Annotated in this window: 103 protein-coding genes, 1 tRNA gene and 4 pseudogenes (2 of these 108 running past the window's edge); 55 read left to right on the forward strand and 53 right to left on the reverse strand. The window is 60.2% G+C overall.

Translation table 11 applies throughout. The features are described from left to right. Both ACA062_RS26170 and ACA062_RS26175 read right to left on the reverse strand, forming a co-directional pair. Nucleotides 1-430, reverse strand: the start of a protein-coding gene (locus ACA062_RS26170) for an FUSC family protein (protein WP_497453644.1). Its footprint begins 1559 nt before the window's first position; only the first 430 of its 1989 coding nucleotides appear in the window; the start codon lies at nt 428-430; its stop codon lies beyond the left edge, outside the window. Nucleotides 431-667: 237 nt separating this feature from the next. Next, nucleotides 668-1135 carry a ferritin-like domain-containing protein gene (locus ACA062_RS26175; RefSeq protein WP_497453645.1) on the reverse strand — a complete coding sequence of 156 codons (468 nt, stop codon included), beginning with the start codon at nt 1133-1135 and terminating at the stop codon, nt 668-670. A gap of 203 nt (nt 1136-1338) precedes the next feature. On the opposite strand from ACA062_RS26175, the gene ACA062_RS26180 reads away from it, so the two are divergent. Then, on the forward strand, nt 1339-1575 hold the full coding sequence (locus ACA062_RS26180; protein WP_128870220.1) for a DUF3820 family protein: 237 nt from the start codon (nt 1339-1341) through the stop codon (nt 1573-1575). A 45-nt stretch (nt 1576-1620) separates the two neighbouring features. Then, nucleotides 1621-2802, forward strand: coding sequence for an aminotransferase class V-fold PLP-dependent enzyme (locus ACA062_RS26185; protein WP_497453646.1), 1182 nt, complete (start codon nt 1621-1623; stop codon nt 2800-2802). Nucleotides 2803-3024: 222 nt separating this feature from the next. Here ACA062_RS26185 and ACA062_RS26190 read toward each other — a convergent pair whose 3' ends face one another. Genes ACA062_RS26190 through zwf form a run of 3 tightly spaced genes read right to left on the reverse strand, consistent with a single transcriptional unit; the run spans nt 3025 to nt 5877 of the window. Further along, on the reverse strand, nt 3025-3690 hold the full coding sequence (locus ACA062_RS26190; protein WP_128869358.1) for a bifunctional 4-hydroxy-2-oxoglutarate aldolase/2-dehydro-3-deoxy-phosphogluconate aldolase: 666 nt from the start codon (nt 3688-3690) through the stop codon (nt 3025-3027). Nucleotides 3691-3707: 17 nt separating this feature from the next. Continuing rightward, the gene (pgl, locus tag ACA062_RS26195) at nt 3708-4421 is read right to left on the reverse strand and encodes a 6-phosphogluconolactonase (RefSeq protein ID WP_497453647.1); all 714 of its coding nucleotides are present in this window, start codon (nt 4419-4421) and stop codon (nt 3708-3710) included. Beyond that, nucleotides 4408-5877 (reverse strand): glucose-6-phosphate dehydrogenase, encoded by a 1470-nt coding sequence (gene zwf / locus ACA062_RS26200; protein WP_497453648.1) that lies wholly within the window; start codon nt 5875-5877, stop codon nt 4408-4410. The genes pgl and zwf overlap by 14 nt, the downstream gene beginning before the upstream one ends. A gap of 239 nt (nt 5878-6116) precedes the next feature. On the opposite strand from zwf, the gene ACA062_RS26205 reads away from it, so the two are divergent. Continuing rightward, on the forward strand, nt 6117-6977 hold the full coding sequence (locus tag ACA062_RS26205) for a MurR/RpiR family transcriptional regulator (RefSeq protein WP_178084775.1): 861 nt from the start codon (nt 6117-6119) through the stop codon (nt 6975-6977). A 150-nt stretch (nt 6978-7127) separates the two neighbouring features. Here the strand turns inward: ACA062_RS26205 and ACA062_RS26210 are convergent, their stop codons facing one another. The 11 genes from ACA062_RS26210 to edd all read right to left on the reverse strand — a co-directional run bounded on the left by ACA062_RS26210 (nt 7128) and on the right by edd (nt 20706). Next, nucleotides 7128-7982, reverse strand: a complete 855-nt coding sequence (locus tag ACA062_RS26210; protein ID WP_497453649.1) for a D-hexose-6-phosphate mutarotase — start codon at nt 7980-7982, stop codon at nt 7128-7130. A gap of 115 nt (nt 7983-8097) precedes the next feature. Next, nucleotides 8098-9444, reverse strand: coding sequence for a carbohydrate porin (locus ACA062_RS26215; protein ID WP_497453650.1), 1347 nt, complete (start codon nt 9442-9444; stop codon nt 8098-8100). A 171-nt stretch (nt 9445-9615) separates the two neighbouring features. After that, nucleotides 9616-10776: an ABC transporter ATP-binding protein gene (locus ACA062_RS26220; protein WP_497453651.1), complete on the reverse strand. Its 1161-nt coding sequence runs from the start codon at nt 10774-10776 to the stop codon at nt 9616-9618. Nucleotides 10777-10779: 3 nt separating this feature from the next. Further along, a complete protein-coding gene (locus ACA062_RS26225; RefSeq protein ID WP_084319031.1) occupies nt 10780-11625 on the reverse strand; it encodes a carbohydrate ABC transporter permease in 846 nt (281 codons plus the stop codon). Next, entirely contained in the window at nt 11618-12526 is a 909-nt protein-coding gene (locus ACA062_RS26230; protein WP_084319029.1) for a carbohydrate ABC transporter permease, read from the reverse strand. Before ACA062_RS26230 ends, ACA062_RS26225 begins: the two co-directional genes overlap by 8 nt. A 156-nt stretch (nt 12527-12682) precedes the next feature. Then, nucleotides 12683-13990, reverse strand: a complete 1308-nt coding sequence (locus ACA062_RS26235; RefSeq protein WP_497453652.1) for an ABC transporter substrate-binding protein — start codon at nt 13988-13990, stop codon at nt 12683-12685. A 116-nt stretch (nt 13991-14106) separates the two neighbouring features. Beyond that, nucleotides 14107-15366, reverse strand: a complete 1260-nt coding sequence (locus tag ACA062_RS26240; RefSeq protein WP_497453653.1) for a D-mannose isomerase — start codon at nt 15364-15366, stop codon at nt 14107-14109. Nucleotides 15367-15565: 199 nt separating this feature from the next. Continuing rightward, the gene (locus tag ACA062_RS26245; protein ID WP_497453654.1) at nt 15566-17035 is read right to left on the reverse strand and encodes an ATP-binding protein; all 1470 of its coding nucleotides are present in this window, start codon (nt 17033-17035) and stop codon (nt 15566-15568) included. Further along, nucleotides 17025-17756 carry a response regulator gene (locus tag ACA062_RS26250; RefSeq protein WP_010457397.1) on the reverse strand — a complete coding sequence of 244 codons (732 nt, stop codon included), beginning with the start codon at nt 17754-17756 and terminating at the stop codon, nt 17025-17027. Before ACA062_RS26250 ends, ACA062_RS26245 begins: the two co-directional genes overlap by 11 nt. Nucleotides 17757-17932: 176 nt before the next feature. Continuing rightward, entirely contained in the window at nt 17933-18883 is a 951-nt protein-coding gene (locus ACA062_RS26255; protein WP_497453655.1) for a glucokinase, read from the reverse strand. Continuing rightward, complete coding sequence (edd, locus tag ACA062_RS26260; protein ID WP_497453656.1) at nt 18880-20706, reverse strand: phosphogluconate dehydratase; 1827 nt, start codon at nt 20704-20706, stop codon at nt 18880-18882. Before edd ends, ACA062_RS26255 begins: the two co-directional genes overlap by 4 nt. Before the next feature lie 220 nt (nt 20707-20926). Between edd and gap the strand changes: the two genes are divergently transcribed. The 10 genes and pseudogenes from gap to ACA062_RS26310 all read left to right on the forward strand — a co-directional run bounded on the left by gap (nt 20927) and on the right by ACA062_RS26310 (nt 32569). After that, complete coding sequence (gene gap, locus ACA062_RS26265; RefSeq protein ID WP_128872268.1) at nt 20927-21928, forward strand: type I glyceraldehyde-3-phosphate dehydrogenase; 1002 nt, start codon at nt 20927-20929, stop codon at nt 21926-21928. Between the two features lie 300 nt (nt 21929-22228). Next, the gene (locus ACA062_RS26270) at nt 22229-22693 is read left to right on the forward strand and encodes a methylglyoxal synthase (protein WP_150745949.1); all 465 of its coding nucleotides are present in this window, start codon (nt 22229-22231) and stop codon (nt 22691-22693) included. A gap of 77 nt (nt 22694-22770) precedes the next feature. Further along, complete coding sequence (locus ACA062_RS26275; RefSeq protein WP_497453657.1) at nt 22771-23298, forward strand: RNA polymerase sigma factor; 528 nt, start codon at nt 22771-22773, stop codon at nt 23296-23298. 104 nt (nt 23299-23402) lie between these two features. Continuing rightward, the gene (locus ACA062_RS26280) at nt 23403-24368 is read left to right on the forward strand and encodes a FecR family protein (protein ID WP_497453658.1); all 966 of its coding nucleotides are present in this window, start codon (nt 23403-23405) and stop codon (nt 24366-24368) included. Nucleotides 24369-24764: 396 nt separating this feature from the next. Further along, entirely contained in the window at nt 24765-27329 is a 2565-nt protein-coding gene (locus ACA062_RS26285; RefSeq protein WP_497453659.1) for a TonB-dependent receptor, read from the forward strand. A 111-nt stretch (nt 27330-27440) separates the two neighbouring features. Continuing rightward, a complete protein-coding gene (locus ACA062_RS26290) occupies nt 27441-28049 on the forward strand; it encodes a biliverdin-producing heme oxygenase (protein WP_497453660.1) in 609 nt (202 codons plus the stop codon). Nucleotides 28050-28223: 174 nt separating this feature from the next. Beyond that, the gene (locus ACA062_RS26295) at nt 28224-28619 is read left to right on the forward strand and encodes a YbaN family protein (RefSeq protein WP_497457499.1); all 396 of its coding nucleotides are present in this window, start codon (nt 28224-28226) and stop codon (nt 28617-28619) included. 538 nt (nt 28620-29157) lie between these two features. After that, a pseudogene (locus ACA062_RS26300) lies at nt 29158-30165 on the forward strand (methyl-accepting chemotaxis protein); the annotation flags it as partial. Between the two features lie 333 nt (nt 30166-30498). Continuing rightward, nucleotides 30499-31023: pseudogene (locus ACA062_RS26305) on the forward strand (methyl-accepting chemotaxis protein); the annotation flags it as partial. A 196-nt stretch (nt 31024-31219) separates the two neighbouring features. Beyond that, complete coding sequence (locus ACA062_RS26310; RefSeq protein WP_497453661.1) at nt 31220-32569, forward strand: CoA transferase; 1350 nt, start codon at nt 31220-31222, stop codon at nt 32567-32569. A gap of 82 nt (nt 32570-32651) precedes the next feature. Here the strand turns inward: ACA062_RS26310 and ACA062_RS26315 are convergent. Then, nucleotides 32652-32764: pseudogene (locus ACA062_RS26315) on the reverse strand (IS110 family transposase); the annotation flags it as partial. Between the two features lie 327 nt (nt 32765-33091). On the opposite strand from ACA062_RS26315, the gene arcD reads away from it, so the two are divergent. The 12 genes from arcD to ACA062_RS26375 all read left to right on the forward strand — a co-directional run bounded on the left by arcD (nt 33092) and on the right by ACA062_RS26375 (nt 47809). Further along, nucleotides 33092-34519 carry an arginine-ornithine antiporter gene (gene arcD, locus ACA062_RS26320; protein ID WP_497453662.1) on the forward strand — a complete coding sequence of 476 codons (1428 nt, stop codon included), beginning with the start codon at nt 33092-33094 and terminating at the stop codon, nt 34517-34519. Nucleotides 34520-34553: 34 nt separating this feature from the next. Then, nucleotides 34554-35810, forward strand: coding sequence for an arginine deiminase (gene arcA / locus ACA062_RS26325; protein ID WP_497453663.1), 1257 nt, complete (start codon nt 34554-34556; stop codon nt 35808-35810). 67 nt (nt 35811-35877) lie between these two features. Beyond that, on the forward strand, nt 35878-36888 hold the full coding sequence (locus tag ACA062_RS26330; RefSeq protein ID WP_497453664.1) for an ornithine carbamoyltransferase: 1011 nt from the start codon (nt 35878-35880) through the stop codon (nt 36886-36888). A 187-nt stretch (nt 36889-37075) separates the two neighbouring features. Next, nucleotides 37076-38005: a carbamate kinase gene (gene arcC / locus ACA062_RS26335; RefSeq protein WP_497453665.1), complete on the forward strand. Its 930-nt coding sequence runs from the start codon at nt 37076-37078 to the stop codon at nt 38003-38005. 65 nt (nt 38006-38070) lie between these two features. Next, entirely contained in the window at nt 38071-38424 is a 354-nt protein-coding gene (locus tag ACA062_RS26340; RefSeq protein ID WP_497453666.1) for a DUF5064 family protein, read from the forward strand. 219 nt (nt 38425-38643) lie between these two features. Continuing rightward, on the forward strand, nt 38644-40152 hold the full coding sequence (gene gcsR / locus ACA062_RS26345; RefSeq protein WP_497453667.1) for a transcriptional regulator GcsR: 1509 nt from the start codon (nt 38644-38646) through the stop codon (nt 40150-40152). 453 nt (nt 40153-40605) lie between these two features. Next, complete coding sequence (gene gcvH / locus ACA062_RS26350) at nt 40606-40989, forward strand: glycine cleavage system protein GcvH (RefSeq protein WP_497453668.1); 384 nt, start codon at nt 40606-40608, stop codon at nt 40987-40989. Between the two features lie 11 nt (nt 40990-41000). After that, complete coding sequence (gcvP, locus tag ACA062_RS26355; RefSeq protein ID WP_497453669.1) at nt 41001-43853, forward strand: aminomethyl-transferring glycine dehydrogenase; 2853 nt, start codon at nt 41001-41003, stop codon at nt 43851-43853. Nucleotides 43854-44056: 203 nt separating this feature from the next. Then, nucleotides 44057-45433: an L-serine ammonia-lyase gene (locus ACA062_RS26360; RefSeq protein WP_497453670.1), complete on the forward strand. Its 1377-nt coding sequence runs from the start codon at nt 44057-44059 to the stop codon at nt 45431-45433. 38 nt (nt 45434-45471) lie between these two features. Next, entirely contained in the window at nt 45472-46596 is a 1125-nt protein-coding gene (gcvT, locus tag ACA062_RS26365) for a glycine cleavage system aminomethyltransferase GcvT (RefSeq protein WP_497453671.1), read from the forward strand. A gap of 414 nt (nt 46597-47010) precedes the next feature. Beyond that, the gene (locus tag ACA062_RS26370) at nt 47011-47223 is read left to right on the forward strand and encodes a cold-shock protein (RefSeq protein WP_003175786.1); all 213 of its coding nucleotides are present in this window, start codon (nt 47011-47013) and stop codon (nt 47221-47223) included. 97 nt (nt 47224-47320) lie between these two features. Further along, entirely contained in the window at nt 47321-47809 is a 489-nt protein-coding gene (locus ACA062_RS26375; RefSeq protein ID WP_497453672.1) for an RDD family protein, read from the forward strand. 95 nt (nt 47810-47904) lie between these two features. Here the strand turns inward: ACA062_RS26375 and nadA are convergent, their stop codons facing one another. After that, a complete protein-coding gene (nadA, locus tag ACA062_RS26380) occupies nt 47905-48963 on the reverse strand; it encodes a quinolinate synthase NadA (RefSeq protein WP_138968921.1) in 1059 nt (352 codons plus the stop codon). 149 nt (nt 48964-49112) lie between these two features. Here nadA and ACA062_RS26385 point away from each other — a divergent pair, with 149 nt between their 5' ends. The 5 genes from ACA062_RS26385 to ACA062_RS26405 all read left to right on the forward strand — a co-directional run bounded on the left by ACA062_RS26385 (nt 49113) and on the right by ACA062_RS26405 (nt 54691). Next, the gene (locus ACA062_RS26385; protein WP_497453673.1) at nt 49113-49397 is read left to right on the forward strand and encodes a hypothetical protein; all 285 of its coding nucleotides are present in this window, start codon (nt 49113-49115) and stop codon (nt 49395-49397) included. A gap of 316 nt (nt 49398-49713) precedes the next feature. Beyond that, nucleotides 49714-51813, forward strand: coding sequence for a cytochrome P450 (locus ACA062_RS26390; protein WP_497453674.1), 2100 nt, complete (start codon nt 49714-49716; stop codon nt 51811-51813). Further along, the gene (locus ACA062_RS26395) at nt 51810-52616 is read left to right on the forward strand and encodes a class I SAM-dependent methyltransferase (RefSeq protein ID WP_497453675.1); all 807 of its coding nucleotides are present in this window, start codon (nt 51810-51812) and stop codon (nt 52614-52616) included. The genes ACA062_RS26390 and ACA062_RS26395 overlap by 4 nt, the downstream gene beginning before the upstream one ends. 75 nt (nt 52617-52691) lie before the next feature. Then, complete coding sequence (gene idi, locus ACA062_RS26400) at nt 52692-53234, forward strand: isopentenyl-diphosphate Delta-isomerase (protein ID WP_497453676.1); 543 nt, start codon at nt 52692-52694, stop codon at nt 53232-53234. 176 nt (nt 53235-53410) lie between these two features. Further along, entirely contained in the window at nt 53411-54691 is a 1281-nt protein-coding gene (locus tag ACA062_RS26405) for an MFS transporter (RefSeq protein ID WP_497453677.1), read from the forward strand. 130 nt (nt 54692-54821) lie between these two features. Here the strand turns inward: ACA062_RS26405 and ACA062_RS26410 are convergent. The 18 genes from ACA062_RS26410 to ACA062_RS26495 form a co-directional block, all read right to left on the reverse strand. Then, nucleotides 54822-54897 (reverse strand) — tRNA-Lys (locus ACA062_RS26410). Nucleotides 54898-54960: 63 nt separating this feature from the next. Beyond that, complete coding sequence (gene queC, locus ACA062_RS26415) at nt 54961-55653, reverse strand: 7-cyano-7-deazaguanine synthase QueC (protein ID WP_497453678.1); 693 nt, start codon at nt 55651-55653, stop codon at nt 54961-54963. Nucleotide 55654: 1 nt separating this feature from the next. Beyond that, the gene (queE, locus tag ACA062_RS26420) at nt 55655-56302 is read right to left on the reverse strand and encodes a 7-carboxy-7-deazaguanine synthase QueE (RefSeq protein WP_128872282.1); all 648 of its coding nucleotides are present in this window, start codon (nt 56300-56302) and stop codon (nt 55655-55657) included. 165 nt (nt 56303-56467) lie between these two features. Then, on the reverse strand, nt 56468-57307 hold the full coding sequence (ybgF, locus tag ACA062_RS26425; RefSeq protein WP_497453679.1) for a tol-pal system protein YbgF: 840 nt from the start codon (nt 57305-57307) through the stop codon (nt 56468-56470). A gap of 6 nt (nt 57308-57313) precedes the next feature. Next, on the reverse strand, nt 57314-57817 hold the full coding sequence (pal, locus tag ACA062_RS26430; protein WP_064679382.1) for a peptidoglycan-associated lipoprotein Pal: 504 nt from the start codon (nt 57815-57817) through the stop codon (nt 57314-57316). Nucleotides 57818-57869: 52 nt separating this feature from the next. Then, a complete protein-coding gene (gene tolB / locus ACA062_RS26435) occupies nt 57870-59120 on the reverse strand; it encodes a Tol-Pal system beta propeller repeat protein TolB (protein WP_371916822.1) in 1251 nt (416 codons plus the stop codon). A 47-nt stretch (nt 59121-59167) separates the two neighbouring features. Next, entirely contained in the window at nt 59168-60265 is a 1098-nt protein-coding gene (gene tolA, locus ACA062_RS26440) for a cell envelope integrity protein TolA (protein ID WP_128872285.1), read from the reverse strand. Continuing rightward, nucleotides 60265-60717, reverse strand: a complete 453-nt coding sequence (gene tolR, locus ACA062_RS26445) for a protein TolR (protein ID WP_162493657.1) — start codon at nt 60715-60717, stop codon at nt 60265-60267. The genes tolA and tolR overlap by 1 nt, the downstream gene beginning before the upstream one ends. Nucleotides 60718-60740: 23 nt before the next feature. Continuing rightward, nucleotides 60741-61436 (reverse strand): protein TolQ, encoded by a 696-nt coding sequence (gene tolQ, locus ACA062_RS26450; protein ID WP_497453680.1) that lies wholly within the window; start codon nt 61434-61436, stop codon nt 60741-60743. Then, the gene (gene ybgC / locus ACA062_RS26455) at nt 61426-61893 is read right to left on the reverse strand and encodes a tol-pal system-associated acyl-CoA thioesterase (protein ID WP_128872286.1); all 468 of its coding nucleotides are present in this window, start codon (nt 61891-61893) and stop codon (nt 61426-61428) included. Before ybgC ends, tolQ begins: the two co-directional genes overlap by 11 nt. Nucleotides 61894-62020: 127 nt before the next feature. Beyond that, nucleotides 62021-63082: a Holliday junction branch migration DNA helicase RuvB gene (ruvB, locus tag ACA062_RS26460; protein WP_497453681.1), complete on the reverse strand. Its 1062-nt coding sequence runs from the start codon at nt 63080-63082 to the stop codon at nt 62021-62023. Further along, a complete protein-coding gene (gene ruvA / locus ACA062_RS26465; RefSeq protein WP_064679388.1) occupies nt 63083-63697 on the reverse strand; it encodes a Holliday junction branch migration protein RuvA in 615 nt (204 codons plus the stop codon). It abuts the gene before it with no gap. A gap of 115 nt (nt 63698-63812) precedes the next feature. Then, complete coding sequence (ruvC, locus tag ACA062_RS26470; protein WP_128872288.1) at nt 63813-64337, reverse strand: crossover junction endodeoxyribonuclease RuvC; 525 nt, start codon at nt 64335-64337, stop codon at nt 63813-63815. 134 nt (nt 64338-64471) lie between these two features. Next, complete coding sequence (locus tag ACA062_RS26475) at nt 64472-65218, reverse strand: YebC/PmpR family DNA-binding transcriptional regulator (protein WP_497453682.1); 747 nt, start codon at nt 65216-65218, stop codon at nt 64472-64474. 123 nt (nt 65219-65341) lie between these two features. After that, nucleotides 65342-67117: an aspartate--tRNA ligase gene (gene aspS / locus ACA062_RS26480; RefSeq protein ID WP_497453683.1), complete on the reverse strand. Its 1776-nt coding sequence runs from the start codon at nt 67115-67117 to the stop codon at nt 65342-65344. 121 nt (nt 67118-67238) lie between these two features. Next, a complete protein-coding gene (locus tag ACA062_RS26485; RefSeq protein WP_010457489.1) occupies nt 67239-67460 on the reverse strand; it encodes an FmdB family zinc ribbon protein in 222 nt (73 codons plus the stop codon). Nucleotides 67461-67596: 136 nt separating this feature from the next. Beyond that, nucleotides 67597-67935 (reverse strand): ribbon-helix-helix domain-containing protein, encoded by a 339-nt coding sequence (locus ACA062_RS26490; RefSeq protein WP_497453684.1) that lies wholly within the window; start codon nt 67933-67935, stop codon nt 67597-67599. A 235-nt stretch (nt 67936-68170) separates the two neighbouring features. Beyond that, a complete protein-coding gene (locus ACA062_RS26495; protein ID WP_497453685.1) occupies nt 68171-68641 on the reverse strand; it encodes a Dps family protein in 471 nt (156 codons plus the stop codon). A 308-nt stretch (nt 68642-68949) separates the two neighbouring features. Here ACA062_RS26495 and ACA062_RS26500 point away from each other — a divergent pair, with 308 nt between their 5' ends. Beyond that, nucleotides 68950-69552, forward strand: coding sequence for a cold-shock protein (locus tag ACA062_RS26500; protein ID WP_497453686.1), 603 nt, complete (start codon nt 68950-68952; stop codon nt 69550-69552). 75 nt (nt 69553-69627) lie between these two features. Here ACA062_RS26500 and ACA062_RS26505 read toward each other — a convergent pair whose 3' ends face one another. Together ACA062_RS26505 and ACA062_RS26510 are read right to left on the reverse strand one after the other, a co-directional pair. Continuing rightward, nucleotides 69628-69834, reverse strand: coding sequence for a SlyX family protein (locus tag ACA062_RS26505; RefSeq protein WP_150784334.1), 207 nt, complete (start codon nt 69832-69834; stop codon nt 69628-69630). A 3-nt stretch (nt 69835-69837) separates the two neighbouring features. Continuing rightward, entirely contained in the window at nt 69838-70266 is a 429-nt protein-coding gene (locus tag ACA062_RS26510; RefSeq protein ID WP_497453687.1) for an HIT family protein, read from the reverse strand. 901 nt (nt 70267-71167) lie between these two features. Here ACA062_RS26510 and ACA062_RS26515 point away from each other — a divergent pair. Continuing rightward, nucleotides 71168-72496, forward strand: coding sequence for an OprD family porin (locus ACA062_RS26515; RefSeq protein WP_497453688.1), 1329 nt, complete (start codon nt 71168-71170; stop codon nt 72494-72496). A 141-nt stretch (nt 72497-72637) separates the two neighbouring features. Here the strand turns inward: ACA062_RS26515 and ACA062_RS26520 are convergent, their stop codons facing one another. Together ACA062_RS26520 and ACA062_RS26525 are read right to left on the reverse strand one after the other, a co-directional pair. Next, nucleotides 72638-73480 (reverse strand): mechanosensitive ion channel family protein, encoded by an 843-nt coding sequence (locus ACA062_RS26520; protein ID WP_497453689.1) that lies wholly within the window; start codon nt 73478-73480, stop codon nt 72638-72640. A 137-nt stretch (nt 73481-73617) separates the two neighbouring features. Further along, nucleotides 73618-74103 carry a YajQ family cyclic di-GMP-binding protein gene (locus ACA062_RS26525; protein WP_018926510.1) on the reverse strand — a complete coding sequence of 162 codons (486 nt, stop codon included), beginning with the start codon at nt 74101-74103 and terminating at the stop codon, nt 73618-73620. A 135-nt stretch (nt 74104-74238) separates the two neighbouring features. On the opposite strand from ACA062_RS26525, the gene ACA062_RS26530 reads away from it, so the two are divergent. From ACA062_RS26530 to ACA062_RS26540, 3 genes are read left to right on the forward strand one after another with little or no spacing between them, the layout of a single operon-like run. Beyond that, a complete protein-coding gene (locus ACA062_RS26530) occupies nt 74239-75156 on the forward strand; it encodes a putative 2-dehydropantoate 2-reductase (protein ID WP_497453690.1) in 918 nt (305 codons plus the stop codon). A gap of 45 nt (nt 75157-75201) precedes the next feature. Continuing rightward, nucleotides 75202-77238: a sensor histidine kinase gene (locus tag ACA062_RS26535; protein ID WP_497453691.1), complete on the forward strand. Its 2037-nt coding sequence runs from the start codon at nt 75202-75204 to the stop codon at nt 77236-77238. 2 nt (nt 77239-77240) lie between these two features. Continuing rightward, entirely contained in the window at nt 77241-77822 is a 582-nt protein-coding gene (locus ACA062_RS26540; protein ID WP_497453692.1) for a cob(I)yrinic acid a,c-diamide adenosyltransferase, read from the forward strand. Nucleotides 77823-77957: 135 nt separating this feature from the next. Here ACA062_RS26540 and ACA062_RS26545 read toward each other — a convergent pair whose 3' ends face one another. The 4 genes from ACA062_RS26545 to secA form a co-directional block, all read right to left on the reverse strand. Further along, on the reverse strand, nt 77958-78902 hold the full coding sequence (locus tag ACA062_RS26545) for a Nudix family hydrolase (protein ID WP_497453693.1): 945 nt from the start codon (nt 78900-78902) through the stop codon (nt 77958-77960). Further along, nucleotides 78899-79531, reverse strand: coding sequence for a glutathione S-transferase family protein (locus ACA062_RS26550; RefSeq protein ID WP_497453694.1), 633 nt, complete (start codon nt 79529-79531; stop codon nt 78899-78901). The genes ACA062_RS26545 and ACA062_RS26550 overlap by 4 nt, the downstream gene beginning before the upstream one ends. A gap of 244 nt (nt 79532-79775) precedes the next feature. Further along, nucleotides 79776-80993 carry a bifunctional glutamate N-acetyltransferase/amino-acid acetyltransferase ArgJ gene (gene argJ / locus ACA062_RS26555; RefSeq protein ID WP_497453695.1) on the reverse strand — a complete coding sequence of 406 codons (1218 nt, stop codon included), beginning with the start codon at nt 80991-80993 and terminating at the stop codon, nt 79776-79778. A 122-nt stretch (nt 80994-81115) separates the two neighbouring features. Continuing rightward, a complete protein-coding gene (gene secA, locus ACA062_RS26560; RefSeq protein ID WP_497453696.1) occupies nt 81116-83851 on the reverse strand; it encodes a preprotein translocase subunit SecA in 2736 nt (911 codons plus the stop codon). Between the two features lie 307 nt (nt 83852-84158). Here secA and ACA062_RS26565 point away from each other — a divergent pair, with 307 nt between their 5' ends. Then, nucleotides 84159-84614 (forward strand): DUF721 domain-containing protein, encoded by a 456-nt coding sequence (locus tag ACA062_RS26565; protein ID WP_497453697.1) that lies wholly within the window; start codon nt 84159-84161, stop codon nt 84612-84614. Nucleotides 84615-84760: 146 nt separating this feature from the next. Here the strand turns inward: ACA062_RS26565 and ACA062_RS26570 are convergent, their stop codons facing one another. Beyond that, nucleotides 84761-86248: a helicase HerA-like domain-containing protein gene (locus tag ACA062_RS26570; RefSeq protein ID WP_497453698.1), complete on the reverse strand. Its 1488-nt coding sequence runs from the start codon at nt 86246-86248 to the stop codon at nt 84761-84763. A 174-nt stretch (nt 86249-86422) separates the two neighbouring features. Between ACA062_RS26570 and ACA062_RS26575 the strand changes: the two are divergent. From ACA062_RS26575 to gpgF, 5 genes and pseudogenes are all read left to right on the forward strand, one after another. Next, nucleotides 86423-87454 (forward strand): annotated as a pseudogene (locus tag ACA062_RS26575) (HAMP domain-containing protein); the annotation flags it as partial. Between the two features lie 93 nt (nt 87455-87547). Beyond that, the gene (locus ACA062_RS26580; RefSeq protein ID WP_497457500.1) at nt 87548-88312 is read left to right on the forward strand and encodes a methyl-accepting chemotaxis protein; all 765 of its coding nucleotides are present in this window, start codon (nt 87548-87550) and stop codon (nt 88310-88312) included. 192 nt (nt 88313-88504) lie between these two features. Further along, nucleotides 88505-89626 carry an N-acetylglucosaminyl phosphatidylglycerol synthase gene (gene gpgS, locus ACA062_RS26585; protein WP_497453699.1) on the forward strand — a complete coding sequence of 374 codons (1122 nt, stop codon included), beginning with the start codon at nt 88505-88507 and terminating at the stop codon, nt 89624-89626. After that, complete coding sequence (gene gpgD, locus ACA062_RS26590; protein WP_497453700.1) at nt 89619-90395, forward strand: N-acetylglucosaminyl phosphatidylglycerol deacetylase; 777 nt, start codon at nt 89619-89621, stop codon at nt 90393-90395. The genes gpgS and gpgD overlap by 8 nt, the downstream gene beginning before the upstream one ends. Then, the gene (gene gpgF, locus ACA062_RS26595) at nt 90392-91387 is read left to right on the forward strand and encodes a glucosaminyl phosphatidylglycerol flippase (RefSeq protein WP_497453701.1); all 996 of its coding nucleotides are present in this window, start codon (nt 90392-90394) and stop codon (nt 91385-91387) included. Before gpgD ends, gpgF begins: the two co-directional genes overlap by 4 nt. 150 nt (nt 91388-91537) lie before the next feature. Here the strand turns inward: gpgF and ACA062_RS26600 are convergent, their stop codons facing one another. Together ACA062_RS26600 and purU are read right to left on the reverse strand one after the other, a co-directional pair. Further along, nucleotides 91538-91744, reverse strand: a complete 207-nt coding sequence (locus ACA062_RS26600; protein WP_497453702.1) for a hypothetical protein — start codon at nt 91742-91744, stop codon at nt 91538-91540. Between the two features lie 86 nt (nt 91745-91830). Continuing rightward, nucleotides 91831-92679, reverse strand: a complete 849-nt coding sequence (gene purU, locus ACA062_RS26605; RefSeq protein WP_497453703.1) for a formyltetrahydrofolate deformylase — start codon at nt 92677-92679, stop codon at nt 91831-91833. 338 nt (nt 92680-93017) lie between these two features. Here purU and mvaT point away from each other — a divergent pair, with 338 nt between their 5' ends. After that, nucleotides 93018-93395: a histone-like nucleoid-structuring protein MvaT gene (mvaT, locus tag ACA062_RS26610; RefSeq protein WP_007933316.1), complete on the forward strand. Its 378-nt coding sequence runs from the start codon at nt 93018-93020 to the stop codon at nt 93393-93395. Nucleotides 93396-93496: 101 nt separating this feature from the next. On the opposite strand, the gene sbcB is transcribed toward mvaT, so the two are convergent. Then, nucleotides 93497-94927 (reverse strand): exodeoxyribonuclease I, encoded by a 1431-nt coding sequence (gene sbcB, locus ACA062_RS26615; RefSeq protein WP_497453704.1) that lies wholly within the window; start codon nt 94925-94927, stop codon nt 93497-93499. Nucleotides 94928-95111: 184 nt separating this feature from the next. Between sbcB and ACA062_RS26620 the strand changes: the two genes are divergently transcribed. The 6 genes from ACA062_RS26620 to ACA062_RS26645 all read left to right on the forward strand — a co-directional run bounded on the left by ACA062_RS26620 (nt 95112) and on the right by ACA062_RS26645 (nt 101935). Then, complete coding sequence (locus ACA062_RS26620; RefSeq protein WP_497453705.1) at nt 95112-95837, forward strand: RDD family protein; 726 nt, start codon at nt 95112-95114, stop codon at nt 95835-95837. After that, nucleotides 95834-96811, forward strand: a complete 978-nt coding sequence (locus tag ACA062_RS26625) for a stage II sporulation protein M (RefSeq protein WP_497453706.1) — start codon at nt 95834-95836, stop codon at nt 96809-96811. Before ACA062_RS26620 ends, ACA062_RS26625 begins: the two co-directional genes overlap by 4 nt. Then, nucleotides 96798-98315 carry a DUF4129 domain-containing protein gene (locus tag ACA062_RS26630; RefSeq protein WP_497453707.1) on the forward strand — a complete coding sequence of 506 codons (1518 nt, stop codon included), beginning with the start codon at nt 96798-96800 and terminating at the stop codon, nt 98313-98315. The genes ACA062_RS26625 and ACA062_RS26630 overlap by 14 nt, the downstream gene beginning before the upstream one ends. Further along, nucleotides 98312-99475, forward strand: a complete 1164-nt coding sequence (locus ACA062_RS26635) for a DUF4350 domain-containing protein (RefSeq protein ID WP_497453708.1) — start codon at nt 98312-98314, stop codon at nt 99473-99475. The genes ACA062_RS26630 and ACA062_RS26635 overlap by 4 nt, the downstream gene beginning before the upstream one ends. Next, a complete protein-coding gene (locus tag ACA062_RS26640) occupies nt 99472-100473 on the forward strand; it encodes an AAA family ATPase (RefSeq protein ID WP_497453709.1) in 1002 nt (333 codons plus the stop codon). Before ACA062_RS26635 ends, ACA062_RS26640 begins: the two co-directional genes overlap by 4 nt. A 130-nt stretch (nt 100474-100603) precedes the next feature. Beyond that, nucleotides 100604-101935 carry a DUF58 domain-containing protein gene (locus ACA062_RS26645; protein WP_497453710.1) on the forward strand — a complete coding sequence of 444 codons (1332 nt, stop codon included), beginning with the start codon at nt 100604-100606 and terminating at the stop codon, nt 101933-101935. Between the two features lie 39 nt (nt 101936-101974). Here the strand turns inward: ACA062_RS26645 and ACA062_RS26650 are convergent, their stop codons facing one another. Continuing rightward, complete coding sequence (locus ACA062_RS26650; RefSeq protein WP_497453711.1) at nt 101975-102334, reverse strand: PilZ domain-containing protein; 360 nt, start codon at nt 102332-102334, stop codon at nt 101975-101977. 230 nt (nt 102335-102564) lie between these two features. Further along, nucleotides 102565-102939, reverse strand: a complete 375-nt coding sequence (locus tag ACA062_RS26655) for a tetratricopeptide repeat protein (RefSeq protein ID WP_497453712.1) — start codon at nt 102937-102939, stop codon at nt 102565-102567. A gap of 190 nt (nt 102940-103129) precedes the next feature. Between ACA062_RS26655 and pyk the strand changes: the two genes are divergently transcribed. Beyond that, complete coding sequence (gene pyk / locus ACA062_RS26660; protein ID WP_497453713.1) at nt 103130-104581, forward strand: pyruvate kinase; 1452 nt, start codon at nt 103130-103132, stop codon at nt 104579-104581. A gap of 190 nt (nt 104582-104771) precedes the next feature. Here the strand turns inward: pyk and ACA062_RS26665 are convergent, their stop codons facing one another. The 3 genes from ACA062_RS26665 to ACA062_RS26675 all read right to left on the reverse strand — a co-directional run bounded on the left by ACA062_RS26665 (nt 104772) and on the right by ACA062_RS26675 (nt 106771). Further along, nucleotides 104772-105521, reverse strand: coding sequence for an enoyl-CoA hydratase-related protein (locus ACA062_RS26665; protein ID WP_497453714.1), 750 nt, complete (start codon nt 105519-105521; stop codon nt 104772-104774). A 159-nt stretch (nt 105522-105680) separates the two neighbouring features. Further along, on the reverse strand, nt 105681-106616 hold the full coding sequence (locus tag ACA062_RS26670; RefSeq protein WP_497453715.1) for an iron-sulfur-binding ferredoxin reductase: 936 nt from the start codon (nt 106614-106616) through the stop codon (nt 105681-105683). Further along, nucleotides 106616-106771: a hypothetical protein gene (locus ACA062_RS26675; RefSeq protein ID WP_497457533.1), complete on the reverse strand. Its 156-nt coding sequence runs from the start codon at nt 106769-106771 to the stop codon at nt 106616-106618. The genes ACA062_RS26670 and ACA062_RS26675 overlap by 1 nt, the downstream gene beginning before the upstream one ends. A gap of 444 nt (nt 106772-107215) precedes the next feature. Here ACA062_RS26675 and ACA062_RS26680 point away from each other — a divergent pair, with 444 nt between their 5' ends. From ACA062_RS26680 to ACA062_RS26705, 6 genes are all read left to right on the forward strand, one after another. Further along, nucleotides 107216-108739, forward strand: a complete 1524-nt coding sequence (locus tag ACA062_RS26680; protein WP_497453716.1) for a fumarate hydratase — start codon at nt 107216-107218, stop codon at nt 108737-108739. A gap of 320 nt (nt 108740-109059) precedes the next feature. Next, nucleotides 109060-110826: a sensor histidine kinase gene (locus tag ACA062_RS26685; protein WP_497453717.1), complete on the forward strand. Its 1767-nt coding sequence runs from the start codon at nt 109060-109062 to the stop codon at nt 110824-110826. Further along, entirely contained in the window at nt 110820-112154 is a 1335-nt protein-coding gene (locus ACA062_RS26690) for a sigma-54-dependent transcriptional regulator (RefSeq protein ID WP_497453718.1), read from the forward strand. Before ACA062_RS26685 ends, ACA062_RS26690 begins: the two co-directional genes overlap by 7 nt. A 310-nt stretch (nt 112155-112464) precedes the next feature. Further along, a complete protein-coding gene (locus ACA062_RS26695) occupies nt 112465-113784 on the forward strand; it encodes an MFS transporter (RefSeq protein ID WP_497453719.1) in 1320 nt (439 codons plus the stop codon). A 108-nt stretch (nt 113785-113892) separates the two neighbouring features. Next, entirely contained in the window at nt 113893-114087 is a 195-nt protein-coding gene (locus tag ACA062_RS26700) for a hypothetical protein (protein ID WP_497453720.1), read from the forward strand. 313 nt (nt 114088-114400) lie between these two features. Continuing rightward, nucleotides 114401-114887 carry the 5' portion of a flavin reductase family protein gene (locus tag ACA062_RS26705; protein WP_497453721.1) on the forward strand. It continues 143 nt past the right edge of the window, so the window shows 487 of its 630 coding nt (coding positions 1-487); it begins with the start codon at nt 114401-114403; its stop codon lies off the right edge, out of view.

The following is a 114887-nucleotide window of genomic DNA, read 5'->3' on the forward strand; positions in this document are numbered from 1 at the left end:
CCACGGCTTGATCAAACACCGTCAGCGGATGGGCAATGGCCGGCAAGGCGATGATCGCCACCGTATAGCCGGCCAGTACAAATGAATAGGACCAGGCACTGCGCAACATCGTCGAACTGGCCGTACACAGACCGAGCCATAACGCCAAGGCCAACAGGAACAACCAGGGCGTCTGGGCAAACAACCCCATGAACACCACCGACATGATCGTCCCGACCAAGGTGCCCAGCAGACGCGCCAGCCCCTTCTGCACCACCATCCCGGACAAGGGTTGGGCGACGATGAAGGCGGTCATCAGCGCCCAGGCCGGTTGCTCCAGTCCCCAGCGCAATGCCAGCCACAGGGCCAGGCCGCCACCGAGCAAGGTCTTGATCGCGAATTGTAGGGCGCGGCGGTCAGGCGCAAACAAAGCCTGCAAAGTGATAGGCACTAAAAGCACTCTTGAAAGGACGATATAACGATAGTCGGCTTCGGTAGAAACCCTCAAACATCACGGCCCCCCCTGTAGGAGCTGCCGAAGGCTGCGTTCTTTTGATCTTTCTTCATCGCGACAACAGAGATCAAAAGATCGCAGCCTTCGGCAGCTCCTACAAGGGCGATTTCACTGTTAAATGCCAGACACAAAAAAACGCCAGACTGGCTGGCGTTTTTGACAGACTTTGGGCGCTTACGAGCGCGCGCGAGCCTGGTTGCGCAGGGCTTTCACCTGATCGTGATTGCGTTGCACGCCATGATACTGACGTTCAACCAGGTCACGAATGCCCACCAGGTTGTGCTTGGTGATTTTTTCCAAGGCTTCTTTGTAAGCCTTCAGCGCATGGTCTTCACCGCGCTCTGCTTCGTTCAGCACGGCTTCTTCATCCTTGCCGGTGAACATGGACTTCACGTCGACCCAGCGACGGTGCAGGTCACCGCTGACACTGGTGGAGGTTTCCGGATCGCCGCCCATCGAACGCACGGCAGCTTGCAGTTCGGAAGCCGCGGTAGCACAGTCGGCGGAACGCTGCACGAACAGCGATTTCAGTTCCGGACTCTTGATGTCTTCAGCGCAAGTCTTGAACCCTTCCTGACCGTCTTTGCTGGTTTCAATCAGGTCGTTGAGTACAGAGATGGCTTCTTTATTCATGTCGGTCATTTTCAAATCCTCGCGGGTTGATGAAAGATGTAATAGCTACTGCACCCTGCATGCCAGCTTTGAAATGACAACTTAATCCTTATATATCAAATAGTTACAATTAATCTGCAAATCTGTATCCGCGTTTTTTGCATGATCTGTCATTTGGCCTGCATGCAGAATGCCTGTATTTTCCAGACTGATTGAATCCAGACGGCTGATAGATGAATCCTGAAAAGCTCGAACTGCTGGTCACCCGTGAAATGCCCTTCGGCAAATACAAGGGTCGAATCATTGCCGACCTGCCCGGCCAATACCTGAACTGGTTCGCCCGGGAAGGTTTCCCCCATGGCGAACTGGGCGGCTTGCTGGCCCTGATGCAGGAAATCGATCACAACGGCCTGTCGGAGCTGCTCGAACCGTTGCGTGCCAAACATGGCAAACCCGCTCCTCGCCACTGAATCGCCACTGAACCACCCCTCACCTGCCCCTGATTGAGTAGCCCCATGCCCGATAACACCCGCCGCGCCCGTGATGAAGCCTTCTGGCTGACGTTTGCCGACCGCTATGCTGTCGAACCCGGCCCGGTCAATCTGGAGAACGGTTACTTCGGGCGCATGTCGCGCACGGTGGTCGAGGAGTATCAGCGCAACATCGAACTCATCAACCGCAGCAACTCGGTGCACGTGCGCCAGCGTTTCGATCAGCACGAAAGCCTGGAAATCCGTGCGCAAGTGGCCGGGCTGATTGGCGTACCCGCCGACTCCGTCGCCCTCACCCGCAACGCTTCGGACGGCTTGCAATCGCTGATCCGCAACTACAACCGCCTCAAGCCGGGCGACCAGGTACTGATCTGCGATCTGGAATACGACACGGTCAAAGGCGCCATGCGTTGGCTGGCACGCCATCGCGGCGTCGAGGTGATCGAGATTGAACACTGCCACCCTGCCAGTTTCGACAGTGTGCTGGCCACCTACCGCGACGCCTTCGTCCGTTATCCGCGCCTCAAACTGATGGCCCTGACCCACGTCACCCATCGCACTGGCCTGGTGATGCCGGTGAAGGCGATTGCCGCAGCGGCCAGGGAACACGCGGTCGATGTCATCCTCGACGGTGCCCATGCCCTGGGCCAGATCGAGTTCGATCTCGACGACCTGGGCATCGCCTTCGCGGGTTACAACCTGCACAAATGGATCGGCGCGCCGCTGACCCTCGGTTTTATCTACATCAGCCCCGAGCGCCTGGCCGACATCGACCCGGACATGGGCGAGATGCACTTTCCCTCCACCGACATTCGTGCCCGCACGCCCCATAGCACGCCCAACATCCCGGCGCTGCTGACCCTGCCGCTGGTGTTCGAGGAGCACCGGGCCATGGGCGGTGCCGCCGCCAAGGGCGCACGCCTCAATTACCTGCGCAACCGCTGGGTCCGCGCGGCACGTGAACTGTCGGGCATCGAAGTCATGACCCCGGATGACCCGCGCCTGTACTGCGGCATCACATCCATGCGCTTTACCCGGCATGCCGATCAACAGGCGATGGCCGAGCGGTTGCTCAAGGACTACAACCTGTTCACCATCGCGCGTAGCGGGGCCGCGAGCGGTCCGTGCATTCGCATCACGCCGGGCCTCACCACCACCGCTGCAGATATGGATCTACTGATCCGGGCGCTGACCGAACTGCGTTGATATCACACGGTGTTTACCTGTAGATACTCTGTCGACGCTCGATTGGTCGCGATGGTCGTTAACGATAACGTGTGTTTACTGACTAAACACGGCGCCCATGAGGACGCCTTCGCCAGCAAGCCGGCTCCTACAGGGGGTTTTTTGCGGGCAAAAAAAAACGGTGCACCGACCAAGCGCACCGTAAAGCCGTAGAACACACAACGAGGTGTCGGGTTTAGCCAATCAGTCCAGCAGCGCCAGTGCCTCGGCGGTGCATTCCTGAATGCGGGCCCAGTCGCCGTTCTTGATCCACTCGGGATCAAGCATCCAGCTACCGCCCACGCACATGACGTTTTTCAACGCCATGTAGCTCTTGATGTTGGCTGGGCTGACGCCGCCGGTCGGGCAGAATTTCACTTCGCCGAACGGGCCGCCCAGGGCCTTGATGGCTGCCACGCCGCCGCTGACTTCCGCCGGGAACAGCTTGAAACGGCGGTAACCCAGGCCATAACCTTCCATGATGCCCGAGGCATTGCTGATGCCCGGCAACAGCGGAATCGGGCTGTCGACGCTGGCTTCGAGCAGATCACGGGTGATGCCCGGCGTGACGATGAACTGCGAACCCGCGGCTTCGGCTGCCGCCAGCATGCTGCGATCGAGCACGGTACCGGCACCGGTCACCAGCTCCGGACGCTGCTCGCGCAGAATCTGGATAGCCTTGAGGCCGAACTGCGAACGCAACGTCACTTCCAGGGCGGTCAGGCCACCGGCCGCGAGGGCGTCGGCCAGCGGCAGGATGTCCTGTTCGCGAGCGATGGTAATCACCGGCAGGATCCGCGCCTTGGCGCAGAGGCTGTCGATCAGGGCAACTTTGTCCGCCATGGAAACGGTCGGGGATGTGTTTGTCATAGCGGCTGATCCTTGGCTCATGGGCACCAGTAAATCTCTAACGTAGGTTGCAGAAACGCACGAACCGGCATGGCGGCGACATCGTCACCGGCCAATGCGGCACTCAGGGTGGTCAGCTTGGACTGACCGGAAATCGATAAAACGGTGTTCTTCGCCGAAGCCAACAGCGCGCGACTCATGGTCAGGCGCTGATGCGGCACGGTCGGCGCCAGCATCGGCCAGCAGCGCCGGCTGCCGTCGACTTTCAAAGCGTCGGCCAGGTTCGGACTGTTCGGGAACAGCGAGGCGGTGTGCCCGTCGTCGCCCATGCCCAGTACCAGCACGTCGATCGGCGGCAACTCACCCAACAAGCGATCAGCCTGCTCGGCCGCCTGTTCGAGATTGGCGGTGGCACTGTAGAGGCTCAAGAACTGAGCCTTGGCTGCCGGACCTTGCAACAGGTAGCGCTTGAGCAGACCGGCATTGCTGTCGGCGTGCTCCACCGGCACCCAACGCTCGTCCGCCAGGGTCACCACGACGTTGGACCAGTCCAGCGTTTGCTTGGCCAGGTGCTGGAAAAACGCCACCGGGCTGCGACCGCCAGAGACCACCAGCGTTGCGGTACCGGTGGCATCGATCGCGTCGCTCAATTGCTTGGCCACGTTCAGGGCCAGCCCTTCGGCGAGCAACACCGGGCTCTTGAACTCATGGGCGCTGACGCCCTGAGGCAGTTTCAATTCAGATATCGCCATACCACGACCTCCCATCCCGCGTGATCAGTGCAATGGAACTCATCGGTCCCCAGGACCCGGCCGCGTACGGCTTGGGCGCATCACCGGATTTTTTCCACCCGGCGATCAACTGGTCACACCACTTCCACGCGGCTTCGATTTCATCTTTACGGACAAACAGGTTCTGATTGCCGCGCATCACTTCCAGCAACAACCGCTCGTAGGCATCGGGAATCCGTGCGCTGCGATAGGTGTCGGAAAAATTCAGCTGCAACGGACCGCTACGCAGCTGCATGCCCTTGTCCAGGCCTTGTTCTTTGGTCATCACGCGCAAGGAAATGCCTTCGTCCGGTTGCAGGCGGATGATCAGCTTGTTGCTGATCTGCAGGCGCTGCTCGGGGGCGAAGATGTAGTGCGACGGCTCCTTGAAGTGGATGACGATCTGCGACAGCTTTTGCGGCATGCGCTTGCCGGTACGCAAGTAAAACGGCACGCCGGCCCAGCGCCAGTTGCGGATGTCGGCACGCAGGGCGACGAAGGTTTCGGTGTCGCTCTGGGTGTTGGAATTCGGTTCTTCGAGGTAGCCCGGCACCGGTTTGCCTTCGCTGTAGCCGGCGATGTACTGGCCGCGCACCACTTGGGTGGTCAGGCCTTCCGGGCTGATCGGCGCCAGGGCCTTGAGGACTTTGACTTTCTCGTCACGGATGCTGTCGGCGGACAGGTCGGCCGGCGGGTCCATGGCGATCAGGCAGAGCAGTTGCAGCAGGTGATTCTGGATCATGTCCCGCAGCTGGCCGGCCTTGTCGAAGTAACCCCAGCGGCCTTCGATACCGACTTTCTCGGCCACGGTGATTTCCACGTGGGAGATGTAGTTCTGGTTCCACTGGGTTTCGAACAGGCTGTTGGCAAAACGCAGGGCGATCAGGTTCTGTACGGTTTCCTTGCCCAGGTAGTGGTCGATGCGATAGGTGCGGTTCTCCGGGAAGAACTGCGCTACGGCGTCGTTGACCTTGCGCGAGGACTCAAGGTCCGAACCGATGGGTTTTTCCAGGACCACGCGGGTGTTTTCGGTCAGGCCGACCTTCGACAGGTTCTCGCAGATCGCGCCGTAAACCGCGGCCGGTGTCGCGAAGTAGGCGATCACGCGCTGGGCGCTGCCGGCCATTTCGGCCAGGGCGACGTAGTCGTCAGCCTTGAGGAAATCGACGTGCAGGTAGCTCAGCCGGGCCAGGAAGCGTTCAACCACTGCTCCGTCCAGCTCTTTGTCGCTGACGTATCGGCGCAGCTCGGAGGCGATGAACGCCAGATGCTGCTGCGCGCTGCCGGGTTCACGGGCCAGCGCGATGATGCGCGTATCCTCATGAAGCAGGCCTGCGCCATCCAGTTGGTAGAGGGCAGGAAACAGCTTGCGCAGGGCCAGATCGCCGAGGGCGCCGAACAAGGCAAAGGTGCACGGTTCAACCGTTATCGAAGGCATGATGTTTGTTCTTTTATCAAGTTAAGCTACAAATACCTTTTTTCAAGGCATGATTCAAGGGAAAATGTAGTAATAACCACAACATTTTACCGAAATAGAGATTCCGAGTGGTGGTCGATCGGAGCCACCAGTAGGATAGGCCACCGTGACGGGCCCGATCAAAGTCCCAAATTGCATAGCCGGGGCCCTAATTTGCATTGCTCTCTTGTTTGCGGAGCTAAGGAAACAATATGGACCGCGTGCGAAATTTACTGGAGCAGATCCAGAATCGCCTTGAAGACCTGAACAAGGCAGAACGCAAAGTAGCCGAAGTGATCCTGCTCAACCCACAGCAGGCCACCCGGTTCAGCATCGCCGCCCTCGCCCAGGCGTCGAAGGTCAGCGAGCCGACGGTCAACCGTTTCTGCCGTTCGTTCGGCGTCAGCGGTTACCCCGAACTCAAACTGCAGCTGGCCCAGAGCCTGGCCAGTGGCGCGGCGTATGTCAGCCGTGCGGTCGAGGCCGATGACAACCCTGAAGCGTATACGAAGAAGATTTTTGGCAGCGCCATCGCCTCGTTGGACAGTGCCTTGCAGGCGCTGGATCCGAACCTGATCAGCCGCGCCGTCGACCTGTTGATCCAGGCCCGGCAGATCCACTTCTTCGGCCTCGGCGCTTCGGCTCCGGTGGCGCTGGACGCGCAGCACAAGTTCTTCCGCTTCAACCTGGCCGTCACCGCCCATGCGGACGTGCTGATGCAGCGCATGATTGCTTCGGTCGCCCACACCGGCGAGTTGTTCGTGATCATTTCCTACACCGGCCGCACCCGTGAACTGGTGGAAGTGGCGCGCCTGGCCCGGGAAAACGGCGCTTCGGTGCTGGGCCTGACCGCTGAAGGGTCGCCATTGGCCAAGGCCAGCACCTTGAGCCTGAACATTCCGCTGCCGGAAGACACCGACATCTATATGCCGATGACGTCGCGGATCATTCAGCTGACCGTGCTGGACGTGCTCGCCACGGGCATGACCTTGCGCCGGGGTGTGGATTTCCAGCCGCATTTGCGCAAGATCAAGGAAAGCCTGAATGCCAGTCGGTATCCGATTGGGGATGAGTTTAATTAGGCCGACATTTTCACTGCCTGTTCGGGCCTCATCGCGGGCAAGCCCGCTCCCACAGTGTCTATGTCGAACACAAAACCTGCGACCGGCACTGAACCTTGTGGGAGCGGGCTTGCCCGCGAAGGGGCCAGCCGCTACACCGCAAGCCTTGAGCTAAACCCCAACCCGCGCCTGCAAACTCAAATGCGCCCGCTCCCCCGGCGCCAGGCTCAGGCTATCGGTCCCGCCGCTCGCCGCTTCCACGCAGACAAACTCGCCAATCTCATTCCAGCTCACCCCCAGCAATGGTCGTGAACCGGGATGCCAGACCACCGTATCCGCATCGTCGCCGGTGTCGATGCACAACGCCCGCTGCCAGGCATGGTCGTTGAGTTGCAATTCCCCTTCCTGCTGAAACACCCGCTGACAGCCACCCTCGACTCGCAACTCGCCTTCCTGCTGGCAAACCTGGCGGTTCAAATGGTCGTAGCCGTGCGCACCCTCGAGCCCGGACAGCGCTACCTCACCAACGTCGCCAATCCGCCAATACGCGTGCAACGCCTGGCTCAACTGGCACGGCAGGCTGTCCTGATGCTCGGTGCACAGGCGCAAATCCATACGTTCGCCCAAGTGCGCATGCAGGTCCACTTGCCAGTCACATAACTGCAGTTGCCAGTGCAGATGCACGCCATCGTCGTCACTGCTACTGTCCAGCAGCTTCCAGTCGAGCAGCCGGGCCCAGCCATGGGACGGCCAGGCGTTTTCGCTCGGATGGCGACCATACCAGGGCCAGCACACCGGCACCCCGCCACGAATCGCCCCGACATGCGGCCATTTGGCTGCGCACCAGAGCCAGGGTTTCTGGTCCCGGGGCTGAAAGTGCAGCAACTGCGCGCCCTGCCGACTGAACACCGCCTGACACAGCGGATGATCGATCACCAGCACATCGCGCATCTGATAGCGCTCCCACGCGAATACCGGCCGTTCGCGCAAGGATTTGAAGAAGCGTTGTAGCGGATGCTCATGCATGTGCCGCGGTCCTGAAAATCATCTTGTTCTGCGGGTTGCGCCGCCCCAAAAAAAAACGGACAGCCTTGGCCGTCCGCAAAAATGCGCACATGGAGAGGAGCTTATCGCAACAACGTTAGAACACCGACTGAATTTTCAAACCGGCCACCAGCGCGTTATCAACTTCATCCACACCGCCCGGGTGAGTGATGTATTGCAGGTTCGGACGGACGGTCAGCCAGTTGGTCACGTGGAAGCCGTAGTTGACCTCGTAGTTGTACTCGGTGTTGCGCAGCGGCGAGAACAGCGGATCCTGGTAGTCGCTGACCCCATTGGAGGCGTTGACCAACTCGGCGTTTTTCTTCACGTCATCGTTGACATGGATACGGGCGAAACCGATACCCATGTCATCTTTTGGACGTGCATCGAAGGGGCCCTTGTACACAAACATCAGCGACTGGTAGTTGTCGACGATGTTGGTGTCCTTGTCGTGGAACGTGGCGTTGGCGGCGATGTTCAGACCGCGGGACGCGTCACCGTTGTGGCTGGTGAGTTGTTGCTGCGCCACGAACCAGTAGCCGGACTTGCTGCTGTGGCTGCGGTAGGCGTTGCCGCTGGTGGCCGCATCGTCACCGTTGTCGTCTTCGCGAACATCATCGGCCTTGGCCGTGCTTTTGTAGTAACCGACACGGTATTCGCCCGGCAGGTTGCCAGGGTTAGGCAACCAGACCAGTTCCACCGGCAACACAGTGCCCTTGGTACCACTGCCGCTGAGCTTGAAGCCGTTACCGTGCTCCAGTTGCGATGGGTTCTGGTTGTACGCGCCGATCTGCGCATAGAACTCGGGCGAGATGTTGTACTTCACGCGGATCGCGGCCTGGCTGACGGGCCAGTTGTACCAGATATTGGTCGCCCAGTTACCGACCTGGGAACCGCAGAACGCCAGGTTCTGGAACTCGCAAGGGAAGGTGTTGAAGTCTTCGCCTTCGCCGAAGTAACCGGCCTTGACGTCCAGTTTACCGTCGAGGAACTGGTGCTTGATCCACAACTGGGTCAGACGAACCATGTGGCCACGGCCGTAGACTTCCTGGGAGGAACTCAAGGTGCCGGCACGCGGGTCGCCGACACGGTCATTGGAGATGTTCTCACCGTTACGGTTGGTGAGCTGGATCTTGGCCTGGGTGTTATCCCAGCCCATCAGTTTTTCCAGGTCCAGCGCCACGCCAAGGCCGAACTGGTCGGAGTAACGCGCCGTCTTGTCGTTGTTGTAGCCGCCGTGGAGGTTGCCACCCACTTCACCGACGTAGTCCATCTTGATGTCGATGCCCTGCTCGATCAGTCGGGTCCGCTCGCCACCCCAATCACCGGTCATCCATTCGGAATCGGCGCTGAACGCGTCAGCCGCGTGCACACTGCCGGCCAGGGTCATTGCCGCAATCGCTGATAACTGGCAGATAAGCTGAGCGTTGTTGTTCTTCTTCATCCCTACATCCTCGTTTTATTGTTATTAACTGTTTTTATTTAACGCGGTTACATCGGTTGCGGAGAGCGACAGGCCGCTCACCGCATATCCCCTTGTAGGAGCCAGGCTTGCCGGCGAAGGCGTCACTGAAATCGCTTTCGCCGGCAAGCCTGGCTCCTACAGTTTTGATCTTCAGCGGCCTTTGAATTGCGCTACGTTGGCAGCGTGGGTCTCGGTTTTCGGCACACCGGCCACCCCCAGCCGCTCTCCGGTCTTCGCATCGAACAACAGCACTTTCGATGGGTCGAACTGCAGGGTCAGGGTCTCGCCCACGGCCGGTGCAACGTCCGGCGCCAGGCGGCAACAGACTTTGGTGTCGTTGAGGTTGACGAACACCAGGGTGTCGGGACCCGTCGGTTCGGTGACCTGGACTTCGGCGCGGATGGTCGGCAAACCGTTCGCCTCGCTGCCCGCCAGCACGATCTGTTCCGGGCGCATGCCGAGAATCACTTCGCGGTCTTCGAGCCCGGCGTCCTGCATGCCCAACGGCAATTCACAGCGCGCCTGGCCGCTGTCGAGCAGCGCCACCAGACGACCTTCCTTGCGCTGCAAACGCAGGGGGATGAAGTTCATCGGCGGCGAGCCGATGAAGCTCGCCACGAACAGGTTGGCCGGGTTGTTGTAGATGTCTTTCGGCGTGCCGAACTGCTGAATGATTCCGTCCTTCATCACCGCCACCTTGTCGCCCAGGGTCATGGCTTCGATCTGGTCGTGGGTCACGTAGACCGTGGTGGTTTTCAGGCGCTGGTGCATCAGTTTCATTTCAGTGCGCATCTCGACCCGCAGCTTGGCGTCGAGGTTGGACAGCGGTTCGTCGAACAGGTAGATCTTCGGCCGCCGCGCCAGGGCACGGCCCATCGCCACGCGCTGTTGCTGACCACCGGAGAGCTGGCCGGGCTTGCGGCTGAGCAAATGTTCGATCTGCAAAAGTTTGGCGACACGAGCGACTTCTTCGTCGATTTCGGCGGCGGGCATTTTGCGGATCTTCAGGCCGAAGGCGATGTTGTCGCGCACGCTCATCGTCGGGTACAGCGCGTAGGACTGGAACACCATGGCGATGTCGCGATCCTTGGGGCTCATGCCGCTGATGTCGGCGTCGTCCACCAGAATCGCCCCGCCGCTGATGTTTTCCAGACCGGCGATGCAGTTCATCAGCGTGGATTTACCACAGCCCGAGGGACCGACCAGGATCAGGAACTCACCGTCATCGATCTTCAGTTCGATGTTTTTCAGGGTGTCCGGCAAACCGGCGCCGTAGGTCTTGTTGACGTTGCGTAATTCGAGAGTTGCCATGTTCTACCCCTTGACCGCGCCGGACGTCAGCCCACGCAGGAAATACTTGCCAGCGAATATGTAGACCAGCAGTGTCGGCAGCCCGGCGATCATCGCGGCGGCCATATCAACGTTGTATTCCTTGGCCCCGGTGCTGGTGTTGACCAGGTTGTTCAGGGCCACGGTAATCGGCTGGGCGTCGCCACTGGCGAAGACCACGCCGAACAGGAAATCATTCCAGATCTGGGTGAACTGCCAGATCAGGCAGACCATCACGATCGGGATCGACATCGGCAGCAGGATCTTCCAGAAAATCGTGAAGAAGCCCGCGCCATCCAGGCGTGCCGCCTTGACGAGTGCATCCGGAATGCTCACGTAGTAGTTGCGGAAGAACAGCGTCGTGAACGCCAGGCCGTAGACCACGTGCACCAACACCAGACCGGTGGTGGTGTTGGCCAGGCCGAACTTGCCGAGGGTAAATGAGGCTGGCAGCAGCACGGTCTGGAACGGCAGGAAGCAGCCGAACAGCAACAGACCGAAGAACAGTTGCGAACCGCGGAAGCGCCACATCGACAGCACGTAACCGTTCATCGCGCCAATGAACGTGGAAATCAAAACCGCCGGCACGGTGATTTTCACCGAGTTCCAGAAGTAGCCACCGACCACGTCCCAGGCCTTGATCCAGCCGATGCCATCGATCACGGTCGGCCAGCTCAACAGGTTGCCGGTGCGGATGTCTTCCGGGGATTTGAAGCTGGTCAGCAGCATCACGATCAGCGGAATCAGGTACACCGCCGCCGCCAGCAACAGGGTGGCGTAGATCGCGATACGGCTGAAGCTGAGCGTTGGTTTGCCGAGTTGATTAGTCATGGCGCTTGCCTCGCAGCTCGGAGTACAGGTACGGCACGAGGATGGTCAGCACGGCACCGAGCATCAGCATGGCGCTGGCCGAACCGATGCCCATCTGGCCACGGCTGAAGGTGAAGGAGTACATGAACATCGCAGGCAGGTCGGAGGAGTAACCGGGACCGCCGGCGGTCATCGCCGCCACCAGGTCGAAGCTCTTGATCGCGATGTGCGCGAGGATCATGAAGGCGCTGAAGAACACCGGACGCAGGCTCGGCAGCACGATCTTCAGGTAGATGGTCGGCAGGCTCGCACCGTCGACTTGCGCGGCACGGATGATCGATTGATCGACACCGCGCAGGCCGGCGAGGAACATCGCCATCACAAACCCCGAGGCTTGCCACACGGCAGCAATCACCAGGCAATAGACCACGCGGTCCTGATCCACCAGCCAGTCGAGACGAAAGCCTTCCCAGCCCCAGTCACGCAGCATCTTGTCCAGGCCCAGGCCCGGGTTGAGCAGCCATTTCCACGCGGTACCGGTGACGATCATCGACAGCGCCATCGGGTACAGGTAGACGGTGCGGATGAAGCCTTCCTTGCGAATGCGCTGATCCAGCAGCACCGCGAGGAACACCCCCAGCACCAGGCTGATGCCGATGAACATGCCGCCGAAGAGCGCGAGGTTCTTGCTCGCGACCCACCAGCGATCGTTGTCCATCAGGCGCATGTATTGCTGCAGGCCGACCCACTTGTAGCTCGGCATGAAGCTGGAATTGGTGAAGGACAGAACGAATGTCCAGATGATGTAACCGTAGAAGCCAACCAACACGATCAGCATGCTCGGCGCGAGTACCAACTTGGGTAACCAGCGTTGCAGCGCATCGAACGGTGAGGCTTTGCTGAAAACCGCCACAGAGCTCATCGGGATAATCCAGGTGGAGAAGTGAGGATCGGAGTGCGATCCCTTGTAGGAGCTGGCTTGCCAGCGAAAGCGGTGGGTCAGTCGATACATGTATTGGCTGATGCACCGTCTTCGCTGGCAAGCCAGCTCCTACAGGGGGTCACTCAGAGTCAGGGATTACTGGGCGGCTTTGACAGCCGATGCCAGTTGCGCGCTGGCCTTGGCCGGGTCAGCGTTTTTGTCGTTCATGAAGTTGGTGACCACATCGAAGATCGCGCCCTGCACGGCCAGGGTAGTGGCCATGTTGTGCGCCATGCTCGGTTGCAGGCCGCCGGTCTTCTCGTCCGCCAGGAAGTCCTTGGCCGCGGTTTGCGCGCAAGCATCGAAGCCCAGGCTACTCATGTCGTTGAGCATGTCGGTGCGCACCGGGATCGAGCCTTTGTTGATGCTGAAGACTTTCTGGAAGTCTTTACCCAGAGCGACCTTGGCCAGGTCTTGCTGGGCGGCGATGTCGCCTTTGCGGTCAGCCTTGAGCTTGAATACGGCCAGCGAGTCGATGTTGTAGGTGAAAGCTTTTTCGGTGCCCGGGAACGGCACGCATTGGTAGTCCTTGCCCGCGACTTTGTTGGCGGCGGTCCATTCGCTCTTGGCCCAGTCGCCCATCATCTGCATGCCGGCCTTGCCGTTGATGACATCGGCGGCGGCGATGTTCCAGTCACGACCGGCACGGTTAGGGTCCATGTAGCCGGTGATTTTTTTCAGCTCGGTGAAGGCCTTGGTCATCTCAGGCCCCGAGAGGGTTTTCTGATCCAGGTCGACCAGGGCTTTCTTGTAACCGTCGGCGCCCATGACCGAGAGCACCACGTCTTCAAACACGGTGCTGTCCTGCCAAGGCTGGCCACCGTGGGCGAGCGCGATGAAACCTGCGGCTTTCAGCTTGTCGCCGGCGGCGTAGAATTCTTCGAGGGTGGTCGGCGCTTTTTCGATCCCGGCTTTCTTGAACACTTGCGGGTTGATCCACAACCAGTTGACGCGGTGGATGTTCACCGGCACAGCCACGTAGTCGCCGTCGTATTTCACGGTGTCGGAGACTTTCTTGATCAGCAGGCTGTCCCAGTTCTCCGCTTTGGAAACGTCTTTGAGCGCATCGGTGCTGAGCAGGCCGGTGCTGCCCCACTCCTGGATGTCCGGGCCTTTGATCTGGGCAACGCCCGGCGGGTTACCGGCGACTGCGCGGCTCTTGAGTACGGTCATGGCCGTGGAACCGCCACCACCGGCGACTGCGCCGTCCTTCCAGGTGAAGCCGTCTTTTTCGACTTGAGCCTTGAGCACATCGACCGCGGCCTTTTCACCACCAGAGGTCCACCAGTGAACGACTTCCACCGAACCTTTGGCATCAGCGGCAAGGGCACTCAGCGGGAATGCAGACAGGGGAAGCAGCGAGGCGAGAGAAATGACAGTAGCGAGGCGAGAAATCGCATTCATCTAGTAGTACCTTTCTTGTTGTTATGCATGCAAGTCTGGTGCTTGCGCTGCATGGATTTTAAACAGGAGTCATCCCCTCGCAGGTAACGAAGGGACGCTCGAATGTCACCACATGGTTACACAGGAACGCTCTGGGACAACTGCCCCAGCGCCGTGGCCATGCTGGGCGCCAGCGGCAGGCGCGGGATCAACACGGCTTGCCAGGCGTGATACAGGTCGGGTTTGCCGGCCCAGATATCGGCACTCGGGCGATTTTGCGGATCGAGTTCGTGATACCAACTGCCGTCACGGCGGTCGATGAAATGACTGTCACAAAATGCCCAGAACAGTCGGTACCAGTGTTCGTATTGTTCCTCGCCCGTGCGTTTGAGCAGAGCGCTGGCGGCGGCGCTTGCTTCGCAATGGGTCCAGTGCAGGCGATGACGAACCACGGGGCGATTGTCCCAGTCGAGGGTGTAGACGATGCCCGGCGCACCGTCGACGCTCCAACCGTGACGACAATTGTGGTCGAACAGTTTTTGCGCATCCGTTGCGAGCCAGCCTGGCGTCAACATCCCGGCCTGGACCTGCGCCGCTTCTAGGTGCAGCAACAGCCGCGCCCATTCGAAACCGTGGCCGGGCGTGGTGCCGTAGGGGCGGAAACCGTCGGCCGGATGGTCGTGGTTGTATTCGCGCAGCGGCTGCCAGTCGCGGTCGAAATGCTCGACCACCCGGTAGTCGTTGGCGGCGGCGTGCGTATGGATAACGCGCTCGACGATGCACTGGGCGCGGACCAGCCAGCGGTTGTCGTAGGTGACGTCGGCCAGCGCGAGGAAGGCTTCGGTGGCGTGCATGTTGCTGTTGGCGCCGCGATAGCGTTCCTCTTCACTCCAGTCGCGGTTGAAGGATTCGCGCATCGCGCCCTCCTCCTCGCTCCAGAAGTGCGTGTCGATGATGTGGATGGCGTCATCGAGCAGGGCCTGGGCGCCGGGACGTCGCGCAACGACCGCGGAACTGGCGGCCAGGGCGACGAACGCGTGCAGGTAAGCCGCCTTGTCGGTATTACCGTCGCGATGATGGGCGGTGGCAAACCAACCTCCATGCCCGGCGTCGCGCAGCGGACCGCTGAGGGCTTTGACCCCGTGATCCACCAGTTCGGCAAAACCCGGCAGGCCCTGGATGTGGGCCATGGCGAAACTGTGGGTCATGCGTGCGGTGTTCATGGTTTCGGCTTGGGCGTTGGCCGGCAGGCGGCCCTTTTCATCGAGGTTGCCGAAGCCTTCGGCGAGCTTTGAGGCCTTGGCGAACGCCAGCAGGCGCAGGCCTTCGGCGGCAAGCCATTGCTGATGGGCAGGAGCGTTCAGCCAACTGCTGAAGGCGGGTTGGAAGGTGTCCATGGGGTGCCTTTTTTTGTTGTTATGACTGGGGGCAGTCTAAACAACGGGCGGTGGCGGGCTTGTAACGAAGGGGGTGGGTTATGTCACAGGCTTGTGACAATCAAGCAGCAAGATCAAAAGATCGCAGCCTTCGGCAGCTCCTACATTGGATGGCGTACACCCTGTAGGAGCTGCCGAAGGCTGCGATCTTTTGATCTGCTCAATCGATAGACCGGGGCAATTGAAGGGTCACCCTCAACCCGCCCTCACGCAAATTCTGCAGACTGACCTCCCCCCCATGACTATGGGCAATATTGCGCGCAATCCCCAACCCCAGCCCATACCCCTGCTGCTGCCCCGCCAGGCGGAAGTGCGGTTCGAACACCTGCTCCATCCGCTGCTCCGGCACCCCGGGTCCTTCATCATCGACATGCAGGACGAACGCGCTCTGGTCGTCATCGATGTGCAGGTGTGCGTTCTGCCCATATTTGAGGGCATTGTCGATCAGGTTGCCAATGCACCGCTTGAGCGCCAACGGCTTACCCGGATAAGGCGCCAGCGCCCGTCCGTGCTGAGTCACCCGGCCATTGCCGTTGGGTCCCAGGTACGGTTCCACCAGACAATCGAGGACATGGTTGAGGTCCACCGGTTCGATATTCTCGTGAATGTCGGTGTCTTTCACGCATTGCAGCGCGCCTTTGACCAGCAGCTCCAGCTCATCCAGGTCGCGACCGAACTTGGCCTGCAGCTGTTCGTCCTCCAGCAGTTCGACCCGCAGCCGCAAGCGGGTGATCGGCGTGCGCAGGTCATGGGAAATCGCGCTGAACAACTGACTGCGTTCGGTGAGATAACGGCTGATTCGTTCGCGCATCGCATTGAAGGCACGGCCCACTTCCACCACTTCACTGCCACCGCCCTCGGCCACCGGTTCGACTTCGGCCCCCAGGGACATATCGCGTGCCGCCCGTGCAAGACGCTTGAGCGGCCGGCTCTGCCAGTGCACCAGCAGGCCGATGAACAACAACAAAAAACCACTGGTCAGGACGATGAACCAGACTTGTTGCGCCGGCAGCCCCTGCTCTTCAAGGCTGGTATAGGGCTCGGGCAACAGCGAAGCGATGTACAGCCACTCCCCGGGCGCCATCTGGATTTGGGTGACCAGCACCGGCGGATTGACCGGTTCCAGGGTCAGCGCGTAATGCGCCCAGGAGCGCGGCAACTCATCGAGTTTCAGCCCACCGTTGAAAATCCGCAGGTCTTCGGGACTGACAAACGTCACCGAGATATCCGTGTCCTGCCCCAGGGACTGGCGCAGCACTTCATCCACCGCTTTGAGCACTGCCGCCTTGCGCGGGGTGATCGGCAGCACGTCCATGCCCAAGGGTTTGTCGTTGAGGGTCACCACGAACCGGGTGCCACCCATGCTGCGCAACTGATCGAGCACCAGCGGCCGGAACGCCACCGGCAGCGAACGGAAGTAGCTGACGCTGGCGGTCATCGAATGCGCGAGGCTGCGGGCGCTGGTGACCAGCCCCTCGAGCTGAGTGGCACGCAGCTGCGAGACCCAGATCACGCTCGACAGCGCCTGGGCGAACAGCACCGCCAGCAAGGTCAGCAATAACATCCGCCCGAGCAGCGAACGCGGCACGGGCACCTTGGCGGCGAGTTGGCGGAAAAAATCAATGGCCATTACTGGCAACCACATTGGCTGCCAGTTGGTAGCCGCTACCGCGCACGGTACGGATCAGCCGCGGCGGTTTTTCGGTGTCGCGCAGACGCTGACGCAGGCGGCTGACCGCCATATCGACGATGCGATCCAGTGGCATCAGATCGCGGCCACGGGTGGCATTGCCGATGGTGTCGCGGTCGAGAATTTCCTGAGGGTGATCGAGGAACAGCTTCAGCAGGGCGAAATCGGCACCGGAGAGAATCACTTCTTCGCCGTCGATGTGGAACAGCCGATGGCTGACCATGTCCAGGCGCCAGTCATCGAAAGCCAGCACTTCACCGCCGGACCGCTCCTGACCGAACTGTGCGCGGCGCAGCAGCGCCTTGATGCGCGCTTGCAATTCACGGGGACTGAAGGGTTTGCCCAGGTAGTCGTCGGCGCCCAGCTCCAGGCCGATGACACGGTCGGCCTCGTCGGAACTGGCGGTGAGCATGATGATCGGCACCTGGGCCTGACGCGGGTGCTGGCGAATCCAGCGGCACAGACTGAAACCGTCTTCATCCGGGAGCATCACGTCGAGGATCACCAGATCACTCGGCGCCTCGTTCATCGCCTGGCGAAAGCCGGCACCGTCGGGCGTGGTCCGGACCTGGAAACCGGCGCGGGTCAGGTAGGTGTCCAGCAACTCGCGTATCTCTTGATCGTCATCGACCAACAAAATCGACTTGTTGACTGAGCTCACAGGAAGGCGTCCTTGTTATTTTGAGTTGGGACGGATTATGCCTGATCGATCATGGATCTATGTTGCCTGTTCCGGCCCCATCGCGGGCAAGCCCGCTCCCACAGGCCTTGTGCACATTCTGAAAGTGTCACCAAACCTGTGGGAGCGGGCTTGCCCGCGATGGGGTCGACGCGGTCTTAAGCCTGGTCCAGCGCTACTCCCGCACCCACAAGGCCGGAATACGGCGCCGTCACCAGCCACACCGGAATGCCCTTGAAGTAATCGCTCATGCAGCCCTTGTCGGCAAAGCACCGGGCGAAACCGCTTTCGATGAAGAAGTCGGCAAACCGCGGAATCACCCCACCCACGATGTACACGCCACCGCGCCCACCGGTGGTCAGCACATTGTTGCCGGCCACACGACCGAGCCAGCAGCAGAACTGCTCAAGCACTTCCAGGGCAATCGGATCACCCGCCAGACCGGCTGCCGTAATCGATTCCGGGGTATCGAGCACGGCCTCGTGGCCGTCTACCGCACAGATCGCTCGATAAACCCGCGGCAAGCCACTGCCGCTCAATGCCGTTTCAGCGCTGACATGGCCGATCTCGTTGAAGATGTGTTGCCAGAGCTGAGTTTCACGCAGACTGCTCAGGGGCAAATCGACGTGACCGCCCTCCCCCGGCAATGCGGCGAATCGGCCTTCACCCAGGTCCAGCAACGTACCGACACCCAGGCCGGTGCCGGGGCCGATCACTACCGCGGGTCGCAAAGGTTCCGGGGTACCTTCGCATACAACCCGAAATTCGTCCGGCTGCAAGCGGGTCATGCCCAACGCCATGGCCGAGAAATCGTTGACCAGCAGCAGTTGGTCCACCTGCAACTGCGTGCAGAACCCCTTGCGACTGAGCCGCCAGTGATTGTTGGTGAACTTGAATTCATCGCCGCTGACCGGGCCCGCCACCGACAGGCACACCGAACCGATCGAACCCGGCGCCAGGCCGAGTCCGCTCAGGTAGAGGCTGATCGCCTCCTCCGGGCTGGCATGGTCTGCCGTCGCCAGCACCTGGATCGATTCCAGCTGCTGGTCTTTCCACAACGCGAAACGTGCGTTGGTCCCACCGATATCACCGACCAAAGCCAGTTTCAATTAAGCGTCTCCAGGGCAGAAGTAAAGGCGCTGGCGCCCTGCTCTGCGGAGCTGAAGGCCATGCGCATGAAACCGAACAGTTCGCGACCGCTGCCGATATTATTGGCCAACAGGCCCTTGGCAGGTTCGCGCGCGGCGAATTCATCGGCGTCCACCTTAAGCTCCAGAGTGCCGGTGACGCCATCGACGCGGATGATATCGCCCTCTTGCACCCGCGCCAAAGCGCCGCCCACATAAGCTTCGGGGCTGACATGAATCGCCGCCGGGATTTTGCCCGACGCGCCGGACATGCGTCCGTCGGTCACCAGTGCCACCTTGAAGCCACGATCCTGCAGCACGCCGAGGAACGGCGTCATCTTGTGCAGTTCCGGCATGCCGTTGGAGCGCGGGCCCTGGAAGCGCATCACGGCGACGAAGTCCTTCTCCAGCAAACCGGCCTTGAAGGCATCGGCCAGGTCCTGCTGATCCTGGAACACCATGGCTGGCGCTTCGACGACCTGGTTTTCCAAGGCCACCGCCGAGACTTTCATCACACCGCGACCGAGGTTGCCTTCCATCACTCGCAATCCGCCCTCTGGCGAGAACGCCCGAGCGACCGGGCGCAGGATGGTTTCGTCGAGGCTTTCGGTCGGGCCTTCGCGCCAGACCAGCTCACCGTTGTCGAGGAACGGTTCCAGGGTGTAGCGGCTCAGGCCGTGGCCCAGCACCGTGTTGACGTTTTCGTGCAGCAGCCCGGCTGCCAGCAGTTCGCGGATCAGGAACGACATGCCGCCTGCGGCCTGGAAGTGGTTGATGTCGGCTTTGCCGTTGGGATAGACGTGGCTCAGGGTCGGCACGACTTCGGAGAGGTCGGCCATGTCCTGCCAGGTCAATTGAATGCCCGCCGCCATGGCGATGGCCGGCATGTGCAGGGTGTGGTTGGTCGAGCCGCCGGTGGCGTGCAGCGCCACGATCGAGTTGACCAGCGAACGCTCGTCGACGATTTCGCCGATTGGCATGAAATCGCCGCTCTGCTTGGTCAGGCGCGTGACCTGATGCGCCGCTTCGCGGGTCAGGGCATCGCGCAACGGTGTATTCGGGTTGACGAAAGAGGCCCCCGGCAAGTGCAGGCCCATGACTTCCATCAACAACTGGTTGGTATTGGCAGTGCCATAGAAGGTGCAGGTGCCGGGGCTGTGGTAGGACTTCATTTCCGATTCCAGCAGCTCTTCGCGGCTGGCCTTGCCTTCGGCGTAACGCTGGCGCACGTCGGCTTTCTGCTTGTTGGAAATGCCCGAGACCATCGGCCCACCCGGGACGAAGATTGTCGGCAAGTGACCGAAGCGCAGGGCGCCCATCATCAGGCCGGGCACGATCTTGTCGCAGATGCCCAGCATCAGCGCGCCGTCGAACATGTTGTGGGACAGGGCCACGGCGGTGGACAGCGCGATCACTTCACGGCTGGGCAGGCTCAGCTCCATCCCCGGCTCACCCTGGGTCACGCCATCGCACATGGCCGGGGTGCCACCGGCGAACTGGCCGACAGAACCGATTTCGCGCAGGGCCCTTTTGATCTGTTCAGGGAACACTTCGTACGGCTGATGCGCCGAGAGCATGTCGTTATATGACGAAACAATTGCGATGTTGGCGGAATTCATCATCCGCAGACTGTGCTTGTCATCGCTGCCGCAACCGGCGACGCCGTGGGCGAAGTTGGCGCACTGCAGCTTGCCGCGCATCGGCCCGTCGCTGGCGGCACCACGAATCAGTGCAAGGTAAGCCTCACGTGTTGCGCGGCTACGGGCGATAAGCCGTTCGGTGACCTCAAGGACGCGGGGATGCATGTGTAGAACTCCAGGCTAACGGATGTGGCGACCTGATTGTCTATGCTGAACAAGGGCCGTTGTCGATGGGATGACAGACGGTTTTCTTGATCGGTCGGACCAGTTGATTCAGGTCACTCGTTGTAGATTGAACAAAATATTGCCATTAAAAAGGCTTGTTTTCTATTTTTATGCGAATAATCTTGTAATTCCAACAACAAAACGACGGCGGCCCTGTTTAATGACTCTTCGAATCGCAATCAATGGTTTTGGCCGAATTGGCCGTAACGTGCTTCGTGCACTGTATACCCAAGGCTATCGCCAGGACCTGCAGATCGTTGCCATCAATGATTTGGGCGACAGCGCGATGAACGCTCATCTGCTCAAGTACGATACTGTTCATGGCACGTTCGCCGCCGATGTCCAGCACGATCAGGAAAGCCTGACCGTCAACGGCGACCGCATTTCAGTCAGTGCTATTCGCAACCCGGCCGAGCTGCCCTGGGCGGCGGAAAAGATTGATGTCGTATTCGAATGCACCGGCCTGTTCACCGACCGGGCCAAGGCCGCCGCGCATATTACCGCCGGCGCACGCAAAGTGATCATCTCGGCCCCGGCCAAAGGCGCCGACGCCACCGTGGTGTACGGGGTCAACCACGATATCCTGCGTCAGTCGCATCAGATCATTTCCAATGCGTCATGCACCACCAACTGCCTGGCCCCGGTGGCCCAGGTGCTGCATCGCGAGCTGGGCATCGAAAGCGGTCTGATGACCACGATCCACGCCTACACCAACGACCAGAACCTGACCGACGTCTACCACAGCGACCCGTACCGCGCCCGTTCGGCCACCCAGAACATGATTCCGAGCAAGACCGGCGCTGCCGAAGCGGTCGGCCTGGTGCTGCCGGAACTGGCGGGCAAACTGACCGGCATGGCCGTGCGTGTACCGGTGATCAACGTATCGCTGGTGGACCTGACCGTGCAGCTCAAGCGCGAAGCGTCGGCGGATGAAGTGAACGCATTGCTCAAGGAAGCCAGCCGGCATTCGAAGATTCTCGGCTACAACACCCTGCCGCTGGTTTCCAGCGACTTCAATCACAACCCGCTGTCGTCGATCTTCGACGCCAACCACACCAAGTCCAGCGGCAAGCTGCTCAAGGTCCTGGCCTGGTACGACAACGAATGGGGCTTCTCCAACCGCATGCTCGATAACTGCCTGGCGCTGTGCAACGCCGAATAACGCTGCGCACACGACACCGCCCCCTGTAGGAGCGGGCTTGTCGGGTCGCCGCATCGCAGCGAAGGCATCCTCAAGACCGCCATCGCCAACAAGCCGCCCCCACAAGATCGCGCCATACCCGATATCGCGCCACGCCCAATCCCCTGTAGGAGCTGCCGCAGGCTGCGATCTTTTGATCTTGATCTCCATCGGCCTCAGGTCCGTCAAGATCAAAAGATCGCAGCCTGCGGCAGCTCCTACCGGGATTATTTGCAATGCGCAAAATGTGTCGCAGATGCATAACATCTGGAGCAGCAACCCATGATCGGTATCAGCTTCACGCAAAAGACCCTGGCAGCGCGCAAACGGATCGCCCTGGTCGCCCATGACCACTGCAAGGTTTTCTTGCTGGACTGGGCCGAGCGCCAGAAAGACAAGCTCGCACAACATGAACTGGTCGCCACCGGCACGACGGGGTTGTTGTTGCAACAACGTCTGGATTTGCCCGTGGAAAGCATGATCAGCGGCCCTCTGGGTGGCGACCAGCAGCTCGGCGCGCGAATTGCCGAGCAGCGGGTCGACATGCTGGTGTTCTTCTGGGACCCGTTCGAACCGCAGCCACATGACCCGGACATCAAGGCACTGCTGCGGGTCGCGGCGGTCTGGAACATTCCCGTCGCCTGCAACGAATGCAGCGCCGACTATCTGCTGAGCAGCCCATTGATGGATCAGGCGCACCCGCACCGGATCCCGGATTACGCCACCTATCTGCTGGGCCGCGCATAAACCTTCACAATTGAGTGCTTGACCAGTCGAGTGGATGATAAGCATTATCATTCGCTCGACATGGATCAGGTCCTCCCGTGAGTCAATCGCGCTTCAATCACGTCTTCATCGCCCAGCGAGTCTCTCTGCTGCGGACCCTGGAGAGGATGGTCAACAATCACAGCACCGCCGAAGACCTCTTGCAGGAAACCTACCTGCGCGTGACCCGGGCGCTCAGTGAACGGGCCATCGATCACCTTGAACCCTTCGTGTTCCAGACTGCCCGCAACCTGGCGCTGGACCATTTGCGTGCGCGTCGCATCCAGTCGCGCACCCTGCGCGACGACGTGCCGCTGGACGTGGTGCAGGCCGTTGCCTCCCCCGTGAGCAGCGCCGAGGACGCCGCCCATGCCGAACAATTGCTGGAGCGTTTGAACGTGAGCCTCAACCAACTCAGCGCCCGTCAGCAGCAGATTTTCATGCTCAGCCGTCTGCACGGGCACAGTTACCTGGAGATTGCCGAGAAGCTCGGCGTGTCGTTGAGCACCGTGCAAAAAGAACTGAAGCTGATCATGGCAATCTGCGTCGGTGTTGCACAAAGGCACGACGGTAGCGGTAAGCCTTAAGCTGCAAGCTGCAAGCTGCAAGCTAAACGCCGAACCGAGCTTGAGCTTGCAGCTTGTGACTTGAAACTTGAAACTGCTTCACCTGCCACTGCCGAGGAAACACCGTGACGGACATCCATCGCCCCCCTGCGCCCTCCCCGGCACGGGACCCCGCCAGCGCAATGGACCAGGCTTTGGACTGGCTGATCGTGCTGGGCAGTCCGAGCGAGGAACAGACCCGACAGTTCCATGCATGGCTCGCCGCCGCCCCCCTGCATGCCGAAGCGTTTGCCAGGGCCCAGGCGATCTGGGACGGCCCGCACGTGCTGCAATGCGCGCAAAACCTGGCCGTTCAACCACCGAAGATGACGGTCCTGTCGCGCCTGCGACCACACTGGAAACCCCTGGCCACCGCCGCCGTGCTGATCCTCGGAATGTTCAGTTTCAGCAACCTGCCAATGCGCCTGCAGGCCGATCACTTGACCGTGGTCGGTGAGCGCCAGCGACTGCAACTGGAGGACGGTTCAAAGGTCCTGCTCAATACCGATTCAGCCTTCTCCAGCACCATCAACGATCAGCAGCGCGTGGCCCGCCTGTATCAGGGCGAGGCGTTTTTCGACGTGTCGGCCAATCGCGCTCAGCCGCTGCAAATCGACGCCGGCCCGGTCAAGGCCAGCGTGCGCGATACCGCGTTTGCGGTGCGCTACCTCGATGGCGTGGCACAGGTACGGGTACAGCGTGGCGACGTTGACCTGCAGGCAACCCGCAGCGACGCGCGGGTGCGTTTGTCCGCCGGGGAAAGCATCCGCATCGGCCCCAACGGATTCGATCGACCGGCCAAACTCGATGCCGCCACCGACCTGGCCTGGGTCCAGGGCCGACTGGTGTTCGAAAACTGCCCGCTGAACCAGGTACTGGCCGAATTGCGTCGCTACTACCCAGGCTGGATCATCAACACCAACGAGCAGCTGGCCGACGTCGCGGTGACCGGCAATTACCGTCTCGATCAGCCCCTGGATGTCGTACGCTCGCTGGCCCACATTACCTCGGCCCGGCTCCAGGAATTCCCGGCGTTGGTGATCCTGAACTAGGGGGCGTTCTCAATTAGTTTCCCCACCGCGTTGTCGCCTTAAAGCGGGCCAGGCAAGGCGCAGGCCGCTGGGAATGGTTGTTCCCTTTCCAAGGCCTGCAACGCAGCCTGGCCCGCTTTAAGGCACAACCCGAAGGGCCGGGCCTGCTGTTGTGCAGGGCTGCGTTGCTCGAAGCTTATTTGGAATGACCAAACCACGCTTCTCGCGCCTTGCCCTGCACAACAGCAGACCCGGCGCGGAGGGGAAACTAATTGAGAACGCCCCCTAGGGGCGTTCTCAATTATTTTTACTCGATAGCCGAAGGTCGTTCGTCTCGTTATAGCCAATGCAATTGATTCGCATCTCCAAATGCCAATCAGCACCTATAAAGATTCGTGCGACACGGAGCGCTATTCGATGTCCCCTCGTCCTACCCGCCAGTCCTCTTCACCTTCGCGCATGCTGTCGCTGCTGACCGCCGCCATCCTGATGGCCGGCAGCGCGCAGCTCTTGGCAGCCACCGCCGACGGGCACCCGACCCGCAACATGGGCGATTACTCGTTCGCGATCCCTCAACAATCGCTGGTCTCGGCACTCAATGCCTTTACCGCGGTGACAGGCTGGCAAGTCGGCTTGCCCGCCGAACTGGCGCAAGGTGTGGCCTCGCCGGGTGTGCGGGGGGCCCTGCCACCGGAGAAAGCCCTGGATCGCCTGTTGGTGGGGACCAACCTGAGCTATCGCAAACTGGGCACCAACAACATCGTGCTGGAGAAGCGCGCCAGCGGCGGCGCCATCAACCTGCAACAGATGACCATCAGCGCCACTCGTACTGAACAGGACGTGAACAGCGTGCCGAGTACGGTGACCGTTTACACTCGCGAAGAGCTGGACCGCAACAACGTCAATAACATCAAGGATTTGGTGCGCTACGAGCCAGGTGTTTCAGTCGGTGGCGCCGGTCAGCGCGCCGGCATCACCGGCTACAACATCCGTGGCATTGACGGTGACCGTGTCCTGACCCAGGTCGATGGGGTGCAGGTGCCCGACAGTTTCTTCAACGGCCCGTATGCCCAGACCAACCGCAACTATGTCGACCCGGAAATCGTCAAGCGAGTGGAAATCCTCCGCGGCCCGGCCTCGGTGCTGTACGGCAGCAACGCCATCGGCGGCGCGGTCAGTTACTACACGCTGGATCCGGACGACATCATCAAGCCTGGCAAGGACGTGGGCGCGCGCCTGAAAACCGGTTACAGCTCGGCCGACGACAGCTGGCTGACCTCCGGCACCGTAGCCGGCCGCACCGGCGAGTTCGACGGCCTTTTGCACCTGAGTCAGCGTAATGGTCATGAAACAGACTCCTACGGCGAAACCGGCGGTACCGGGCTGAACCGCACCGAGGCCAACCCCGAGGATGTGCGGACCACCAACGTGCTGGCCAAGTTGGGCTGGAACTACGCCGACGATGCTCGCTTCGGGCTGACCTACGAGCACTACAAGGACGACCGCGACACCAACCAGCTCAGTGCAGTGGGGGGTCCGTTCAACGCGGGACGCGGTTTCGGCTTCTACAAATCCCGCACCGGTAACGATACTGTCACCCGCGAACGATTCGGCCTGGAGCACAGCTTCGGTCGGGACAGCGCCCTGGCTGACAACATCAAGTGGACGCTGAACTACCAGATCGCCAAGACTGACCAGAGCACCGAAGAAATCTACGCGCCGTCGCGCACGGTACTGCGCAACCGCGATACCACCTACAAGGATCGCCAATGGGTATTCGACGTCCAGGCAGACAAGGCGTTTGCCGTCGCCGACACTGACCACGTCGTCACCTACGGCACCACCATCAAACAGGACAAAGTCACTGGCCTGCGTACCGGCAGTGGCACCTGCCTGACCGTGTCTGGCGCCTGCCGAGCCGTCGGCGCCGCCAGCGCCGCCGACACCCTGACCCCGGCCAGCGATTTCCCGGATCCGACTATCAGCACCTATAGCCTGTTCGCCCAGGATCAAATCAGCTGGAACAACTGGACCTTCATGCCCGGCGTACGGTACGACTACACCCAGCTCAAGCCACACCTCACGGACGAGTTCCTGGTCACCGCCGACCAGAGCGGTAACGGCGAGGTGAACGACGACACCAAGACCTGGCATCGCCTGTCGCCAAAATTTGGCACCACCTACAGCTTCAACGACCACTACACCTGGTATGGCCAGTACGCCGAAGGCTTCCGTACTCCGACCGCCAAGGCCCTGTATGGTCGTTTCGAAAACCTGGCCGGCGGCTATCAGGTCGCGCCTAATCCAGACCTTGAGCCGGAAAAGAGCAAGAGCTATGAAACAGGCCTGCGCGGCCAGTTCGAGGCTGGCACTTTCGATGTGGCGGTGTTCTATAACAAATACCGCGACTTCATCGACGAGAATGCCATCACTCCCGGTTACACCGAGACCACCTTCCAGAGCAACAACATCAAGCATGCCACCATCAAGGGCCTGGAGTTCAAGGGCCGCCTGAACCTGGATAGTTTCGGAGCCCCGACCGGTCTCTATACCCAAGGCTCGGTGGCGTACCTGTATGGCCGTAACGATGACAGCGGCCAGCCGCTTAACAGCATCAACCCGCTGACCGGCGTGTTCGGCCTGGGTTATGACCAGGACAACTACGGTGCCCAGTTGAACTGGACACTGGTCAAGCGCAAGACCCGCGTCGACAGCACCAGCTTCAAAAGCCCCGACGGCACCAGCACCCAGTTCAAGACCCCGGGTTACGGCGTGCTCGACCTGGCCGGGTTCTACAAGGTGACCGACGATGTGACCATCAATGCCGGCCTCTACAACCTGACCAACAAAAAATACTGGCAGTGGGATGACGTGCGCGGTTACGACAGCGTCGGCGAAGCCTCGGTGACTCAACCGGCCAACCTCGACCGCCTGACTCAACCAGGCCGCAACTTCGCAATCAATCTGGTCTGGGATATCTGACCCTCCACGCCTCGCTGCGCGGTGTTCAATGCCGCACAGTGAGGTTTTTTTACTGTCCGGCGCCTGCCCATTCGTCTCGTTACCAAGCGCCTCTTTTTCTCAAGGATTCTCATGACCACCCAGGACACTGTTCAACGCCCTGCTCTGCGTTCGCAACGCTTGAACCAGATCACCAACGAGCCCCACACCAAACTCGATGCCCTGGTCAAAGCCCACGCACCGTTTGAAACCCAGGCCAACTTCGCGCGTTTCGTGGTGGCGCAATACCTGTTCCAGTCGGAACTGGTATCGCTGTACAACGATGCCGAACTGACTGTCATCGTCCCGGACCTGCCGGCCCGCTGCCGTGCTGAAGCGGCCAAGGCGGACCTGGCGGACCTGGACACCGAAGTACCAGCCCCGGTCGCCGGTGCCGTAAAGCATCCAACCAACGCCGAAGCCTTGGGCTGGCTGTTTGTTTCGGAAGGCTCGAAGCTTGGCGCAGCGTTTCTGATCAAGCGTGCTGTCGGTCTGGGCTTGAGCGAAACCTTCGGCGCCCGGCACCTTGGCGAACCCGCCGGTGGCCGTGCTGAAGGCTGGAAAAGCTTCGTCAAGACGCTCGATGGATTGGCGTTCAGCGCTCAGGAAGAAGCCGAAGTGGATAAAGGTGCAATCGATGCATTCAACCGCTTCACCGTGTTGCTGGAACAGGCCTATGCCACCACCCCCGAACTCGCCTGACTGAATGCAATCACCTGTGGGAGCGGGCTTGCCCCGGGCGGCGTTCCGACGATGGCGGCTTACTATTCAACAGAGATGCTGAATGTCACATCGCTATCGCGGGCAAGCCCGCTCCCACAGGGACCGAGCAAACCTGCAGGATCCCGATCAAGCTTGAAAAATTCCCTCGAGCCCATGCCTCTGCCTGCCACCTCCAGACTCGCCCGCATCCTCTTTGGCCTGCTGGCCTACATCAGCCTCGGCATTGGCCTGATCGCCATCCTCGTACCCGGCTTGCCGACCACCGAGTTCATCCTGCTCGCCGCCTGGGCCGCGACCAAAAGTTCGCCGCGCCTGAGTGCATGGCTGGAAAACCATCGGCTGTTCGGGCCGATCCTGTGCAACTGGCGCAACGGCAGAATCATTGCCCGTCGAGCCAAGGTCAGCGCCACCGTCAGCATGCTGCTGTGCGCCGGGCTAATGCTGGCCATGCTCGAGCATGGCTGGCCAATTTACCTGGCAATCGCTGGTATGAGCCTGGGGAACTTGTGGATCTGGTCGCGGCCGGAAAGGTTGTCCCTGCCGTCCTGACAGGCCGGGGCGCCAGCCTTCGCGAGCAGGTTCCCACAGGTAATCTCCTGTGTGACATCGATCAATGTGGGAGCGAGTCTGCTCGAGAAAGCGTCCGCACAGACGCCGAAAATCCCCAGGCACATGCTTTTGCTGACCGCTCATCGGCTTTTACTCATGCAAACCTGCCCCACGCCGATGGTTCAGGAATGGCGCTGAATGGACTTGGCGAACCGGGTCGGCCCCGACCTGCAGCCAACACCTCATCCATTCTCGAGTTCGCCCCATGTTCGACGCTCTCTCCATCCGCCTGAAAATCGTTCTGCTGTCCGGCCTGTGCTTGCTGGGCGTGGTCATGCTGATCGTCGGCATGAACATCTACCAGACCAATCGCAACGATGAATTGGTCAGTGCCTCCAGCAGCAAGATGTTCACCGCCAGCGTGCAGGATTTGCTTCAGGCCAAGGCGGCCGGGCAAGCGGTACGGGTGCAGAAGACCTTTGGCGAAAGCCTGCTGGTAGTGACCGCCCTGGCCGATCAGATCAAGGACATGCGCGCCATGGCCGCCAAGCATTCGCTGGAGGCCGGCGCCCTGCGTGAAGAGTTGAACCACAGTCTGAAAACCGCGTTCGAGCGCAACAGCAAAGTGCTGGGGATCTGGCTGGCATTCGAACCCGACGGCCTGGACGGCAAGGACAGCGAATTCGTCAACGATGCGGCTCGCCAGTCCAACGAAGCCGGCCGTTTCGCCAGTTACTGGAGCCGTGCCGGCGGTGCCGGGATCAATACGATCATGGTCGAAGACGACATGACCAAGACCACCTTGAGCCTCAGTGGCACGCCTTATAACAGCTGGTATACCTGCCCTCGCGACAGCAAGCGCACCTGCCTGCTGGACCCGTATGCCGACACGGTCGCCGGCAAGGAAATGCTGATGACCACCATCTCCGTACCGCTGCTGGTGGATGGCAGATCCATCGGCGTGGTCGGGGTGGACATCGCCCTCGACGCGTTGCAGGCGGCGGCTGTCGATTCGCAGCGTGATCTGTTCAACAACGCCGGGCACATGCTGATCGTCTCTGGCAGCGGTGTGCTCGCCGGATACAGTGTCGACGCGAGCAAGGTCGGCAAAAGCATCGGTGACACCCTGGGGACAGACGGCAAGGACGTCCTGCAATTACTCGGCGGGGGCACACCAAGAATTCTCCAGCAAGGCGACCTGATCCGTGCGGTGTACCCGGTCAGCCCGATCCCCGACTCCAAAGCCTGGGGCGTGGTGATCGACCTGCCGAAACACGTGCTGCTGGCCGACTCGCTGAAGCTGCAAACCGTACTCGATGACGCCCAGCAAAGCGGCACAATCAAAGCGCTGCTGGTGGCAGTCGTTGCCGGCCTGATCGGCCTGTTGCTGATCTGGCTCACCGCGTCCGGCGTGACACGGCCGATCAACCGCGTCGCCGAGATGCTCAAGGCGATCGCCAGCGGCGACGGCGACCTGACTCAGCGCCTGCACTACAGCAAGAAAGACGAACTGGGCGAGCTGGTCAACTGGTTCAACCGCTTCCTCGACAAGCTGCAGCCGACCATCGCGCAGATCAAACAGAGCATCACCGACGCCCGCGGCACGGCCGACCAATCCTCGGAGATCGCCCGCCAGACCAGCGAAGGCATGCAGCTGCAGTTCCGGGAAATCGATCAGGTAGCCACCGCGTCCAACGAAATGAGCGCCACCGCTCATGACGTCGCCAACAGCGCGTCCAACGCCGCCAACGCCGCCAAAGGTGCCGACCAATCGGCTCGCGATGGCCTGTCGATCATCGAGCGCAGCACCCGCGACATCAATCAGCTGGCCGACGAAGTCAGCAAGGCAGTGACTGAAGTCGAAGCGCTGGCAGTCAACAGCGAACAGATCGGCTCGGTGCTGGAAGTGATCCGCAGCATCGCCGAGCAAACCAACCTGCTGGCGCTCAACGCCGCCATCGAAGCGGCCCGTGCCGGCGAGAGCGGTCGCGGGTTTGCGGTGGTTGCCGACGAAGTGCGCAACCTGGCCAAGCGCACGCAAGACTCGGTGGAAGAAATCCGCCTGGTGATCGAGCGTATCCAGAGCGCCACCCGCGACGTGGTGGCCACCATGCATTCGAGCCAGACCCAGGCCCACAGCAACGCCGGGCAGATCCAGCAAGCGGTGCAGGCCTTGAGTAAAATCAGCGACGCGGTCACCGTGATCAGCGACATGAACCTGCAAATCGCCAGCGCCGCCGAACAACAAAGCGCCGTGGCCGAAGAGGTCAATCGCAACGTTTCGGCCATCCGCACCGTCACCGAAACCCTGACCGGACAAGCCACCGAATCGGCGCAGATCAGCAGCCACCTCAATGCCCTGACCACCCAGCAGATGAAGTTGATGGATCAGTTCCGGGTGTAGCAACCCATCACATTTGCTGTGGGAACCGGGTTGCCTGCGATGGCGGAGTGTCCGTCAACAGAGATGTCGGCTGATACACCGCCTTCGCTGGCAAGCCAGCTCCTACAGGGTCGGATGTTCGGCCAGCAATCGGGGATTTCAGCCGGGCGGTCTGCGTTTTGATCTATGCTCGAGCTCTCGCTCCGGAGGGCCTTCGATGACTGATCTGCTCACGTCCATTCAAGCCGCACTCGGCTTGCCTCACGCCACTGTCCCGTTCACCTCGGGTGGCGCCCTGCCCTCGGCGTTTGCCGTGACTGACCTGGCCTGCGCCAGCATTGCCGCCGCCGGCCAGGCCATCAGCGAATTACTCAATCAGCAAACCGGTCGCTTGCCCAACCTCGAGGTCGACCGACGCCTGGCCTCGTTCTGGTTCTCGACGTCGATCCGCCCGGTGGGCTGGAGCGTGCCACCGCTGTGGGATCCGGTCGCGGGAGACTACGCGACCAGGGACGGCTGGATCCGCCTGCACACCAACGCCCCCCATCACCGCGCCGCTGCCGAAAAAGTGCTGGGTGCCTGTGCCGACCGCGCAGCGATGGCGGGCAAGGTTGCCCCATGGGCCAAAACCGACCTGGAGCAGGCCCTGGTCGATGCCGGTGGCTGCGCTGCCGAGATGCGATCCTGGGCGCAGTGGCAGGCCCATCCTCAAGGTCAGGCCGTGAACGCCGAACCGCTGATTCAGTTCGCCGCCCACAGCAGTCAAAACGCAACACCGTGGCAAGGTTCAGTGGCGCAGCCGCTGGCCGGGATCAAGGTGCTGGATTTGACCCGAGTGCTCGCCGGACCGGTTGCCAGCCGCTTTCTCGCCGGGCTTGGCGCCGACGTATTGCGTATCGACCCACCGACCTGGAACGAACCGGGCGTGGTACCCGAAGTCACTCTGGGCAAACGCTGCGCGCGTCTGGACTTGCATGACAAGGCTGATCGCGCACTGTTCGAAAGCCTGCTCAAGGACGCCGACATCCTGCTGCATGGCTACCGCGCCGATGCATTGGAACGCCTGGGTTACGGCATCGCCGAACGTCAGCAATTGGCCCCCGGGCTGATCGACGTCTGCCTCAATGCCTACGGCTGGAGCGGCCCGTGGCGGAACCGTCGTGGCTTCGACAGCCTGGTGCAGATGAGCAGCGGGATTGCCGAAGCGGGCATGCAATGGAAACGCGCGGACAAACCGACGCCCTTGCCCCTGCAAGCGCTTGATCATGCCACCGGGTATTTGATGGCGGCCAGTGCGATCAGGCTATTGGCGCAGCGGTTGAGCAGCGGACAGGGTGGCTCGGCGCGGTTATCGCTGGCGCGGACGGCGAAGTTATTGATCGAGGCTGGCGCGGGGACGGATGAGCCGTTGCGTGCGGAAGAGGAAAACGATCAGGGATTGTTGGTTGAACAGACGCCCTGGGGGCCGGCGCATCGATTGCAGGTGCCGCTGAAGATTATCGGGACGCCGTTGCAGTGGGCGCTTCCGGCTGCTGAATTGGGTTCCCACCGCGCACAGTGGTGGTGACTGTCCGATTGCTTTCGCGAGCAGGCTCGCTCCCACAGTAGACCGGGTTTACCTGAACGAACCCGGTCAAATGTGGGAGATTCTATGTTGCTCGGCAACCCTGAATTCTCAGGCTGATAGGTATTCGCTCTGATTTTTCATCAGGGCGAATGCCACCCGGCAGAGTTTCCGGGCAAGGGCTACCAATGCCTGAGTTAACTAAGTAGGCAAATGAAAATAATATTTACCAGATAACGCCAACGAATTTCTTTTTATAGCTTTTCACCTATGAATACCGATGAAAAGGATGCACCTGATAAATCATTGCAGGGACGCAAAAGTTGCTAAAACCTGAAAGCGAACTAACTTCATACCCCTCGCACCCGAGCTGTCTGGAAAGGACCTTTCCAGCGATCCAACCATAAATGATACCTAACTCCTTCATTCACATTGGAATGTGCCCGCGCACTGATCTATATCAGCTTATCGATCAGCCAACAGAACTAGTCTGTTGCCTCTCTTCTCCTGCATTGGAGTCATGCAATGTCTGAATCACCCGGGAAACTGAAGCTGGGCGCGCTGGTCGCCCTGGTGGTCGGTTCAATGATTGGCGGCGGCATCTTTTCCTTGCCGCAAAACATGGCCGCCAGTGCCGATGTCGGTGCCGTGCTGATCGGTTGGGCCATTACCGCCGTCGGCATGCTGACGCTGGCTTTCGTTTTCCAGACCCTGGCCAACCGCAAGCCGGATCTGGACGGTGGTGTCTACGCCTACGCCAAAGCGGGTTTCGGCGATTACATGGGGTTCTCCTCTGCCTGGGGCTACTGGATCAGCGCCTGGCTGGGCAACGTCGGTTATTTCGTTCTGCTGTTCAGCACCCTTGGCTACTTCTTCCCCATTTTTGGCGAGGGCAATACTGTCGCGGCTGTGATCGGCGCTTCGGTGCTGCTCTGGGCGGTGCATTTCCTCGTACTGCGCGGGATCAAGGAAGCGGCATTCATCAACCTGGTGACGACGGTCGCCAAGATCGTGCCGCTGCTGCTGTTCGTATTGATCGCGGTGTTCGCGTTTAAACTGGACATCTTCACAGCCGACATCTGGGGCCTGAAAAACCCGGACCTGGGGAGTGTGATGAACCAGGTGCGCAACATGATGCTGGTCACTGTCTGGGTGTTCATCGGCATCGAAGGCGCGAGTATCTTTTCGGCCCGGGCGGAAAAACGCAGCGACGTGGGTAAAGCCACCGTGATCGGTTTCATTACCGTACTGCTCTTTCTGATGCTGGTGAACGTGTTGTCGCTCGGGATCATGACTCAACCGGACCTGGCCAAACTGCAGAACCCGTCGATGGCGGCCGTACTGGAACACGTGGTCGGTCCATGGGGCGCAGCGCTGATCAGCGTCGGCCTGATCATTTCCCTGCTCGGCGCCCTGCTGTCCTGGGTACTGCTGTGTGCGGAAATCATGTTCGCTGCCGCCAAGGACCACACCATGCCGGCGTTCCTGCGCAAGGAGAACGCCAACCATGTGCCGGTCAATGCCTTGTGGCTGACCAACGCCATGGTCCAGGTGTTCCTGGTCATCACGCTGTTTTCGGCCAGTACTTACCTGTCGCTGATCTACCTCGCCACCTCGATGATTCTGGTGCCGTACCTGTGGTCGGCGGCCTATGCCCTGCTGCTGGCGGTGCGCGGCGAGAGCTATGAAAACGCCGTGGCCGAACGCCAGAAAGACCTGTTCATCGGTGCCGTTGCCCTTATTTATGCGGTCTGGCTGATCTACGCCGGCGGCGTCAAATACCTGCTGCTGTCTGCCCTGCTCTACGCCCCCGGTGCGATTCTCTTCGCCAAGGCCAGGCTTGAAGTCAATAAACCGGTTTTCACCAACGTCGAGAAGCTGATTTTCGCAGCGGTCGTCGTGGGCGCCCTGGTGGCGGCCTACGGGCTGTATGACGGTTTCCTGACCCTGTAACACCGACTGTTTTGTCATCTGGAGGAACACGGTAATGAGCACGGATAAAGTCAAATACGGCGTCCATTCCGAAGCCGGCAAACTGCGCAAAGTCATGGTTTGCTCCCCCGGCCTGGCCCACCAGCGGCTGACCCCGAACAACTGCGACGAACTGCTGTTCGACGATGTGCTGTGGGTAGCCCAGGCCAAGCGCGACCATTTCGACTTCGTCACCAAGATGCGCGAGCGCAACGTCGATGTGCTGGAAATGCACAACCTGCTGACCGACATCGTCGCCATCCCCGAAGCCCTGGACTGGATCCTCGAGCGTAAGATCACCGCCAATTCGGTGGGTCTGGGCCTGGTCAACGAAACCGCTTCCTGGCTGCGCAGTCTCGAGCCGCGCAAGACCGCCGAGTTCCTGATCGGCGGAGTGTCGGCCGACGACCTGCCGACCAGTTTCGGCGGCAAGACCATCGAGATGTTCCGCGACTTCCTCGGCCACTCCAGTTTCATTCTGCCGCCGCTGCCCAACACCCAGTTCACGCGCGACACCACCTGCTGGATCTACGGCGGCGTAACGCTCAACCCCATGTACTGGCCGGCGCGGCGCCAGGAAACCTTGCTGGCCAGCGCCATCTACAAATTTCATCCCGAGTTCACCAACGCCGACTTCCAGATCTGGTACGGCGATCCGGATCAGGAGCATGGCAATGCCACCCTGGAAGGCGGCGACGTGATGCCGATCGGCAATGGCGTGGTGTTGATCGGCATGGGCGAACGCTCGTCCCGCCAGGCCATTGGCCAGCTTGCGGTCAACTTGTTCAAGCACAAGGCCGTGGAACGAATCATTGTCGCCGGGCTGCCGAAATCCCGCGCAGCAATGCACCTGGACACCGTGTTCAGCTTCTGCGACCGCGACCTGGTGACCATCTTCCCGGAAGTGGTGAACCAGATTGTGGCGTTCACCCTGCGCCCTGATGAAAGCAAACCGGGTGGCATCGACATCCGTCGCGAAGAAGCCAGCCTCCTCGACACCGTGGCCCAGGCCCTCAACCTGCCTGCATTGCGGGTCGTGGAAACCGGCGGCAACAGCTTCGCCGCCGAACGCGAGCAGTGGGATGACGGCAACAACGTGGTGGCCCTGGAGCCGGGAGTCGTCATCGGCTACGACCGCAACACCTACACCAACACCCTGTTGCGCAAGGCCGGAGTGGAAGTCATCACCATCAGCGCCGGCGAACTCGGTCGCGGGCGTGGCGGCGGCCACTGCATGACCTGCCCGATCGTTCGCGATCCTGTCGACTATTAATGACTGTGCCTGCTTCGCCCTCACAAGGCGCGAAGCGGGCGGATAACCGAAACCCAAGGAGATCCCAATGGCTTTCAACATGCGCAACCGCAGCCTGCTGTCGCTGATGCACCACACCACCCGCGAGCTGCACTATTTGCTGGACTTGTCCCGTGACCTCAAGCGCGCCAAGTACACCGGCACCGAGCGCCCGCACTTGCAAGGCAAGAACATCGCGCTGATCTTCGAAAAAACCTCGACCCGCACCCGGTGCGCCTTTGAAGTCGCGGCCCATGACCAGGGCGCCCACGTCACCTACATCGACCCGGTGTCGTCGCAGATCGGCCACAAGGAAAGCATGAAAGACACCGCCCGCGTGCTGGGGCGGATGTTCGATGCCATCGAGTACCGCGGCTTCGAACAGGAAATCGTCGAAGAGCTGGCCAAGTTCGCCGGGGTTCCGGTGTTCAACGGCCTGACCGCCGAGTTCCACCCGACGCAAATGATCGCCGACACCCTGACCATGCGCGAACACAGCGACAAACCGCTGCATGACATCAGCTACGCCTACCTCGGCGACGCCCGCTACAACATGGGCAACTCGCTGCTGATGATCGGCGCCAAACTGGGCATGGACGTGCGCATCGCCGCACCGAAAGCGCTGTGGCCGCATCAGGATTTCATCGATCAGTGCAAGGCGTTTGCCGAGGAAAGCGGCGCGCGCATCACCATCACCGAAGACCCGAAAGCAGCGGTCAAGGGCGTCGACTTCATCCACACCGACATCTGGGTGTCGATGGGTGAACCGGTGGAAGCGTGGGACGAGCGCATCGAGCAATTGCTGCCGTACCAGGTCAACACGCAGATGATGAAGGCCTCGGGCAACCCGCGGGTGAAATTCATGCATTGCCTGCCGGCCTTCCACAACAGCGAAACCAAGGTCGGCAAGGACATCGCCGCGCGGTATCCGCACCTGGCCAACGGCGTCGAGGTGACCGAAGAGGTCTTCGAATCACCGGCCAACATCGCTTTCGAGCAAGCGGAAAATCGCATGCACACGATCAAGGCGATCCTGGTGTCGGCGTTGGCGGATATCTGATGACCCACCCGGCCTCCTCCTGCAGGAACACGGACCCTGTGGGAGCTGGCGTGCCTGCGATGGCATCGCCTCTGTGTATCTGTCAGACCGAGGTGATGCCATCGCAGGCAAGCCAGCTCCCACATTGACCGAGTTCCAACAGGGAGACCGAGTTACCTGCCACTTTCCTGTTTAGAAGGACTGCACTATGCGTATCGTCATCGCCCTGGGCGGTAACGCCCTGCTCCGCCGTGGTGAGCCCCTCACCGCGGACAACCAGCGCGCCAATATCCGGATTGCCACCGAACAGATCGCCAAGATCCACCCCGGCAACCAACTGGTGATCGCCCACGGCAATGGTCCGCAGGTCGGCCTGCTGTCGCTGCAAGCAGCGGCCTACACCAAGGTTTCGCCTTACCCGCTGGACGTGCTCGGTGCCGAAACCGAAGGCATGATCGGCTACATCATCGAGCAGGAACTGGGCAACCTGCTGGACTTCGAAGTGCCCTTCGCCACCCTGCTGACCCAGGTCGAAGTCGACGCCAACGACCCGGCATTCCAGAACCCGAGCAAACCCATCGGCCCTGTGTATACCAAGGCCGAAGCGGAAAAACTTGCCGCGGAAAAAGGCTGGGCCATCGCCCCGGACGGAGACAAGTACCGGCGCGTGGTCGCCAGCCCGAGACCGAAACGCATCTTTGAAATCCGCCCGATCAAGTGGCTGCTGGAAAAAGGCAGCATCGTGATCTGTGCCGGCGGTGGCGGTATCCCGACGGTGTACGGTGCCAGCGGCAAGCTTGAGGGTGTGGAAGCTGTGATCGACAAGGACCTGTGCTCGGCGCTGCTGGCCGAACAGCTGGAATGCGATCTGTTGGTGATCGCCACCGACGTCAATGCCGCCTTCATCGATTTTGGCAAACCGACCCAGAACGCCATTGCCCAAGCCCACCCCGACGAATTGGAGAAACTCGGCTTCGCGGCAGGCTCCATGGGACCGAAGGTGCAGGCCGCCTGCGAGTTCGCCCGCCATACTGGAAAAGTCGCGGTGATCGGTTCACTTTCGGACATCGAAGCGATCGTCCAGGGCAAGGCCGGCACCCGCATCAGCACGGCGACACCTGGCATCAGTTACCAGTAAAAGAAACTCCGGGGGCAGGCCTGAGGTCTGCCTTGATTCAATGCCTATTTGATGGAGAGACGCCAATGGCCACGTTCGAGCCCGGTCACCTGCACATCGAGCGCCACGCGCTGAACGACGATGATTACAGCTACAAACTGAGCATCGACTATGCAGTCAGCCAGGATCCCGAGGAAGGCATGCTCTTCAAGATGCACGGCTCGGTTGAAGACAAGGAGCTGAACGAAGAATTCTTCCTGCCCAAGGATCAGGCCTTCGACTTCGCCCGGCATGCCACGCGTATCGCGCAAAAATACGGCTTGCCCAAGGAAGCCAGCATCGGCTCGATGCACAAGGAATATGACGCGATGTTTGAAGACGTGCGGGCGCAGCTGGATGTCAAATCCGGGGACCCGGTCAAACCCGAACACCTGGGATAACCCGATTCCCTTGCTGAACATCGAACCTGTGGGAGCGGGCTTGCCCGCGATGGCGGTGTAACATTCAACATCTATGTTGTCTGACACGTCGTCATCGCAGGCAAGCCCGCTCCCACAAGGGATCATCGTTGCCATCAAATCCTGTATTGGATTTCACCTGCCCCCCCGCCCCAAGGCATACTTGCCACCCTCCGCACTCCAGGACCCAAAAGCTGCCCCATGCGTATCCACGTCAGTTTCATCGACCGCGTCGGCATCACCCAGGAAGTCCTGGCCCTGCTCGGTGGGCGCAATCTCAACCTGGATGCGGTGGAAATGGTGCCGCCCAACGTCTACATCGACGCCCCGACCCTGAGCCCGGAAGTCCTCGAAGAGCTGCGCGATGCACTGTTCAGTGTACGTGGCGTGCAAGCAGTGACGGTGGTCGACATCCTTCCCGGGCAGCGTCGGCACCTGCAGCTCGATGCATTGCTCGCCGCCATGACCGACCCGGTGCTGGCCTTGGACAGTGCCGGCAAGGTATTGCTGGCCAACCCGGCGTTGATCGCCCTTTACGGTCGCGAACCAGCCGGGGAAAGTGTCGCCGACTTATTCGCCGATCCGGTATTGCTTGACGCTTTGCTGGAGCATGGTTTCCGTCTTCCGCTGCGCGAGATCACCGTCAATGGCCAGACCCTGTTGCTGGACGCCACGCCGATCACCAATGCCGGCGCCTTGCTGACCCTGTATCAACCGAACCGCATTGGCGAACGTCTCTCGGCGCTGCATCACGACCATGCCGAGGGTTTCGATGCGTTGCTGGGCGAGTCGCCGGCCATTCGAACGCTCAAGGCCCGCGCCCAACGAGTGGCCGCTCTCGATGCGCCCTTGTTGATCCAGGGTGAGACCGGCACCGGCAAAGAACTGGTGGCGCGTGCCTGTCACGCCATCAGTGCCCGGCACAGCTCACCGTTCCTGGCGTTGAACTGCGCGGCATTGCCGGAGAACCTCGCCGAAAGCGAGCTGTTCGGCTACGCCCCCGGCGCGTTCACCGGCGCGCAACGGGGCGGCAAACCGGGGCTGATGGAGCTGGCCAACCAGGGCACGGTATTTCTCGATGAGATCGGCGAGATGTCGCCTTACTTGCAGGCGAAATTGTTGCGGTTCCTCAATGACGGCAGCTTCCGCCGTGTCGGGGGGGATCGCGAGGTCAAGGTCAACGTGCGGATCCTCAGCGCGACCCATCGGGACCTGGAAAAAATGGTCAGCGAAGGTTCATTCCGCGAAGACCTGTTCTATCGTCTCAACGTCCTGAATGTCGAAGTCCCGCCGCTGCGCGAACGCGGCCAGGACATCTTGCTGCTGGCTCGCTATTTCATGCAGCAGGCCTGCGCGCAGATCCAGCGACCGGTCTGTCGCCTGGCGCCGGGCACCTATCCGGCATTGCTGGGTAACCGCTGGCCGGGCAACGTGCGGCAACTGCAGAACGTGATCTTCCGCGCCGCAGCGATTTGCGAAAGCAGCCTGGTGGACATCGGCGATCTGGACATCGCCGGCACCTCCGTGGCGCGTCAGAGCGACAGCGAAGTCGACAGCCTGGAACAGGCGATGGAAGCGTTCGAAAAAAACCTGCTGGAAAAACTCTACGTCAGCTATCCCTCGACCCGTCAGTTGGCCAGCCGCCTGCAAACTTCGCACACCGCCATCGCCCATCGGTTGCGCAAGTACGGAATTCCCAACAAGCCGTAACGTTGGCTGAAACACAGTCCTCCCAACACCATAGAATCCCTGTGGGAGCGGGCTTGCCCGCGATGGCGTCGGCACACGCAACATCGATGGCGACTGCCCCTACGCTATCGCGGGCAGGCCCGCTCCCACAGGGATTGTGTCAGCCAGAAGCCTCTTTAAAAGCGACCTCCATCTGTACGGAAAGCGCTACAGCGGAATGATATCGTTACACTCTCCTCTGATCACCGCTGTGCAAGGCTTTGATCCATCTAGGCTTTTTTCTTCGCCTCGCGCTGTAGCGATTTCGCTACAGCCAATACCTCACCTCGCCTTACAAAATCACACAAGTCATTGATTTATAAGCAATAAACAACATTGGCCGCGAATTTGCTTAGTAACCACTCATAAATCAGGGCATTGCCCCAGCATTCCCATCGCGTCCACCAGACGAGTCTGGCCCCCTTAGGAGTTTCCATGAGCGAATTGCGTTTTACTGAAGATCACGAATGGCTGCGCACCGAAGCTGACGGTAGCGTCACAGTTGGCATCACCGCTTTCGCGCAGAATGCCCTGGGCGACGTGGTTTTCGTACAACTGCCTGAGCTGCAGTCCTACGACAAAGGCGCTGAAGCCGCCACCGTGGAATCGGTAAAAGCGGCCAGCGGCGTGTACATGCCGCTGGACGGAGAGATTCTGGAAGTGAACCCGGCGCTGGACAGCAGCCCGGAACTGGTCAACGAAGATCCGCTGGGCGAAGGCTGGTTCTTCCGCTTCCAGCCAACCGACGCCTCGGCTGTTGCCAAATTGCTGGATCAGGACGCCTACGACCGCCTGATCAAAGCCAACGCTGAAGCCTGAGGAGCGCCGACATGACTCAAGTACACCTGACAACCGCCAACGAATTCATCGCCCGCCACATCGGCCCGCGTGCAGGCGATGAGCAAGCCATGCTCAACAGCCTCGGTTTCGACTCCTTGGAAGCCCTGAGCGCCAGCGTCATTCCGGAAAGCATCAAAGGCACCAGCGTGCTCGGCATGGACGACGGTTTGAGCGAAGCCGACGCACTGGCTTTGATCAAATCCATCGCCGGCAAGAACCAGCTGTTCAAGACCTACATCGGCCAGGGCTACTACGGTACCCACACGCCGTCGCCGATCCTGCGCAACCTCCTGGAAAACCCGGCCTGGTACACCGCCTACACCCCGTACCAGCCGGAGATTTCCCAGGGCCGTCTCGAAGCGCTGCTGAATTTCCAGACCCTGATCAGCGACCTGACCGGCCTGCCGATCGCCAACGCCTCGCTGCTGGATGAAGCCACCGCCGCCGCCGAAGCCATGACCTTCTGCAAACGCCTGAGCAAGAACAAGGGCAGCCACGCGTTCTTCGCGTCCGTGCATTGCCACCCGCAAACCCTCGACGTGCTGCGCACCCGCGCCGAGCCGCTGGGCATCGACGTGGTGGTCGGCGACGAGCAAGAACTGACTGACGTGACGCCGTTCTTCGGCGCCCTGCTGCAATACCCGGCGAGCAACGGTGATGTGTTCGACTACCGCGAACTGACCGAGCGCTTCCACGCGGCCAACGCCTTGGTCGCCGTCGCCGCCGACCTGCTGGCCCTGACCCTGCTGACCCCACCGGGCGAATTCGGGGCCGACGTGGCCATCGGCAGTGCGCAACGCTTCGGCGTGCCGCTGGGCTTCGGTGGCCCGCACGCGGCGTATTTCTCCACCAAGGATGCATTCAAGCGCGACATGCCGGGCCGTCTGGTCGGCGTCTCCGTGGACCGTTTCGGCAAGCCGGCCCTGCGCCTGGCGATGCAGACCCGCGAGCAACATATCCGCCGCGAGAAAGCCACCAGCAACATCTGCACCGCCCAGGTGCTGCTGGCCAACATCGCCAGCATGTACGCCGTGTACCACGGCCCTAAAGGCCTGACCCAGATTGCCAACCGCATTCATCACCTGACCGCGATCCTGGCCCAAGGCTTGAGCACACTCGGTCTGACTGTCGAGCAGGAAAGCTTCTTCGACACCCTGACGATCAAGACCGGCGCCAACACCGCCAAGCTGCACGACCAGGCGCGCGCCCGGCAGATCAACCTGCGCGTCGTCGATGCCGAGCGTCTGGGCCTGTCCCTCGACGAAACCACGTCGCAAGCTGACGTGGAAGCCCTGTGGGCCCTGCTGGCCGACGGCAAAACCCTGCCGGACTTCGCCGCCCTCGCCGCCTCCGTGCCAACCACGATCCCGGCCGCGCTGGTGCGCCAGTCGCCGATCCTCAGCCACCCGGTGTTCAACCGTTACCACTCGGAAACCGAGCTGATGCGCTACCTGCGCAAGCTCGCCGACAAGGACTTGGCGCTGGATCGCACCATGATCCCGCTGGGCTCCTGCACCATGAAACTCAACGCCGCCAGCGAAATGATCCCGGTGACCTGGGCCGAATTCGGCGCCCTGCACCCGTTCGCCCCGGCCGAGCAAAGCGCCGGTTACCAGCAACTGACCGATGAGCTGGAAGCGATGCTCTGCGCCGCCACCGGTTACGACGCGATCTCGCTGCAACCGAACGCCGGTTCCCAAGGTGAATACGCCGGTCTCCTGGCGATTCGTGCCTATCACCAGAGCCGCGGCGAAGATCGCCGCGACATCTGCCTGATCCCGTCGTCCGCCCACGGCACCAACCCGGCCACCGCCAACATGGCCGGTATGCGTGTGGTCGTGACCGCCTGCGATGCCCGCGGCAACGTCGACATCGAAGACCTGCGGGCCAAGGCCATCGAGCACCGCGAGCATCTCGCGGCATTGATGATCACCTACCCCTCGACCCACGGCGTGTTCGAAGAAGGCATCCGTGAAATCTGCGGCATCATTCATGACAATGGCGGCCAGGTGTACATCGACGGCGCCAACATGAACGCCATGGTCGGCCTCTGCGCACCGGGCAAGTTCGGCGGCGACGTGTCGCACCTGAACCTGCACAAGACCTTCTGCATTCCCCACGGCGGTGGCGGCCCGGGCGTCGGCCCGATTGGCGTCAAGTCGCACCTGACACCGTTCCTGCCGGGCCACGCACAGATGGAGCGTAAGCAAGGCGCGGTCTGCGCCGCACCGTTCGGCAGCGCAAGCATTTTGCCGATCACCTGGATGTACATCCGGATGATGGGAGGTGCCGGCCTCAAGCGCGCCTCGCAGCTGGCGATCCTCAATGCCAACTACATTTCCCGTCGCCTCGAAGAGCATTACCCAGTGCTGTACACCGGCAGCAACGGTCTGGTGGCGCACGAATGCATCCTCGACCTGCGTCCATTGAAAGACAGCAGTGGCATCAGTGTCGATGACGTCGCCAAGCGCCTGATCGACTTCGGCTTCCATGCCCCGACCATGTCCTTCCCGGTCGCCGGCACGCTGATGATCGAGCCGACCGAAAGCGAATCCAAGGAAGAGCTGGACCGCTTCTGCGACGCCATGATCCGCATCCGCGAAGAAATTCGCGCGGTGGAAAACGGCACCTTGGACAAGGACGACAACCCACTGAAAAACGCCCCGCACACTGCAGCGGAACTGGTGGGCGAGTGGACGCATCCGTATAGCCGCGAGCAAGCGGTCTACCCGGTCGCGTCGCTGATCGAAGGCAAATACTGGCCACCGGTCGGCCGGGTCGACAACGTGTTTGGTGATCGCAACCTGGTTTGCGCCTGCCCGTCGATCGAAAGCTACGCTTAACCAATGAGGGGGCGGTTGATCCCGCCCCTCGTTCTCAAGAACACCACAAAACCTGTGGGAGCTGGCTTGCCTGCGGTGGCGGCCTGTCAGGCAATATTGTTGGCGACTGAACCACCGCCATCGCAGGCAAGCCAGCTCCCACAGGACCGTGTCCAGTCAAAAGATTCCGCCAATTCCTACAACAAGAAAACCGGAGAACAACCATGGCTTTAAGCGTGTTCGACCTGTTCAAGATTGGCATCGGCCCCTCCAGTTCCCACACCGTCGGCCCGATGCGTGCTGCTGCACGTTTCGCCGAAGGCTTGCGCCGTGAAGGGCTGCTGGCCGCGACCACCTGCGTCAAAATCGAGCTCTACGGTTCCCTCGGCGCCACGGGTAAAGGCCACGGCAGCGACAAGGCGGTGTTGCTCGGCCTGGAAGGCGAACACCCCGACACCGTGGACACCGAAACTGTCGCCGCTCGCCTGCAAGAGATTCGCGGCAGCGGTCGCTTGAACCTGCTCGGCGAACACAGCATTGCATTCAACGAAAAAGAACACCTGGCGATGATCCGCAAACCGTTGGCCTATCACCCCAACGGCATGATCTTTCGCGCATTCGACGCCGCTGGCCTACAGGTCCGCAGCCGCGAGTACTACTCCGTCGGTGGCGGTTTCGTCGTCGATGAAGACGCCGCCGGCGCCGACCGGATCGTCGAAGACGCAACAAAACTGACCTTCCCGTTCAAAAGCGCCAAGGACCTGCTCGGTCACTGCAGCACCTACGGCTTGTCGATCAGCCAGGTGATGCTGACCAACGAAAGTGCCTGGCGCCCGGAAGCGGAAACCCGCGCCGGTCTGCTGAACATCTGGCAAGTCATGCAGGACTGCGTCGCTGCCGGTTGCCGCAACGAAGGCATCCTGCCCGGCGGCCTGAAGGTCAAACGCCGGGCGGCGGCGCTGCATCGGCAGTTGTGCAAGAACCCGGAGTCTTCACTGCGCGATCCGCTCTCGGTGCTGGACTGGGTCAACCTGTACGCCCTGGCGGTCAACGAAGAAAACGCCAACGGCGGACGTGTTGTCACTGCGCCTACCAACGGTGCAGCGGGAATCGTCCCGGCCGTGCTCCATTACTACATGCGCTTTATCCCCGGCGCCACCGAAGACGGCGTCGTGCGCTTTCTGCTGACTGCCGCCGCCATCGGCATTTTGTACAAGGAAAACGCCTCGATCTCCGGCGCCGAAGTCGGCTGTCAGGGTGAGGTCGGTGTGGCGTGCTCGATGGCGGCCGGCGCCTTGTGCGAAGTCCTCGGCGGCACCGTGCAACAAGTGGAAAACGCCGCCGAAATCGGCATGGAACACAACCTCGGCCTGACCTGCGACCCAATCGGCGGGCTGGTGCAAGTGCCGTGCATCGAGCGCAATGCCATGGGCTCGGTCAAGGCGATCAATGCGGTACGCATGGCCCTGCGCGGCGACGGCCAGCACTTTGTGTCCCTCGACAAGGTCATCCGCACCATGCGCCAGACCGGCGCCGACATGAAAAGCAAATACAAGGAAACCGCCCGTGGCGGTTTGGCGGTCAACATTATCGAGTGCTGATGCTCACGCGCATCCGCACACTTTTTCAGGAGCTGAATATGTCCACCGAACCATTGCTGAAAACCCCGCTGCACGCACTGCACATCGAACTCGGCGCGCGCATGGTGCCGTTCGCCGGCTATGACATGCCGGTGCAATATCCGCTGGGCGTGATGAAAGAACACCAGCACACCCGTGAGCAGGCCGGGCTGTTCGATGTCTCGCACATGGGCCAGATCCACCTGACCGGCGCCAATGCCGCCAAAGCCCTGGAAACCCTGGTGCCAGTGGACATCATCGACCTGCCGGTGGGCATGCAGCGCTACGCAATGTTCACCAACGAGACCGGGGGCATTCTCGACGACCTGATGGTCGCCAACCTGGGCAACGACGAATTGTTCCTGGTGGTCAACGCGGCCTGCAAGGATCAGGACCTGGCGCATCTGCAGCGGCACATCGGCGACCAGTGCACCATCGAGCCACTGTTCGAAGAGCGTGCCCTGCTCGCGCTGCAAGGCCCGGCTGCCGTCACCGTGCTCGCACGCCTGGCGCCTACAGTTGCGAAGATGACCTTCATGCAGTTTGCCCGTGTGCAACTGCTGGGCGCAGATTGCTTTGTCAGCCGTTCGGGCTACACCGGTGAAGACGGTTTCGAAATCTCCGTCCCGGCCGCCAGCGCCGAAGCCCTGGCTCGCGCCCTGCTGGCCGAACCCGAAGTGGCGGCCATCGGCCTTGGCGCTCGTGACTCCCTGCGCCTGGAAGCCGGCCTGTGCCTCTACGGCCACGACATGAACACCGAGACCTCCCCGATCGAAGCCAGCCTGCTGTGGGCCATCTCCAAACCTCGGCGTGCCGACGGTGCGCGGGCCGGTGGATTCCCTGGCGCTGAAAGCGTATTCGCCCATCAGCAAGCCGGTGTCAGCCGCAAGCGTGTCGGTCTGTTGCCGCAGGAACGCACGCCAGTGCGCGAAGGGGCAGAGATCGTCAACGAGGCAGGCGACATCGTCGGTACCGTTTGCAGCGGCGGTTTCGGTCCGACCCTGGGTGGCCCGCTGGCCATGGGTTATCTCGACACTGCCTACACCGCTCTCGACACGCCGGTATGGGCGATCGTCCGTGGGAAAAAGGTGCCTTTGCTTGTAAGCAAATTGCCATTTGTTCCACAACGCTACTACCGTGGCTGATTGACTGTTTCTATAAGTAACGCGATTGCGTTAACAGTGCACTAATGTGTAACGCAATCGCCATAAAACAGTGCATATCGCCGCATACCGCCCGCTCTAAGCTTCGTTTATGAACCTTGCTTATAACGATTGAAAACAACTGAACAGCGCTAACGCATAAGCCGGCACTAGTTGCGGCCTATGCGCGCCGACGCCAGCAAATACGGGGTGTGCACAGGGCTTGTTTTTTCTCCCGTAGTTGGCGTAGAGTTTGTTCACTGTGTTTGCATGGGTCGCTTGGAATCGTGACCTGGGCAGTAGCCTACAAGTTAGCTACATCCCGTTCGACGTCTTCTTACTCTCCTGCAACCAGCCCCAGTACTCTTTCATGAGAAGGAGACTGTCATTAATTTTTTGCGTCAAAGGAAATAAGAAATGTCCCAACGTCAGAGCGGTACCGTCAAGTGGTTTAACGACGAGAAAGGTTTTGGTTTTATCACTCCTGAAAGCGGTCCGGATCTGTTCGTGCATTTCCGCGCCATCCAGGGCAACGGCTTCAAGAGCCTGAAAGAAGGCCAGAAAGTGACTTTCGTTGCTGTGCAAGGCCAGAAAGGCATGCAGGCTGACGAGGTACAGGCGGAAGCCTAACCTTCTGTTACGAAAAAGCCCCTGATGGTGACATCAGGGGCTTTTTTGTGCGCATAAATCCGTAAAATGGCTTCTTTTTTCCGCCGAGAGCCCTGCCATGTCGAAACACCTGCTCAAACCCCAGGGCGAGTTTCCCGCCGCCGGCCTGGGGCGTCGTCTGGCAGCGATGTTTTATGATTTCTTGCTGTGTACCGCCCTGCTCATCGTCACCAGCGGCATTTACAAGCTCATCCAGATTTCGATCATCGGCGAAGACAAAATGCGCGCCCTGACCGAAGCCGGCGCACTGGACGGTGACCCGTTGCTGTCGACGGTGCTGCTGTTCGTGCTGTTCGGCTTCTTCGCCAAATTCTGGACCTGGTCTGGCCAGACCCTGGGCATGCAGGTCTGGGGCATCCGCGTGCAGAACGCCGACGGCACTTCCATAAGCCTGTGGCAGGCGCTGTTGCGCTTTGTGGTGTCGATCGGGTCCTTGCTATGCGTCGGGCTGGGGTTCTTCTGGTCGCTTTTCGACAAGCAGAAGCGCAGCTGGCATGACATGTATTCCGACACCCAGCTGGTGCGTATCCCAAAGAAAACCAAGTAACGGCCACAAAAAAGATCGCAGCCTGCGGCAGCTCCTACATTGAAATACGATCCCCTGTAGGAGCTGCCGAAGGCTGCGATCTTTTGATCTTGCCCTTAAGCGTTACCGGCCAACTTCATCCGCGCAGCCTGGGTAAAGTCCAACATCCGCTTCAACGGCCGAATCGCCTGCGGAATCAACGCCGGATCGACAAAGATCTCATTCGTCCCCTCCTTCAAGCTCTTCAGCGTGCGCTCAAGGGTATTCATCGCCATCCACGGGCAATGTGCGCAACTGCGGCACGCTGCGCCGTTACCGGCCGTTGGCGCTTCGATAAAGACCTTGTCCGGGCACAGCTGCTGCATCTTGTAGAAGATGCCGCGGTCGGTGGCGACGATCAGCGTCTTGTTCGGCAGGCTTTGCGCTGCCGCGATCAGCTGACTGGTGGAACCGACGGCATCCGCCAGTTCGATCACCGCCGTCGGCGATTCCGGATGCACCAGGATCGCGGCATCCGGGTACAGCGCCTTCATGTCTTCGAGCTGCTTGGACTTGAACTCTTCGTGAACGATGCAGGCACCGTCCCACAGCAACATGTCCGCACCGGTCTGGCGCTGGATGTAGGTGCCCAAATGCTTGTCCGGCCCCCATATGATGGTTTCGCCGTTATCCATCAGGCTCTCGACGATCTCCAGCGCGCAGCTGGACGTCACCACCCAGTCCGCCCGCGCCTTGACCGCCGCCGAGGTGTTGGCATACACCACCACCGTGCGTTCCGGGTGCTGATCGCAGAACGCCGAGAACTCGTCCACCGGGCAACCCAGGTCCAGGGAGCAGGTGGCCTCCAGGGTCGGCATCAGCACGCGTTTTTCAGGATTGAGGATTTTGGCCGTCTCGCCCATGAACTTCACACCGGCGACCACCACGGTCTTGGCCGGATGAGCATTGCCGAAGCGGGCCATCTCCAGCGAGTCGGAGACGCAGCCACCGGTTTCTTCGGCCAGGGCCTGAATGACCGGATCGCAATAGAAATGCGCAACCAGCACCGCGTCCTGAGCCTTGAGCTCGGCAGCAATGGCGGTGCGATAGTAAGCCTCTTCTTCGGCCGTCAGCGGCTTGGGCTGCTTGGCGTCGAGGTGGGCTTGAACCAGTAGGCGTTCGGAAATCTGCGTCATGTTCGCAAGACCTGCAGGCGCTTTCGCGCGAAAGTCGAGTATACACCCGGCTCCGGACCCATCAGGGTACCGCCGGGAGAGTGAGTATCATCAGGCACGGACAACGTTGAAGCTGCGCAAGGCTACAGAATATCGGGTGGATGCAAAAGATGATTCTGACCTGCGCCTTGCGCAGTAGCCCGGAGCGAGGCGGACTTGAATCGCGGGCAAAAAAAAAATTCGAAAATCCTCGCTTGCAAGGGCCTTGCGGATTTTTGGAACAGATTGAAAACCAATTGAACAGTCTCCTCCTGCGAGCCATTGACGAACGGTTGTACCTGGACAACACGATGCTGGTCTTCAAGATCACTTTGCCCGCTGCACTGATCGAGTCTCGCTCTGACAGCCGACGCAGGAATGATCCTCTACTCAATGTGCCTACTGTCATTTTTTAGGAACACCCCTACAAAACAAACATCAATTCTCACAAAAACGGTCGTGACGCACAAATTAGGAGCGGATAGCCTCTGCTTGCACAACACGAATTTCAATTGCACTCGCGTGCATCATTGTTATCGGACAAGGATGTGACACGAAACCGTCAGTGATGGCGTAGAGCCTGGCAGCCGTACCCCCCTAATCACCAGACATCGCGTGCCTGAGCCGAAGGCTGGGCGACGAACTTGAGCACCCTCTGTAATGGCATGCCTGGGCCACCGAGCATGGCTTGCCACGTTATGCCTTCAAAAATCTATATCAAGGAGAAGTACGTTGATTCAACAGGAGAGCATCACGCCACCGGTACACCGCGAAGGTGATCCCGGCACCAGCCACGGCTGTCATTTACTATCGACTCCGCTGATCATTCCCGAGATTCGGCTTCCTTTCGCTGGTCCGCCAGCACGTACCGACAGTGATCGGTTGCGCACGCATGCTCTCGCTTGGGCGCAACGATACGGCTTGATCGGCCGCCGCGGCGCGCATCGACTGAGCACCACTGCGCTGCTCGATCTGGGGATGGCGTTGTGCGGGCGGGCTCCCACCGACCGAGCCGAAATTCTGGTGTGCTGGTATCTGTGGGCGCTCACTCTCGATGACCGCATCGATGATGGACCATGGGCGGAAAGCGGTGAATTGGACCGCTTCATTACCGCGGTGCAGGATTTGACCGAGAGCGACTGTGCTGATCCGTCGGGTAAAATCAGCCGATTCGTTGACCCGATGCTCGTTGCTCTGGCCGATGATCTGTGGCCGCGGACCAAGTACTGGGGGGGCGAGCGTTGGCGGCAACGGCTCGTGCGGCATTTGATCCAACATCTGCGTGCGCAGGCGACGCTGGTACGAATGCGGGAAACCGACACGGCACTCACGTTGGCCGAGTATCTGCCGTTACGCCGGGATTCGTTCGGCGCACTGTTCTTCTTTGATCTCATCGATGCGGCTGAAACTCTCGACCCGTACGAGCATTCAGCGGACCTCGAATGGTGGAACACGCTGCGTGAACACGGTGCCGATATCATTGCCTGGACGAACGATATCCATTCGATTGCCAAAGATGTGGTGTGTGGTGAGCGCTTCAACCTAGTGTCGATAATAGCGGACACCGCTGGCATCGACTGGCACCAGACCGTTTCTCGTTATCGCCTGCATGTCGCCGATTCTAAAGCGCAGGTCAACCGGCAAGTGGACCTGAAACTTACCCCTCCGACCCTGAAATCCCGACAGTTCGAAATCGACCCCTATCCTTTGTATGAGCGTTTACGTACCACTCTACCAATCGTTTACGACGAGCCCACAGATGTGTGGCTCGTCAGTCGGCATGTGGATGTCAAAGCCGCATTGACCCATCCTGGGGCGAGCAACAACAACTACGCCTGGCAGATTGGCCCGCTGCTGGGACACACTATTGTCGCCATGGACGGCTGTGAACACGCTCAGCACCGAGCATTGCTTAGCCCATCGTTCCGCAGCAAGGCCCTCGTAGCGCTAAACGCGTCCATCATCTCGGTGACCACAGACCTGCTGGCGCGCATGCGCGACCGCCCCCAGGTGGACCTCATTGCCGACTTCACCGCAGCTCTACCGGTACGGGTGATGGCTCATGCGCTGGGTCTCCCGGCTGGAACCTGCGAGGAAGTGGCGCAGCTGAAGAGCTGGTGTGCCATCGGCTTCGCTTACATGGGCAACTATCGGCAGGATCCGGCACTGTTGACCGGCGGGTTATCCAACCGAGACAGTTTCTACGACTTTATCCAACCACATATCGACGCCCGCCGTACTGAACCCAAAGACGATCTGATCTCGCAGCTCCTGGCGGCACAGGTTGACGGTCAACCGTTGTCCGAAACGTACGTCCGGGCGTACTGCGCGATCCTGATGACGGCGGGTAGCGAGACCAGTCACGGCGCCTTGGCGAATCTCATTGTCAACCTGTTGAACGAGCCCGGCGTCAAAGATGCGGTGATGGCTGATCCAGACTTGATGGACAATGCGCTCGACGAAACCCTGCGACGCAACCCTCCTCTGCAACTCATACTCCGGGAGGCCCGTGAATCGCTGGAACTGCCGTCGGGAACGATTCCTTCTGGCGCGACCCTAGCCTGTCTTATCGGTTCGGCCAACCGTGATCCGGACCAATTCACCGACCCGGAAACCTTCAATATGTCGCGCACCCGTCAGGCGACAAGTCATTTTGCCTTCGGCGCGGGGCGTCACTTCTGCTTGGGATCCATGCTGGCACGGATGGAAATCACGATCAGCGCTCGCATGCTGCTACAGACCTTTCCAAACGTGCGCTGGGCTCCGGGGTTCCAGCCCACCGAACGCGGATTCCTCAACCGCTGCCCCGATCGACTGGAGGTCGTACTGTGACCACTATTGACCCCGCCGATGAACCCGGCTACACCAGCAGCTATCTCGCTGATCAGCACACTGGCCAATTGGCACGGCTGCGCACCCTGGAATGTGCCTTTGACCCGTTGAGCAAAGCCGTTTTTGATCAGCTCGATCTCCCGGGGCAGCCTGCCATCCTCGATCTGGGTGCCGGTGCCGGATCATTTGCCGGCTGGCTGGCCCAGCGATATCCCGACGCGACTGTCACCGCCACCGACATCGACACCCGTTTCCTTACCGATATACCTGGCATTCGGGTGATTACCCATAATGCCACGACCGATGATTTTCCTGCGGCCTCCTTTGATGTGGTGCACGCTCGGGCGCTGCTGTGTCACCTCACCGAACGCGAAGACATATTGTCTCGAGCCGTCACCTGGGTCCGTCCGGGCGGCTGGTTGGTGATAGAGGACGTGAGTCTGCAACCGAGCTTGAGAACTTCGAACCCGTTGTTCCGAAAGGTCGCCCAAGCCGGAGTCGCCCTCCTGGAGCAGTCCATTGGTTCCGACATGCTCTGGGCCGATACTCTCCCCGGCCGGTTACGTGATCGGGGACTTTCCAGAGTTGGGCATCGCACCCTCGAAGGTCGAATCGGCGACAACAGCCCAGCCGATACCTTCTGGTCTGCAACCACTGCACAGGCTGGGCCAGCGCTGCTCAAACTCGGGTTACTCACCCAGAACGAGCTCGATGCCATGGCCAACCTGCGTGCCGATCCAGAGTTCACCGACGCAGCTTTGACATTAGTCAGCGCCTGGGGACAAGTCTCCGAACTTGGGTAGAAAGACGTAGCGCTGTCCTCACACACCGAAAACATTGTGCGGGCGGGCGCGTAATTGCACCGAAGGGAATACAGAATGACCAATGATGTAGTGTTAGTAAATTCACAAGATATACAGATTGGCGTTTGTGACAAACGCGTCGCACACCTGGGAGCGGGCCAGCTGCATCGTGCATTTTCGGTGCATCTAATCGACAGCGGCGGGCGTCATTTACTTCAACTTCGTGCTGCTGGGAAAATGCTTTGGCCGGGCTTCTGGTCGAATGCTTGCTGCAGTCATCCGTCACCTGGCGAAACCATTATCGATGCCGCGTCTCGTCGTCTGCGCGAAGAATTAGGGATCTCTGCCTCCTGCCGACTTCTATATAGTTTTGAGTACCATGCCAGATTTGGTTCGATCGGTGCGGAACACGAACTATGTCACGTCCTGGTTGCTCAATCTGACGCTGTGGTCTGTCCAGCTGCTGCGGAAGTCAGCGAGATCACATGGCTGACCCGCGCCGAAATATCAGCCCAACTTTCAGAATCGCAAACGCAATTCACTCCCTGGTTTCGAATGGAGTGGTGTCGCCTATTGGCGGAGCACCCTTCGTTCGATACACCAATATTGCAGGAATAAATGAACCACTAAGTTTTTTTGGAGAGTGTCATGTCCGGTGGAGATACTCTTCCCCCCACCAGCCCCGTCTCCATTAAATTGCGACCGTGCCCCGATGGACTTTGGCTTGAAGAAGAGCGGGGTCGTTTCTGCTGTGAAATACGCACAACCTTTTCCACTTGCGAGGCTCCTTCGGCATGAGCAATGAGAACACAGGCTCTTGCACCAAGGCCGATCAGGAAGTCAAACACACGTTTTTATATCTGTTTTTGACCATATTCATCCCTTTCGGCCTCGGGCATTTTGTGTCCTATCTGTTTCGCACGGTCAATGCCTTGATCTATGTGGATCTGGAACGGGAACTGTACCTGCCCGCCAGCAGCCTGGGCCTGCTGACGGGTGTGTACTTTCTGACTTTCGCCGCGGCGCAGATTCCATTGGGCGTCCTGCTCGACCGCTACGGGCCGCGCAGCGTGCAGGCCCCCATGCTGTTGTTCGCGGTGATGGGCTCGCTGATTTTCAGCTTCTCCCAAACGGAACTGGGCCTGATCATTGGCCGCGGTCTGATCGGCCTGGGTGTTGCCGGCTCCCTGATGAGTGCGATCAAGGCGTGCGCTATCTGGCTGCCTGTCGAACGCCTGCCGCTGAGTACGGCATGCCTGTTATCGGTAGGTGGCCTCGGCGCCATGGCGTCCACCACGCCGTTGCATGAACTGCTCAAGTGGATCTCATGGCGTGAAGCATTCTTGATTCTGGCGTTACTGACTTTGCTTGTCTGCGTGGTCATTCATTTCAGCGTGCCGCGCACCTACAAACCCAAACACACCACGCTCGCCGAAATGTCCAAGGCCGTGGGAACGCTTTACTCCTCATGGGTATTCTGGCGGCTGGCGTTGTACTCGGTATTTGCCCATGCGATCTATATGTCGGTGCTGTCGCTGTGGATGGGACCGTGGCTACGCGATGTCGCCCACTTGAGCGAGTCCAGCATGGCCAATACCCTGCTCTGGGGCACTGTGGCGATGGTTGCAGGCTCGCTGGCTTTCGGCTCGATCACCGACTACCTGCGGCGCTTTGGCGTGCAACCGATCATGGTGTGCGGCGCCGGCGTTTCGATCTTCATCGTATTTCAATCGCTGATGATCAGCGGACTGCCTGTATCGCCGCTGCTGATTGCCATGGGGTTCAGCTTCTTCGGTACCTCCACCACCATGAACTACGCGATCGTGGCTCAGTCGGTATCGACTGAACTGGCCGGGCGAGTCAGTTCGTCGTTCAACTTGGTGGTATTCGTGCTGGCGTTTGTCTTGCAATGGTTGATGGGAGAAATTCTGAACCTGTGGCCAGCAGCTGGGCACGGCCATCCGGTAGAGGCTTATCAGTGGTCGCTGGGTGTGATGATTGCGCTGCAGGTACCGGGAGTGATGTTATGGCTGAGCTTTAAACCATGGGAATTGAAAACCGCGGCGACCAGGTAAACCAGGCAACCACTACTTCCTTAGCTAAAGCCCGATCCTCCAGACCTGCCAGCACTAAATCGCGGGCAAAAAAAAATCCGGAAATCCTCACTTGCGTGGGCCTTCCAGACTTTTAAAACTGCTACAAAAATGGTGGGTCGTGTGGGATTCGAACCTACGACCAATTGGTTAAAAGCCAACTGCTCTACCAACTGAGCTAACGACCCGCTGTGTGGTGGCGCGTATAATACTGATTTTTAAGGACTATTCAACACCTAATTTGAAATAAATCAAAAATAAGGTGTTGGGTCGCTGATTCCGGCCGCTGCGAAGCCTTCTGCACGCAGTCGGCAGCTGTCGCATTTGCCGCATGCACGGCCGTTATCGTCGGCCTGATAGCAGGAAACGGTCAGGCCGTAATCGACGCCCAGCTTCACACCGGCCTGGACGATCTGTGCCTTGCTCAGGTTCTGCAGGGGCGCCTGGATACGGAAACCATTCCCTTCTACACCGGCCTTGGTCGCCAGGTTGGCCATGCGCTCGAAGGACTCGATGAACTCGGGACGGCAGTCCGGGTAACCGGAGTAATCCACGGCGTTCACACCAATAAAGATGTCACGCGCGCCGAGCACTTCGGCCCAGCCCAACGCCAGCGACAGGAATACCGTGTTGCGCGCCGGCACGTAAGTGACTGGAATGCCTTCCCCCAGCTCCTCCGGAATGTCGATGCTACTGTCAGTCAATGCCGAGCCGCCCATACCGTTCAGGTTGAGGCCGATCACCTTGTGCTCGACCACACCCAGGTCACGGGCAACGCGTGCTGCGGCGTGCAATTCTGCTTGAGACCGCTGACCGTAATCGAAGCTCATGGTGTAGCAGCTGTAACCTTCGGCGCGGGCCATGGCCACGACAGTTGCCGAGTCCAGTCCGCCGGACAGCAGGATGACCGCACGTTTTTCAGAAGAATCAAGATGTTCAGTCATTTCAGCGCCCCGGCTCGTCATTCCAAAGATATTTATGCAGCTGCAATTGCAGGCGCACTGGCAGGTTATCCGCCACCACCCAGTCCGCCAGGTCCCGAGCATTCAGGTCGTGATGACTCGGCGAGAACAGCACTTCGCCGGCGCGCCGGTCCAGACCGTACTGGATCAGCTTGGACACGGCCCAGTCATAGTCTTCCCGCGAACAGATGACAAACTTCACCTGATCGTTGGGCGTCAGCAGCTCGATGTTCTCGTAGCGGTTGCGGTGTGCTTCTTTCGAGCCCGGGGTTTTCAGGTCGACGACGCGACTGACCCGGGAATCTACCGCCGAGATGTCCAGGGCACCACTGGTTTCCAGCGACACTTCGTAACCGGCGTCACACAACTGCTTGAGCAATGGGATGGCATTGGGTTGTGCCAACGGTTCGCCACCGGTGACACACACATAACGCGGACGGAAACCGGCCACTTGCTCGAGGATGTCGTCGAGGGTGCGAACGGTGCCGCCACTGAAGGCGTAGGCGCTGTCGCAGTACTGGCAACGCAATGGGCAACCGGTCAGGCGCACAAAAACAGTGGGCAGCCCGGCAGTCCGCGTTTCACCCTGCAACGAGTAAAAAACTTCGGTAATTCTCAATGTGTCTTGCATAGTCGCCACGGGCAGGACAGCTAAACAGGCTGTCCGCCTCCGTCAGGCACTTAAAGGAACCCCGCCAACGCGCAGATCCCAAAAAGCGTGTTTCATAAAAAGGGCGTGAATTCTAACGAAAAAACCCGCGACAAGCGCGGGTTTCTTCGAAACAGCTCAACAACCTTACATGCGCTGCAGATCGCGCTGGGCCAGCTGAGCGGCGGAAGTGCCCGGATATTGGGACACAACCTGTTGCAGAATGCCTTTGACCTTGTCGGGATGACCAAGGCGACGTTCTACATCAGCGAGCTTGTACAGCGAATCAGGCACTTTGTTGTGCTTTGGATACAACTGCGAAACCTTGGCAAATGCCTGGCCTGCGCCTTGCAGATCACCTTTGGCCAGGTTCACTTCGCCCAACCAGTACTGGGCGTTGCCCGCGTATTGGCTGTTCGGGTATTTGCGCAGGAATGCGGCAAAAGCCTGGCTGGCCTTGTCGAAATCCTTGGCTTTGATCAGGTCGAAGGCTGCATCGTAGTACAGTTTTTCCTTCGCCGGATCCGCCGGTTCGCTACCCGCTGCGGGTGCTTGAGCCGCGGCGGCCCCTGCTCCTGCACCGGCTGCTGCACCGGGGGCGTTCAAATCGCCACCGGGGGAAGAATTATCAGGTGTCGCGGCTGGTGCAACGCCGGATCCTATGCGCCGATCAAGGTCCTGATATCGCTCCAGGCTCTCCTGCTTCATGCGCGCTACATCATTTTGCAAAACTTCGATGATGCCTTGTTGGCGCGAGATCTGCTCCTGCATCGATTGCAGTTGGTTGAACAGCTCGCCCTGTGCCGAGACAGGGGCCGAAACCCCTCCCCCGGCATAGGCGCCGTTCGTACCGTAACCTGCAGGCGGATAACTGCTCCCGCTATTGTTATAGCCGGAGTTGTCCTCGACCACAGGAACCGCAGCCCACACCACAAGGGGTGCGAGGCTGAGAGCCAAAACAGTTACAGCACGACGGCACGTTCGCATGGCGAATTACTTACGCAGTTCGACGCGACGGTTTTGAGCCCAGGACTGCTCGTCGTTGCCGGTAGCAACTGGACGCTCTTCGCCGTAGGAAACCAGTTCCAGCTGAGCTGGGGAAACGCCTTGCAGTACCAGGTAACGCTGAACGGCTTTCGCACGACGCTCGCCCAGTGCCATGTTGTACTCACGAGTACCACGTTCGTCGGTGTTGCCTTCCAGAACAACGCGAGCGCCGTTTGCTTTCAGGTCCTTGGCGTGAACGTCCAGAGCGCGCATGGCTTCTGGCTTCAGGTCCGAACTGTCGTATTCGAAGTAGAAAGTGGTGATGGCGCGCAGAGCAGCTTCTTCGCTCAGGGAACCATCAACGGCACCGGTGTTTGCGCCGTAACCAGCGTTTGGATCAACAGCCACTGCGCCTTCACCGGCATTGTCGCCGCCTTTGGACGAGCAACCAACGGCTACGGACAGAGCCAGAGCCAGAGCAGCAAACTTACCAAACTTCAGCATTTCCATCGTGAAACTCCTAATGAACCCCAATGTGTTAAGTACAACGTGTAGCGCCGCGTCAGTTCAGGTAAGGGGACCAGGACGGTTCTCTGACTTCGCCTTGTGCGGTAGGAAGCGGGAGCCTCACGCGTCCATTAATGGACACGAGCATCAAGACTCCCCGGCCCTGCTGGCGGGTGGCGTAGATTACCATGGTGCCGTTGGGCGCAACAGTAGGCGACTCGTCCAGAGTGCTATCAGTGAGTATCTTTACACTGCCGCGCTGCAAATCCTGGGCCGCTACCTTGAAATTGGTGAAGCCTTCCTGGCGATGGATCATGACCAGGGTCTTTTCGTCAGCCGACAGTTTAGGGTTGGCGTTGTAGTTACCGATGAAGGTCACACGCTCCGCACCACCGCCACCGGCGCTGGTCTTGTAGATCTGTGGCTTGCCGCCACGGTCGGAGGTGAAGTAGATGGTCGAACCATCCTTGCCCCAGAACGGTTCGGTGTTGATGCCGGGACCGTTGGTGACACGGGTGATCTGACGCGAACCCAGGTTCATCACGTAAATGTCCGGGTTACCGTCCTTGGACAGCACGAACGCCAGGCGATTGCCATCCGGCGACCAGGCTGGCGCACCGTTCAGGCCTTCGAAGTTGGTGATCTGCTCACGGCGACCGGTGTCGATGTTCTGCATGAAAATGCGCGGACGCTTCTGCTCGAACGAGACATAGGCGATGCGCTTGCCGTCCGGTGCGAAACGCGGCGACAGGATCGGCTCGCGCGATTGCAGCAGTGTCACGGCACGGGCACCGTCATAGTCCGAACGCTGCAGCGTATAGCGCGTGTTCTTCTCGGAGAAGCGCTCGGCGGTCACGTACAGCAGGCGCGTCGAGAACGCCCCCTTGATACCGGTGAGTTTTTCGAACGACTGGTCCGCGATGTAGTGCGACATGTCGCGCAACTGATCGACGCTGCCCGAGACGCTGCCGGTCAGCACTTGCTGCTCGGTGGCGACGTTGAACAGTGCGTATTGAACCTGCAGGCGACCGCCCGCCGGTGCAACGCTGCCGACCATGACGTACTGGGCGCCCAGTGCCTTGAAGTCACGGAAGATGATTTCGCTGGCCTGGCTCGGCTGGCTGATCATGTTCTGCTTTGGAATCGGCGAGTAGTAACCCGAGTTGCGCAGGTCGTTACCGATGATTTCGGCCATGTCGTCCGGCAGCACGCTGCCGCCCTGGTTGCCGAATGGAACGACGGCGATCGGAGTAGCCCGATCGCTGCCGCTGGTAACCAGAATGTTTTTTTCATCTGCTGTCGCCATACCTGCCAGGCAGCAGATAACGACAAGCATTCCTCGAAGAAGGTTTCTCACAAGGCTAGATCCTCAGGTGTGAATGTCATCTTGAATGAACGATAGGGAGCGAAATCGCTCGGTTTCATTCCCTGCATTTCTGTCAAACGTCCAATATTCTTGACCGCGGCTACCGCCGAAGCATCAAACGGACCATCGCCACTGGACCTGGCGACACTGACCGTAGCCAATGTACCGTCCGGCAACATGCCGATTTGCAACACGACCGTCATGCCTTTGCGTGCCGAAGGTGGACGAGCCCAGCCTTCCGCTGCACGAGCACGAATCAGGTCATCGAAACTGCCGGCGACTTCGTCACCCAGCTCATCCGCCAAGGCCTGCTGACGCTGCGGCGTGTCGGAAAGCAAATCTGCCAGGGCCTGGGCCTTTTTGTCTTCGGCGGATTTACGTGCCGCTTCCTGCGATTTCTTCTTCGCAGCATCGGCAGCAGCTTTCTTCTTCGCGTCTTCGGCGACTTTCTTCTTCGCCTCTTCAGCTTCAGACTTCTTCTTGGCGTCTTCCGCGGCTTTCTTCTTCGCGTCTTCGACGATCTTTTTCTTCGCTTCTTCAGCGGCCGCTTTCTTGGCCTCTTCCTCAGCTGCTTTCTTGGCTTCTTCTTCAGATTTCTTCTTGGCTATATCAGCCAATTGTTTCTCTTCGGCCTTTTTGGCTTCGGCGGTCTTCTTCGCTTCGTCGGCTTTCTTGGCTTCGTCGGCTTTCTTGGCTTCATCAGCCTTTTTTGCCTCTTCCGCTTTCTTGGTCTCGTCGGCCTTCTTGGATTCTTCGGCCTTTTGAGCCGCATCTTCCTTCTTTTGTTCCGCGGCCTTGATCGCTTCCTGCTCGATCTTTTTCTGTTCCATCTGTTCGACTTCGGTCTGGCGCGCGGCGGATTTCTTCGCCTCACCCGCAATCTTCTGATTAGTCTGGGTGGTCGCCTGACTTTTCGATTTCAGCTGGTACAGGGTCGCCTGGACAATTGGCTTGGCCGGCGGCAGTTCCGGTGTGAAGGCAAAACTGACGAACAGCATGCCAAATACCAGCACGTGCAAGACCAGCGCCCAGACACTAGGCCAGAAATAACTTTCCGAGGCGGACGGCTCTCGCATTTGCTGCATCAGGGTGCCTCGGTAATCAAGCCAACATTACCGACCCCGGCTTTCTGCAACCCGCCCATGGCGCCCATGACGGCACCGTAATCGACGGTCTTGTCGCCGCGGATGAACACCTGGGTGCGCTTGCCGTTACTGTTGCCGGCGCTGATGATCTTGGTCACCGCACTGGTCATCTGCGGCAAGGTCATGGCCTTGTCCTGCTGCTTTTCGGTGTCGACTTCGCTGCCAAGGTTCCAGTAATAGGTCTTGTCAGCCTTGATCGAAATGGTCAGGACCTGGGTGTTGTTGTCCTGCGGCAAGGCTTCGCTGGAAACCTTGGGCAGATCAACTTTCACGCCCTGATTGAGCATCGGCGCGGTCACCATGAAGATGACCAGCAGTACCAGCATCACGTCGATGTAGGGCACCACGTTCATCTCGGCGACCGGCTTGCGCTTTTTGCGAGCTCGAGCGATTAAAGCCATTGGAAATTACCTGCTTATTCTTCGCTGGTGTGCACTTTGCGGTGCAGGATCGCCTGGAATTCATCGGCGAAGGTGTAGTAACGGCTCAGCAGGGTTTCGCTGCGGGCAGCAAAACGGTTGTAAGCGATAACGGCCGGGATCGCGGCGAACAGACCGATCGCGGTGGCAATCAGTGCTTCGGCGATGCCTGGGGCCACAGTGGCCAGGGTCGCTTGCTGGGCAGTGGCCAGGCCACGGAAGGAGTTCATGATGCCCCAGACCGTACCGAACAGACCGATGTAGGGGCTGACGGAACCGACGGTGGCGAGGAACGGCAGGCTCTGCTCGAGTTTCTCTTCTTCACGGGAAATGGCGACGCGCATGGCACGGGCCACGCCTTCCATGACCGCTTCCGGATCAACGCCAGCCTGCTGACGCAGACGGGAGAATTCCTTGAAGCCGGCACGGAAGATCTGCTCGACACCCGAATCCGGGTCAGGGTTGCTGCCGGCCTGGCGGTAGAGTTTGGACAAATCGATGCCCGACCAGAAACGCTCCTCGAAGCTCTCCAGGGCACGTCGACCGGCGCGCAGCAAATTGCTGCGCTGAAAGATCATGATCCATGAGGTCACCGATGCGGCTACCAGGATCAGCATTACCAGTTGCACCACGATACTGGCATTGCTGACCAGGCTCCACATGGAGGAATGGTCGACGACGTTAGCTTCCACGCTTTATCTCCTGCTTTGAGTGTGTACCCGCGCCGCTCACGTCGGCAAAGGCCGTACGTAGAGCTTCGGGAATGGCCCGGGGTTTTAAACTGTCAGTGCGCACACAGGCCACCAGAAACTGCCCTTCACAGAGCAGCACATCATCCGTAGCCCGCCTGACCTGCTGCTTGAAACGCAGGCTGGCACGGTTCAATTCGATTACCTCGGCGCTTACCAGCAGTTCGTCGTCCAGTCGCGCCGGCGCGTGGTAACGCGCTTCGCTGGAATGCACGACAAACAACAGGTCCTCACCTGCCAGCGCCGACTGGGCAAAGCCCAGCTCCCGGAGCCGCTCGGTTCGAGCCCGTTCCATAAACTTGAGGTAATTGACGTAATACACGATGCCGCCCGCATCGGTGTCCTCGTAATAAACGCGACAACGAAATGCGAAAGGCCCAAGCCCGTTTTGCGCGCGCATACTCTAGTGCTTACTCCTCAGGTTGCCAATCCGGCCAGGCAACTGTTTTTCATTGTTCTGCGGCTTTCTCGCGAAAGTACGGTCCTAGGACAGCACAATGCCCGAAAATTCAACGCGCAAAAGTTAATTAATCGTCCACGGCATCGAGGAACTCGTCTACCACGGGCATCTCGCCCAATCGTGACGGAATGTTTAAACCGAAATGCAGATACGCATGCCGCGTCACCACCCGCCCCCGCGGTGTGCGCATGATGTAGCCCTGCTGGATCAGGTACGGCTCCAGCACGTCTTCAATGGTGTGGCGCTCTTCGCTGATGGCCGCGGCGAGGCTATCGACCCCGACCGGGCCACCGTCGAACTTCTCGATCATGGTCAGCAACAGACGTCTGTCCTGGTGATCGAAGCCACGCTCATCGACATCCAGCAGGTTCAAGGCCAGGTCGGCGATCGGTTTGGTGATGTGGCCCTTGGCGCGAACCTCGGCATAGTCCCGCACCCGGCGCAACAGGCGGTTGGCGATCCGCGGGGTGCCGCGGGCACGACGGGCGATTTCAAAGGCGCCTTCCGGGTCCAGCGGCAAGCCGAGGATGGTCGCCGAACGGCCGACAATCGTTGCCAGGTCGGCGGTGCTGTAGAACTCAAGGCGCTGGACGATGCCGAAACGGTCACGCAACGGATTGGTCAGCATGCCGGCTCGCGTGGTCGCACCGACCAGGGTGAATGGCGGCAGATCGAGCTTGATCGAGCGCGCAGCCGGCCCTTCGCCGATCATGATGTCGAGCTGGAAATCCTCCATCGCCGGGTACAGCACTTCTTCGACGATCGGCGAGAGTCGATGGATCTCGTCGATGAACAGCACATCGTGGGGCTCAAGGTTGGTCAGGAGCGCAGCCAGGTCACCCGGGCGCTCAAGGACCGGGCCCGAAGTGCTTTTGATCGACACCCCCATTTCCTGGGCGATGATGTTGGCCAGGGTGGTCTTGCCCAGACCTGGCGGGCCGAAGATCAATGTGTGGTCCAGGGACTCGTTACGTCCACGGGCCGCCTGGATGAACAATTCCATTTGCTCGCGAACGGTCGGCTGGCCAATGTATTCGGCCAGGCTGACGGGGCGAATGGCCCGGTCCTGGACTTCCTCGCGGTCACGGGGAGCACCCGTGGCGGCGATCAGACGGTCAGCTTCAATCACTTAAATCATTCCCTTCAGGGCGCGACGAATCATGTCTTCACTGCTCAAACCTTTCTCCTTGATCGCGGAAATCGCCTTGCTGGCTTCCTGTGGCTTGTAGCCCAGGGAAATCAGCGCGCTGACCGCGTCATTTTCGGCGGTGGCGACCGGAGCCGCATCCGGCCCGCCCGGCTGGTTTGGCACCAGCGCGAACATCGCCGGTACAGTTTCCCAGGCCTTGAAGCGGTCCTTGAGTTCCACCAGCAAACGCTCGGCAGTCTTCTTGCCCACGCCCGGCACCTTGGTCAGGGCCGAGGTGTCCTGGGACTGCACGCAACGCACCAGCTCATCGACTTCCAGACTCGACATCAAGGCCAGGGCCAGTTTCGGCCCTACACCATTGAGACGGATCAACTCGCGAAAAAAGTCTCGCTCACGCTTGCCGAAGAAGCCATAGAGTAACTGCGCGTCTTCGCGTACGACTAAATGGGTGTGCAAGGTCAGCGGTTCACCGACCGACGGCAAGCGATACAGCGTGGTCATGGGCACTTCCAGCTCATACCCCAGACCATTTACATCCAGAATCAGGTGCGGCGGCTGTTTCTCAGCCAGTGTGCCGCGCAAGCGTCCAATCACGTTTCAGATCCTTGAGCGTTGGCCAGATCAATGCTGGCGACTGACGGAACAAGGGTTTTGCGCCGACGACCCAGGCGCAAAACCCTCACTCCACAAAAAATGATTGCTGATGCTATCAGAGACGCAGGCGCCCGCCACGACTGCGTGCCGCGCCCAGGCCATGCGGCAACAGGCTGGAACGGGTGTGAGCATGGCAAATGGCAATGGCCAGGGCGTCCGAGGCATCGATTTGCGGCTTGCTGGTCAATTTCAGCATGTGCATGACCATCATCTGCACCTGCTCTTTATTGGCCGCGCCGGTGCCGGTCACGGCCTGTTTGACCTGGGTGGCGGTGTATTCGGCGATTTCCAGGTTCTCTTCGGCGCCGGCAACGATGGCTGCGCCGCGGGCCTGACCGAGCTTCAACGCCGAGTCGGCGTTGCGCGCCATGAACACCTTTTCGATGCCCATGGTGACCGGTCCGTAGGTCTGGATGACCTCACGCACGCTGCGATAGACGATTTGCAGGCGTTCGTGCAACTCGCCGGAACCGGTGCGGATGCAGCCCGATGCCACGTATACGCAGCCACGGCCGGTATCACATACCACGCCATAACCGGTGATGCGCGAACCGGGGTCGATACCAAGAATTAAAGTCATAACGCCTGCAACGCTGATGCAAATGTCCGAGGGAATTGTAGGAGCTGGCTTGCCAGCGAAGGCGGCCTCAAGACTTGCACAAGTTCAAGGGCCTCTTCGCTGGCAAGCCAGCTCCTACAATGAGGGCGTAGCATTCAGGTTAGCTGTGCGGCGACCGATTCAGGAATGTCCGCGTTGGAATAGACGTTCTGCACATCATCCAGGTCTTCAAGCATGTCGATCAGCTTGAGTACCTTCTCGGCGCCTTCCAGGTCCAGTTCGGCACTGGTGGTGGGCAGCATGACGATTTCCGCGTCATCACCTTTGAAACCGGCGGCTTCCAGGGCGTTACGCACCGAGTAGAAACCGGCGAACGAAGTGAATACGTCAATGGAACCGTCTTCGTGGGTGACCACATCATCGGCGTCGGCCTCCATGGCCGCTTCGATCAGCGAGTCTTCATCGACGCCCGGCGCGAAGGAGATCTGGCCCTTGCGTTCGAACAGGTAAGCCACCGAGCCGTCGGTACCGAGGTTGCCGCCACACTTGCTGAACGCATGGCGCACAGCCGCTGCGGTACGGTTGCGGTTGTCGGTCATGCACTCGACCATCACCGCCACACCACCTGGGCCGTAGCCTTCGTAGGTCAGTTCGACCATGTCGTCGGTGTCGGCCGCACCGGCACCACGGGCCACCGCGCGATCGATGATGTCGCGGCTCATGTTCGCGCCAAGGGCCTTGTCCAGCGCCAGTCGCAAACGCGGGTTGGAACCCGGATCAGCGCCACCCTGACGGGCAGCGACAGTCAGCTCACGAATCCACTTGGTGAAAATCTTGCCCTTCTTGGCATCCTGACGTTCTTTGCGGTGCTTGATGTTCGCCCACTTGGAATGACCCGCCATATCTCGCTCCGAATTCTCTTTGAAACATTGCCCGCCACGCCATGACGCGCCAGCCGGCAAATAAAAATCTCGACCTGTCTATAAAGAAAGGGCGCATCCGAAGATGCGCCCGCAAGGTCAGCCTTACTCAGCTTTTGGCGTTTCGCGCAGACGAATGTGCAGTTCGCGCAATGCCTTGGCATCGACCAGTCCCGGAGCCTGCGTCATGACGCAAGCCGCGCTCTGGGTTTTCGGGAAGGCGATCACTTCACGGATCGACTGGGCGCCGGTCATCAGCATCACCAGACGGTCCAGACCGAAGGCCAGGCCACCGTGCGGCGGCGCGCCGTATTTCAGGGCGTCGAGCAGGAAGCCGAATTTCTCTTCCTGTTCCGCTTCGCTGATACCCAGCAGACGGAACACCGACTGTTGCATTTCCTTGCGGTGGATACGGATCGAACCGCCACCCAGCTCGGTGCCGTTCAGCACCATGTCGTAGGCACGGGACAGCGCGGTTGCCGGGTTGGCTTCCAGTTCTTCCGGGGTGCACTTCGGCGCAGTGAACGGGTGGTGCAAGGCGGTGAAACTGCCGTCGTCGTTCTCTTCGAACATCGGGAAGTCGACGACCCACATCGGTGCCCACTCGCAGGTCAGCAGGTTCAGATCGTTACCGACCTTGATCCGCAGCGCGCCCAGGGCTTCGCTGACGATCTTGGCTTTGTCGGCACCGAAGAACACGATGTCGCCGTCAACCGCGCCGACGCGATCAAGGATCGTGTTCAGGGCTGCTTCAGGGATATTTTTGACGATAGGCGATTGCAGCCCCTCGACGCCCTTGGCGCGCTCGTTGACCTTGATGTACGCCAGGCCCTTGGCACCGTAGATGCCGACGAACTTGGTGTAGTCGTCGATCTTGCTGCGCGGCATGCTCGCCCCGCCTGGTACGCGCAGAGCGGCAACGCGGCTTTTCGGATCGTTGGCCGGGCCACTGAAGACCTTGAATTCAACGTCTTTGAGCTGGTCGGCAACGTCAACCAGTTCCAGCGGGTTACGCAGGTCCGGCTTGTCGGAACCGTAACGGCGCATGGCCTCGTCCCAGGTCATGTGCGGGAATTCGGCGAATTCCACGTCCAGCACTTCCTTGAACAGGTTGCGGATCATGCCTTCGGTAATGCCGATGATGTCTTTTTCATCGAGGAAGCTGGTTTCGATGTCGATCTGAGTGAATTCAGGCTGACGGTCGGCACGCAGGTCTTCGTCGCGGAAGCACTTGGCGATCTGGTAGTAGCGATCGAAGCCAGCCACCATCAGCAGTTGCTTGAACAGCTGCGGCGATTGCGGCAAGGCGAAGAAGCTACCTGCGTGAGTACGGCTCGGCACCAGGTAATCGCGAGCACCTTCCGGGGTGGCGCGAGTCAGGATCGGCGTCTCGACGTCGAGGAAGCCGTTCTCGTCCAGGTAGCGACGAATGCTGGTGGTCATGCGCGAACGCAGGCGCAGCTTCTCGAGCATTTCCGGACGACGCAGGTCGATGAAGCGATAACGCAGGCGGGTTTCTTCGCCGACGTCGGAGAACTCGTTGAGCGGGAACGGCGGGGTTTCCGCTTCGTTCAGCACTTCCAGCTCGTAGCCCAGCACTTCGATCATGCCCGACGCCATGTTGGCGTTGCCGGCACCGGCCGGACGCAGGCGGACCTTACCGGTGACCTTGACCACGTACTCGCTGCGCACACGATCGGCGGCGGCGAAGGTTTCAGCGCGGTCCGGGTCGAACACCACCTGGGCCAGACCGTCACGATCACGGATATCGAGGAAAATCACCCCACCGTGGTCACGGCGACGGTGAACCCATCCGCAAAGGGTAATTTCCTGGCCTTCCAGGCTTTCGTTCAGTTGGCCGCAATAATGGCTGCGCATCATGGTAGTGGTTTCACTTCTCGTAATTCGAAATTCGTTTGGAGACCTTGCGCATATCCTGCCCGTGAAAGGCGCCAGATGGTGCAAGAGCTCACGCGTAGTCGTTCAACTCAGGTTTTGAACCCTAGTCAGCTTTGTCGCCGCCGGCCAGATTCTTCTTCGAACCGGTCTTGAAGTCGGTTTCGTACCAGCCGGTGCCGCTGAGGCGGAAGCCCGGCATGGACAGCATCTTCTTAAGCTCTGGCGCCTGGCAGGCAGGGCAGTCGACCAGCGGTGCTGCGCTGATCTTTTGAATGGCTTCCAACTGATGACCACAGGAAGCACATTGATAGTCGTACATCGGCATGGGGGTTGTCTCGGCGATCAGATTGCTACCGCTCACGCTGGGTTTTGCGGCAAAGAGCGGGATTATATCCATTAAATGCAGCCTGTGCAGCCGTAAGACTGCACAGATCGACACTCGACGCATTCCACCGCCACCGCTAGGCCGTAGCCGGGCAACTCCCTTCCTTCTGGCTGTGCACCACACAGACAACCCGTACCAGTGCGCTGAAATTCTTCACCCCGCCGTGCCGCAAATGCACTTCTCGGTCCACATGAGACAGCAGCGCACTGATCGAGCAACGATTGACCTTGGCGATTTCGCCCAAAATATCCCAATAAACCTGTTCAAGCCGCAAACAGGTCGCAAAACCATTCAACCGCACTGACCGGGATAATGGCTCGGCCAGCCCCATATCGAATTCTCTGACAAATGGATCGATCCTTATCTCCTTGGGTAGACCCCACCTTGCCTCGCTTTGCCTGCCTTCATTGACCATACCGGTGACACTCCTTTGTCATACCTGGTTTTTATAAGAGCCCTGTTGCGATTCTTATAAAAGCGCAGGCGCAAAGTTATCTCCAGATGACTTTATGACCATCGACGTAGGATAAGCCAACAGCTGAAGACAGATCATGGAGACCGCCCCGGTCAGAACAATTTCCCACACAACCTGGTGCCAAATCATTCAAGCGCGAACAACACTTGATGCGTGTCATCCGCGCTCGAGTCTGTTACTGGTCGAGCAGTGATCGCAGCATCCACGCGGTTTTCTCGTGGACCTGCATACGCTGGGTCAGCAGGTCGGCCGTCGGCTCGTCACTGACTTTATCGAGCAGCGGAAAGATCCCGCGCGCGGTACGCGTGACCGCTTCCTGCCCCTCGACCAATTGCCTGATCATGTTGTCGGCACTGGGCACACCCTCTTCTTCCTTGATAGAAGAAAGACGCGCATAAACGGAATAGGCACCCGGCGCCGGAAAGCCGAGCGCACGAATTCGCTCGGCAATCGAGTCGACGGCCAGGGCCAACTCGTTATATTGCTCCTCGAACATCAAGTGCAAAGTGCGAAACATGGGACCGGTGACATTCCAATGGAAGTTATGGGTTTTCAAATACAGTACATAAGTGTCCGACAGCAGGCGTGAGAGCCCCTCTACGATGGACTTGCGATCCTCTTCACTGATTCCGATATCGATTGCCATGCGCTTCCCCTAAAGGTGATGAAATTCATCCGACAGGTGCAACACCACTGTAGCAAGCCTGTCGCCGCACCGCAGCCCTGGATGCCCCGGTGATCTGCGCCAAACCGTCCCCGGCTAACCGCTGGACTCCTTGATTTGAGTAGCCTGCGGCTTTGCTGTTAAATAGGCGGTGTGTCGTCGGCCTCTATTTTTCCGGGTGCTGCGCATAGGCTGATAGCGGGTACGTGCCCAACGCCTCTTATTGTTCTGAAGCGAACCGTGCTCCGTCAGCTCTTCCTTGTGATCCGTCTTAACGTGAGTTAATCAAAATGTTGAAAATCGTCCACCTGCTAATGGGCGCAGCAGCCCTGCTGCTGTCCTTCATCCCTAGCCTGCAACCTGAAGCTGTTCCTTACCTGCAACAACCCGATGCGCTGTACCTGGCCTTTTTCGGCCTGCTCAACCTCACCCTCGCACCTGTCATTCCCTACTGGAACAAAGGTGCGCGTCATCAATTGCAAAACCTGGTCAGCGCCCTGCTGGTCCTGGCTGTTGTCTTGCAAACCCTGACGCTGATCGCGAAGATGCCTGTCATCGCCGGTCAACCTGCCGTTCTGTTCAGCCTGATCGCTGCCCTGATCGCCGTTCTCCTGCACCTGGCCATCAGCTTCTACAAATCGTCACCGGCCGCCGCGTCGCCAAGCTATGACATGAGCAACCGCGATACGGGCACCGTCAAGTGGTTCAACACCTCCAAAGGCTTCGGCTTTATTTCCCGTGATTCCGGCGATGATATTTTCGTGCATTTCCGGGCCATTCGGGGCGAAGGCCATCGTGTCCTGGTCGAAGGCCAGCGCGTTGAGTTCTCCGTCATGAACCGTGACAAGGGCCTGCAAGCCGAAGATGTGATCGCCGCTTTGCCGCGACGCTGATTCAAGGCTGAAAAAAACCGCGAACAGCCTGGCTGTTCGCGGTTTTTTATTGCGCGTCCATTGGACCCCGCGGGTTCAATAGTGCGGCGGAGGCGCCTCTTCTTCGAAGGACTCGAACTGGCCGACCATTTCCTCCTGGCGCTTGAGCAATGCCGCCATTTGCAATTGCAGGCGCTCAACCACCCGCTGCTGTGCCGCCAGCACATCATTCAATGCCTGGATGGTGTCATCCTGAAATGCCATTTGGCTCTCCAGATCGGTAACGCGTGCTTCCAGGCTCATGATTCAGCCCTCCACAAAAAAAGTGAAATCATCGGTTAACACCAGACGCAGCCGCTCACGTATCGCCGCGACCTGCTCGGCACTGTAAGGCAACGCCTCGTGCTTGCCCCAGACCGGGGCTGGCCACGCCGCGTCCTCGCGTTTGCGCACAATCACATGCATGTGCAGCTGACTGACGACGTTACCCAGGGCCGCGACGTTCAATTTGTCCGCGTCGAACGAGTCCTTTAGCGTTTCCGCCAGCGCAGTCGTTTCCTGCCACAGCTGCTGTTGATCTGCGACATCCAACTGAAATATCTCACTGATATCCTCGCGGCGTGGCACCAGGATGAACCAGGGATAGTTCGAGTCGTTGGACAACAGCAACCGGCAAAGTGGGAAATCCCCGATCGGTAGCGTGTCTTGTTGAAGTCGTGGATCTAAAGCGAACATCGCGCGCACTCCCGCCTGGTCATTCATTTTCAGCTTAGCGTCCGTCCAGCGGGACGGCGCACCAAGCGACAGGACGGCAGCATACCCGCGATCGGCGCGTGCTTCACGCCGAAACCCGTCAAAGCGAGCCCAAGCATGAACAAGCGACCCAACCTGGGACATTTTCCATCGAGACGCACCAACACAGAACCGAGGCAGACGAAAAAACGCCGAAATGACTGATTAACAACGATGCGTTCCAATTCTCCAGAGGGCGGCACTGTGTGAAATCAGCACAGCGATCAGGATTTTTTGCACCAAAACCGCACAGTGCGTCTACGCTGAGTGCGACGGGCATCCGCCGTTTACTCACTGGCGGGGTGAACCGGTAACGTTTTTGGCTGTAACGCTGTCGGCCAAGGTGACGCAACACCATGCAAACCATGGCGTCAAGCACCTGCAAACCAGGCTCGAACCCCAGGATTCATGAGGTTTTTATAGCGCCAGGCAGGCCTTCAGAAAAAAACCGCGATGGATTTCTGATTTGTGCACGCTTGTTGCATTCACACCCACATCGCCTTTATCGCGTCCGCTGGAAGCGGAAGCCTTCAGGCCCATAAAAACAGTGGCAGGGTTGCCCGATGGAGATTCGAACGTTTCACCAGGGACTCTTTTTACCGATACTCAAGCCCGGGAAAACGACGCTGAAGTTGTCAATCCACTTGCGTCGGGGCTGCAAATTTGCGACATCTACCCAGCCATTTGCGACAGGGTCGTAAAGAAGCTGAAAGGTGAGGTACGCAAGTATCGCCAACATGGTCGGCGTGATATAAGTTTGCGCCGACACAAAAAGAAAGAGCCGCCCAGATAATAAAACAGGTGGGACGGCAGTACTCTTCTAAAACCAAAGGAGCAAATCACGATGCGCGTGATGAAGTGGAGCATGATCGCACTGGCAGTTGCAGCAGCAGCCGGTACTCAATTGGCAACGGCCGCACCTTTCGTAGGCGACCAGGCCGAAGCCAAAGGTTTTGTTGAAGACGCAAAATTCGACTTGCTGCTTCGCAACTACTATTTCAACCGTAACAAGAAAGATGGCGCAGTCGACGATAAAGACTGGACTCAGGGTTTCCACGGTGTATTCAGCTCCGGTTACACCCAAGGCACCGTAGGTTTTGGTGTTGACGCCTTCGGTTACCTGGCGATCAAACTGGACGGTACCGACGAGCACTCCGGTTCGGGCAACCTGAGCACTAACGCTGCTGGCGAAAACAATGACAGCCAGGGCAAGGCAGGCGGCGCAGTCAAAGTTCGCGTTTCCAAAACCGAACTGAAATTCGGTGAAATGCAGCCAAGCACCGCCCCGGTGTTCGCTGTTGGCGGCTCCCGCATCCTTCCGCAAACTGCTACCGGTTTCCAACTGCAGAGCAGCGAAGTCAAAGACCTTGACCTCGAAGCCGGTCACTTCTACTCGGCCAGCAGCCAGGACAAAAACTCCAGCAAAGGTGGCCTGTACGCCAACTACGCCGGTGTAGAAGCCAAGACCATTGATTACGCTGGTGGCAAGTACGGCATTACCGAGAACCTCAGCGCATCGCTGTATGGCGCTCAGCTGGAAGACATCTGGAACCAGTACTACGCCAACCTGAACTACACCATTCCAATGGGTGGCGATCAGTCGGTTAACCTGGACGGTAACATCTACCGCACAGACGATACCGGTAGCGCTAACGCGGGCGAAATCAGCAACACAGCTTACTCGCTGGCAGCTGCTTTCTCGTTCCTGAAGGCTCATACCTTCACCCTCGGCTTCCAGAAAGTTAACGGCGACACTCCGTTCGACTACATCGGCGTAGGCAAGAACAACCGCGGCGGCGACTCGATCTTCCTCGCCAACTCCATCCAGTACTCTGACTTCAACGGTCCTGGCGAGAAGTCGGCTCAAGCACGTTACGACCTGAAAATGGCCGAATACGGCGTTCCTGGCCTGAGCTTCATGACCCGTTACGTTAAAGGCTGGGATATCGACGGCAGCGGCACGCAGGCAGGCAGCCCTTACACTGGTCTGTATGGCGAAGATGGCAAACACCACGAAACCAACGTTGAAGCCAAATACGTAGTACAGGCTGGCCCGGCCAAAGATCTGTCCTTCCGTATCCGTCAAGCATGGCACCGCGCCAACACTGACCAGGGCGAAGGCGATATCGACGAGTTCCGTCTGATCGTCGACTACCCGCTGTCGATCTTGTAATCGAAAGCAGTTAGTTTGCGGCAATAAAAAAAAGGCCCATCTTCGGATGGGCCTTTTTTATTGACTACTGCATTGTGCTTAACAAATCGGACTCTAGTGGACACCCCTGGCCGAAAGGCCAAACATGAACTGAACGGTTCATTACGCCGGCGCGGAGTCCTGAACGACTCGAATGACCCGTTGCGGAAACGGAATATCGATGCCGGCTGCTCTCAGACGATCGCGCGATTGTTCGTTGAACATGAACATCACACTCCAATAATCGGCCGTTTTCACCCACACACGCAGGGAAACAGTGATCGAACTGTCGCCCAAGGTGGAAATCACCGCTTCCGGAGCAGGTTCGGCCAATACACGCGGGTCCTTCGCCAGTTCCAGCAATACTTCACGGGCCTTTTGCAAGTCCGCTTCGTAATCCACGCCCACATCAAACACAACCTTGCGGGTCGGCTGACGGTTAGTGTTGGTGATGATGCCGTTCGACAGATTGCCGTTAGGGACGATGATGGTTTTGTTATCGCCGGTGCGCAGCACGGTATGGAAAATCTGGATGCTGTCGACGGTACCGGCCACGCCCTGGGCTTCAATCCAGTCGCCAATGCGGAACGGGCGGAACAACAGAATCAGCACGCCGCCGGCGAAGTTCGCCAGGCTGCCCTGCAAGGCCAGGCCAATGGCCAGACCGGCCGCACCGATGGCAGCAACGAACGAAGTGGTTTCCACGCCGATCATCGAGGCCACGCTGACGATCAGCAGCACCTTGAGAATAATGTTCGCCAGACTGCTGATGAAGCCTTGCAGCGCCAGGTCGGCGTTACGCAGCGCCAGCAGCCCGCCGAGCTTTTGCGTCACTTTGTTGATCAGCCACCAGCCGATGGCCAGGGTGATGATCGCCAGCAGTACACGACTGCCATATTCCATGATCATCGGAATCCAGGCTTGGGATGCCTTGACCAGATTGTCCACTTCAGCATTCAAATCCATCTTCTTTCTCCTGATTTCCGGCTATCCGGCACGCAAAAATGTGCGGCAGAAGGGACTGACCCCTTTCGGGCTCAATCGATTCTGCCGATGCTTGGGCCTCGGACGCCGAAAACGCCGAGAGGTTCCCGCCTCAAAGGTCAGTCGCGGAAGTTATTGAACTGCAGTGGCATGTCGAAGGTCTTGGCGCGCAGGGCCGCGATGGCTTCCTGCAAGTCATCACGCTTCTTGCCGGTAATACGCACTTGCTCGCCCTGAATCGCAGCCTGGACCTTGAGTTTGGCGTCTTTGACGTGAGCGACAATCTTCTTCGCCAGCTCCTTGTCGATGCCTTCCTTGAGGACGGCTTCCTGCTTCATCAATTTGCCTGAAGCATAGGCATCCTTGACTTCGAGGCACTGCACGTCGATTTTGCGCTTGACCAGGGCCAGCTTGAGGATCTCAATCATCGCTTCGAGCTGGAAATCGGCTTCAGCGGTCAGGTTGACGGTCAGGTCCTTTTCCTTGAACTCGAAGCTGCCCTTGCCTTTCAGGTCATAACGGCGATCGAGTTCCTTGACGGCGTTCTCGACCGCGTTGGTGACTTCGTGTTTGTCCAGTTCGGATACCACGTCGAACGACGGCATGTAATCTCTCCAAATAAAAAGGCGCGCCAATGGAGCACGCCTGGCTTGCGGTTAAAATCCGCGCTGATTATAACGGGTCTTTCTCATCATTCACTGCGAGCCTCCCATGCGCGCCTTAAACAGAGCAAAAAGCTGATGTCTACCACCTGGCATGTTCTGGGCGCCGGCAGCCTTGGCACCTTATGGGCGACACGACTGGCGCGAGCCGAGGTGCCGGTCCGGCTGATTGTGCGCGACGCCGCGCGCCTGCAGGCGTACGGCGCGGCAGGCGGGTTGACGCTGGTCGAACACGGTGCAGCGCAATGCTACCCCGTCCCCGCCGAGACGCCCGACAGCGCTGAGCCGATCAATCGACTGCTGGTGGCCTGCAAAGCCTACGACGCCGAGCACGCCGTGGCCCGGGTGGCACCGCGCCTGGCACCCGGCGCCGAACTGATTCTGTTGCAGAACGGTCTTGGCAGTCAGGATGCCGTCGCAGCCCAGGTGCCGCAGGCGCGCTGCATCAGCGCTTCAAGCACCGAAGGGGCCTTTCGCGATGGCGACTGGCGTGTGGTATTCGCCGGACACGGTTACACCTGGCTGGGGGACGCCGGTCATCCGGTGGCGCCGATCTGGCTGGATGATCTGGACGTCGCAGGTATTCCCCACGAATGGAGCACCGATATCCTGACCCGGCTGTGGCGAAAACTGGCGCTCAACTGTGCGATCAATCCGTTGACCGTGCTGCACGATTGTCGCAACGGCGGTCTGCAGGACCATCATTGCGAAGTCGCCACCCTCTGCGGCGAACTGGCGGAACTGCTCGAGCGTTGCGGCCAACCGGCAGCCGCCGAGGACCTGCAATCGGAAGTCGAACGGGTGATCCACGCCACCGCCGCCAATTATTCGTCGATGTACCAGGACGTCAGCCACGGGCGTCGGACCGAAATCAGCTACCTGTTGGGGCATGCCTGCAAAGTGGCCGTCCGGCATCAGTTGAACCTGCCGCACCTCAATCAACTTCAGCAACGGTTGAGGACCCATCTGCATAGCCTTGGATTGCCCAGCGACTGAGCAGCGGCTACGCTGGCCACTTGTTCCTTTTCAGCGATGAACCTGATGCCACTGCGCCAGCGCCTCGAAAACCTTCCAGTCGGCCAGAAACTGCTGGCCGCCCTGCTGGTGCTGTTGACCACCGTCCTGCTGGTCGCCAACCTGACGTTTATCAGCGCTGCGTACTACATTTCCCAGGAAAGCATGGCACCCCAGGCCTTGCAGACCATCGGCCGACTGGTGTCCAACCCGAGCCTGGTGTCCGACGCCCTGAAGTCGCCGCAAAGCGCCGAACGCTTGCTCAACGAACTCAACAGCTATTCCCCCCTGCGCGCAGCGGCCCTTTATGACGGCAAGGGCGAGCGACTGGCGCAGCTGCAGCATGGCGAAAAGCTGAAGCTGCCGGAGCACTACCGGCACATCGAATCCTGGCAGGCCACCGAGTTTCGCAGCAATCAAGTGATCACCCTGCCCCGCCCGGGCACTGCGCCCGGGCACCTGTTACTGGTGGCCAGCAGCGAATTGCCGATGGCGTTCTACACCGGCACCCTGACCGCCAGCCTCGGGATTCTGATCTTCAGTGTGCTGTTGTGGCTGGTGATCGCCCGGCAGATCAAACGGCTGATCACCCGGCCGATCCATCAGCTCGAAGAGTTGTCCCGGCAAGTGACCCGGGAGGAGAACTACGCCCTGCGCGCCTCCCGCGGCAACCATGACGAAATCGGCAGTCTTGCCGAGGCATTCAATACCATGCTCTCGCGCATCGAGGCCAGGGAACAGCAACTCAAACGGGCGCGGGATGATTCCCAGGCCGCTTATGACCAGGCCCAGGGCTTGGCCGAAGAAACCCGTCATACCAATCGCAAGCTGGAACTGGAAGTCCAGGTGCGCAGCAAGATCGAAAAGAAGCTCACCGGGTTCCAGAACTACCTCAACAGCATTATCGACTCCATGCCCTCGGCATTGATTGCCCTCGATGAACAACTCTATGTCACCCAGTGGAATCAGGAGGCCAGCGCCCTGTCCGGCACGCGCCTGGACGAGGCCTTGAACCAGCCGATTTTCCTCGCCTTCGAACCGCTCAAGCCGTTTCTGCCGCAGCTCAAGCAAACCGTCGAACAGCATACGGTGGCCAAGATCGAGCGCGTGACCTGGTTCAAGGACGAAGAACCCAGGCACTACGCCCTGACCTTCTATCCGCTGATGGGCGGCGCCGGGCGTGGCGTGGTGATCCGGATCGACGACATCACCCAGCGCCTGTCCCTGGAAGAAATGATGGTGCAGTCGGAAAAAATGCTGTCGGTTGGCGGTCTCGCCGCCGGCATGGCCCATGAGATCAACAACCCGTTGGGGGCGATCCTGCACAACGTGCAAAACATTCGCCGGCGCCTGTCCCCCGACCTGCCCAAAAACCTTGAACAGGCCGAGCAAATCGGTGTTCAACTGGAGACGGTCAACCAATACCTGCAAGCGCGGGAAGTGCCGCAGTTGCTCGATGGCATTCAACAGGCCGGGGCCCGGGCGGCAAAGATCGTTACCCACATGCTCAGCTTCAGCCGCCGCAGCACCCGGCAGATGGCACCGTGCGATCTGCCGGCGCTGATCGACCAAGCGGTGGAAATTGCCGGAAACGACTTCGACCTGGCGATCGGTTTCGATTTCAAGGGCCAGGCGATCATCCGCCAGTTCGATCCGCAGCTCGGCCCGGTACCCGGCACCGCCAACGAATTGGAGCAAGTGCTGCTCAACCTGTTGAAAAACGCCGCCCAAGCGATTCACCAACGCGAAGACGACCGTGAACCCGGGCGGATCATTCTGCGCACCCGGCTGAATCCTCCCTGGGCGGAAATCCAGGTCGAGGACAACGGCATCGGCATGAGCGAGAGCGTGCGCAAGCGTACATTCGAACCGTTCTTTACCACCAAGGAAATCGGCCAGGGCACCGGCCTTGGCCTGTCGGTTTCGTATTTCATCATCACCAACAACCACAAGGGCCAGATGGAAGTGCAATCGACCCTCGGGCAAGGCACCTGCTTTACCTTGCGCCTACCCTTGGCGGGCACCCCGCTCGTCTCTCAAGAACTCAATCAGCTATCGAGGTAACCATGGGCTTTCGCTTGTCGAAAATTTACACCCGCACCGGCGACAAAGGCGAAACCGGGCTGGGCGACGGCCGCCGCGTGCCCAAGGATCATCCGCGCATCGAGGCGATTGGCGAGGTCGACACCCTGAACAGTCAGGTGGGCGTGCTGTTGGCCGGGTTGACGGCTCAATGTGGCGAGTTTCCAGGGCTGAGCGAAGTGATCGAGGTGTTGGCTCCTTGTCAGCATCGGTTGTTCGACCTGGGTGGTGAGCTGGCGATGCCGGTGTATCAGGCATTGGATCTGGCAGAAATTGAACGGCTGGAAACGGCGATCGATCTGTGGAATGAAGAGCTCGGGCCGCTGGAGAACTTCATCTTGCCGGGTGGCTCGGCGTTGATTGCCCAGGCTCATGTGTGCCGCAGCCTGGCCCGCACAGCCGAACGGCGCTGTCAGCAGTTGAATGCGGTCGAGCCGTTGGCCGGCGTCGGGCTGGCCTATATCAATCGGTTGTCGGATTTGTTGTTTGTGGTGGCGAGGTTGATTGCCAAGCGGCAGGGGGTTGCGGAGATACTTTGGCAGCCAGCGGCGAAGCCTGAAGTTTAATAGGCGTCCTCAAGGACGCCATCGCGGGCAAGCCCGCTCCCACAGGGATCAGCGTCGTACACAATTCTGTGTTCCACCGACGTTCACTGTGGGAGCGGGCTTGCCCGCGATGAGGCCGGCAGCCTCACCGCAGAATCAAGCCTCAGGCCAGAACGCCCGAATCCCCGCCACACCCTGCGCCCCGGCTTCCCAGGCCTTCTGTTGATCCGCCGGGCCAACACCACCCAGCAAAAACACCGGCTTGCCGAAACCCTCGATCAACGCCGAAGCCTGCTCCCAACCCAACGGCTGAGCATCAGGATGAGTCATTGTCGGCTGCACCGGTGACAGGGTCACAAAGTCCACACCCATCTGCTCCGCCAGCGCCAGTTCTTCAGCGTCATGGCAAGATGCCGCCAACCAGCGCGACGCCGGTAGCGGGCGGCCCGCTGCCGCGTACTTGCGCAGTTGCTTTGAGGTGATGTGCCAGCCGGCAGACGGAAAATCGCCCAGCCATTCAAATGGGCCCTTGATCATCAACTGCGCCTTGCCGGCACACAGCCCCGCTGCGTCCACCGCCAGATCGCGGTACTTCGGGTCGTAACCGTTGGGTGCCCGCAGCTGGATCAGCCTGATGCCACCGGCAATGGCTTTCTGGATACCGCGCAGCAAGGCCGGGGTTTCCAGGTCTTCGGGGGTGATCAGGTACTGCGCCGGGAGTCGTGCCGCCGCAACGATCGGCTGGTTGGCCACCGGGAACTCGTAGTTCAGCAGGTCACGGTGCGCCACCCACTCCAGAGGCTGGCCCTCGGCCCCGTGAGGCTCGCCGGAAAAGTCCGAGACTTCCCAGACATCCAGCAACACCTGCTTGTCGGGGTAATCGTGCCGGACCTTGATCAACGGCCGCGCCGCGTTGACCACAATGCCCAGCTCTTCGTTGAGCTCGCGGGCCAGGGCGATTTCGACGGATTCGTCGTCCTCGACCTTGCCACCCGGGAACTCCCACAGTCCACCCTGATGCTGGGTATCGGCCCGGCGGGCGATGAGGATCTTGCCGCTGCCATCGCGGATGACGGCGGCGGCTACATGGACTCGTTTCACTGCCCGATTTCCTCCAGACCTGCTTTCTGCCAAGCCTTGAAGGCTGGCCATTGGTAGATTGTGTTGATGTAGGTGTCGTCCGCTGGGGGCAGCTTCACCTGATAGGTGCGCAGGCGCACGGCGATCGGCGCAAAGAAGGCATCAGCCAGGGTGGCGCCACCAAACAGGAACGGACCGGTGTCGGTCGCGACCGCGCGGCACTCGGCCCACAACGCCAACATGCGCTCGATGTCTGCCTGGACGTCAGCCGGTGTCGGCGACAGCGGTGCGTCGTGGCTCAGGTCGAATGGCATGTGATTGCGCATCGCGAAGAAACCGCTGTGCATCTGCGCGCATGCCGAACGGGCCTGGGCACGGGCGGCGGTGTCTTTGGGCCAGAGGCCGGCGTCGGGGAACTGTTCGGCCAGGTATTCGGCAATAGCCAGGGAGTCGGCGATGGTGCCGTGTTCGGTCTTCAGCAGCGGGACTTTTGCGGTGGGCGAATGCTTGAGCAGGCGTTCACGGGTGTCCGGCTGGTTGAGCTTGATCAGTTCTTCGGTGTAAGGGGCGCCAACCAGTTCGAGCGCCAGGGCGCCGCGCAGGGACCAGGAGGAATACAGTTTGTCGCCGATGATCAGGTGGAGGCTCATGGTTTGGTGCCTTTTCATGAAGGTAGCAGGCCAGAATCTCTAGCGTCTGGTCGTCCGTCTTCGCGGGCAAGCCCGCTCCCACAAAGTCAGAGGCAGCCACAGATTGACGGCTGACGCTAAACCCTGTGGGAGCGTGCCTGTTCCTACAATGTCCGAGGCAGCCATAAGATTGACGGCTGACGCTAAACCCTGTGGGAGCGGCGGTGCGGCGATCCGACTTGCCCGCGATGGGGTCGACTCGGTCTTAAGTGCGGTACTCAGCGTTGATCTTCACGTACTCGTGGGACAAGTCAGTGGTCCAGATGGTTTCGCTGCAATCGCCGCGACCCAATTCGATCCGGATGGTGATTTCTGCCTGCTGCATCACCGCCGCGCCCTGGGCTTCAGTGTAGGTCGAGGCGCGGGCGCCACGGCTGGCGATGCACACTTCGCCGAGGAACACGTCGATCTTGCTCACGTCCAGGTCCGGTACGCCAGCACGGCCGACAGCGGCCAGGATACGCCCCCAGTTCGGGTCGGAGGCGAACAGCGCGGTCTTGATCAACGGCGAATGCGCCACTGTGTAGCCGACGTCCAGGCACTCCTGGTGATTGCCGCCACCGTTGACTTCGACGGTGACGAATTTGGTCGCGCCTTCGCCGTCGCGAACGATGGCCTGGGCCACGTCCATGCACACTTCGAACACTGCCTGTTTCAGCTTGGCGAACAATTCACCGCTGGCTTCAGTGATTTCCGGCAGCGCAGCCTGACCGGTGGCAATCAGCATGCAGCAGTCGTTGGTCGAGGTGTCGCCATCGATGGTAATGCGATTGAACGACTTGTTGGCACCGTCCAGCAGCAGGTTTTGCAGGACCTCGCGTGCGACTTTGGCGTCGGTGGCGATGTAGCCGAGCATGGTCGCCATGTTTGGACGGATCATGCCCGCGCCTTTACTGATACCGGTGACGGTGATGGTCACGCCGTCATGCTGGAACTGGCGACTGGCGCCCTTGGGCAGGGTATCGGTGGTCATGATGCCAGTGGCGGCAGCTTCCCAGTTATTCACCGACAGGTCATCGAGTGCGGCTTGCAGCGCGCCTTCGATCTTCTCGACCGGTAGCGGTTCGCCGATCACGCCAGTGGAGTACGGCAGCACCTGGCCCGCATCGACGCCGACCAGCTCAGCCAGTCTGGCGCAGGTGCGCTCGGCAGCGGCCAGGCCAGGCTCACCGGTGCCGGCGTTGGCATTGCCGGTGTTGGTCAGCAGGTAACGCACCGGGCCTTGTACGCGTTGCTTGGCCAGGATCACGGGCGCTGCGCAAAACGCGTTCAGGGTGAATACGCCCGCCACGGTGGAGCCTTCGGCGCAGCGCATGACCACGACATCCTTGCGCCCCGGGCGCTTGATGCCGGCCGAGGCGATACCGAGTTCAAAACCGGCGACCGGGTGCAACGTTGGCAAAGGACCAAGACCAACAGCCATGAATGCGCTCCTTAATAAATGATGTCTGCACCGCCTTCAGGATGAGCGGTGGTTTAAATGGCAAAACGCCGCGACGGCTGAAGCCGGTCGCGGCGCGGGTATTTCAGCGTACAAACGGGGTGTTACTGGATCTGCCCGTGGCAATGCTTGAATTTCTTGCCCGAACCGCAATAGCACAGTTCGTTGCGGCCCAGCTTCTGTTCGTTGCGTACCGGCGCGGTGGCGAGGGCAACGTCGACCTCTTCACCGAGCAGTTGCGGCTGCTCAAGACCCGGTGCTTCATCGTGCTGGAACTGCATGCGCGCCGCCAGTGCCTCGGCTTCCTGACGCAGGCGCTGCTCTTCTTCGATCGGGTCTTCGCGGCGAACCTGAACGTGGGACAGCACCCGGATCGAATCGCGCTTGATCGAATCCAGCAGCTCGGAGAACAGCGTGAACGACTCGCGCTTGTATTCCTGCTTCGGGTTCTTCTGGGCGTAGCCACGCAAGTGGATGCCATGACGCAGGTGATCCATGGTCGACAGGTGGTCTTTCCACAGGTCGTCGAGCACACGCAGCACGATCTGCTTCTCGAAGGTGCGCAGTGCTTCGGCACCGGCCTGGTCTTCTTTCTCGTTATAAGCGGCGATCAGTTCGCTCAGCAGCTTCTCGCGCAGGGTTTCTTCGTAGAGGTGATCGTCTTCGTCGAGCCATTGCTGGATCGGCAATGCCACGCCGAAGTCGCTTTGCAGTGCCGCTTCCAGACCGGCCACATCCCACTGCTCAGGCAGCGATTGCGGTGGAATGTGCGCACTGACAGTCGCGTTGAGCACGTCCTGACGGAAGTCGGCGATGGTTTCGCCGATGTTGTCCGCGGCCAGCAACGTATTACGCATGTGATAGATCACTTTACGTTGTTCGTTGTTGACGTCGTCGAACTCGAGCAGTTGTTTACGAATGTCGAAGTTACGGCCTTCAACCTTGCGCTGGGCCTTCTCGATGGCGTTGGTCACCATGCGGTGCTCGATCGCTTCACCGGACTGCATGCCCAGGGCCTTCATGAAGTTCTTCACCCGGTCCGAGGCGAAGATACGCATCAGGCTGTCTTCCAGCGACAGGTAGAAACGGCTGGAACCGGCGTCACCCTGACGACCGGCACGACCCCGCAGCTGGTTGTCGATGCGGCGCGATTCGTGACGCTCGGAAGCGATCACCTGCAAGCCGCCCGACTCCAGCACTTGCTGGTGACGTTTCTGCCAGTCGGCCTTGATCTGGGCGATCTGCTCCGGCGTTGGATCCTCCAGGGACGCGACTTCCACTTCCCAGTTGCCGCCCAACAGGATGTCGGTACCACGACCGGCCATGTTGGTGGCGATGGTCAGTGCGCCGGGGCGACCGGCCTGGGCGATGATCTCGGCTTCCTTTTCGTGGAACTTGGCGTTCAGAACCTTGTGTTCGATGCCTTCCTTGTCGAGCAGCGTGGACATGTGCTCGGACGTTTCGATGGTTGCAGTACCCACCAGCACCGGACGGCCCTGGGTCATGCATTCCTTGATGTCGTTGATGATCGCCGCGTATTTCTCTTCGGCGGTCAGGAACACCAGGTCGTTGTAGTCTTTACGCGCCAGCGGCTTGTTCGGCGGGATCACCATGACCGACAGACCATAGATCTGGTGGAATTCGAACGCTTCGGTGTCAGCGGTACCGGTCATGCCGGACAGCTTGTTGTACAGACGGAAGTAGTTCTGGAACGTGGTCGAAGCCAAGGTCTGGCTTTCGGCCTGGATGTTCAGGTTTTCTTTGGCTTCGATGGCCTGGTGCAGGCCTTCGGACAGACGGCGACCCGGCATGGTACGACCGGTGTGTTCGTCGACCAGGACAACCTGACCGTCCTGCACGATGTATTCGATGTTGCGATGGAACAGCTTGTGCGCACGCAGACCGGCATAAACGTGGGTCAGCAGGCCCAGGTTGTGTGCCGAGTACAGGCTCTCGCCTTCCGCCAGCAGGCCGACGCGGGTCAGCATGTCTTCGATGAACTGGTGACCGGCTTCGTTGAGTTCGACCTGACGGGTCTTTTCGTCGACGGTGTAGTGGCCGGCCTTGGTGACTTCGCCTTCGACTTCTTCGACGTGCAACTCGAGCTGCGGGATCAGTTTGTTGATCTCGATGTACAGCTTGGAGCTGTCCTCGGCCTGACCGGAAATGATCAGCGGGGTACGGGCTTCGTCGATGAGGATGGAGTCGACTTCGTCGATCACGGCAAAATTGAGTTCGCGCTGGAATTTTTCTTCCATGCTGAACGCCATGTTGTCGCGCAGGTAGTCGAAACCGTATTCGTTGTTGGTGCCGTAAGTGATGTCGGCAGCATAAGCGGCGCGCTTCTCTTCCGGCGGCTGGAAAGGTGTCACCACACCGACCGTCATGCCGAGGAATTCGTAGAGCGGACGCATCCAGTTGGCGTCACGGCGGGCCAGGTAGTCGTTCACCGTCACAACGTGCACGCCCTTGCCGGACAACGCGTTGAGGTAAACGCCCAGGGTTGCCACCAGGGTCTTGCCTTCACCGGTACGCATTTCCGCGATCATGCCTTCGTGCAAGGTCATGCCGCCGATCAGCTGGACATCGAAGTGGCGCATACCCATGACGCGCTTGCCGGCTTCGCGGGCGACCGCAAAGGCTTCGGGCAGCAGCTTGTCGAGGGTTTCCCCTTTGGCGATGCGGGCCTTGAACTCGTCTGTCTTGGCACGCAATTGATCGTCCGAAAGGGCCACCATTTGCTCTTCGAAGGCATTGACGAGTTGCACCGTCTTGAGCATGCGTTTGACTTCACGCTCGTTCTTGCTTCCAAAAAGTTTCTTTAACAAAGGCGCAAACATATCGGCAGGATCTTCCACACTAAAGGGATGGAGGGCGGCCCCGTGAGTCGCCCGAGCAGCCCTCATGGCCGCATGCGAACGAGCATTCTACCCGGAAACGATGGTGAGGAAAGTGGCGTTATTCCACGATGCTGGCACAGCGCTGTGACGGGGCTTACTTAAAATAAGGGCTTTTTGCTGAACTTCAAGCCGTTCACGGCATAAGTTACTCGTTGATTTAATGGGTAAAGCGCGCGCAACTCAATGGCTCGGGCGCAGGCGGTGCTTTCTGCTACCATGGCCGCTCTGTTACTTCAGGTGTCTGATCATGGCATTTCGCCCTCTTACGGCCAGAGCACCCGCCGTTCTGCTTCGCGAAGCCAAACCGCTCAAAGCCATCTTTGGCCACGCTCAACGCCTGGGTCATTTGCAACGCCTGGTGGAAAGCCAGTTGCAGCCCGCTGCTCGCGAACACTGCCATGTGGCGTCGTGGCGCGAAGGCAGTTTGTTGCTGATTGTCACCGACGGTCACTGGGCCACTCGTTTGCGTTACCAGCAAAAGCGTCTGCAACGGCAATTGCAGCTGTTCGATGAGTTCGCCAGCCTGACGCGGATTCTGTTCAAGGTGCAGCCGCCCACGGTCCAGCAAGGCGCGGCCGGTCATACCATCAGATTGTCGACCGATGCGGGCGCGACCATTCAGGCCACGGCCGACGGGATCACTGATCCGAATCTGCGGGCGGCGCTGGAGCGGTTGGCGGCGCACGCCAAGCCCAAGGTTTAAAACTACCTCCTGTAGGAGCGAGCTTGCTCCGGGCGGCGTTCCGACGATGGTCGTTAACGATTACGCGTTTCTATAGAATAGGCGCGGTGCCTGTAAGTCCATCGCGAGCAAGCTCGCTCCTACAGAAGGCTGCGATCTTTTGCTTTTCAGCGGCGTTTGCTGCCGCCGAGCAGCGAGCCCATCAACCCGCGTACCAATTGTCGGCCCAACTGATTGGCCGCCTGACGCATCGCTGATTTCAACGCCTGACCGGCCGCCGTGCCGAGGAATTCACCGGCCTTTTCGGTGAAACTGGGCTCTTCGGCTGCCGGTTTACCTGGAACGGCGTCCGGTTCTGGAGCCAATCCTTTACGCCCCGACAGCACTTCATACGCCGACTCGCGATCGATCGGTTTGTCGTAACGCCCCTTGAATGCAGATCCGGCAATCAGCACCGTGCGCTCCGTCTCGGTCAATGGCCCGATCCGCGACTGCGGCGGAGCCACCAGCACACGCTGGACCATCCCGGGCGTGCCTTTATCCTGCAAAGTGCCGACCAAGGCCTCACCAATCCCGAGTTCGGTCAGCACCGACAAGGCATCGAACGCCGGGTTCGGCCGAAAGCCCTCCGCCACTGCGCGCAGGGATTTCTGCTCCTTGGCGGTGAACGCGCGCAATCCATGCTGGATGCGCAACCCCAACTGGGCCAGCACGTCATCCGGCAAGTCGCCCGGCGACTGGGTGACGAAATACACGCCCACACCTTTCGAGCGAATCAGCCGCACGACCTGCTCCAGTCGGTCCTGCAAGGCCTTGGGCGTACCGGCGAACAACAAATGCGCTTCATCGAAAAACAGCGCCAGCAGGGGTTTGTCTGCATCACCGCGTTCCGGCAGTTGCTCGAACAGTTCGGCCAACAGCCACAACAGGAACGTTGCATAGACCTTGGGGGCTTCGTGGACCAGACGACTGGCATCGAGCAAGTGAATACGCCCGCGACCATCGGCGCCCGGCTGCAGAATATCTTCGAGTTGCAGCCCCGGCTCGCCAAACAGCGCTTCCGCACCCTGTTGCTCCAGGGTCGCCAGACGCCGCAACAGTGCCTGGCTGGAACCCGTGGTCATCAGCGCGGCGTCGTCGCCCAGCAATTCAGGATGATCACGCAGGTGATTGAGCAGCGCCTTCAAATCCTTCAGGTCCAGCAGCAACAGCCCTTCGCGGTCCGCGACCTTGAAGGCGGCATACAGCGCCGACTGCTGGCTGTCGGTCAATTCCAGCAGGCTGCCCAGCAGCAGCGGCCCCATTTCACTCAAGGTGGTGCGCAAGGGATGCCCGGACTGACCGTGAATGTCCCACAGGGTTACCGGATACGCCTGGGGTTTGTGGTTCAGCCAAGGCATCCCGGCGATGCGCTCGGCGACCTTGCCTTGAGGCGCACCGGCTGCGCCCAGGCCGCACAGGTCGCCTTTGATATCCGCCGCAAACACCGCCACGCCGGCGTCACTGAACGCTTCGGCCAGGCGTTGCAAGGTGACGGTCTTGCCGGTGCCGGTGGCGCCCGCCACCAGTCCATGACGGTTTGCCAGACGCATGGCCTGGGCAATCGGCTGTCCCGCGAGGTCGGCACCGATAACGAGTTGCAGTGAATCAGGCATTTTGTCACCCCATGATTAATCTTTGATCCTTCACGGCCGATATAAAAGACTGAAAAGCGTCGGTAATTCCCTAAGGAGAGTACGGAAGTATCAGCTTGTCTTCACTGCCGCCCATTGCGCGTTCCTTTATAAAAGCACGCCTTTGGCACCACGACCCTAGCGGACCCCCAAGCCATGAACAAAAACCTGCGTTTCAGCCATAAAATCCTGCTTGCCGCCGCGCTCATTGTCATTGCCGCCTTCGCCTCGTTCACGCTGTACAACGACTATTTACAGCGCAACGCCATCCGCGAAGACCTGGACAATTACCTCAATGAGATGGGAGATGTCACCGCCAACAATATCCAGACCTGGCTGGCCGGTCGTATCCTGTTGATCGACAACCTCGCCCAGAACATCGCGATCAATCCTGAACAGTCCACCGTTGCCAGTCTGCTCGAGCAGAAAGCCCTGACGTCGACCTTCATGGCGTCTTACCTGGGCGACGCCACCGGCAGTTTCACCATTCGTCCGGACGCCAGAATGCCCGCCGGTTTCGACCCACGGGTGCGCCCTTGGTACAAAGGTGCCGAAAGCAGCAGCACAGCGACCCTGACCGAACCTTATATCGATGCGGCCACTGGCCAGACCATCATCTCCATCGCCACCGCCTCGAAAAAAGCCGGGCAAAACGTCGGCGTAGTGGGCGGCGACCTCAGCCTGCAAACCTTGATCGACACCCTCAGCGCCCGCGATTTCGACGGTATGGGCTACGCCTTCCTGGTCAGTTCCGACGGCAAGATCCTGGTGCACCCGGACAAAGCCCTGGTGATGAAGACCCTGGGTGAGGCGTATCCGGACAATACCCCGCGTATCAGCCGCGACTTCAGTGAAGTGCAGGTGGACGGCAAGACCCGCATCGTCACGTTCACCCCGATCAAGGGCCTGCCCTCGGTCAACTGGTACATCGGCCTGTCGGTGGACAAGGACAAAGCCTTCTCGATGCTGACCGAGTTCCGCGCCTCGGCGATCATCGCAACCCTCATCGCCGTGGCCACCATCATCGTCTTGTTGGGCATGCTGATCCGCATCCTGATCCAGCCGCTGCATGTCATGACCCGCGCCATGGCAGACATCGCCGACGGTGAAGGAGACCTGACCAAACGCCTGACCATCCAGAATAACGACGAATTCGGCGTGCTCGGCACCGCCTTCAACCGCTTCGTCGAGCGTATTCACGGCTCGATCCGCGAAGTGTCCTCCGCCACTGGGCAAGTCAACGAAGTGGCGTTGCGCGTGGTAGCGGCCTCGAACTCGTCGATGTTCAACTCCGACCAGCAGGCTTCCCGCACCAGCAGCGTCGCCGCGGCCATCAACCAGCTCGGCGCTGCCGCCCAGGAAATCGCCCGCAACGCCGCGCAAGCGTCGAGTCAGGCCAGCGATGCCCGCAGCCTGGCCGAAGATGGCCAGCAAGTCGTGGAGCGCAGCATTGCCGCGATGAATCAGCTGTCGAGCATGCTCAGCGCCTCGAGTACCAACATCGAATCGCTGAACAGCAAAACCGTGAACATCGGGCAGATTCTGGAAGTGATCACCAGCATTTCCCAGCAAACCAATCTGCTGGCGCTTAATGCTGCCATCGAAGCGGCGCGTGCCGGTGAGGCCGGTCGTGGTTTTGCCGTGGTGGCCGATGAGGTCCGCAACCTGGCCCACCGTACGCAGGAATCGGCGCAGCAGGTGCAGACCATGATCGAGGAACTGCAAGTCGGCGCCCGCGAGTCCGTCAGCACCATGAGCGACAGCCAGCGTCACAGCCAGGACAGCGTGGTCATCGCCAACCTGGCGGGTGAGCGCCTGAACAGCGTGACGTTGCGCATTGGCGAGATTGACGGCATGAACCAGTCGGTGGCGACGGCGACCGAGGAACAGACGGCTGTGGTGGAATCGATCAATGTGGACATTACCGAGATCAATACGTTGAATCAGGAAGGGGTGGAGAATCTGCAGTCGACGTTGCGCGCTTGTGCGGATCTTGAGCAGCAGGCGGGGCGGCTTAAGCAGTTGGTGGGTAGTTTCCGTATCTAGTGTCTGATAGGGCCTCTTCGCTGGCAAGCCAGCTCCTACAGGGATTTGCGTGAACCCTGTAGGAGCTGGCTTGCCAGCGAAGGCGGTCTGTAATACACCGCAACCCCCTCACTGACACCCCCACCACAAAACCCCAACCGAACATCTATCCTTCATAAAGGTCAACCAAAGGGAGAACAACGGACCGGAGGGATGTTCATCGTGCATATCGCTGACATAACCATGTTCTACGCCCCTGCCAGCGGTGGCGTGCGCACTTATCTGGATGCAAAACACCGTCGCCTGGGCATCAAGCCGGGCATTCGCCACAGTTTACTGATCCCCGGATCGTCCTTGAGTGAACAGGATGGCGTTTACACGGTTCCGGCACCCGCCCTGCCCTTCGGCAAAGGTTATCGTTTCCCCCTCCGTCTCGCGCCCTGGCGCAATGTCCTGCAGGTTTTGCAGCCCGACCTGATCGAAGTCGGCGACCCTTACCTCACCGCCTGGGCTGCACTGGATGCCCGCAGGCAACTCGATGTGCCGGTGATCGGTTTTTATCATTCGGACTTGCCGCTGCTGGTCAGCAATCGCATGGGCAACTGGGTCACGACCAATGTCGAAGCCTATGTCAGCAAGCTCTATGGCAATTTCGACCGGGTCCTGGCGCCGAGCCGGGTGATGGCCGACAAGCTGATCGGCCTCGGGGTGAAAAACGTTTACGTGCAACCGCTGGGGGTCGACCTGCAAACCTTCCATCCTACGGCGCGGGACCCGGGTCTGCGGGCCGAATTGGGGATCGATGAAAATACTCACTTGTTGATCTTCGCCGGACGCGGCTCCAAGGAAAAAAACCTGCCGGTCCTGCTCGACTGCATGAAACGACTGGGACGGCGCTACCACCTGCTGCTGGTCGGTTCTTCGATGCCAGCCCTGGTGCCGGATAACGTCACGGTGGTCGATGAATTCTGCCCGGCGGCGCAAGTCGCCCGGCTGATGGCCAGCGCCGACGCGCTGCTGCATGCCGGGGACCAGGAAACCTTCGGCCTGGTGATTCTCGAAGCCATGGCCAGTGGCATTCCGGTGGTGGCCGTGGCGGCAGGGGCTTTTCAGGAAATCGTCACCGATCAATGTGGCCTGCTGTGCCCGCCGAACAATTCAATGGCGATGGCCAACGCTGTACGCGAACTGTTCGGTTCGGGGAGCGCCGTCTTGGGCAAACAGGCCCGCCGCCATGCCGAGCAGCATTACTCCTGGGATACGGTGGTCAACAGCCTGCTGGGGCACTATCACGCCGTGCTCGGCAGCCATTGGCCGCTGATTGCCAATGGTTGAGCTCATGAGCCGGCCCAGCCTGTTACTGGTGCTGCACGATGTCGCACCGCACACCTGGGCCGATTACCAGCCCTTTGTCGCTGCCGTCGACGCCTTGGGCGTGGTGCCAATGACCTGGCTGGTGGTGCCCGATTTTCACAGGCACAACAATCTGCACGCCCATCCGGAATTTCGACGTATGCTCACCGACCGGGTCATCCGTGGTGACGAACTGGCGCTGCACGGCTACTTTCACTGCGATGAAGGCCCCACGCCCAGCACGCCACGAGACTGGTTCATGCGCCGGATCTACACCCACGAAGGCGAGTTCTACAGCCTGTCCCAGGACGCCGCCCTCGCCCGCCTGCGCGCCGGCATCGAAGTGTTTCGCCGCTACGACTGGCCACTGGCAGGTTTCGTCGCCCCGGCCTGGCTGATGAGTGAAGGCACACGCCAGGCGTTGCGCCAACTGCCGCTGAGCTACACCAGTGATCCGCAACACCTGTACCGCCTGCCGGATTTCGCTGCGGTCGACGCCCCCGGGCTGGTCTGGAGTGCGCGCAGTGCCTGGCGTCGGGGCGTGTCGAAACTGCTCAGCGACCAACGCGAACTGCGTTGGCGGCAGGCACCGGTGATTCGTCTCGGCCTGCACCCGGTGGACATGCGCCATCGGTTCTCCCGTACTTACTGGCTGCAGACGCTCAAACGCCTGCTCGACGAGGGGCGCATACCGCTGACCAAGGCTCATTGGCTGTCGTTGCGAACCGACCGTGTCGGGCGCGCCGCATGAGTCGCGGGATTCTGCTGCTCGTCGCGCTGCTCGCTGCGGTGCTGATTCCGTCACTACTGGGCGGTAACGAAACCTGGTCCCGACTGCAAAAATTTCCGCTGCACTGGCTGCTGATCATGTTCGGCATGATCCTGCTGTGCTGGGTGCTCAATACCCTGCGCTTGCGGCTGTTGCTGGGGGATCAGCGCGACAAGGTGAGCCTGGTCAAAAGCCTCGGGGTGGTCATGGCCGCCGAGTTCGCTTATTGCGCCACGCCCGGCGGTAGCGGTGGACCGCTGACCATCATGGCATTGCTGGCGCGCAATGGCGTGCGTCCGGCCAGGGGCAGCGCCGTGTTCGCCATGGATCAGCTGAGCGACCTGCTGTTTTTCCTCTGCGCACTGAGCGGGATTCTGATTTATGCCCTGTTCCAGCACTTGAGCGCACGCATGGAGTGGCTGCTGACCGTCAGCGCCGTGTCGATGTTTGGCGGCTTGCTCACCTGTGTGGTGGTGGCGCGCTATCACCGTTTACTGATTCGCCTGAGCGGTCGCTTGCTCGTTCGTCTCAATGTCAAAGGCACCACACGCCTGCGCTGGGCGCGAAAACTCCTGCACTTCCTGGCAGCCTTCACGGACACACTTAAGTTGCCCTTTCAGACATTGATCACGGTGTTTGCCCTGACTTGCCTGCATTGGGTCTTGCGCTATAGCGTGCTGTATCTGGCGTTGCGCGGGCTCGGAGCGGATTTGCAGTGGGCCTGGAGCTTTCTGATCCAGATGCTTTCATTAAGTGCAGGCCAATTCAGCCTGTTGCCCGGTGGTGCCGGGGCGGCGGAGCTGACCTCGGCGGCGTTGCTGGCACCGATGGTGGGGAAATCCACTGCGGCGGCGGCAATTCTGATCTGGCGGGCGGTGACCTATTACTTCTATTTGCTGGTGGGCGGGCCGGTGTTTTTGTTGATGCTTGGCCGGCCGTTGTTGAAGAAATTGCTGAAGTTCAAGCAGGCGTGAATTCTGAAGCTCTGTGCAAGACTTGAGGGCCTCTTCGCTGGCAAGCCAGCTCCTACAGTTGATCGGGGGCGGGCCTGAGTTTGCTGTGCGCTGGAGATCCCTGTAGGAGCTGGCTTGCCAGCGAAGGCGGCCTCAAGATCGACACAGGTCTCAGGGCCTCTTCGCTGCGGTGCGGCGATCCGACAAGCCAGCTCCTACAGGGGCTGAATCCGGATTCAACGCCTCCCACAACTCGGCAGCGCCAGGAAACTCCGTACCATCCTCAGCGCTCAAGTCGTCCGGATCATAACGGCTCAAACATCCCTCACCCACCGTGGCAGGCGCCCTTGAAGTGGCTTTGTCGAGTGGATCGGCCATAAACATATCCTCAGGTCAGAAACGGCGAAGGGCCTGAAGCGATTGAACGCCCAGGCCCTTCGAATTTCAACCGCGCTGTATCGCTGTCAGAACACAACAGTCTTGTTGCCGTGCACCAACACCCGATCTTCCAGGTGATAACGCAGGCCTCGGGCCAATACCATCTTCTCGACGTCGCGGCCGAAGCGCACCATGTCTTCGATGCTGTCGCTGTGGCTGACGCGCACCACGTCCTGTTCGATGATCGGACCGGCGTCCAGCTCTTCGGTCACGTAATGGCAAGTAGCGCCGATCAGCTTTACGCCACGCAGGGAGGCCTGGTGATACGGCTTGGCACCGACAAACGACGGCAGGAAGCTATGGTGAATGTTGATCACCTTATGGGCATATTCGCTGCACAACGCGGGCGGCAGGATCTGCATGTATCGGGCAAGTACCACCACTTCGGCATCGTGCTGTTTGACCAGGCGCGAGACTTCGGCGAATGCCGGTTCTTTATCCTGCGCATTGACCGGCACATGGTAGTAAGGAATGCCGTGCCACTCGACCATGCTGCGCAAGTCGTCATGGTTGGAAATCACGCAGGAAATTTCGCAGTCCAGTTCATCGCTGTGCCAGCGATGCAGCAAATCGGCCAGGCAGTGAGACTCGCGACTGGCCATCAACACCACGCGCTTCTTCTGCTCGGTATCGGTGATGCGCCAGTTCATCGAGAACTCTTCGGCAATGGGTGCAAACGCTTCGCGAAAGGCCTCGAGACCGAAGGGCAGCGAATCGGCACGAATTTCGTGACGCATGAAGAACCAGCCACTGAGATTGTCCGAGTGGTGGCTCGCTTCAGTGATCCAGCCATTGTGTGACGCCAGAAAGTTACTGACTTTAGCAACGATGCCGACGCGGTCCGGGCAAGCAATCACCAGCCGAAAAGTGCGCATGAGGGTCAAACTCCAGAACTTCGCAAAGGTCGCCATTCTAGCGATTGCGCAGCAAAACTGCAGTATTGATGACGTCTCGCGTTGCACGAAGGCCGGCGACACGGGTCCCGGCTACACCCGTCACCCGCGCGATGGTGTTCTTATTGCCATTGTTCAAATGTCAAAATGTGACTGTCTGTGATGCCTGGTTGACGATCATTTAACTGCACCTCCAACCTGGACCTGTTCAACAAAACTAAATTAAATAAACTTCGGTTAAATGTTTACTTGATGAAACAGCCTGACTATTATTGCCGCACTGTCACCTAGCACCCTGCGCCCAACATAAGGTAGTCCCCATGTCCTTGATCAACGAATACCGTGCCACCGAAGAAGCAATCAAAGAGCTGCAAGCCCGTTTGAAGAATCTGTCCCAAGACGACAAACTGCAAACCGAGCTGGAATTCGAAGGCAAACTGCGCACCCTGATGGGTGAATACTCCAAGTCCCTGCGCGACATCATCGCGCTGCTGGATCCTGAGTCCAAAACCAAAGCTCCACGCGGTGGCGCAGTAAAAACTACCGGCACCAAACGTGCCCGTAAAGTTAAACAATACAAAAACCCGCACAACGGCGAAGTCATCGAAACCAAAGGTGGCAACCACAAGACTCTGAAAGAGTGGAAAGCCAAGTGGGGCGGTGATGTGGTTGAGGGTTGGGCTACCCTGCTGGGCTAAGCCGTAGCGCTTTGTCAAAGACCCGTCCGCGACAAAAGATAACGCCAGCAGCTGCTGGCGTTTTTTTATGCGCGGCTGTCAAGCCAGTGATATTTTCGTTTTCAAAGACTCAGGCGTTTGCGTAATGCCTGAACATAAAGGTGCCATTCATTCAGCACCTCTCGCTGAAACGATGTAGCGGTAGCGCTCAATTGGACTGAGGCTTCGGCGAAAGTTTCCAGGGTATTGGGCGCCCCCCACTCGGATGCCGTCAGACGTTTCTGACAGAATATTCGCCAGCGCTGTTGCTCTTCGGAACTCAGCGTATCGGGGAAGTTGCGTGCTCGATATCGAAACAATAATTCCGGCAAGCGTTCATCATCGAAAGGCCACCGTGCTTGTGCCAATTGTGCCGGGTCCGCCGCTCTGACTTGCTCACAAAGACGCCGATCACGATCACCGATAAAACCGTCGTATAACTGTTGCTCTGGATCCTGGCTCGGCGTGAAATCCTCGTGGGTATAAACAGCCTCAACTTTATCTCGCCAAACTGTTTGTGCGTCACTTAGTCGCAGCGCGCGCTGCTGGTAGAGCGCCATGTCCAGTCCCAGCCGTTGCTGATCTTCGGGACGAAGCACCGACAGCGGCGCCACCACCGGACATTTATTGATGTGGATGAGCTTGAGCGGTACAGGCAACTCGCCGTCAGCCAGCTCATCGCGACGGGTATATAACCGCTGGCGCAAGGCTTCGGCACTCAGGTCAAGCAACCCCTGGGGATCGAGGTGCAAGTCACAGACAATCAAGGCGTTCTTGTTGCGCGGATGCCAGGCCAGGGGCAATACCACCCCGACATAGTTGCGCGCCGCCGAAAAACGACCGGAGATGTGCACCATCGGCTGCAATAGTCGAACCTGATCCATTACCTTTTGTTTACCGCGCAATTGAAACAGCCAGTCATATAACTTTGGCTGCTTTGCGCGAATCAGCCGCGCCAGGGCAATCGTGGCGCGAACGTCCGACAGCGCTTCATGGGCGTGGCCGTGATCGATACCGTTGGCGGCGCTCAGGCGCTCCAGCTTGAGCGTCACCCGACCCTCGTCGTCCGTGGGCCAAACGAGGCCATCGGGGCGCAAGGCGTAAGCCGCACGCACCACATCGATCAGGTCCCAGCGACTGTTGCCGCCTTGCCACTCACGCGCATACGGGTCGAAAAAATTGCGATACAAGCTGTAACGGGTCATCTCGTCGTCGAAACGCAGCGTGTTGTAGCCGGCCCCGCAGGTGCCGGGCGCAGCCAGCTGGGCATGCACCCGGGTCATGAAATCGGCTTCGCTCAAGCCTTGCCCGGCCAGTTGGGTCGGCGTGATACCGGTGATCGCGCACGCCGCAGGATGAGGCAGGATGTCATCACTGGGCTGACAGTAAAGATTGACCGGCTCGTCTATTTCATTGAGCTCAAAGTCGGTGCGAATCCCCGCCACTTGCAGCGGACGGTCGCAACGGGGATTGATGCCAGTGGTTTCATAGTCGTACCAGAAGATGGAGGTCACGGGCTATTCCTGAACTGAAGATCAGCGAAGTCTAGGCGTTCACATCCCGCCCCCGCCAGCAATCTTGCCATTCAATCACCTCGGCCGCTTTATCGTGCGATACATAGTTATGTCGTTTCCCCCCGGGAGGCTGCTAGCATCCACGGACAGAGACTCCCGATCAGGCTACATCATCAGGTTGCCCATGCTCGAGACCACAGCACTGCCAAGGAAAGCAACGCTGTCCCCGCCACTGGATACGCGGTACCAGATCGAAACGCCGGAAGGCATCGACTTGCCATTGCGCCCGGCCGGGTTGATGGTGCGTGCGCTGGCGTTCTCCATCGACCTTGGCCTGCGTGGGCTGATCCTTGGCCTGCTGTTGATTGTCCTGGCATTTCTCGGCAAGCTCGGCGCCGGTCTTGGCTCGATTCTGCTGTTCGTGGTGAGCTGGTGGTACATGGTGCTGTTCGAGGTGCTCAATCAGGGCCGCTCGCCAGGCAAGCAGTGGATGGGCCTGCGGGTGGTCCATGACGATGGCACGCCAGTCGGCTGGTCTGCTTCGCTGCTGCGTAACCTGCTGCGCTTTGTCGACATGCTGCCGTTTGGCTATTTCCTCGGGGCCATCAGCTGCCTGCAGCATCCCAACTTCAAGCGCCTCGGCGACCTGGCCGCAGGCACGCTGGTGATCTACCGCGAACAACCGCTCTCCCGACCCCAGCTACCTGCCGCCGAGCCCCGGCGCCCGGCCTTTGCCCTGGCGCTGGCCGAGCAACGTGCCATCCTCGGGTTTGCCGAACGCCAGGGTGAACTCTCCGAGGCGCGGGTCACAGAACTGGCGGCCATTCTTGCGCAACCCTTGCAGCTTTCAGCGCCACAGGCGGTGGCCGAGCTCAATGCAATTGCCCGCGGCTTGCTGGGCCCCGCATGAAGCAAAGTCTTTTCGAGAGTCGCCACAAGGCCGAATGGGAGCAGTTTTCCCTGCTGCTGGAAAGGCTGGAACGAAACCAGCCTGCCTCGCGTACCGGCCGTTTCCCGAGTGATTATCGTCGTCTCTGCCATCACCTGGCCCTGGCCCGGGAGCGCGGTTACAGCAGTTTCCTGATCGACTCATTGCAGCAACAGGTCTTGCGCGGCCATCAACAGCTTTATCGGCATCGCAGCCGACTGGGTGCCAAGGCGCTGGGTTTCATCCTGGCGGACTTCCCCCGACTGGTGCGTGAACAGTGGCGCTTCGTGCTCGCCGCCGGCCTGATGTTTTTTGCCAGCCTGATCGGTATCGCCCTGCTGGTGTATCTGTTTCCGGACCTGGTCTACAACCTGATCCCCGCCGAGCAGGTCAGCCAGATGCAGAGCATGTATGACCCCGACGCCGGTCACCTGGGGCGCTCGGCGGAACGGGCGGCCAGTGAAGACTGGGTCATGTTCGGCTACTACATCATGCACAACATCGGTATTGCCTTTCAGACCTTCGCCAGCGGCCTGCTGTTTGGCCTGGGCAGCGCGTTTTTCCTGTTCTACAACGGCTTGATGATTGGCGCGGTGGCCGGACACCTGACGCAAATCGGCTATGGCCAGACCTTCTGGTCATTCGTGATCGGCCACGGTGCCTTCGAACTCAGTGCCATCGCCCTGGCAGGTGCCGCGGGCCTGCAACTGGGCTGGGCATTGATCGCACCGGGGCGCTTGTGCCGCACCGAAGCCTTGCGCCTGGCGGCGCGCAACAGTGTGCTGCTGATGTGTGGGGTGATGGTGTTTCTGCTGATGGCGGCGTTTATCGAAGCCTATTGGTCATCAATGACCGGGGTCGCGCCTATGACCAAATACCTGGTCGGTGCCGTGCTCTGGGTACTGGTGGCGATGTACCTGCTGTTGGCCGGACGGACTCGCCATGCGCCTGAGTGACGCCAGTGTAGTGTTTCGCCCGCGCCCCGGTTGGGAAGCCATGGACCTGGGCGTTCTGCTGAGTCAGCGCCACCGCCGCCTGCTGATGACCAGTTGGGCCATCGTGACCTTGCCGGTCTTCGCCCTGCTCAGCCTGCTGCTATGGGATTCGCCCTCCCTTGCCGTGTTTATTTTCTGGTGGCTGAAACCCGCGTTCGAACGCCTGCCGCTGTTCATTCTGTCCAAAGCCATGTTCGGCGAAACACCGACTTTGAAACAGGCGTTGCGCCAATGGCCGCGCTTGCTCAAGCCGCAACTGCTGGCGAGCCTGACCTGGCGACGCCTGAGCCTGAGCCGCAGTTTCCTGATGCCGGTCATGCAACTCGAAGGCCTCAAGGGTGAAGCGCGGGAGCAGCGTTTGCAGGTGCTGTTGCAGCGTAACGCCGGCGCCGCGAAGTGGCTGACGATCATCGGCGTGCACCTGGAAGGCGCCCTGTGGATTGGCCTGATGGTGCTGTTCTACCTGTTGTTGCCGCAACAGGTCGAACTCGACTGGAGCTGGCAGACATTGATCAGCACGGCCACTCAGGACTGGCGCTGGCTGGAACACCTGACCAACCTCTTCTACGCACTGGTGCTGGTGGTCTGGGAACCGGTCTACGTGGCCTGCGGTTTCAGCCTTTACCTGAACCGGCGCACGGTGCTGGAGGCCTGGGATATCGAACTGGCGTTCCGCCGCCTGCGTCAACGCCTGGGCAGTGTCGCCGTCACCCTGATATTGGCGACGCTGCTGCTGGCGCCAACGGCGCACCCCACTTGGGCCGCCGAGCCGCTCATTTCACCCGACAGCCCGCGCCTGCTGGACCAGCCGCTGACCAGCCAGGCGTCCCGGGACAGGATCAAGACGATCCTCGACCAGCCGCCGTTCAAGAACAAGGAAACGGTCACGCGCTATCGTTTTGGCGAAGACACGCCGGCCACCCCCGCGAGCAGTGACCGCACACCCGACTGGCTGACAGCACTGCTCAACCTGTCGACCACGCTGATTGAGGGGGTGCTGTGGGGGACAGTGGTCGGCGCCATCGGTTTTCTGCTCTGGCGTTACCGGGACTGGTTGCAGGCCTTCGTCAGTCGTCGCCCGGTGCGGCCCCCTAAAGTCGCGCGACCGTTGCCCAAGCAGGCGTTCGGCCTGGACCTCGGCCGCGAAACCCTGCCCGCCGACATCGCCGCCAGCGCCGAACACCTCTGGCAGAACCACCCGCGCGAAGCCCTCGGCTTGCTCTATCGCGCTCTGCTCAGCCACTTGCTGCATGACTTCGACATGGCACTGAAGCCCGCCGACACCGAAGGCCAGGTGCTGGAGCGCATCGAACGACTGCAACGCCCTGAGTTGCTGGCCTTCAGCAAGAACCTGACCGGGCACTGGCAAAATATCGCCTACGGGCATCGCCTGCCCCCGGCCTCCGTGCAACGACAACTCTGTGACGGCTGGCGTGCCCTGTTCGGCCCGGGAGCCGCCCATTGAATCGACGCTCCGGGATTGCAATCGGCGCCTGCCTCGCTGTGCTACTGGGCGCGCTGAGTATTTACCTGTACCTGCAGGCAACGCCCTATCAGAAGGTGATCGATCACGGTCCCTCGCCCGAGGCCCTGGCCAATCCTTATCTCGCCGCCGAGCACTTCCTGCGCAAACAGGGCCTGACCGTCAGCCATGCCGACAGCCTCGACATCCTGCCCTCTATCGAACCGCGCCAGCACAGCCTGCTGTTGCTGGGTGACCGGTCCAACATGACCCCGCGCCAGATCGATCAAGTGATGAACTGGACCCGGGCCGGCGGGCGCCTGTTGTTCGTTGCCCAGTCGCTGTGGGATGAAAAACTCGGCCAGAGCAATGACCTGCTGCTCGACCGGGTCCAGTTGCATCAGTTGCTGAGCAAAAACCTCAAGGGTCCGCCACCCGACAGCAGGGCCGATCCCTACCCGAACCTGACCAAGCTGTACCTTGAAGACGAAGACGCGCCGGCCTACGCCAACTTCGACACCGCCTTCCATCTCGAAGACCCGAAAAACCTCGCCCAGGCCTGGGCCAACAGCGCCAAGGCCACCCACATGATGCAGCTCAATCACGGGCTCGGCTCGATCATCGTGGTCACCGACGCCGACCTGTGGAAAACCCCGGCCATCGACCAGTACGACAACGCGTGGCTGCTCTGGTACCTGACCGCGGATACCCAGGTGACCCTGCTGTTCAACACCGATCACGACAGCCTGCTGACCTTACTGCTGCGCTACTTCCCCCAGGCGCTGGTGGCGCTCATTGCCCTGATCGGTGTCTGGTTCTGGCACGTCGGGGTGCGGCATGGTCCGGTGCTGGAACCGGCGCCGCGAGCCCGTCGGCAACTCCAGGAACATCTGCGCGCCAGTGCCGATTTTCTGTTCCGGCGCAAGCGTCAGGACAGCCTGCTGCACGCCTTGCAGCAAGACATCCTGCGTCGCGTGCGGCGTCGTCATCCCGGCTTTGAACAACTCGGCGTCGCCGAACAATGGCAGGTGCTCGCACGCCTGACCGGCCAATCCACACGCGCTATCAGCCAGGTCATGAGCCCGCGACCGAAGCAGCGGCTTTCCAGCGTTGAATTCAGCCGTCAGGTCGCCTACCTGCAAACCTTGAGGAACGCCTTATGAGTGAACAGATCGAACCCGACGCCCCGAGCCACGCCGACCAGCAACGCCAGCGCGCCAGTCAGTTGGCCCAGGCTCTGCGTAGCGAATTGCAGAAGGCGGTCATTGGCCAGAACGAGGTCATCGACGATGTACTCACGGCACTGATCGCGGGAGGCCATGTGCTGCTCGAAGGCGTGCCGGGACTGGGCAAGACCTTGCTGGTGCGGGCGCTGGCGCGCTGTTTCGGTGGCGAGTTCGCGCGCATCCAGTTCACCCCGGACCTGATGCCCAGCGATGTCACCGGGCACGCGGTGTACGACCTGCAGACCGAGCAGTTCAAACTGCGCAAGGGGCCGTTGTTCACCAACCTGTTGCTCGCCGACGAAATCAACCGCGCCCCGGCAAAAACCCAGGCGGCGCTGCTCGAAGCCATGCAGGAGCGGCAAGTGACCCTCGAAGGCCGCGCCCTGCCGATCGTGCAACCGTTCATGGTGCTCGCCACGCAAAACCCCATCGAACAGGAAGGTACTTACCCGCTGCCGGAAGCCGAACTGGATCGCTTCATGCTCAAGGTCCGCATGGATTACCCCGACGGCGACCAGGAGCTGGACATGGTCCGCCAGGTCAGTCGCTCGACCCGGGCCGACATGCTCGACGTGCAACCGTTGCGCACGGTGTTGCAGGCCAAGGACGTGCTGGCCTTGCAGCGCATCGCCAGCGACCTGCCGCTGGACAATCAGGTCCTCGACTACGCCGTACGCCTGGCCCGCACCACCCGCAGCTGGCCCGGACTGACCCTCGGTGCCGGGCCTCGGGCCTCCATCGCATTGGTGCGTTGCGCCCGGGCGCGCGCGCTGTTGCGCGGCGGCGAGTTCGTGATTCCGGATGACATCAAGGGGTGTGCCCTGGCGGTGTTGCGTCATCGCGTACGCCTCGCGCCGGAGCTGGACATCGAAGGGCTCGAGGTCGATCACGTGCTGCGCCAGCTGCTCGATCAAGTGCCGGCGCCAAGGGCATGAATGCCGTGATCGAGATCTGCGTGACCGCAAAAAAAGATCGCAGCCTTCGGCAGCTCCTACAGGGGACCGCATCCGGCGTAGGAGCTGCCGAAGGCTGCGATCTTTTCAACGGACCATTCGGTGTCACGCCATGAAACCATCCCGGCTTCTGCTGATCTGGCTCGCGATCCTGCTGGTCATCGGCATCGTCCTGGGTACATTGCGGGCGCTGGACACCGTGATTCCGGCGAGTCTGCCGGCGATCAACTGGGGATTGCTCCTGGCACTCCTGGCCCTGGCGATACTCGACGCCATTCGCCTCAAACGCCTGCCCTCGCCGCGCATACAGCGACAAATGCCCGGCAGCCTGGCGCTCGGCCGTTGGGGCGACGTGCGACTGGAGGTCGGGCATGACTTTGCCCAGCCCCTGAACATTCGGCTCTTCGATCACGTACCCCACGGCCTGAGTTTCGAACACCTACCCCTGTCGGTCGAGCTTCAACCCGGCCTGCGCAGCCAGATCGACTATCGCCTGCGCCCGCTCAAGCGCGGCCACTTCAGCTTCGAACGCTGCGAAATCAGCCTGCCGAGCCCATTGGGCCTGTGGTCCGACAATCGGCTGCTGAGCGTGACCGACGCTACCCGCGTCTACCCCGACTTCGCCCGCCTCTACGGCGGCCAGCTGCTGGCGGTGGACAACTGGCTCAGCCAACTCGGCGTACGCCAGCGCCAACGACGCGGCCTGGGCCTGGAATTTCATCAGCTACGGGAATTCCGCGAAGGCGACAGCCTGCGCCAGATCGACTGGAAAGCCACCGCCCGCCAGCGCACACCGATTGCGCGGGAGTATCAGGACGAGCGTGACCAGCAGATCATGTTCATGCTCGATTGCGGCCGGCGCATGCGCAGTCAGGACGATGAGCTGTCGCACTTCGACCATGCACTCAATGCCTGCCTGCTGCTCAGTTACGTCGCCCTGCGCCAGGGTGATGCCGTGGGCCTGTGCACCTTTGCGCACGAGCAGCCGCGTTACCTCGCCCCGGTCAAGGGCGCCGGCCAGCTCAACCGGCTGCTCAACCAGGTCTACGACCTCAACAGCGGCCAACGCAGTGCCGACTACCAGGGCGCTGCAACCGAGCTCTTGGCTCGGCAGAAACGCCGGGCACTGGTGGTAGTGGTCACCAACCTGCGGGACGAAGACGACGAAGAACTGCTCACCGCCGTCAAACGCCTGGGCAAGTCACATCGGGTGTTGGTCGCCAGTCTGCGCGAAGACGTGCTCGACCGCTTGCGTCAGACACCGGTGCAGACCTTTCCCGAAGCGTTGACCTATTGCGGCACCGTGGATTTTCTCAATGCCCGGGCCGAACTTCATGAGCGATTGAACGCTCATGGGGTGCCGGTGGTGGATACGAGCGCTGTCGGGTTAGGTGCCGCATTGGTGACGCGCTACCTGGAATGGAAGAAGGCCGGGGTGTTTTAGCACTGGTTTTTGTTGTTTGAACTGGGGGCGCTGCAGATTTCAGGCTGAAGCCGGCATCGGTTGAAAACTGAAGTACTGCTTCAACGCTTCAATCAGTTGCCCATACTCTGGCGGGGCCTGTTGCAGGCAGAATCCGGCGTCGTAATGGTGGGGGGTGGTGTCTTCATGGCACCACAGGCAGCAGGCATTGAGGTCGATAACCTGGTGGCAGCCACCGGCCATGGGAATTTTCAGGCGCAAAGCGAAGTCCGCACCGATCATCATTGGCAACTGGCTGATGAGCATCAGCCCGTCTTCGGAGACGTTACCCAGAAAGCCAATGGGTTTGTCGGTAACGCTGTTGAACACTCGAAGAAAATACGGCAGTTGATGCCGCTCGATACGGCGGTCGGTGAACATGCTGAATTCGCTATGCAAGGCCCTTGAGCAGAGCCGCGCTAATGCTTCGGAACGGGCCTTCCATTATAAAGGCGCGCTCTCCCTGATCCCGGTGCGACAGTCCTTGAACCGCTGCCACTGACGCCTGCCGATCACAGGTGTTTCCCCGGTTTGGAAAAGGTACCGAAACCGATCTATACGACTATAGCTCACCACCGCCGCTGATCCAGTCTTCAATAGGGCTGCTGCCATCAGAACCGGGTCGGGCGAACGGCCCCGGCACTGCGCAGCGGATAATGGCCAAGCGATTGCAAGGTTTGCAACCGGGCGCTCGCGCGAAAGGCATATTCACTCTGCGGGTACGAGGCGATGATGAACTGATAGGTTTGAGCGGCATCAACGAACAGTTTCTGACGCTCAAGACACAAACCGCGCATCATCGACACTTCCGGCCACACATAAGGCCGTGCCCTGCTTGCGCGTTCGACTTTGGACAGTTCGAGCATCACCTGCTCGCAATTGCCGCGGTCATACGCGCTGTAGGCGTTATTCAAATGGTGGTTCATCGACCAACGGGTGCAGCCGGTGACACTGAGGGCAAGGGCGGCTATGAGCACGAATCGCATGACGGGTCTCCTGTCTTGAGCCCTGTATCGACCCGTCGTCGGAAATCTTCAGGCTGCCCGTAACTAAAAGTATTCGTTTAAAGAAACAATCGATTAACAAAGTTCTTCAAAAAAAGTAGTGCACATGAACAATGACTACACCCCCAGAGCATAGTAGCCTCACTCAGCGCTTGAACTCAGGAGTCTTTGCATGTCCGTCCGTCGTACCAAAATCGTCGCTACCCTTGGCCCGGCCAGTAACTCGCCGGAAGTTCTCGAACAGCTGATTCTGGCTGGCCTGGACGTCGCCCGTCTGAACTTCTCCCACGGCACCCCCGACGAGCACAAGGCTCGCGCGAAGCTGGTGCGTGACCTGGCGGCCAAGCACGGTCGCTTCGTCGCCCTGCTGGGTGACCTGCAAGGCCCGAAAATCCGTATCGCCAAATTCGCCAACAAGAAGATCGAGCTGAAGATCGGTGATCAATTCACCTTCTCCACCAGCCATCCGTTGACCGAAGGCACTCAAACAATTGTCGGCATCGACTACCCGGACCTGGTCAAGGATTGCGGCGTGGGCGATGAGCTGCTGCTCGACGACGGCCGCGTGGTGATGCGCGTCGACACCGCCACGGCAACCGAATTGCACTGCACCGTGCTGATCGGTGGCCCGCTGTCGGACCACAAAGGCATCAACCGTCGCGGCGGTGGCCTGACTGCACCGGCCCTGACCGAAAAAGACAAGGCCGACATCAAGCTCGCCGCAGAAATGCAGGTCGACTACCTCGCCGTGTCCTTTCCGCGGGACGCCGCCGACATGGAATACGCCCGTCAACTGCGCGACGAAGCTGGCGGTACCGCCTGGCTGGTGGCGAAGATCGAACGCGCCGAAGCCGTGGCCAACGACGAAACGCTCGACGGCCTGATCCAGGCCTCCGACGCCGTCATGGTTGCCCGTGGTGACCTGGGTGTGGAAATCGGCGACGCCGAACTGGTGGGCATTCAGAAAAAGATCATTCTGCACGCACGTCGCCACAACAAGGCCGTGATCGTGGCGACCCAGATGATGGAGTCGATGATCCAGAACCCGATGCCGACCCGCGCCGAAGTGTCCGACGTGGCCAACGCCGTACTCGACTACACCGACGCCGTGATGCTCTCGGCCGAAAGTGCGGCCGGCCTGTACCCCCTGGAAGCAGTGCAAGCGATGGCGCGCATCTGTGTCGGCGCGGAAAAACACCCCACCGGCAAGACCTCCAGCCACCGAATCGGCAAAGAGTTCACTCGCTGCGACGAGAGCATTGCGCTGGCGACCATGTATACGGCCAACCACTTCCCAGGTGTAAAGGCGATCATTGCGTTGACCGAAAGTGGCTACACGCCGCTGATCATGTCGCGCATTCGCTCTTCGGTGCCGATCTACGCGTTCTCCCCGCACCGCGAAACCCAGGCCCGCGCGGCCATGTTCCGCGGCGTTTACACCGTACCGTTCGACCCGGCTTCGCTTGAGCCGCACGAAGTCAGCCAGAAGGCGATCGACGAACTGGTCAAGCGCGGCGTCGTCGAGAAAGGTGACTGGGTCATTCTGACCAAGGGCGACAGCTACCACACCACCGGCGGCACCAACGGGATGAAAATCCTGCACGTTGGTGATCCGCAGGTCTGAGTGATCGGCTGCTGAAAAACAAAAGCCCCGCCATGTGAATGGCGGGGCTTTTTGGTTTCTGATCCGGACGATGTATTGGCTGGACTGGCCTCTTCGCTGGCAAGCCAGCTCCTACATTGGCCGGAGTCGTTCACAGATCCCTTGTAGGAGCTGGCTTGCCAGCGAAGGGGCCGGACGGTTCAGCGCAGATTCAATGCCGGTTGATAAACCCCGACAACGCCGCAACCGCTTCCGGCGAACGCAGCCGCTGGGTGAACAAAGCGCCCTCTTCTTCTATCACTGTGCGCAATTGCTCGCGGTCCGGAGCCTTCATCAATTGCTTGCTGATCCGTACCGCCTCTGGTGGCAGGGTCTCAAAACGCAACGCCATCTCCCGCGCCTTGGCCAACGCCGCTTCGCCACTGCCCAGGGCTTCGGTCGCAATGCCCCATGCGGCCGCTTGCTCACCACTGAAACCTTCGCCCAGCAGCAACAATTGCGCCGCTTTGGCCTGGCCGAGCAAACGCGGCAGGATCAGGCTGGAACCGAATTCCGGGCATAACCCGAGATTGACGAACGGCATGCGCAATTTTGCATCCGCGCTGATATACACCAAATCGCAATGCAGCAGCATCGTCGTGCCAATGCCCACCGCAGCACCGGCCACGGCGGCAATCACCGGCTTGCGGCATTCGAGCAGGCTGAGCATGAAATGAAACACCGGGCTGTCGAGGCTGGTCGGCGGTTGCTGCAGGAAGTCGGCGATGTCGTTGCCGGCGGTGAAGCACTCGGCGGACCCGGTGATCAGCACTGCGTTGATTTCCGGGTCGGCATCGGCCTGTTCCAGCGCTTCGGCCAGGTGGCTGTACATGGCGCGGGTCAGGGCGTTTTTCTTGTCGGGGCGGTTCAGACGCAGGGTCAGCAGGCCGCGTTCGCGCTCAAGTTGGATGGCATTGGTCATGGTATGTCTCAGCGGTGCGGGCAGGCAAAGATCAATTGTGGGGAGCGAGCTTGCTCGCGCTTGAGTGCGCAGCGCTCACAAGCTTTTGGGGCCGCTGCGCAGCCCAGCGGGAGCAAGCTCCCTCGCCACAGAAACTTTCAAGCCAATTAGAGTCAGCGCTCAACCGCGAGGCAGAAAAACATCGGCCAGCAGTTGATTGCGCGGCAGTCCCGCCAGGTACAGGCGCCGGGCAAAGGCGTCGACACTGTCGGGGGCCCCGCAGAGTAAGGCCTGGGTTTGCCGGGAAACAAGCCGCAGTTGCGCCAAAGCCGCGGGCAACTCGGCCGGGGTCCACAGCTCGACGCTGAGGTTCGCACGATTGGCGGCTATGGCTTGCAGGGGTTTGGCCAGATAATGCTCATCGGCATCATGGGCCAGGTGAATGACACGGATCGCACCTTGGTGCTCCTGACGCAGCGCTTCACGCAAGACGCCAAACAACGGCCCCAGCCCGGTACCGGCGGCCACCAGCCACAACGGCCGGGTGTTCCAGTCCACGTCGTAATGCAAGGCCCCGCCGCGCAACTCGCCGAGACGGATCCCATCGCCAATCCTCAATTGGCGGGCCGCATCGCTGAACTCCCCAGGCTGGCGACAGTCGAGGTGAAACTCCAGGAAGCGGTCTTCTTCCGGCAGGCTGGCGAGGGAGTACGGCCGCGCGACGTTGCCCGCCCACAACACCAGATGCTGCCCGGCGCTGTAGCGCAAAGGACGTTCAGGGGTCAGGCGCAAACGCAACACACTGACGCTCAACCAATCGACGGCAGCCACTTGGGCCGGTCGCCCGTCCTGTTGCGGGTCGAAGGCGTGTACCTGCAAGTCTTCGACCACCTGACACTGGCACGCCAGGCGCCAGCCTTGCTGACGCTGGTCCGCGCTCAAGGCATCGGGCCGGCTATCGCTCGGCAGCCCTTGTACACACTGCACCAGGCAGGCATGACAGCTACCGGCGCGGCAGCTGTAGGGCACTGGCACACCGTTGCGATTCAAGGCATCGAGCAGGTTGCTACCGGCTGCAACAGACCATTGGCGCGCGCCAACCCGTAACTCAGGCATCAACGTTCTCCCATGCCGCCGCCGGCCGCGCTGGTCAACGGTTCATCGAAGTGGCCCGTGAAAAACGCCGGACGCAGCAGCAAAGCCAGGGCGCAGGTGCCGGCTGCGAGGGCAAAGCGTTTTAGCAAGAGGCGCTGGATAGCGTTATGGGGCAATCGTTGACTCACCATGCGAGGGGGGGGTGTCAGAGTGTCCTACTCTACAGACCGAATGCCACTTTAGTGGGACGACCGATAAATGACCATTCAATTTTCGGGGTGAAAAACCTACACCAAGCCATGCGCCCGTCCCCCCTGTAGGAGCTGGCTTGTCGGATCGCCGCACCGCAGCGAAAGCGGTGGGTCAGACGATAACTATGTCGTCTGATATGACGCCTTCGCTGGCAAGCCAGCTCCTACAGGGGATATGTGTGCGTACCTATGCGACCAACGTTTGACCGACCAAACGTGTGCAGGCCTGCGAGGCGCGGTATACTGCCGCGCCTTTTTAGCGTCGCGCCAGCTTGCCCGGCGTGCCTTGAAAGGTGCTTGCAACCGACCGATGCACCCAAGCTGCAAGCACCTTATTGAATGTTCCCGTCTTTTAGAGGAGCGCGACTCATGACCGTGATCAAGCAAGACGACCTGATACAGAGCGTTGCCGACGCCCTGCAGTTCATTTCCTATTACCACCCCGTTGACTTCATCCAGGCGATGCACGAAGCCTACCTGCGCGAAGAATCGCCAGCGGCCCGTGACTCCATGGCGCAAATCCTGATCAACTCGCGCATGTGTGCCACCGGCCACCGCCCGATCTGCCAGGACACCGGCATCGTCACCGTCTTCGTCCGCGTGGGCATGGACGTGCGTTGGGATGGCGCCACCATGGGCCTGGACGACATGATCAACGAAGGCGTGCGCCGGGCTTACAACCTGCCGGAAAACATCCTGCGTGCCTCGATCCTCGCCGACCCGGCGGGCGCTCGCAAGAACACCAAGGACAACACCCCGGCCGTTATCCACTACTCCATCGTTCCGGGTAATACCGTGGAAGTGGACGTGGCGGCCAAGGGCGGCGGCTCCGAGAACAAATCGAAAATGGCCATGCTCAACCCGTCCGACTCGATCGTCGACTGGGTGCTCAAAACTGTGCCGACCATGGGCGCCGGCTGGTGCCCACCGGGCATGCTCGGCATCGGCATCGGCGGCACCGCCGAGAAAGCCGCGGTGATGGCCAAGGAAGTGTTGATGGAATCCATCGACATTCACGAGCTGAAAAAGCGCGGCCCGTCCAATCGTATCGAAGAGATGCGCCTGGAGCTGTTCGAGAAGGTCAACCAACTGGGCATCGGCGCCCAGGGCCTGGGTGGCCTGACCACCGTGCTCGATGTGAAGATCATGGATTACCCGACCCACGCCGCCTCCTTGCCGGTGTGCATGATCCCCAACTGCGCCGCCACCCGTCACGCGCACTTCGTGCTCGACGGCTCCGGCCCGGCCTCGCTGGAAGCGCCACCGCTGGACGCCTACCCGGAAATCGTCTGGGAAGCCGGCCCGTCGGCCCGTCGCGTCAACCTCGACACCCTGACCCCGGAAGACGTGCAGAGCTGGAAGCCGGGCGAAACCGTCCTGCTCAACGGCAAGATGCTTACCGGTCGCGACGCTGCGCACAAGCGCATGGTCGAGATGCTGAACAAGGGTGAAACCCTGCCGGTCGACCTCAAGGGTCGCTTCATCTACTACGTCGGCCCGGTCGATCCGGTGCGCGAAGAAGTGGTGGGCCCTGCCGGCCCGACCACCGCGACGCGGATGGACAAGTTCACCCGTCAGATCCTCGAGCAAACCGGCCTGCTGGGCATGATCGGCAAATCCGAACGCGGCCCGACCGCGATCGAAGCGATCAAGGACCACAAAGCCGTGTACCTGATGGCTGTCGGCGGCGCGGCTTACCTGGTGGCGCAAGCCATCAAGAAATCCCGCGTGGTGGCTTTCGCCGAACTGGGCATGGAAGCGATCTACGAGTTCGACGTGAAAGACATGCCGGTCACCGTAGCGGTGGATAGCAAGGGTGAGTCGGTGCACATCACCGGTCCTGCCATCTGGCAGAAAAAGATCAGTGAAAGCCTGGCGGTAGAAGTGCAGTAAGCGCTTCGACTGAGCAAGCAAAGGCGACAGGGGAATTCTCCTGTCGCCTTTTTTATTGCCTACGGCATGCCCCTGTAGGAGCGAGCTTGCTCGCGAAGGACTAAAGAGCAACGCGTTCATCCAGCAAGAACGCATTATCGTTAACGTCCATCGCTAGCAAGCTTGCTCCTACAGGGGATGGGCTTCCTCGCGAAGGACCTGAGAGCAATGCGTTCATTCAGAAAGAACGCGTCATCATTAATGTCCATCTCGAGCAAGCACGCTCCTACAAGGGGACATGTTATGGTGCGCCCCCCTGCAATCATTGTGTTATGCCCCGCATGTTCGAGTCTTCCCGCCCCCTGCGCCTGACGCTGTACATCGTTGTTATTCTGGCTGGCGCAGCCCTCGCCGCCGCCCTGGCCATACGCCACGCCGAGCGTCAGGCCCTGGTGGAAGACGCTGCACTCGCCAATCAGCAATTGGGGTTGTACGCCACGTCACTGCACACCCTGATCGAACGTTACCGCGCCCTGCCCGCCGTGCTCGCCCTGGACCCGCAATTGCGTTCGGCACTCAAGGGCCCGTTGAGCCCCGGGCAACAGAATGCGCTGAACCTCAAGCTGGAAAAAATCAACGGCGCAGCCGAATCCTCGACCCTGGAACTGCTTGATCACACCGGCCTTGCCATCGCGGCCAGCAATTGGCGTTTGCCCAGCAGTTACGTCGGTCATAACTACGGTTTTCGCCCCTATTTCAGCCAGACCCGCACCCGGGGCACCGGGCGCTTTTATGCGGTGGGGGTGACCAGCGGGATTCCCGGTTACTTCCTGTCCAGTGCGGTCACCGATGACGATGGCCGGTTCCTCGGCGCGATGGTGGTCAAGCTCGAGTTTCCGGAGCTGGAACGCGAATGGCGCCAGGGCAGCGACACGCTGCTGGTCAGTGACGCACGCGGTATCATTTTCATCGCCAACCAGCCGGGCTGGCGTTATCGCCTGTTGCAACCGCTGAACGACAGCGATCACGCCGAACTTAAAGCCACCCGTCAATATGACAAGCAGCCCCTGACGCTGCTGGACTATCAATCCCTGCACCGTTTCGACGACGACAGTGATCTGACCCGGGTCGATGGCCCTGACGGCAAGGCCGAGTACCTGTGGGAATCCCTGCCGCTGGCCGCCGAAGGCTGGACGCTGCACCTGCTGCGCCGCCCGCAAGTGGCCTTAGAAGATGTGCGCAATGCGGCACTGGCCGCTGCCGGGTTGTGGCTGGCGCTGGTGTTCCTGCTGCTGTTCCTCAACCAGCGCTGGCGCCTGGCGAAAATGCGCCAGCGCAGCCGCGAAGAGCTCGAACAGCTGGTACAAGAGCGTACCCGCGACCTGCGCACGGCGCAGGACGGTCTGGTGCAATCGGCCAAACTCGCCGCCCTCGGCCAGATGTCTGCCGCGCTGGCGCATGAAATCAATCAGCCGCTGACCGCCCAGCGCATGCAGTTGGCTACGCTGAGGCTGCTGCTCGATCACGGCCGCATCGATGATGCCTACAAGGCACTCAAACCGGTGGATGACATGCTGACGCGCATGGCCGCCCTCACCGGTCATTTGAAAACCTTTGCCCGCAAAAGCCCCAGCGGTTTGCGCGAACGCCTGGACCTGGCGGCGGTGGTGGACCAATCGCTGCAACTGCTCGACCCCCGTCTGCGCGATGAACAGGTGAGCACGGTATTGCACCTGACGCGGCCGGCCTGGGTGCGGGGCGATGCGATCCGCCTGGAACAGGTGCTGATCAATCTGCTGCGCAACGCTCTCGATGCGATGCAGGATAAACCCTGCAAGCGCCTGGAAATCCGCCTCGAAGCCGACGAACAACTGTGGCGCCTGAGCGTGATCGACAACGGCACCGGCATCGCCGAGGAAAACCTGACGAAGGTGTTCGATCCGTTCTTCACCACCAAACCGGTGGGCGATGGCCTGGGCATCGGTCTGGCGGTATCCTTCGCCATCGTGCACGAATCGGGCGGACGCCTGAGCGCCGCTAATCACGCCAACGGCGCGGTGTTCACCCTCACCTTGCCGATCGATCCAGAGGCCAACGGCGCATGCTGAATTCAGTGATAGTGGTCGACGATGAAAGCAGCATCCGCGACGCCGTCGAACAATGGCTGAGCCTGTCGGGTTTCGAGGTGCAGCTGTTCAGCCGTGCCGATGAATGCCTGGCGCAGTTGCCGGAACATTTCCCCGGGGTGATCCTCAGCGACGTGCGCATGCCCGGCATGACCGGCCTGGAGCTGCTGGCGCAAGTGCAACGCCGCGATGCCGATCTGCCGGTGATCCTGCTGACCGGCCACGGCGATGTGCCGATGGCGGTCGAAGCGATGCGCGACGGCGCCTACGACTTCCTCGAAAAGCCCTTCAGCCCCGAAACCCTGCTGGGCAGCCTGCGTCGCGCGCTGGACAAGCGCTGGCTGGTCCTGGAAAACCGGGCCCTGCACGAGCAGGCGGACAATCGCGCCAAACTCGATAACACGCTGCTGGGCGTGTCCCGTGGCTTGCAGACCTTGCGCCGGCAAGTGCTGGACCTGGCGGCGCTGCCGGTCAACGTGGTGATCCGCGGTGAAACCGGCAGCGGCAAGGAGCTGGTTGCCCGTTGCCTGCATGATTTCGGACCACGCGCAGCCAAGCCGTTCGTGGCCTTGAACTGCGCGGCGATCCCCGAGCAGTTGTTCGAGGCCGAGCTGTTCGGTCACGAGAGCGGTGCATTTACCGGCGCTCAGGGCAAGCGCATCGGCAAGCTCGAATACGCCGATGGCGGCACGCTGTTTCTCGATGAAATCGAAAGCATGCCCCTGGCCCAGCAGGTGAAATTGCTGCGGGTGTTGCAGGAGCAGAAGCTCGAGCGGTTGGGTTCCAATCAGAGCATCCGCGTGGATTTGCGGATCATCGCCGCGACCAAACCCGACTTGCTGGACGAAGCGCGGGCCGGACGCTTTCGCGAGGATCTGGCCTACCGCTTGAACGTGGCCGAGTTGCGCTTGCCACCGTTGCGCGATCGTCGCGAAGACATTCCGCTGTTGTTCGAGTCGTTTGCGCACAATGCCGCCGAGCGTCTGGGGCGTACCTTCCCACCCTTGAGCGGGCCGCAGTTGAGCCATCTGCTGAGCCACGACTGGCCGGGCAATGTGCGTGAACTGGCGAACGTCGCCGAGCGTCAGGTGCTGGGACTGGACGAGCCGGATCCACCGGGCGTCGATCCCGGGCAGTCGCTGGCGGCGCAGCAGGAAGCGTTTGAAGCGCATTGCCTGCGCGGGGCATTGATCCGGCACAAAGGTGATGTGAAAGCGGTGCTCGAAGAACTGCAACTGCCGCGCCGTACCTTCAATGAAAAGATGCAACGGCATGGGCTGACGCGCGAGATGTTTTTGCCAGACAGTTGAGTTTTGTAGTGCCTGTACCGGCCCCTTCGCTGGCAAGCCAGCTCCTACAGGTGATCGAGTCGGTAGCTGGAACGCGATTAACTGTAGGAGCTGGCTTGCCAGCGAAGGGGCCGGTACAGGCAACACACCCACACCAGGCTAATAGGCAATTTTCCGCTCAAAGCTGACCTCTCATAAGCGGAAATCCGCTCATCAAATCCCGCAACCCCCTCTAAACCGGCCCTCTCCCGATTGGCACAGCTCCTGCTATAGCCCCTGCAGGCTGCGTTTAACCGCGCTCCACAACAACAATTAAACGAAGGATCCTTCAATGGATAACTCCAATACCCTGCCCCTTGGGTCGGCTGCCGCGCCAGCCAAAGCAAGAACCACCTCCAGCCGTATCAAGTCGATCTTCAGCGGCTCTGTCGGCAACATGGTCGAGTGGTATGACTGGTACGTCTACGCTGCCTTCTCCCTGTACTTCGCCAAGGCCTTTTTCCCCAAAGGCGACACCACCGCACAGCTTCTGAATACGGCGGCGATCTTCGCCGTGGGCTTCCTGATGCGTCCGATCGGCGGCTGGGTGATGGGCCTGTATGCCGACAAGGTCGGGCGCAAAAAGGCGTTGATGGCCTCGGTGTACCTGATGTGCTTCGGCTCCCTGCTGATCGCCTTGAGCCCGGGTTACGAAACCATCGGTATCGGCGCACCGATCCTGCTGGTGTTCGCGCGCTTGCTGCAAGGCCTGTCGGTCGGTGGCGAGTACGGCACCTCGGCCACGTACCTCAGCGAAATGGCAACCAGGGAACGTCGCGGCTTCTTCTCCAGCTTCCAGTATGTGACCCTGATCTCCGGTCAGCTCATCGCGCTGGGTGTGTTGATCGTGCTGCAAAATACCCTGACCACCGAAGAGCTGTACGCCTGGGGCTGGCGCATCCCGTTCGCCATCGGCGCGCTGTGTGCCGTGGTCGCGCTCTACCTGCGTCGTGGCATGGAAGAAACCGAGTCGTTCACCAAGAAAGAGAAGGCCAAGGAAAGCGCCATGCGCACCTTGATGCGCCATCCGAAGGAACTGATGACCGTGGTCGGCCTGACCATGGGCGGCACCCTGGCGTTCTACACCTACACCACCTACATGCAGAAATACCTGGTGAACACCGTCGGCATGAGCATCTCCGACTCCACCACCATTTCCGCCGCCACGCTGTTCCTGTTCATGTGCCTGCAACCGCTCGTTGGCGGGCTGTCGGATAAAATCGGGCGTCGGCCGATCCTGATTGCCTTCGGTATTCTCGGGACGCTGTTCACCGTGCCGATCCTCACCACCCTCCACACCATCACCACCTGGTGGGGCGCGTTCTTCCTGATCATGGCGGCGCTGATCATCGTCAGCGGCTATACCTCGATCAACGCGGTGGTCAAAGCCGAACTGTTCCCGACGGAAATCCGTGCGCTGGGCGTTGGTTTGCCGTACGCACTGACCGTGTCGATCTTCGGCGGTACTGCTGAATACATCGCGCTGTGGTTCAAGAGCATCGGCATGGAAACCGGCTACTACTGGTATGTCACTGCGTGCATTGCCGTGTCGTTGCTGGTGTATATCACCATGAAAGACACCCGCAAGCATTCACGGATCGAGACGGACTGACCCTTATATAAACAAACTGTCACACAAGGCGGAAGCCGGATTAATCAGCGGTTAATGCCCTCCATGGACCCTCCAGGTGTCTGATTTATAAGCACCTGGAGTCACCACATGAAAACCAAACTGTTCCTCTCGCTGATCCTTGCCGCTCTGGCAGCCAATACCTACGCTGCCGACGGCTACGACAAAACCGGCTCGGCCGCCTTCACCGCCCAGGCCCACACCCCTGCGCAACGCACCCAGTCGGACACTTATGCCGCTGACGATTCCGCTAAAGCCGGGGCCGCAGAAGCCAGCGACGGATAATGGATGGAAGGTTCAAAGCCCGGCTTCGGCCGGGCTTTGCTCTATCTGGAAGAACACAAAACCTCAGGATCAGCGCACTTCCCCGTAGGAGCGAGCTTGCTCGCGAAAAACCTGAGAACGCCGCGGGGTGTCAGGTTTCAAGCGTTATCGTTAACGACCATCGCGAGCAAGCTCGCTCCTACAGGGATCGAGACCATCGTCGGAACGACGCCCGGAGCAAGCTCGCTCCTACAGGGGATCGAGTCGACTGGAAATAACGCGCTCGTCCTTGCACTATGGCCCGATCCGCGAATTAGCCCCAGGAAACCTCTCCATGCCCGACGACATCCACTTCTACGAACCCGCCAATGGCCACGGCCTGCCCCACGATCCGTTCAATGCGATCGTCGGCCCGCGCCCCATCGGCTGGATTTCTTCACAGGATGCCAGCGGCCATTTGAACCTGGCGCCCTACAGTTTCTTCAACGCCTTCAACTACATTCCGCCGATCATTGGTTTTTCCAGCGTCGGGCGCAAAGACAGCCTGAACAACATCGAACAGACCGGCGAATTCGCCTGGAACCTGGCGACCCGGCCACTGGCCGAGCTGATGAACCAGAGCAGCGCCATGGTCGCGCCTGAGGTCAATGAATTCGAGCTGTCCGGGCTGACACCCGTTGCCTCGAAAATCATTCAGGTGCCACGAGTGGCGGAAAGTCCGGTGTCGTTCGAGTGCAAGGTCACCCAGATCATTCAGTTGCAGCGGGCCGACGGAAACGTGGTACCCAGCTGGCTGATCCTTGGCGAAGTGGTCGCCGTGC

Source organism: Pseudomonas sp. LBUM1679 (genome assembly GCF_059695565.1).

Coding starts and splice junctions, on each gene's coding strand:
- ACA062_RS26175 (WP_497453645.1), bottom strand. CDS start 1,135: ATGACCGACATGAATAAAGAAGCCATCTCTGTACTCAACGACCTGATT.
- ACA062_RS26180 (WP_128870220.1), top strand. CDS start 1,339: ATGAATCCTGAAAAGCTCGAACTGCTGGTCACCCGTGAAATGCCCTTC.
- ACA062_RS26185 (WP_497453646.1), top strand. CDS start 1,621: ATGCCCGATAACACCCGCCGCGCCCGTGATGAAGCCTTCTGGCTGACG.
- ACA062_RS26190 (WP_128869358.1), bottom strand. CDS start 3,690: ATGACAAACACATCCCCGACCGTTTCCATGGCGGACAAAGTTGCCCTG.
- pgl (WP_497453647.1), bottom strand. CDS start 4,421: ATGGCGATATCTGAATTGAAACTGCCTCAGGGCGTCAGCGCCCATGAG.
- zwf (WP_497453648.1), bottom strand. CDS start 5,877: ATGCCTTCGATAACGGTTGAACCGTGCACCTTTGCCTTGTTCGGCGCC.
- ACA062_RS26210 (WP_497453649.1), bottom strand. CDS start 7,982: ATGCATGAGCATCCGCTACAACGCTTCTTCAAATCCTTGCGCGAACGG.
- ACA062_RS26215 (WP_497453650.1), bottom strand. CDS start 9,444: ATGAAGAAGAACAACAACGCTCAGCTTATCTGCCAGTTATCAGCGATT.
- ACA062_RS26220 (WP_497453651.1), bottom strand. CDS start 10,776: ATGGCAACTCTCGAATTACGCAACGTCAACAAGACCTACGGCGCCGGT.
- ACA062_RS26225 (WP_084319031.1), bottom strand. CDS start 11,625: ATGACTAATCAACTCGGCAAACCAACGCTCAGCTTCAGCCGTATCGCG.
- ACA062_RS26230 (WP_084319029.1), bottom strand. CDS start 12,526: ATGAGCTCTGTGGCGGTTTTCAGCAAAGCCTCACCGTTCGATGCGCTG.
- ACA062_RS26235 (WP_497453652.1), bottom strand. CDS start 13,990: ATGAATGCGATTTCTCGCCTCGCTACTGTCATTTCTCTCGCCTCGCTG.
- ACA062_RS26240 (WP_497453653.1), bottom strand. CDS start 15,366: ATGGACACCTTCCAACCCGCCTTCAGCAGTTGGCTGAACGCTCCTGCC.
- ACA062_RS26245 (WP_497453654.1), bottom strand. CDS start 17,035: ATGGCCATTGATTTTTTCCGCCAACTCGCCGCCAAGGTGCCCGTGCCG.
- edd (WP_497453656.1), bottom strand. CDS start 20,706: ATGCATCCCCGCGTCCTTGAGGTCACCGAACGGCTTATCGCCCGTAGC.
- gap (WP_128872268.1), top strand. CDS start 20,927: ATGACTCTTCGAATCGCAATCAATGGTTTTGGCCGAATTGGCCGTAAC.
- ACA062_RS26270 (WP_150745949.1), top strand. CDS start 22,229: ATGATCGGTATCAGCTTCACGCAAAAGACCCTGGCAGCGCGCAAACGG.
- ACA062_RS26285 (WP_497453659.1), top strand. CDS start 24,765: ATGTCCCCTCGTCCTACCCGCCAGTCCTCTTCACCTTCGCGCATGCTG.
- ACA062_RS26290 (WP_497453660.1), top strand. CDS start 27,441: ATGACCACCCAGGACACTGTTCAACGCCCTGCTCTGCGTTCGCAACGC.
- ACA062_RS26295 (WP_497457499.1), top strand. CDS start 28,224: ATGCCTCTGCCTGCCACCTCCAGACTCGCCCGCATCCTCTTTGGCCTG.
- ACA062_RS26310 (WP_497453661.1), top strand. CDS start 31,220: ATGACTGATCTGCTCACGTCCATTCAAGCCGCACTCGGCTTGCCTCAC.
- arcD (WP_497453662.1), top strand. CDS start 33,092: ATGTCTGAATCACCCGGGAAACTGAAGCTGGGCGCGCTGGTCGCCCTG.
- arcA (WP_497453663.1), top strand. CDS start 34,554: ATGAGCACGGATAAAGTCAAATACGGCGTCCATTCCGAAGCCGGCAAA.
- ACA062_RS26330 (WP_497453664.1), top strand. CDS start 35,878: ATGGCTTTCAACATGCGCAACCGCAGCCTGCTGTCGCTGATGCACCAC.
- arcC (WP_497453665.1), top strand. CDS start 37,076: ATGCGTATCGTCATCGCCCTGGGCGGTAACGCCCTGCTCCGCCGTGGT.
- ACA062_RS26340 (WP_497453666.1), top strand. CDS start 38,071: ATGGCCACGTTCGAGCCCGGTCACCTGCACATCGAGCGCCACGCGCTG.
- gcsR (WP_497453667.1), top strand. CDS start 38,644: ATGCGTATCCACGTCAGTTTCATCGACCGCGTCGGCATCACCCAGGAA.
- gcvH (WP_497453668.1), top strand. CDS start 40,606: ATGAGCGAATTGCGTTTTACTGAAGATCACGAATGGCTGCGCACCGAA.
- gcvP (WP_497453669.1), top strand. CDS start 41,001: ATGACTCAAGTACACCTGACAACCGCCAACGAATTCATCGCCCGCCAC.
- ACA062_RS26360 (WP_497453670.1), top strand. CDS start 44,057: ATGGCTTTAAGCGTGTTCGACCTGTTCAAGATTGGCATCGGCCCCTCC.
- gcvT (WP_497453671.1), top strand. CDS start 45,472: ATGTCCACCGAACCATTGCTGAAAACCCCGCTGCACGCACTGCACATC.
- ACA062_RS26370 (WP_003175786.1), top strand. CDS start 47,011: ATGTCCCAACGTCAGAGCGGTACCGTCAAGTGGTTTAACGACGAGAAA.
- ACA062_RS26375 (WP_497453672.1), top strand. CDS start 47,321: ATGTCGAAACACCTGCTCAAACCCCAGGGCGAGTTTCCCGCCGCCGGC.
- nadA (WP_138968921.1), bottom strand. CDS start 48,963: ATGACGCAGATTTCCGAACGCCTACTGGTTCAAGCCCACCTCGACGCC.
- ACA062_RS26385 (WP_497453673.1), top strand. CDS start 49,113: ATGATTCTGACCTGCGCCTTGCGCAGTAGCCCGGAGCGAGGCGGACTT.
- idi (WP_497453676.1), top strand. CDS start 52,692: ATGACCAATGATGTAGTGTTAGTAAATTCACAAGATATACAGATTGGC.
- ACA062_RS26405 (WP_497453677.1), top strand. CDS start 53,411: ATGAGCAATGAGAACACAGGCTCTTGCACCAAGGCCGATCAGGAAGTC.
- queC (WP_497453678.1), bottom strand. CDS start 55,653: ATGACTGAACATCTTGATTCTTCTGAAAAACGTGCGGTCATCCTGCTG.
- queE (WP_128872282.1), bottom strand. CDS start 56,302: ATGCAAGACACATTGAGAATTACCGAAGTTTTTTACTCGTTGCAGGGT.
- ybgF (WP_497453679.1), bottom strand. CDS start 57,307: ATGCGAACGTGCCGTCGTGCTGTAACTGTTTTGGCTCTCAGCCTCGCA.
- pal (WP_064679382.1), bottom strand. CDS start 57,817: ATGGAAATGCTGAAGTTTGGTAAGTTTGCTGCTCTGGCTCTGGCTCTG.
- tolB (WP_371916822.1), bottom strand. CDS start 59,120: ATGGCGACAGCAGATGAAAAAAACATTCTGGTTACCAGCGGCAGCGAT.
- tolA (WP_128872285.1), bottom strand. CDS start 60,265: ATGCAGCAAATGCGAGAGCCGTCCGCCTCGGAAAGTTATTTCTGGCCT.
- ybgC (WP_128872286.1), bottom strand. CDS start 61,893: ATGCGCGCGCAAAACGGGCTTGGGCCTTTCGCATTTCGTTGTCGCGTT.
- ruvC (WP_128872288.1), bottom strand. CDS start 64,337: ATGACTTTAATTCTTGGTATCGACCCCGGTTCGCGCATCACCGGTTAT.
- ACA062_RS26475 (WP_497453682.1), bottom strand. CDS start 65,218: ATGGCGGGTCATTCCAAGTGGGCGAACATCAAGCACCGCAAAGAACGT.
- aspS (WP_497453683.1), bottom strand. CDS start 67,117: ATGATGCGCAGCCATTATTGCGGCCAACTGAACGAAAGCCTGGAAGGC.
- ACA062_RS26485 (WP_010457489.1), bottom strand. CDS start 67,460: ATGCCGATGTACGACTATCAATGTGCTTCCTGTGGTCATCAGTTGGAA.
- ACA062_RS26490 (WP_497453684.1), bottom strand. CDS start 67,935: ATGGTCAATGAAGGCAGGCAAAGCGAGGCAAGGTGGGGTCTACCCAAG.
- ACA062_RS26495 (WP_497453685.1), bottom strand. CDS start 68,641: ATGGCAATCGATATCGGAATCAGTGAAGAGGATCGCAAGTCCATCGTA.
- ACA062_RS26500 (WP_497453686.1), top strand. CDS start 68,950: ATGTTGAAAATCGTCCACCTGCTAATGGGCGCAGCAGCCCTGCTGCTG.
- ACA062_RS26505 (WP_150784334.1), bottom strand. CDS start 69,834: ATGAGCCTGGAAGCACGCGTTACCGATCTGGAGAGCCAAATGGCATTT.
- ACA062_RS26510 (WP_497453687.1), bottom strand. CDS start 70,266: ATGTTCGCTTTAGATCCACGACTTCAACAAGACACGCTACCGATCGGG.
- ACA062_RS26515 (WP_497453688.1), top strand. CDS start 71,168: ATGCGCGTGATGAAGTGGAGCATGATCGCACTGGCAGTTGCAGCAGCA.
- ACA062_RS26520 (WP_497453689.1), bottom strand. CDS start 73,480: ATGGATTTGAATGCTGAAGTGGACAATCTGGTCAAGGCATCCCAAGCC.
- ACA062_RS26525 (WP_018926510.1), bottom strand. CDS start 74,103: ATGCCGTCGTTCGACGTGGTATCCGAACTGGACAAACACGAAGTCACC.
- ACA062_RS26530 (WP_497453690.1), top strand. CDS start 74,239: ATGTCTACCACCTGGCATGTTCTGGGCGCCGGCAGCCTTGGCACCTTA.
- ACA062_RS26535 (WP_497453691.1), top strand. CDS start 75,202: ATGCCACTGCGCCAGCGCCTCGAAAACCTTCCAGTCGGCCAGAAACTG.
- ACA062_RS26540 (WP_497453692.1), top strand. CDS start 77,241: ATGGGCTTTCGCTTGTCGAAAATTTACACCCGCACCGGCGACAAAGGC.
- ACA062_RS26550 (WP_497453694.1), bottom strand. CDS start 79,531: ATGAGCCTCCACCTGATCATCGGCGACAAACTGTATTCCTCCTGGTCC.
- argJ (WP_497453695.1), bottom strand. CDS start 80,993: ATGGCTGTTGGTCTTGGTCCTTTGCCAACGTTGCACCCGGTCGCCGGT.
- secA (WP_497453696.1), bottom strand. CDS start 83,851: ATGTTTGCGCCTTTGTTAAAGAAACTTTTTGGAAGCAAGAACGAGCGT.
- ACA062_RS26565 (WP_497453697.1), top strand. CDS start 84,159: ATGGCATTTCGCCCTCTTACGGCCAGAGCACCCGCCGTTCTGCTTCGC.
- ACA062_RS26570 (WP_497453698.1), bottom strand. CDS start 86,248: ATGCCTGATTCACTGCAACTCGTTATCGGTGCCGACCTCGCGGGACAG.
- ACA062_RS26580 (WP_497457500.1), top strand. CDS start 87,548: ATGTTCAACTCCGACCAGCAGGCTTCCCGCACCAGCAGCGTCGCCGCG.
- gpgS (WP_497453699.1), top strand. CDS start 88,505: ATGTTCATCGTGCATATCGCTGACATAACCATGTTCTACGCCCCTGCC.
- gpgD (WP_497453700.1), top strand. CDS start 89,619: ATGGTTGAGCTCATGAGCCGGCCCAGCCTGTTACTGGTGCTGCACGAT.
- gpgF (WP_497453701.1), top strand. CDS start 90,392: ATGAGTCGCGGGATTCTGCTGCTCGTCGCGCTGCTCGCTGCGGTGCTG.
- ACA062_RS26600 (WP_497453702.1), bottom strand. CDS start 91,744: ATGGCCGATCCACTCGACAAAGCCACTTCAAGGGCGCCTGCCACGGTG.
- purU (WP_497453703.1), bottom strand. CDS start 92,679: ATGCGCACTTTTCGGCTGGTGATTGCTTGCCCGGACCGCGTCGGCATC.
- mvaT (WP_007933316.1), top strand. CDS start 93,018: ATGTCCTTGATCAACGAATACCGTGCCACCGAAGAAGCAATCAAAGAG.
- ACA062_RS26620 (WP_497453705.1), top strand. CDS start 95,112: ATGCTCGAGACCACAGCACTGCCAAGGAAAGCAACGCTGTCCCCGCCA.
- ACA062_RS26625 (WP_497453706.1), top strand. CDS start 95,834: ATGAAGCAAAGTCTTTTCGAGAGTCGCCACAAGGCCGAATGGGAGCAG.
- ACA062_RS26630 (WP_497453707.1), top strand. CDS start 96,798: ATGCGCCTGAGTGACGCCAGTGTAGTGTTTCGCCCGCGCCCCGGTTGG.
- ACA062_RS26640 (WP_497453709.1), top strand. CDS start 99,472: ATGAGTGAACAGATCGAACCCGACGCCCCGAGCCACGCCGACCAGCAA.
- ACA062_RS26645 (WP_497453710.1), top strand. CDS start 100,604: ATGAAACCATCCCGGCTTCTGCTGATCTGGCTCGCGATCCTGCTGGTC.
- ACA062_RS26650 (WP_497453711.1), bottom strand. CDS start 102,334: ATGTTCACCGACCGCCGTATCGAGCGGCATCAACTGCCGTATTTTCTT.
- ACA062_RS26655 (WP_497453712.1), bottom strand. CDS start 102,939: ATGCGATTCGTGCTCATAGCCGCCCTTGCCCTCAGTGTCACCGGCTGC.
- pyk (WP_497453713.1), top strand. CDS start 103,130: ATGTCCGTCCGTCGTACCAAAATCGTCGCTACCCTTGGCCCGGCCAGT.
- ACA062_RS26665 (WP_497453714.1), bottom strand. CDS start 105,521: ATGACCAATGCCATCCAACTTGAGCGCGAACGCGGCCTGCTGACCCTG.
- ACA062_RS26670 (WP_497453715.1), bottom strand. CDS start 106,616: ATGCCTGAGTTACGGGTTGGCGCGCGCCAATGGTCTGTTGCAGCCGGT.
- ACA062_RS26680 (WP_497453716.1), top strand. CDS start 107,216: ATGACCGTGATCAAGCAAGACGACCTGATACAGAGCGTTGCCGACGCC.
- ACA062_RS26685 (WP_497453717.1), top strand. CDS start 109,060: ATGTTCGAGTCTTCCCGCCCCCTGCGCCTGACGCTGTACATCGTTGTT.
- ACA062_RS26690 (WP_497453718.1), top strand. CDS start 110,820: ATGCTGAATTCAGTGATAGTGGTCGACGATGAAAGCAGCATCCGCGAC.
- ACA062_RS26695 (WP_497453719.1), top strand. CDS start 112,465: ATGGATAACTCCAATACCCTGCCCCTTGGGTCGGCTGCCGCGCCAGCC.
- ACA062_RS26700 (WP_497453720.1), top strand. CDS start 113,893: ATGAAAACCAAACTGTTCCTCTCGCTGATCCTTGCCGCTCTGGCAGCC.